Annotated in this window: 98 protein-coding genes, 1 pseudogene and 4 riboswitches (2 of these 103 running past the window's edge); of the genes and pseudogenes, 20 read left to right on the plus strand and 79 right to left on the minus strand. The window is 41.1% G+C overall.

Annotated features, from left to right (window positions below; translation table 11 throughout):
- The 7 genes from cobA to ACGTNH_RS16850 all read right to left on the minus strand — a co-directional run.
- Positions 1-119 carry the 5' end (the start) of a uroporphyrinogen-III C-methyltransferase gene (cobA, locus tag ACGTNH_RS16820; protein WP_394588095.1) on the minus strand. It extends 661 nt beyond the left edge of the window, so the window shows 119 of its 780 coding nt (coding positions 1-119); the start codon lies at positions 117-119; its stop codon lies off the left edge, out of view.
- A gap of 19 nt (positions 120-138) precedes the next feature.
- On the minus strand, positions 139-465 hold the full coding sequence (nirD, locus tag ACGTNH_RS16825) for a nitrite reductase small subunit NirD (protein ID WP_394588096.1): 327 nt from the start codon (positions 463-465) through the stop codon (positions 139-141).
- A gap of 19 nt (positions 466-484) precedes the next feature.
- Positions 485-2,902 carry a nitrite reductase large subunit NirB gene (gene nirB, locus ACGTNH_RS16830; RefSeq protein ID WP_394588097.1) on the minus strand — a complete coding sequence of 806 codons (2,418 nt, stop codon included), beginning with the start codon at positions 2,900-2,902 and terminating at the stop codon, positions 485-487.
- Between the two features lie 74 nt (positions 2,903-2,976).
- Positions 2,977-5,163 (minus strand): assimilatory nitrate reductase catalytic subunit NasC, encoded by a 2,187-nt coding sequence (gene nasC / locus ACGTNH_RS16835; RefSeq protein ID WP_394588098.1) that lies wholly within the window; start codon positions 5,161-5,163, stop codon positions 2,977-2,979.
- 37 nt (positions 5,164-5,200) lie between these two features.
- Complete coding sequence (gene nirB, locus ACGTNH_RS16840) at positions 5,201-7,555, minus strand: nitrite reductase large subunit NirB (RefSeq protein ID WP_394588099.1); 2,355 nt, start codon at positions 7,553-7,555, stop codon at positions 5,201-5,203.
- A 355-nt stretch (positions 7,556-7,910) separates the two neighbouring features.
- Entirely contained in the window at positions 7,911-9,428 is a 1,518-nt protein-coding gene (murJ, locus tag ACGTNH_RS16845) for a murein biosynthesis integral membrane protein MurJ (RefSeq protein ID WP_394588100.1), read from the minus strand.
- Between the two features lie 25 nt (positions 9,429-9,453).
- Positions 9,454-9,993: a putative capsular polysaccharide synthesis family protein gene (locus ACGTNH_RS16850; RefSeq protein ID WP_394588101.1), complete on the minus strand. Its 540-nt coding sequence runs from the start codon at positions 9,991-9,993 to the stop codon at positions 9,454-9,456.
- A gap of 646 nt (positions 9,994-10,639) precedes the next feature.
- On the opposite strand from ACGTNH_RS16850, the gene ACGTNH_RS16855 reads away from it, so the two are divergent.
- A complete protein-coding gene (locus ACGTNH_RS16855) occupies positions 10,640-12,223 on the plus strand; it encodes a BCCT family transporter (RefSeq protein ID WP_394588102.1) in 1,584 nt (527 codons plus the stop codon).
- Positions 12,224-12,632: 409 nt separating this feature from the next.
- Here the strand turns inward: ACGTNH_RS16855 and ACGTNH_RS16860 are convergent, their stop codons facing one another.
- Positions 12,633-13,004 carry a YbaN family protein gene (locus tag ACGTNH_RS16860; protein WP_394588103.1) on the minus strand — a complete coding sequence of 124 codons (372 nt, stop codon included), beginning with the start codon at positions 13,002-13,004 and terminating at the stop codon, positions 12,633-12,635.
- 173 nt (positions 13,005-13,177) lie between these two features.
- Here ACGTNH_RS16860 and ACGTNH_RS16865 point away from each other — a divergent pair, with 173 nt between their 5' ends.
- On the plus strand, positions 13,178-14,344 hold the full coding sequence (locus ACGTNH_RS16865) for a DUF4317 domain-containing protein (RefSeq protein ID WP_394588104.1): 1,167 nt from the start codon (positions 13,178-13,180) through the stop codon (positions 14,342-14,344).
- A gap of 527 nt (positions 14,345-14,871) precedes the next feature.
- Positions 14,872-17,109, plus strand: coding sequence for a catalase/peroxidase HPI (gene katG / locus ACGTNH_RS16870; protein ID WP_394588105.1), 2,238 nt, complete (start codon positions 14,872-14,874; stop codon positions 17,107-17,109).
- A gap of 114 nt (positions 17,110-17,223) precedes the next feature.
- Here the strand turns inward: katG and rlmD are convergent, their stop codons facing one another.
- The 16 genes from rlmD to ACGTNH_RS16950 all read right to left on the minus strand — a co-directional run bounded on the left by rlmD (position 17,224) and on the right by ACGTNH_RS16950 (position 37,586).
- On the minus strand, positions 17,224-18,600 hold the full coding sequence (gene rlmD / locus ACGTNH_RS16875) for a 23S rRNA (uracil(1939)-C(5))-methyltransferase RlmD (RefSeq protein ID WP_394588106.1): 1,377 nt from the start codon (positions 18,598-18,600) through the stop codon (positions 17,224-17,226).
- Between the two features lie 85 nt (positions 18,601-18,685).
- Complete coding sequence (locus ACGTNH_RS16880; protein ID WP_394588107.1) at positions 18,686-19,603, minus strand: diacylglycerol kinase; 918 nt, start codon at positions 19,601-19,603, stop codon at positions 18,686-18,688.
- A 152-nt stretch (positions 19,604-19,755) separates the two neighbouring features.
- On the minus strand, positions 19,756-21,186 hold the full coding sequence (gene gatB, locus ACGTNH_RS16885) for an Asp-tRNA(Asn)/Glu-tRNA(Gln) amidotransferase subunit GatB (RefSeq protein ID WP_394588108.1): 1,431 nt from the start codon (positions 21,184-21,186) through the stop codon (positions 19,756-19,758).
- Entirely contained in the window at positions 21,186-22,655 is a 1,470-nt protein-coding gene (gene gatA, locus ACGTNH_RS16890; RefSeq protein ID WP_394588109.1) for an Asp-tRNA(Asn)/Glu-tRNA(Gln) amidotransferase subunit GatA, read from the minus strand. Before gatA ends, gatB begins: the two co-directional genes overlap by 1 nt.
- A gap of 12 nt (positions 22,656-22,667) precedes the next feature.
- On the minus strand, positions 22,668-22,958 hold the full coding sequence (gene gatC / locus ACGTNH_RS16895) for an Asp-tRNA(Asn)/Glu-tRNA(Gln) amidotransferase subunit GatC (RefSeq protein WP_394588110.1): 291 nt from the start codon (positions 22,956-22,958) through the stop codon (positions 22,668-22,670).
- A gap of 391 nt (positions 22,959-23,349) precedes the next feature.
- Positions 23,350-24,093, minus strand: coding sequence for a nuclease-related domain-containing protein (locus tag ACGTNH_RS16900; RefSeq protein WP_394588111.1), 744 nt, complete (start codon positions 24,091-24,093; stop codon positions 23,350-23,352).
- A gap of 97 nt (positions 24,094-24,190) precedes the next feature.
- Positions 24,191-25,699, minus strand: coding sequence for a sodium/proline symporter PutP (gene putP, locus ACGTNH_RS16905; RefSeq protein ID WP_394588112.1), 1,509 nt, complete (start codon positions 25,697-25,699; stop codon positions 24,191-24,193).
- 6 nt (positions 25,700-25,705) lie between these two features.
- Entirely contained in the window at positions 25,706-25,834 is a 129-nt protein-coding gene (locus ACGTNH_RS16910; protein ID WP_394588113.1) for a hypothetical protein, read from the minus strand.
- Positions 25,835-26,267: 433 nt separating this feature from the next.
- Positions 26,268-27,818 (minus strand): L-glutamate gamma-semialdehyde dehydrogenase, encoded by a 1,551-nt coding sequence (gene pruA, locus ACGTNH_RS16915; RefSeq protein WP_394588114.1) that lies wholly within the window; start codon positions 27,816-27,818, stop codon positions 26,268-26,270.
- A 176-nt stretch (positions 27,819-27,994) separates the two neighbouring features.
- Positions 27,995-29,170, minus strand: a complete 1,176-nt coding sequence (locus ACGTNH_RS16920; protein ID WP_394588115.1) for a CamS family sex pheromone protein — start codon at positions 29,168-29,170, stop codon at positions 27,995-27,997.
- A gap of 15 nt (positions 29,171-29,185) precedes the next feature.
- Complete coding sequence (gene ligA, locus ACGTNH_RS16925) at positions 29,186-31,186, minus strand: NAD-dependent DNA ligase LigA (RefSeq protein ID WP_394588116.1); 2,001 nt, start codon at positions 31,184-31,186, stop codon at positions 29,186-29,188.
- Positions 31,187-31,201: 15 nt separating this feature from the next.
- On the minus strand, positions 31,202-33,430 hold the full coding sequence (gene pcrA, locus ACGTNH_RS16930) for a DNA helicase PcrA (RefSeq protein WP_394588117.1): 2,229 nt from the start codon (positions 33,428-33,430) through the stop codon (positions 31,202-31,204).
- 22 nt (positions 33,431-33,452) lie between these two features.
- Complete coding sequence (gene pcrB, locus ACGTNH_RS16935) at positions 33,453-34,136, minus strand: heptaprenylglyceryl phosphate synthase (RefSeq protein WP_394588118.1); 684 nt, start codon at positions 34,134-34,136, stop codon at positions 33,453-33,455.
- Between the two features lie 342 nt (positions 34,137-34,478).
- Positions 34,479-34,781, minus strand: a complete 303-nt coding sequence (locus ACGTNH_RS16940) for a YerC/YecD family TrpR-related protein (protein WP_394588119.1) — start codon at positions 34,779-34,781, stop codon at positions 34,479-34,481.
- A 13-nt stretch (positions 34,782-34,794) separates the two neighbouring features.
- Positions 34,795-35,799, minus strand: coding sequence for a DUF3048 domain-containing protein (locus tag ACGTNH_RS16945; protein ID WP_394588120.1), 1,005 nt, complete (start codon positions 35,797-35,799; stop codon positions 34,795-34,797).
- 41 nt (positions 35,800-35,840) lie between these two features.
- Positions 35,841-37,586 (minus strand): adenine deaminase C-terminal domain-containing protein, encoded by a 1,746-nt coding sequence (locus ACGTNH_RS16950; RefSeq protein WP_394588121.1) that lies wholly within the window; start codon positions 37,584-37,586, stop codon positions 35,841-35,843.
- A 498-nt stretch (positions 37,587-38,084) separates the two neighbouring features.
- Between ACGTNH_RS16950 and ACGTNH_RS16955 the strand changes: the two genes are divergently transcribed.
- Positions 38,085-38,180, plus strand: a complete 96-nt coding sequence (locus ACGTNH_RS16955; protein WP_394588517.1) for an EYxxD motif small membrane protein — start codon at positions 38,085-38,087, stop codon at positions 38,178-38,180.
- Here ACGTNH_RS16955 and purD read toward each other — a convergent pair.
- From purD to ACGTNH_RS17025, 14 genes are all read right to left on the minus strand, one after another.
- Positions 38,145-39,422 (minus strand): phosphoribosylamine--glycine ligase, encoded by a 1,278-nt coding sequence (gene purD, locus ACGTNH_RS16960; protein ID WP_394588122.1) that lies wholly within the window; start codon positions 39,420-39,422, stop codon positions 38,145-38,147. The genes ACGTNH_RS16955 and purD overlap by 36 nt on opposite strands.
- Before the next feature lie 18 nt (positions 39,423-39,440).
- On the minus strand, positions 39,441-40,970 hold the full coding sequence (gene purH, locus ACGTNH_RS16965) for a bifunctional phosphoribosylaminoimidazolecarboxamide formyltransferase/IMP cyclohydrolase (RefSeq protein WP_394588123.1): 1,530 nt from the start codon (positions 40,968-40,970) through the stop codon (positions 39,441-39,443).
- Positions 40,967-41,548: a phosphoribosylglycinamide formyltransferase gene (purN, locus tag ACGTNH_RS16970; RefSeq protein ID WP_394588124.1), complete on the minus strand. Its 582-nt coding sequence runs from the start codon at positions 41,546-41,548 to the stop codon at positions 40,967-40,969. The genes purH and purN overlap by 4 nt, the downstream gene beginning before the upstream one ends.
- Positions 41,545-42,567: a phosphoribosylformylglycinamidine cyclo-ligase gene (purM, locus tag ACGTNH_RS16975; RefSeq protein WP_394588125.1), complete on the minus strand. Its 1,023-nt coding sequence runs from the start codon at positions 42,565-42,567 to the stop codon at positions 41,545-41,547. Before purM ends, purN begins: the two co-directional genes overlap by 4 nt.
- Before the next feature lie 18 nt (positions 42,568-42,585).
- Positions 42,586-43,998 (minus strand): amidophosphoribosyltransferase, encoded by a 1,413-nt coding sequence (gene purF, locus ACGTNH_RS16980; RefSeq protein WP_394588126.1) that lies wholly within the window; start codon positions 43,996-43,998, stop codon positions 42,586-42,588.
- Positions 43,974-46,205: a phosphoribosylformylglycinamidine synthase subunit PurL gene (gene purL / locus ACGTNH_RS16985; RefSeq protein WP_394588127.1), complete on the minus strand. Its 2,232-nt coding sequence runs from the start codon at positions 46,203-46,205 to the stop codon at positions 43,974-43,976. The genes purF and purL overlap by 25 nt, the downstream gene beginning before the upstream one ends.
- Positions 46,189-46,872 carry a phosphoribosylformylglycinamidine synthase subunit PurQ gene (gene purQ, locus ACGTNH_RS16990; protein ID WP_394588128.1) on the minus strand — a complete coding sequence of 228 codons (684 nt, stop codon included), beginning with the start codon at positions 46,870-46,872 and terminating at the stop codon, positions 46,189-46,191. Before purQ ends, purL begins: the two co-directional genes overlap by 17 nt.
- On the minus strand, positions 46,873-47,118 hold the full coding sequence (gene purS, locus ACGTNH_RS16995) for a phosphoribosylformylglycinamidine synthase subunit PurS (RefSeq protein WP_394588129.1): 246 nt from the start codon (positions 47,116-47,118) through the stop codon (positions 46,873-46,875).
- Positions 47,106-47,828: a phosphoribosylaminoimidazolesuccinocarboxamide synthase gene (gene purC / locus ACGTNH_RS17000; RefSeq protein WP_394588130.1), complete on the minus strand. Its 723-nt coding sequence runs from the start codon at positions 47,826-47,828 to the stop codon at positions 47,106-47,108. The genes purS and purC overlap by 13 nt, the downstream gene beginning before the upstream one ends.
- 34 nt (positions 47,829-47,862) lie before the next feature.
- Positions 47,863-49,155 (minus strand): adenylosuccinate lyase, encoded by a 1,293-nt coding sequence (gene purB, locus ACGTNH_RS17005; protein ID WP_394588131.1) that lies wholly within the window; start codon positions 49,153-49,155, stop codon positions 47,863-47,865.
- A gap of 18 nt (positions 49,156-49,173) precedes the next feature.
- On the minus strand, positions 49,174-50,301 hold the full coding sequence (gene purK, locus ACGTNH_RS17010; RefSeq protein WP_394588132.1) for a 5-(carboxyamino)imidazole ribonucleotide synthase: 1,128 nt from the start codon (positions 50,299-50,301) through the stop codon (positions 49,174-49,176).
- Positions 50,291-50,782 carry a 5-(carboxyamino)imidazole ribonucleotide mutase gene (purE, locus tag ACGTNH_RS17015; RefSeq protein WP_394588519.1) on the minus strand — a complete coding sequence of 164 codons (492 nt, stop codon included), beginning with the start codon at positions 50,780-50,782 and terminating at the stop codon, positions 50,291-50,293. Before purE ends, purK begins: the two co-directional genes overlap by 11 nt.
- Positions 50,783-50,880: 98 nt before the next feature.
- Positions 50,881-50,981: riboswitch (purine riboswitch) on the minus strand.
- An 81-nt stretch (positions 50,982-51,062) separates the two neighbouring features.
- Positions 51,063-51,263, minus strand: a complete 201-nt coding sequence (locus tag ACGTNH_RS17020) for an NETI motif-containing protein (protein ID WP_394588133.1) — start codon at positions 51,261-51,263, stop codon at positions 51,063-51,065.
- Positions 51,232-51,801 carry a DUF2179 domain-containing protein gene (locus tag ACGTNH_RS17025; RefSeq protein WP_394588134.1) on the minus strand — a complete coding sequence of 190 codons (570 nt, stop codon included), beginning with the start codon at positions 51,799-51,801 and terminating at the stop codon, positions 51,232-51,234. Before ACGTNH_RS17025 ends, ACGTNH_RS17020 begins: the two co-directional genes overlap by 32 nt.
- A gap of 184 nt (positions 51,802-51,985) precedes the next feature.
- Here ACGTNH_RS17025 and ACGTNH_RS17030 point away from each other — a divergent pair, with 184 nt between their 5' ends.
- On the plus strand, positions 51,986-52,411 hold the full coding sequence (locus tag ACGTNH_RS17030; RefSeq protein ID WP_188378017.1) for an Hsp20/alpha crystallin family protein: 426 nt from the start codon (positions 51,986-51,988) through the stop codon (positions 52,409-52,411).
- Between the two features lie 45 nt (positions 52,412-52,456).
- Here the strand turns inward: ACGTNH_RS17030 and ACGTNH_RS17035 are convergent, their stop codons facing one another.
- The 5 genes from ACGTNH_RS17035 to ACGTNH_RS17055 form a co-directional block, all read right to left on the minus strand.
- Positions 52,457-53,791 (minus strand): NCS2 family permease, encoded by a 1,335-nt coding sequence (locus ACGTNH_RS17035; protein ID WP_394588135.1) that lies wholly within the window; start codon positions 53,789-53,791, stop codon positions 52,457-52,459.
- 140 nt (positions 53,792-53,931) lie between these two features.
- A riboswitch (purine riboswitch) is annotated at positions 53,932-54,033 on the minus strand.
- Between the two features lie 79 nt (positions 54,034-54,112).
- Positions 54,113-55,651, minus strand: coding sequence for a glutamine-hydrolyzing GMP synthase (gene guaA, locus ACGTNH_RS17040; protein WP_394588136.1), 1,539 nt, complete (start codon positions 55,649-55,651; stop codon positions 54,113-54,115).
- Between the two features lie 111 nt (positions 55,652-55,762).
- Positions 55,763-55,864: riboswitch (purine riboswitch) on the minus strand.
- 27 nt (positions 55,865-55,891) lie between these two features.
- The gene (locus ACGTNH_RS17045) at positions 55,892-58,111 is read right to left on the minus strand and encodes a DUF4129 domain-containing transglutaminase family protein (RefSeq protein ID WP_394588137.1); all 2,220 of its coding nucleotides are present in this window, start codon (positions 58,109-58,111) and stop codon (positions 55,892-55,894) included.
- A complete protein-coding gene (locus tag ACGTNH_RS17050) occupies positions 58,111-59,376 on the minus strand; it encodes a DUF58 domain-containing protein (RefSeq protein WP_394588138.1) in 1,266 nt (421 codons plus the stop codon). Before ACGTNH_RS17050 ends, ACGTNH_RS17045 begins: the two co-directional genes overlap by 1 nt.
- On the minus strand, positions 59,373-60,338 hold the full coding sequence (locus tag ACGTNH_RS17055; protein ID WP_394588139.1) for an AAA family ATPase: 966 nt from the start codon (positions 60,336-60,338) through the stop codon (positions 59,373-59,375). Before ACGTNH_RS17055 ends, ACGTNH_RS17050 begins: the two co-directional genes overlap by 4 nt.
- 506 nt (positions 60,339-60,844) lie before the next feature.
- Here ACGTNH_RS17055 and ACGTNH_RS17060 point away from each other — a divergent pair.
- The 3 genes from ACGTNH_RS17060 to ACGTNH_RS17070 all read left to right on the plus strand — a co-directional run bounded on the left by ACGTNH_RS17060 (position 60,845) and on the right by ACGTNH_RS17070 (position 64,062).
- Positions 60,845-61,663 (plus strand): CAP domain-containing protein, encoded by an 819-nt coding sequence (locus ACGTNH_RS17060; RefSeq protein ID WP_394588140.1) that lies wholly within the window; start codon positions 60,845-60,847, stop codon positions 61,661-61,663.
- Positions 61,664-62,154: 491 nt separating this feature from the next.
- The gene (locus ACGTNH_RS17065; RefSeq protein ID WP_394588141.1) at positions 62,155-62,781 is read left to right on the plus strand and encodes a superoxide dismutase family protein; all 627 of its coding nucleotides are present in this window, start codon (positions 62,155-62,157) and stop codon (positions 62,779-62,781) included.
- A 642-nt stretch (positions 62,782-63,423) separates the two neighbouring features.
- Positions 63,424-64,062, plus strand: a complete 639-nt coding sequence (locus tag ACGTNH_RS17070; protein WP_394588142.1) for a BMQ_0737 family morphogenetic spore coat protein — start codon at positions 63,424-63,426, stop codon at positions 64,060-64,062.
- A gap of 50 nt (positions 64,063-64,112) precedes the next feature.
- On the opposite strand, the gene pseI is transcribed toward ACGTNH_RS17070, so the two are convergent.
- The 8 genes from pseI to ACGTNH_RS17110 form a co-directional block, all read right to left on the minus strand.
- Entirely contained in the window at positions 64,113-65,159 is a 1,047-nt protein-coding gene (pseI, locus tag ACGTNH_RS17075) for a pseudaminic acid synthase (protein WP_394588143.1), read from the minus strand.
- Positions 65,134-66,807: a UDP-2,4-diacetamido-2,4,6-trideoxy-beta-L-altropyranose hydrolase gene (pseG, locus tag ACGTNH_RS17080; RefSeq protein WP_394588144.1), complete on the minus strand. Its 1,674-nt coding sequence runs from the start codon at positions 66,805-66,807 to the stop codon at positions 65,134-65,136. Before pseG ends, pseI begins: the two co-directional genes overlap by 26 nt.
- Before the next feature lie 15 nt (positions 66,808-66,822).
- Positions 66,823-67,554, minus strand: a complete 732-nt coding sequence (locus tag ACGTNH_RS17085) for a cytidylyltransferase domain-containing protein (RefSeq protein WP_394588145.1) — start codon at positions 67,552-67,554, stop codon at positions 66,823-66,825.
- A 4-nt stretch (positions 67,555-67,558) separates the two neighbouring features.
- Entirely contained in the window at positions 67,559-68,758 is a 1,200-nt protein-coding gene (pseC, locus tag ACGTNH_RS17090) for a UDP-4-amino-4,6-dideoxy-N-acetyl-beta-L-altrosamine transaminase (RefSeq protein ID WP_394588520.1), read from the minus strand.
- 10 nt (positions 68,759-68,768) lie between these two features.
- Entirely contained in the window at positions 68,769-69,713 is a 945-nt protein-coding gene (locus ACGTNH_RS17095) for a dTDP-glucose 4,6-dehydratase (RefSeq protein WP_394588146.1), read from the minus strand.
- Positions 69,714-69,971: 258 nt separating this feature from the next.
- A complete protein-coding gene (locus ACGTNH_RS17100) occupies positions 69,972-71,402 on the minus strand; it encodes a glycosyltransferase family protein (RefSeq protein WP_394588147.1) in 1,431 nt (476 codons plus the stop codon).
- Positions 71,403-71,456: 54 nt separating this feature from the next.
- Positions 71,457-72,455, minus strand: coding sequence for an SDR family NAD(P)-dependent oxidoreductase (locus ACGTNH_RS17105; protein WP_394588148.1), 999 nt, complete (start codon positions 72,453-72,455; stop codon positions 71,457-71,459).
- A 212-nt stretch (positions 72,456-72,667) separates the two neighbouring features.
- On the minus strand, positions 72,668-73,390 hold the full coding sequence (locus ACGTNH_RS17110; RefSeq protein ID WP_394588149.1) for a sulfotransferase family 2 domain-containing protein: 723 nt from the start codon (positions 73,388-73,390) through the stop codon (positions 72,668-72,670).
- A 180-nt stretch (positions 73,391-73,570) separates the two neighbouring features.
- Here ACGTNH_RS17110 and ACGTNH_RS17115 point away from each other — a divergent pair, with 180 nt between their 5' ends.
- From ACGTNH_RS17115 to sat, 3 genes are read left to right on the plus strand one after another with little or no spacing between them, the layout of a single operon-like run.
- Positions 73,571-74,812, plus strand: coding sequence for an SLC13 family permease (locus ACGTNH_RS17115; RefSeq protein WP_394588150.1), 1,242 nt, complete (start codon positions 73,571-73,573; stop codon positions 74,810-74,812).
- A gap of 5 nt (positions 74,813-74,817) precedes the next feature.
- Entirely contained in the window at positions 74,818-75,405 is a 588-nt protein-coding gene (gene cysC, locus ACGTNH_RS17120) for an adenylyl-sulfate kinase (RefSeq protein ID WP_394588151.1), read from the plus strand.
- A gap of 15 nt (positions 75,406-75,420) precedes the next feature.
- Positions 75,421-76,578, plus strand: a complete 1,158-nt coding sequence (gene sat, locus ACGTNH_RS17125; protein ID WP_394588152.1) for a sulfate adenylyltransferase — start codon at positions 75,421-75,423, stop codon at positions 76,576-76,578.
- 180 nt (positions 76,579-76,758) lie between these two features.
- Here sat and ACGTNH_RS17130 read toward each other — a convergent pair whose 3' ends face one another.
- The 3 genes from ACGTNH_RS17130 to ACGTNH_RS17140 all read right to left on the minus strand — a co-directional run bounded on the left by ACGTNH_RS17130 (position 76,759) and on the right by ACGTNH_RS17140 (position 80,600).
- On the minus strand, positions 76,759-78,147 hold the full coding sequence (locus ACGTNH_RS17130) for a hypothetical protein (protein ID WP_394588153.1): 1,389 nt from the start codon (positions 78,145-78,147) through the stop codon (positions 76,759-76,761).
- Positions 78,144-79,391, minus strand: coding sequence for a surface carbohydrate biosynthesis protein (locus ACGTNH_RS17135; protein ID WP_394588154.1), 1,248 nt, complete (start codon positions 79,389-79,391; stop codon positions 78,144-78,146). The genes ACGTNH_RS17130 and ACGTNH_RS17135 overlap by 4 nt, the downstream gene beginning before the upstream one ends.
- A 243-nt stretch (positions 79,392-79,634) precedes the next feature.
- Positions 79,635-80,600: a sodium:calcium antiporter gene (locus ACGTNH_RS17140; protein WP_394588155.1), complete on the minus strand. Its 966-nt coding sequence runs from the start codon at positions 80,598-80,600 to the stop codon at positions 79,635-79,637.
- A gap of 500 nt (positions 80,601-81,100) precedes the next feature.
- On the opposite strand from ACGTNH_RS17140, the gene ACGTNH_RS17145 reads away from it, so the two are divergent.
- Positions 81,101-81,868: an N-acetylmuramoyl-L-alanine amidase family protein gene (locus tag ACGTNH_RS17145; RefSeq protein WP_394588156.1), complete on the plus strand. Its 768-nt coding sequence runs from the start codon at positions 81,101-81,103 to the stop codon at positions 81,866-81,868.
- 225 nt (positions 81,869-82,093) lie between these two features.
- On the opposite strand, the gene ACGTNH_RS17150 is transcribed toward ACGTNH_RS17145, so the two are convergent.
- The gene (locus ACGTNH_RS17150; protein ID WP_394588157.1) at positions 82,094-83,071 is read right to left on the minus strand and encodes a ring-cleaving dioxygenase; all 978 of its coding nucleotides are present in this window, start codon (positions 83,069-83,071) and stop codon (positions 82,094-82,096) included.
- A gap of 170 nt (positions 83,072-83,241) precedes the next feature.
- Between ACGTNH_RS17150 and yfkAB the strand changes: the two genes are divergently transcribed.
- Positions 83,242-84,369, plus strand: a complete 1,128-nt coding sequence (gene yfkAB, locus ACGTNH_RS17155) for a radical SAM/CxCxxxxC motif protein YfkAB (protein ID WP_394588158.1) — start codon at positions 83,242-83,244, stop codon at positions 84,367-84,369.
- A 45-nt stretch (positions 84,370-84,414) separates the two neighbouring features.
- On the opposite strand, the gene ACGTNH_RS17160 is transcribed toward yfkAB, so the two are convergent.
- Positions 84,415-85,125 (minus strand): DUF459 domain-containing protein, encoded by a 711-nt coding sequence (locus tag ACGTNH_RS17160; protein ID WP_394588159.1) that lies wholly within the window; start codon positions 85,123-85,125, stop codon positions 84,415-84,417.
- A 216-nt stretch (positions 85,126-85,341) separates the two neighbouring features.
- Here ACGTNH_RS17160 and ACGTNH_RS17165 point away from each other — a divergent pair, with 216 nt between their 5' ends.
- Genes ACGTNH_RS17165 through ACGTNH_RS17180 form a run of 4 tightly spaced genes read left to right on the plus strand, consistent with a single transcriptional unit; the run spans position 85,342 to position 89,295 of the window.
- The gene (locus tag ACGTNH_RS17165) at positions 85,342-86,835 is read left to right on the plus strand and encodes a spore germination protein (RefSeq protein ID WP_394588160.1); all 1,494 of its coding nucleotides are present in this window, start codon (positions 85,342-85,344) and stop codon (positions 86,833-86,835) included.
- A 3-nt stretch (positions 86,836-86,838) separates the two neighbouring features.
- Entirely contained in the window at positions 86,839-88,041 is a 1,203-nt protein-coding gene (locus tag ACGTNH_RS17170) for a Ger(x)C family spore germination protein (protein WP_394588161.1), read from the plus strand.
- Positions 88,028-88,201 (plus strand): hypothetical protein, encoded by a 174-nt coding sequence (locus ACGTNH_RS17175; protein WP_394588162.1) that lies wholly within the window; start codon positions 88,028-88,030, stop codon positions 88,199-88,201. The genes ACGTNH_RS17170 and ACGTNH_RS17175 overlap by 14 nt, the downstream gene beginning before the upstream one ends.
- Positions 88,198-89,295 (plus strand): GerAB/ArcD/ProY family transporter, encoded by a 1,098-nt coding sequence (locus ACGTNH_RS17180; RefSeq protein WP_394588163.1) that lies wholly within the window; start codon positions 88,198-88,200, stop codon positions 89,293-89,295. Before ACGTNH_RS17175 ends, ACGTNH_RS17180 begins: the two co-directional genes overlap by 4 nt.
- On the opposite strand, the gene ACGTNH_RS17185 is transcribed toward ACGTNH_RS17180, so the two are convergent.
- The 3 genes from ACGTNH_RS17185 to ACGTNH_RS17195 form a co-directional block, all read right to left on the minus strand.
- Complete coding sequence (locus tag ACGTNH_RS17185) at positions 89,234-89,716, minus strand: hypothetical protein (RefSeq protein ID WP_394588164.1); 483 nt, start codon at positions 89,714-89,716, stop codon at positions 89,234-89,236. The genes ACGTNH_RS17180 and ACGTNH_RS17185 overlap by 62 nt on opposite strands.
- 116 nt (positions 89,717-89,832) lie before the next feature.
- Positions 89,833-91,545, minus strand: coding sequence for an assimilatory sulfite reductase (NADPH) hemoprotein subunit (cysI, locus tag ACGTNH_RS17190; protein WP_394588165.1), 1,713 nt, complete (start codon positions 91,543-91,545; stop codon positions 89,833-89,835).
- Between the two features lie 19 nt (positions 91,546-91,564).
- A complete protein-coding gene (locus tag ACGTNH_RS17195) occupies positions 91,565-93,394 on the minus strand; it encodes an assimilatory sulfite reductase (NADPH) flavoprotein subunit (RefSeq protein WP_394588522.1) in 1,830 nt (609 codons plus the stop codon).
- A 156-nt stretch (positions 93,395-93,550) separates the two neighbouring features.
- Positions 93,551-93,668, minus strand: a riboswitch (SAM riboswitch).
- A 365-nt stretch (positions 93,669-94,033) separates the two neighbouring features.
- Between ACGTNH_RS17195 and ACGTNH_RS17200 the strand changes: the two genes are divergently transcribed.
- A complete protein-coding gene (locus tag ACGTNH_RS17200) occupies positions 94,034-94,336 on the plus strand; it encodes a phospholipase (RefSeq protein ID WP_394588523.1) in 303 nt (100 codons plus the stop codon).
- A gap of 783 nt (positions 94,337-95,119) precedes the next feature.
- Here the strand turns inward: ACGTNH_RS17200 and ACGTNH_RS17205 are convergent.
- From ACGTNH_RS17205 to hutP, 3 genes are all read right to left on the minus strand, one after another.
- Positions 95,120-95,953, minus strand: coding sequence for an STAS domain-containing protein (locus ACGTNH_RS17205; protein ID WP_394588166.1), 834 nt, complete (start codon positions 95,951-95,953; stop codon positions 95,120-95,122).
- 201 nt (positions 95,954-96,154) lie between these two features.
- Positions 96,155-97,684: a histidine ammonia-lyase gene (gene hutH / locus ACGTNH_RS17210; RefSeq protein ID WP_394588167.1), complete on the minus strand. Its 1,530-nt coding sequence runs from the start codon at positions 97,682-97,684 to the stop codon at positions 96,155-96,157.
- Between the two features lie 97 nt (positions 97,685-97,781).
- Positions 97,782-98,222: a histidine utilization transcription antiterminator HutP gene (hutP, locus tag ACGTNH_RS17215; RefSeq protein ID WP_394588169.1), complete on the minus strand. Its 441-nt coding sequence runs from the start codon at positions 98,220-98,222 to the stop codon at positions 97,782-97,784.
- Positions 98,223-98,451: 229 nt separating this feature from the next.
- Between hutP and ACGTNH_RS17220 the strand changes: the two genes are divergently transcribed.
- A complete protein-coding gene (locus ACGTNH_RS17220; protein ID WP_394588170.1) occupies positions 98,452-98,757 on the plus strand; it encodes a DUF3243 domain-containing protein in 306 nt (101 codons plus the stop codon).
- Positions 98,758-98,800: 43 nt separating this feature from the next.
- Here ACGTNH_RS17220 and ACGTNH_RS17225 read toward each other — a convergent pair whose 3' ends face one another.
- The 17 genes and pseudogenes from ACGTNH_RS17225 to ACGTNH_RS17305 form a co-directional block, all read right to left on the minus strand.
- The gene (locus ACGTNH_RS17225; RefSeq protein ID WP_394588525.1) at positions 98,801-99,025 is read right to left on the minus strand and encodes an arginase family protein; all 225 of its coding nucleotides are present in this window, start codon (positions 99,023-99,025) and stop codon (positions 98,801-98,803) included.
- Positions 98,997-99,195 (minus strand): annotated as a pseudogene (locus ACGTNH_RS17230) (urocanate hydratase); the annotation flags it as partial. The gene ACGTNH_RS17225 and the pseudogene ACGTNH_RS17230, both read right to left, overlap by 29 nt.
- Positions 99,196-99,356: 161 nt before the next feature.
- Entirely contained in the window at positions 99,357-100,526 is a 1,170-nt protein-coding gene (locus ACGTNH_RS17235) for a LysM peptidoglycan-binding domain-containing protein (protein WP_394588171.1), read from the minus strand.
- A 1,132-nt stretch (positions 100,527-101,658) separates the two neighbouring features.
- The gene (locus ACGTNH_RS17240) at positions 101,659-102,606 is read right to left on the minus strand and encodes an endonuclease I family protein (protein ID WP_394588172.1); all 948 of its coding nucleotides are present in this window, start codon (positions 102,604-102,606) and stop codon (positions 101,659-101,661) included.
- A 725-nt stretch (positions 102,607-103,331) separates the two neighbouring features.
- Positions 103,332-103,922, minus strand: a complete 591-nt coding sequence (locus tag ACGTNH_RS17245) for a class I SAM-dependent methyltransferase (protein ID WP_394588173.1) — start codon at positions 103,920-103,922, stop codon at positions 103,332-103,334.
- A gap of 117 nt (positions 103,923-104,039) precedes the next feature.
- A complete protein-coding gene (locus ACGTNH_RS17250) occupies positions 104,040-104,771 on the minus strand; it encodes a ZIP family metal transporter (RefSeq protein ID WP_394588174.1) in 732 nt (243 codons plus the stop codon).
- 154 nt (positions 104,772-104,925) lie between these two features.
- Positions 104,926-105,318 (minus strand): VOC family protein, encoded by a 393-nt coding sequence (locus ACGTNH_RS17255; RefSeq protein WP_394588175.1) that lies wholly within the window; start codon positions 105,316-105,318, stop codon positions 104,926-104,928.
- Between the two features lie 59 nt (positions 105,319-105,377).
- On the minus strand, positions 105,378-106,436 hold the full coding sequence (locus tag ACGTNH_RS17260) for an NAD(P)H-dependent flavin oxidoreductase (protein ID WP_394588176.1): 1,059 nt from the start codon (positions 106,434-106,436) through the stop codon (positions 105,378-105,380).
- Between the two features lie 235 nt (positions 106,437-106,671).
- The gene (locus tag ACGTNH_RS17265; RefSeq protein ID WP_394588177.1) at positions 106,672-107,109 is read right to left on the minus strand and encodes a DUF2512 family protein; all 438 of its coding nucleotides are present in this window, start codon (positions 107,107-107,109) and stop codon (positions 106,672-106,674) included.
- A 183-nt stretch (positions 107,110-107,292) separates the two neighbouring features.
- On the minus strand, positions 107,293-107,472 hold the full coding sequence (locus ACGTNH_RS17270) for a YjzC family protein (RefSeq protein ID WP_188378050.1): 180 nt from the start codon (positions 107,470-107,472) through the stop codon (positions 107,293-107,295).
- Between the two features lie 115 nt (positions 107,473-107,587).
- Entirely contained in the window at positions 107,588-107,956 is a 369-nt protein-coding gene (locus tag ACGTNH_RS17275; protein ID WP_394588178.1) for a glucose starvation-inducible protein B, read from the minus strand.
- A 149-nt stretch (positions 107,957-108,105) separates the two neighbouring features.
- A complete protein-coding gene (locus ACGTNH_RS17280; RefSeq protein WP_394588179.1) occupies positions 108,106-109,611 on the minus strand; it encodes an FAD-dependent oxidoreductase in 1,506 nt (501 codons plus the stop codon).
- 157 nt (positions 109,612-109,768) lie between these two features.
- The gene (locus tag ACGTNH_RS17285) at positions 109,769-110,002 is read right to left on the minus strand and encodes a hypothetical protein (RefSeq protein ID WP_394588180.1); all 234 of its coding nucleotides are present in this window, start codon (positions 110,000-110,002) and stop codon (positions 109,769-109,771) included.
- A gap of 261 nt (positions 110,003-110,263) precedes the next feature.
- On the minus strand, positions 110,264-111,808 hold the full coding sequence (locus ACGTNH_RS17290; protein ID WP_394588181.1) for a BCCT family transporter: 1,545 nt from the start codon (positions 111,806-111,808) through the stop codon (positions 110,264-110,266).
- A gap of 320 nt (positions 111,809-112,128) precedes the next feature.
- Positions 112,129-112,443, minus strand: a complete 315-nt coding sequence (locus ACGTNH_RS17295; RefSeq protein ID WP_394588182.1) for a hypothetical protein — start codon at positions 112,441-112,443, stop codon at positions 112,129-112,131.
- 32 nt (positions 112,444-112,475) lie between these two features.
- A complete protein-coding gene (locus tag ACGTNH_RS17300; protein ID WP_394588183.1) occupies positions 112,476-113,729 on the minus strand; it encodes a hypothetical protein in 1,254 nt (417 codons plus the stop codon).
- A 403-nt stretch (positions 113,730-114,132) separates the two neighbouring features.
- On the minus strand, positions 114,133-114,669 hold the full coding sequence (locus ACGTNH_RS17305; protein ID WP_394588184.1) for a DinB family protein: 537 nt from the start codon (positions 114,667-114,669) through the stop codon (positions 114,133-114,135).
- A 128-nt stretch (positions 114,670-114,797) separates the two neighbouring features.
- On the opposite strand from ACGTNH_RS17305, the gene ACGTNH_RS17310 reads away from it, so the two are divergent.
- Positions 114,798-115,343, plus strand: partial view of an alpha/beta hydrolase gene (locus ACGTNH_RS17310; RefSeq protein ID WP_394588185.1) — the 5' portion only. Its footprint extends 354 nt past the window's final position; only the first 546 of its 900 coding nucleotides appear in the window; the start codon lies at positions 114,798-114,800; its stop codon lies beyond the right edge, outside the window.

Consider the following 115,343-nt stretch of genomic DNA (forward strand, 5'->3'; position numbering starts at 1 on the left):
TGTTCATTTACCAGCCGATCGTACAATATCACATCCGCTTGCTGAATACACTTTAGTGCCTTCATAGTAATTAGATCAGGATCTCCCGGGCCTGCACCAACTAAATAGACTTTTGACATAGTCGCCCTCCTCAAGGCTTTATTTTTCTGGTATATAAACGTAAACGTTCTCGTTCTCCACTTTCACATCGAATGTTTTCACACAACCTGTATCTGGATCCTGAACATTTCCATCTACGACACTAATCTTCCAATCATGCATTGGACAAAATACATGCTCCCCGCTCACTATTCCTTCGGCAAGAACCCCTCCTTTGTGAGGACAACGATTCTCAATCACTCTTATGTCACCACTTGCTAATTTAAAAATAGCTAGTTCTAAACCGCCCGCTTCAATCGTTCTTCCTAATTGATCCGGAAGTTCATTCACCTTTGCGACAAAAACCTTATTCAATACTTGTTCCATTTTCGTTCCTCCTCAGTGATTAGTTTGAACCTGCAGCTACTTTCACATTTTTATAAAGATCTCTCAGTAGCGTTTCGTCTTCAATGGCTTCTTTCCATGGATCTTGTGCTTGAACAACAGACAGTGCTTCATTCATGCGCTGGTTTAACTCGATAAAAGTTTTCTTATTGGAAAGCACCTCTTGTACGTGTGCAAGGCCTACTCGTTCTACCCAGGCAGAGGTCCGTTCTAAATAGTTGGCATTCTCACGATAGTACTGTAAGAAAGCAGCAGTTGTATCTAGTACTTCTTCTTCTGTTTTCACTTTAGAAAGAAGCTCCGCCTGCCTCATATGGGTTCCTCCATTACCACCCACATAAATTTCAAATTCTCCATCTAATCCAACAACTCCTACGTCTTTCACAGAACCTTCAGCGCAATTTCGCGGACAAGCTGAGACACTCATTTTCACTTTGTGCGGCGTATTCAACCCTTCAAATTTTTTCTCCATCAGTACCCCTAATCCAATAGAATCCTGAGTTCCAAATCGGCAGAAGTCTGCTCCAACACACGTTTTTACTGTACGCAGACCTTTGGCGTAAGCGGAACCAGACGGCATATCAAGCTCCTCCCAGATACTTGGAAGATCTTCTTTTTGCACGCCTAATAGATCCAACCGCTGGCCTCCTGTCACTTTAATGAGCTTCACTTCATACTTTTCAGCCACATCAGCAATTTTCCGTAAATCTTCTGCATTCGTTACCCCGCCGTACATACGCGGTACTACCGAATACGTACCATCGTTTTGGATATTGGCATGTAGTCTCTCGTTGACGTAACGGGCCTCTTTTTCGTCTTTGTATTCTGTCGGGTTCAGCATACCGAGATAATAATTCAAAGCTGGCTTACACTTGGAACAACCTCCTTCTGTGCTCCATCCTAAAACATTCATCACTTCTCGAATATGTGTTAACCCTTTAGCTTTAATTTCCTCAATGACTTCGTCTTTAGATAATGATGTACACGCACATATAGACTCTTTTTGATTTTGATCGTATTCATCACCTAACGTGTACTCTAGCAAGTCTGAAACAAGCGGTTTACAACCCCCGCACGACCGGGAAGCGTTAGTGCATCCTTTAACTTGTTCCACCGTCGTTAATCCTTGCTCTCCAATCGCTTCTACAATAGAACCTTTCGTTACACCATTACAGCCGCACACAATTTCCTCTGCATCCATTGAGGCTATGAGATCGATTCCAGTCTCTTCCTTTTTATCTTGATCCAGATACTCTTCAATAGAAGCTCCCTTATTAATTAAGGTTAATAATCGATTGCCATCTTTTGTATCTCCAAAAAGCACAGCCCCAGTGATTTTCCCATTATCCACGAGCACTTTTTGATAAATGCCGCGCCAGTCATCGAACACTTTCACTGATTTCGTTTCTTCATCTTCATTAATTTTACCTGTAGAGAATACATCCACTCCGGATACTTTCAGCTGAGTGGATAAAACAGATCCATGATATCCTTCTCCATCTACTCCACAAATTCGTTTGGCCATTTCCTTTCCTTGTTGATAAAGAGGTGCAACCAGTCCATAAACCATCTCTTTATGCTCTGCACATTCACCAACCGCGAAGACATTAGGGATTTCCGTTTCTAAATGATCATCCACCACGATCCCCCGGTTCACAGGAAGGCCGCTTTCTTTTGCCAAACTAACATTCGGTTTGATCCCTACAGCCATTACAATTAAATCAGCTTCAACTTCTTCTCCATCATTAAATCTTAAGCCCTCTACCCGATCCCCGCCTATGATTTCAGAGGATTGCTTTTCTAAAAGGAAATTCATCCCTTGATCTTCTAATTCTTTTTGCAGCATCTTACCGGCCGCACGATCTAACTGTCTTTCCATTAGAAAATCTGCGAGATGAACAACATCTACTTCCATTCCAAGGTTCAGTAATCCGCGTGCCGCTTCTAATCCCAGCAACCCGCCACCGATTACTACTGCTTTTTTGTATTTCTGCGAAGATTTAATCATTTGTTCACAGTCTTTAATATCACGAAAGGCAGTAACCCCTTCTTTATCAGCTCCCGGCAGCGGCAGCATAAATGGTACTGACCCTGTAGCCATAATTAATTTATCGTAAGGAACCTGGCGTTCTTTATCGGTTGAGACGATTTGCTTTTCTGTGTCAATTGTCGTCACGGTTTCTCCTGGGTATAAAAGGATATTGTTCTCCTCATACCACTCCCACGTATTTAACGTAATATCCGCTATTTCCGTATCTCCTTGAAGTACTTTAGACAATTGAATGCGGTCGTAGTTCGGATAAGGTTCACTGCCAAACACTGTGATATCAAACTGATCAGGAGATAATTTCAAAATTTCCTCTACCGCTCGAATACCTGCCATACCATTACCAACCAGCACGATCTTTTGTTTTTCCATGTCGCAAATCCCTCCAAATTAATTTTTACAGCCCTGGTGTCCCATCTATTATTTATTCCAGAAACGGATAAATTCTACTTCTTTTGATAGAGAGCTCCACTATTTTCTAATAAAATTTCCTCTCTATTTACAGCCGGCTCAACATGAACAGCCGTAACTTTAAACCCTGGCATTCGGCATAACGGATCGAGTTCATCGGCTACCAGTCGATTCACATTCTGCTCTCCACCCCAGTGAAAAGGAACAAATATGGTATCCTTCCGTATATGAGTAGACCATTTGCTGCGAACGACAATACTTCCATACGGTGATGTTATTGTAACGAGCATTCCATCCTTTACATGATAATGCTCCCCCGTATCCGGATGGATCTCCATATACGATTCAATCTCTCTCGCAGCTAATGAAGGGCTTTTCCTCGTTTGCTCTCCTGTTAAATAATGTGACATCACCCGACCCGTTGTTAAGTAAAGCGGAAATTGAGCACTCAATTGTACTTTTCTCTTGGCTGATTGAGTTTCTAATTGAGACATCAGAGCTTTTCCGTCTGAATGCGCAAACTTTTCTTCAAACAACCGCTCTGTTCCGTTACTGGTTAACGTCGGACACGGCCATAATATCCCTTGCTCCTGTCTTATCTTTTCATAAGTAATCCCATAGTAATCTGCTCTCCCTCCTCGAGTTGCTGCTCGCAGTTCTTCGAAAATATCTTCAGATGATTGATAAGAGAATTTATCTCCTTCCCCCATCACTTTTGCAATCTCACTCATAATCTGCCAGTCGTGTTTTACTTCTCCAGGCAGCGGGTGACTGGCTTCTCTCAATGTGACTCTTCCTTCCACATTCGTCATAGTACCCTGATCTTCTAAATAAGAAGAAGCAGGCAGCACCAAATCAGCTAACTGAGCTGTTTCTGAAAGGAATAGATCAACCGTTACGAGAAACTTGAGTTTTTCAAGAGACTGTTTAACAAAATGAGCATTAGGATTAGAGACCACAGGGTTTGAACACATAATCAACATCGATGTAATACTTCCTCGATCTATTTCTTCAAACATTTCATAAGCTGAGACGCCTTTGCCCGGAAGTTCTTCTTCCTCTATCCCCCATACTTGGGAGATGTAGGAGCGGTCGTCGATGTTTTCAATAGATCGGTAACCAGGGAGCTGGTCCGCTTTCTGCCCATGTTCTCTCGCACCTTGTCCATTCCCTTGCCCTGTAATGGCCCCATAACCTGAATACGGCTTTCCTATTTTACCTGTGGCCAGCAATAGATTAATAAACCCGCGAACCGCCATCGTTCCATCCGTCTGCTGCTCAATTCCTCGAGCCGTAAAAACCATACCGGATTCTTCCTGCCCAAAAGTGAGAGCAGCCTGGTACAATTGGGTTTTAGGAATTCCCGTTCGATCAGCACACTCATCTACATCCACCGTTTCCAATTGCTGAGCCACTGTATCAAAACCGTTAACGCGATCCTCAAGAAACTTTTTATCTATTAACCCCTCTTCTACTATAATTTTTAAAAGGGCAGCAGCTAGGGTGACGTCGGTTCCAGGCTTGTTTTGCAAATGTAAATCGGCTATATCTGTGGTCGCTGTTTCCCTTGGATCAATGGCTATAATATAGGCTCCATTTTCTTTCGCTTCCTCAAAATACGGCATAATCGTAGGCTGACATTCTGCAATATTCGTTCCTGCCAGGATGATGCACCTCGTATACGGCACTTCTTGTAATGAGTTGGTAAATCCGCGATCTACCCCAAAGCTTTGATTTGCTCCTGTTGCAGCAGATGCCATACAAAGCCGTCCGTTGTAATCGATGTGCTTCGTTTTTAATCCGACTCTCGCTAATTTACCTAGTAAATATGCTTCTTCATTTGTTAAGGAAGCACTGCCGTAAACAGATAATGCATCCTTCCCGTCCTCTTGTTGTATATTCGAGAATTTAGTACGGATTATCTCCATTGCCTCATCCCACGAAATTGGAACAAACTGATCTTCTTTTTTTACTAAAGGCGTCATGATACGATCCCTGTGATGAGCATGCTGATGGGCATTCATTCCTTTCACACATAACCGCCCTTGCGTTGTGGGGTTGTCCACTCCTACCGTCTTGCAGGTCGTGCGAGATACCACTTTTTGTTTGATTAACTGCATCTTGCACTGCATACTGCAAAACGGGCATTGAGATTCATAGACTTCCTCTGATTGAACCTCCTGCTGTTTACTACGAAAATATTTCAACATTAATTCAGTCAAGCCAACTCACCCTTTTTCACATAATAGAATGAAACGATTATATTGGAACAAAGCAATCTCGTTGAGCAATGTCTGCGTCTAAGCTTTGTAACAAGTCATCACAAAGATCCTGATCAAACAGGGCTTCTCTTATATGAACGAGACTCAAACGTTCCATCCAGTGCCACGTTCTTTCTAAATAGCGAGCTGATTTTCTGTAATATTGAAGACAACCAAGCATCATTCTTTCCACTTGTGCCTCATGTTCAACTACACATAGCAATTGACCGCTTCGAGCTCTTCTTCCGCTGTTCCCACCAATATAAATCTCCCATTTACCACCTATTCGAATAGCTCCAAGATCCTTCGTAGTCGCCCGCGCTCCATTATGAACACAGGAAGAAATTCCAACTTTCATGCGGTAAGGGGTTTGCAGCAGCTCTGTTTTCTTCTCCAGGAGTTGAGCCAGATGCAAAGCCTCTTGTTTGTCACATTGGCATTCGTGATTTCCAATATCGGTTCGAATGGGTTCTAGTCGATTTCCGTAAGAATAGGAAAGAGGTAAGTCCAATTCTCCGCAAAAGTGAGGTAAATCTTCTTGTTTTAAACCAAGCAAGTGAATTCTTTGATCGTTACCTATGGCAACTTGTGAAATCGAATACCGCTCTGCCGCATTCGTAATTTTCTTTAATTGACGAACCGTCATTTCCCCGCCATACAGTTGAGGAACGACAGCGTAGTCACCATCACGCTGGACTACAGCCTTGTTTTCTTCCTCACCACGTAATTCTTTATATTCACCTTTGTATTCAGGATGGATCATCCCTAGATAGTAGTCTATTGCCAGCTGGCATGTTGCACATCCACTGGAGTTATTCCATCCTAACTGTTTCATTACTTCCTTCGAATTTGTTAACTCTTGAATTTGCATTTGTTCGACAAGTTCATCTTCCGTTAAGGTGGTACAGAGACAAATGGATGATTCACTCGTAACCTCTTGATCAAAATCTTCGCTTTGAATGTAAGTTAACAGCTCAGAAACCAAGGGTTTGCAACCTCCGCACGAGCTGGAAGCTTTCGTACATTCTTTTACCTGTTCAGCTGTCGTTAAGCTTTTCTGCTGAACGGCTTGGATAATGGCGCCTTTACTCACGCTATTGCAGGTGCAGATTTGCTTATCAAGCGGATACGAGGCAACTGCAGAATCTTTAGGATCCGGGTGTTCTAACAATTTCACCTTATCTTGAGAAGAAAGTACTTTTTTCTTAACAATCGCGTCTAATACGAATGAGCCCGCCCTTGTGTCTCCGAACATGACAGCACCTACTGCCTTATTTCCGTCAAACACTACTTTCTTATACACGGATTCCACTTCATTATGGTAATGAATAGCTTTCCTTCCCGATCTTGAATCAATCTGCCCTGCTGAAAATACATCCACTCCTGAAATTTTCAGCTGGGTATAGAGCAAAGAACCTTTGTAACCATCGGTTTGCTGCTGACATAAATGATTGGCTAACACTTCCCCTTGTTCATACAGAGGCTGAACCAGTCCATAAACCACTCCGTCATGCTCAGCACACTCTCCTACTGCATATATATCAGAGACGCTTGTTTGCAGCAGATCATTAACTATGATCCCTTTTTCTGTTTCAATACCGCTTACTTCAGCCAATTGAATGTTAGGTTTAATGCCGACAGCCATGATGACTAAATCCGCGCTTACGATAGCTCCATCCTTAAACCGGATTCCTTCTACCCGCTCGTTTCCGAAGATCTCTTCTGCCTCTTTATCCAACAAAAACTTCATACCTTGAGCCTCTAACTTTTCCTGAAGCATCAATGAAGCTTGTTCATCTAACTGTCTCCCCATAATATGGTTCGATATATGGACAACTTCGGTTTCCATGCCAAGATTCAATAACCCTCTGGCTGCCTCTAATCCCAGCAATCCCCCTCCAATCACAACGGCTTTCTTGTATTTATCTGCTATATTTATTAATCTTTCACAATCTTCTATTGTTCTAAAAGAAAGAACCCCTTCTTTATCTGCCCCCGGTATAGGTAACATGAAAGGAGAAGAGCCAGTCGCTACTATTAACTTATCGTAGGCGACTTCACGATTTTGGTCCGTCTTGAGCGTCTTGCTGGCCTTATCAATATATTTCACGGTTTCTCCCGTGAAAAGCTGTATGTTATTGTCCTTATACCAGTTGTGCGGGCGGATCATAATATCATATAAAGATGTCTCTCCTTGTAAGACAGATGAAAGCATCAGCCTGCTGTAACTCTTATGAGGTTCACTTCCAAACATCGAGATTTCAAAAACCTCTGAATTATTTCTTAGGATATTTTCCACGCATCTTATCCCCGCCATGCCGTTACCTATAATGACAAGCCTTTGCTTTTTCATCGTTAAACCTCCAACATATGTATAAACACTCGTGGTTTAAACTTATGATTTGAACGAAATGTTTGAATATTTAAATTAAATATATCATATACATCTTTTATATGTAACCTTTTATGTTAAGAAACTTAACATTTAGTGAAATATACAGAGGAATTTATACCCAACCTCCTCTAGACATACGGTTATCCAATAGTTTGACACTCTGATTTTATGTTAGAAAAGTTAACGTTAAATTCAAACTAAAATTTATTATTCTTTGATACCTCTATTTCCAAGGCAACTGCCTTTACTTTATAGAAGAATAAAAAACCCCATTTCCTCTTCATCAAGAAATGGGGCTCTGTCGTTAAGCAAATTAAATTTTAAGTTTTCGTCTAATTCCTGTTGTCATTTCCTCTACCCCTTCAATCTTTAATAGATAGACAAATAAAAAGTATAGAAGTCCGGCAGCAGTAATCGTAATTATTAATGACAATTGAAAATTAACAACAGATAGTAAAGAGTGATATATTACTTTTGCCAAAATTCCCATCGTAATAGAAGCGGCCATTATCTTTAGGAAGGAGACACTCATTCTCCTGAAGTTCAGAGAACCTAATTTCTCTCTTAAATTATAGAAAAGCAGTATCGTACAAAATATGGCCGAAATACTTGTAGCTAAAGCTAATCCTCCAAGACCTAAATATCGTGATAATATAATGTTCAGCACAATATTTAAGGCCATGGCAATGGCTGCATTAATCATTGGGGTCCGTGTGTCCTGCAAAGAAAAGAAAGCTTTTGATAATATAACACGCAGACCAGTTCCTAACATCCCAATAGAGTAAAAGAAAAATGCCGTCGATGTCATGGTAACCGCTTGATCATCAAAAGCTCCTCGATCAAATAACATTCGGACAATTGGTTCGGCGAATAACATGGAACCCACCGTCGCGGGCACGATTAAGATTGATATTCCAGCAATTGATTGATAAAGGGAATGTTTCAACCCTTCTATATTATTTCTGGACGCCATCTTGGAAATCATCGGATACATAACGGTACCAATAGAAGTAACAAATACACCATGGACAAATCCGTTTAATGTAGTAGCATAATTTAACGCTGATATTCCCCCTGTTGAAATTTGCGAGGCTAATGTCCGGTCTACCAGACGATTAATTTGATGTACCATCGATCCTAAAATAACAGGCACAGCCAGCACAAGCATCTTTCTAATATGTTCATCTTTCATATCAAAAGTGGGCTTATACTGATATCCTTTTTTATAAGAGAAAAACAGCAAGATGAGAAACTGAACCAACAGTGCTGCAACATATCCAAACGACAGCAATTCAACCACATTCAATTGATAACTGATCATGATGGACAAAATGACGATGATGCTCATTGGGATACCTAACAAATTAGGTACAGCAAAATATTTCTTATAGTTAAGGTACGCACTTAAAATGCGGATGAGAATTGTAAAGTAAATCCCGACAATTGTTACTCGTGTGAATCCAACAGCGGTTTGCAGTGTTTCCCCTTCAAATCCGCTGGCAAACACTTTCACTATGGGCTCTGTAAAAAATAAACCCGCTGCTACAATTAATGAACAGAACACTAAAAGAACGTTCATTAAATTATTCGTATAACGGATGGCCTGCGGCTGTCCACTCTCTTCTTCGATACGGCTGTACATCGGTATATAGCCTGTAGAGATCCCTTTCGCAATAACGCCAAAGATCACAACTGGAATTGTCATAGAAATTAAATACGCGTCACTAATACCTGACGCTCCGTAAAAATAAGCGAGAATAACATCTCTAAAAAATCCAACAAACTTAGAAACAATGGTAAGTACCATTAGTATGACGACTGCTTTTTTCATAATAATCTCCAATATTGTACTCAAATTATGTGGAGGAGGAATCCCCCTGCGTTAATGTCACCTTAGAAGAAGGAGTTTCATTTCTATACTTTGCTTTAAACAATTCTGTCTCTTCCTTTGTATAAAAATGGTCCATATACCTGGAACGATAGAGATCTTCTAAATATTCTTCACCTGGTTCAACGTTCTGTTTAAACTCTCTATAAACTGATTGATACCACTTCTTATCTCCCATGTTTTCATTGAGTAGTGTAAACTCTTCCATCTCTAAAAAGTCTCTGATTACTTCTTCTAATTCGTTCAACTTTTCCATCTTCAACAAAAGAATCTCTAGATTACCTTTTTCAATCACTGTATACCCTTCCTCTTTATGGAAAGGATATCCATAGATATCAATGTCCCACGTTTTTTTAAATTCATCATCAAACCAACTTACACCGTAGCGATGATTAAACTTATTAAAAAAATCAGTTCTAAACGCTTGAAGATTTGTATTTGATTCCTGCCGGTTATCTGTCGACCGATTAATATCCATTAATGGAACGTGAAAAGCTTGAAAATACATGGACAAATTTCTTGAAACCGGCTCTCTCACAATTGAAATGATTTTTAGTTTTTTCCTGCTTTTTAACAATTTCAAAACAATCTGCTTAGTTAAAAAATACTTCAACCTATGTAAAGGAGAACGATAATATTTGATGGCGTCATAGTTCTTGTACATTTTATAAGAAATCGGCGAATAAAAACTATGGATGTGAAGAGGTAGAAAATCGTATGATTTCAACGATTTTGTTAATGAAGTAGAACCAACCTTCCCCATTTGATGAATAAGTACCAAATTTTCCTTTTGCCGATACGTTCGATTAAAATAATTAATTTTTGAAACAAACTCAAACTCCTTCCCTTATTACCTGTAACAAATGTAACTCTAAGTCTATCGAACCAAATCAATACTGTCTAATCGAGAGTAACAATTGCCTATCTTATACACAATAATAAAGGAAAGTGTTTATCATTTTATTTTAAAATTGACAACTTTTCCTCAAATGATTTTTTTACTTTTGACATGAACTTTCCTAAAATAGGGTATGAGTACTAGCATAATACTATTTAAAGATTGGAGCTGGTAACTCTAAATACATAACGGTAAAGATCATTGCTGCACCTGATAAAATCTTATTTAAACTTTTACTTATTAAAGGAGACTTGTCATGGATAAGACAAAGAAAAAGTGGAAATTCATGAATAGGGTTTTTTGGATTTCCTTCACCATTATCTTTTTGTTCGCTTTATGGGGAGGGATTGCTCCAGATGCCCTTGCTTCACAAGCAGAAAACATTTATGGTTTTATCGCGAACACCTTCGGATGGTTTTACTTAGTGTTTGTGTTATTTTTAATTCTTTTTAACTTTTACTTAGCTTTTAGTAAATATGGGAAAATTCGTCTCGGCGGAGATGATATTAAGCCAAAATATCCGTTATTCACCTGGATCGCTATGTTGTTCAGCTGTGGATTTGGTGTAAGTATCGTTTTCTGGGGAGTCGCTGAACCAATGACTCACTTCGGAAGCCCTCCTCCTTTTGACAGTGGACTTGAAGCAGGAACTCCAGAAGCTGCTAGAGAAGCGATGTGGAATGCCTTCTTTAACAATGGGATTCACCAATGGGCTTCTTTTACGTTTGTCGGCCTTGCTCTTTCCTACTTTATCTACAGACAAGATGAGCGAAGCTTAATTAGTGATACGATGAACTCCGTCATTGGAAACACTGGTAAAAAACCGCTTCGAAACACAATTGATATTATTGCGATTATCGCGACAGTTATGGGTGTAGCTACAACGTTAGGGTTAAGTGTACTTCAAATTAACAGCGGGCTCGGAAGCGTGTTTAATGCTCCAGGAGGCGGAGTTACTCAGCTTTCCATCGTCGTTGTGATGTTTGTTTTCTTTATGCTTTCCACTCTCTCTGGTCTTGACCGAGGAATTAAATACTTAAGTAATGCCAACTTAGGCATCGCTCTATTTTTAATGGTTGCCGTGTTATTCATTGGTCCTACAGGATTTATTCTCGATACCATCACGATGGGGATCGGTGATTATCTTCAAAACTTCTTCCAGGCAAGCTTAAGACTTGATCAATATACAGGCAGTACATGGGTGCAGGACTGGCCGGTTTATTACTGGGCATGGACGATTGCATGGGCGCCATTTGTCGGAATGTTTGTAGCTCGTATTTCAAAAGGACGAACGGTAAGAGAATTTGTACTTGGTGTTATGGTTGCACCTCCTTTTATTGGGCTTATCTGGATTGGGATATTTGGAGGCACAGCCATTAACTTAGACCTCTTCCATGGTACAGACATAGCAGGCGCAGTGGCAGAAAATGAAGCGACCGCCCTCTTCAGCATGCTGGAGAACCTGCCTTTAGGAACGATTTTATCTGTCCTTTCTATTTGTCTTTTGTTCACATTTTTAGTAACGTCCGCTGACTCCGCTACATTTGTATTAGGAATGATGAGTTCAAATGGAGATACGAACCCTTCAGTTGTCGTAAAAATCGTTTGGGGTACGTTGATTGCTTCACTAGCTATCATCTTAATCTTAAGTGCTGGACTAGAAGGGCTGCAGACCGCCTCGCTTATTGGAGCACTACCATTTTCCATTGTCTTGTTCATTTCCTGTGTCTCGCTATTGAAATCGATACGGGAAGACTACAAAGAAGCCAGACGCGAAGAAGAACGGAAACGCCATCGCAGAATTCAAAAACAAATTGAAGATTATAATTCAGATGATTGATAAAAAACAGGGACTCCCAATTGGCGTCCCTCAAGCTGTAAAAAAGTTTAAATGTATATAATCTATGATCATATCGTAGGTCCTCCTTTTTGGGGCGGTAAAAAGGAATAGGAAAAATCCTTTAATCAAAATGGTGCTTGAAACCACTGGAGAAACAAATAAGGTATGATCCCCGTAAGGAATTAAGAGACCACTGAAAAAATAAAAGTCGATGAAAGATAGAATTAAAAAACGTCCTGTGTGGGATTTAATTTCCATACGGGACGCTTTTCTGCTAACTATCGAAAAACAGAAAATAACGTAAGAGTGAGAGGTGGCCACTCTTGCGTTTTTCTATATGATAAATTCCTTATGGTTTCTTTTCTGTACAAAAAGAGCAGCCATTTGGGCTGCTCCTCAAACGATCCTCTTACCGAATGGTGTTCAAGGATAAAATAAACCAAGTAAAGTAGGAGGCAAGACCAATTAAAAGAATCTTAACAAAAAATAAAGGAACGACAAACAACGCTGAATAAAGAATGGAAACCCATAAAACCGTAACGCCGACAATCTTCGCTTTAAGAGGAATGCCACGGTGTTTGCGATAATTTTTAATATAGTGACCAAAATATTTATTCTCAAGCAGCCACCAATACATGCGGTCCGAACTGCGGAAAAAGCATGCCGCAGCCAAAAGCAATAAAGGCGTGGTTGGAATTAACGGCAGTACGATGCCAAGAATACCAATGGCTAAGGACACCCAGCCGGAAATAAGAAGGAGTACTTTTTTTACATTCTTCATATTAAAATTACCTCACTACACTGAATTCACTTCCTACCTTACCATATTAGAAGTTTCAAAGTGTAAACGAATCCCTCTTATACAGTCGTGAATATGATTTATTTATCCATATGATAAAATAGAAACACCTCTCATGGAGAGAACAACGAGGAAAATTTAGGAGTGGACAATGAATGGATAAAAAAGACATAGCCGGCATACGCAGGCAGCTTAAAGTGGAGAACGACTTATTGAAGATCACCGACATCTTTAACGTATATATCATGAAGGAAACGACGGACATTTATCACCACCAGAGCCAGCCGTTCGAGATGCTGGATACCGATCAACAGGAACTGTTCATGAATAACTTTAAAAAAGTACTGTCCGGCCAGCTGGATGAAAAATTATTTGAACTGAAATTTCAGCGCGATGCTGAGAACAGCAGTCAATTTATTTTACATAAAGGGTTATTAAGCAGCGAAGTCGAGGATTGGAAGGAACAAATGCTGCACATGACTGAGAAAATGATTAACGACCACCCATACGAAAAGGATGTCGTCATCACGTTCATTCGTGCGGAATACTTAAAACCTATGAAAAGCCGCAACGATGAAACAGAGGAAAGTGAACGGGATGCTGTTTACTCCAATCCCTTTATTCTTTGCAGCATCAATAAAACGGAAGAGCCCAAAAAAGAAATCCAGTTCGACTATGTGGAAAAAGAATTTAAATACAAGATTGAAGTGGATCCAATCATTGATTTAAAAAACCCGATGAGTGGTTTTCTTTTTCCTACCATTACCGATGGAGCTTCAGACGTAAATCATGTGTTATATGCGGCAGGGAAAGCCAACGAACCTGATTATCGTTTTATCGAAGAGGTACTAAACGGCGAAGAGATCATGACGGCAAAGGAAGACAAAGCTGTTTTCGAGGAAGTCATTAAGGATGTCGTAGGAGATCAGCTTAATCCCTCCACCCTCGCCACCGTCTATGGAGAAATTAACCGTGTTGTTGAGGAAAATGAAGAAGAGGAGGCACCAAAGCTGGATTATAAGGACGTCGAACGTGTGCTGACACAAAGCGGCGAGCAAGTAGAGTCAGAAAAAATTAAAACTGCTTTCCAACGAGTGACCGATGACGAAGGGTATGAGCTGAAAGCAAGCAGCATCGTGCCGAAGTACAAATCAAAATCTATTAAAATTAATACAAAGATTGCTAACATCTCCATCAGCCCGCAGGATCTGGAATATGTAAGACAAGTTAATTATAAAGGGAAACGCTGCATTATGATTGAAATTGAAGAAGACGCTGAAATTGATGGATTTAAGATGCTGCCTGAAGCGTTCGGTGAATGATTTTTGAGGAACCAGAACAGGCTGGACCAAAACTGAATAAATCCTAAAATAATCCGAACGATTCTCTAAAAATCAGTTCGGATTATTTATGTTAAAGCGAATTTCTATCTCGCTCCGTAAAATACTTCGCTTTCCTAGGAACATTTCTTCCCCGCCATCCTCACCCTCACCGTTTTAATCCAAAAAATAAAACTAGTATATTTTAGATTATAAAAACTCTCTCCTTCACCAATTTATCAGCAACCCTTCATCCTCCAGCAATTTGGAAACCATTCTTTAAAACCGATAAAATATACTATAAATTCAGTATTTTTGTTAAACTAATAGATAGACACCCATCATTTCTGCCACAACAACTTTCATACCTCTTAGAAGTTCATGCAAATCTATCATTTTCTCTACTGCCTAATTGAAAATAATTTCAAGAAACTGAGTATCTTGCTTTCAATTTAATTGCTTATTTATTATAATTATAATCTGAGATCGATTATTATTTTATTTTTCACATAAAGAAAGGGGAATGAAACATGGACAAGAATGAAATGCATGAAAGCCAAGCTGGAAAGTGCCCTGTATCACACGGAAAAACAGAGGAAGAAAATGCAATCACCACTTCGAAAGTTGGTACAACCAATAAAGACTGGTGGCCTAACCAACTGAATCTGCATATTTTACATCAGCATGATAAGAAAACGAACCCAATGGGTGAAGACTTTAATTATGAAGAAGAATTTAAAAAGCTGGACTATTACGAACTGAAGCAGGACCTTCATGACTTAATGACGACGAGTCAGGACTGGTGGCCGGCAGACTATGGACACTACGGCCCGCTCTTTATCCGAATGTCCTGGCACGCAGCCGGGACTTATCGTACAGGCGATGGCCGCGGAGGCGGAGCAACTGGTACACAGCGTTTCGCACCACTAAACAGCTGGCCGGATAACGCGAACCTTGATAAAGCACGTCGTCTGTTGTGGCCGATTAAGCAAAAGTACGGAAACAAGATTTCCTGGGCTGACTTGCTTGTACTAACAGGAAATGTAGCACTTGAATCCATGGGCTTAAAAACTTTTGGTTTTGCCGGAGGACGCGAAGACGTCTGGCATCCTGAAGAAGATGTCTATTGGGGAACAGAAAAAGAGTGGCTTGAGGACAACCGTTACTCAGGTGACCGCGAGCTGGAAAGTCCGCTCGCTGCCGTACAGATGGGTCTAATCTATGTAAACCCTGAAGGTCCAAACGGTAACCCTGATCCACTGGCAAGTGCGCGTGATATCCGCGAAACATTTGGCCGCATGGGAATGAACGATGAAGAAACAGTGGCGTTGATTGCCGGCGGTCACACCTTCGGTAAAGCTCACGGGGCCGGTGATCCTGAAAAGGTCGGCGCGGCACCAGAAGCTGCTGATATCGAAGAACAAGGCTTAGGCTGGAACAGCACCCACGGAAGTGGTAAAGGCCGTGACACCATTACGAGCGGTGTAGACGGAGCTTGGACAGCGAATCCGACCGTATGGGATAACGGGTACTATGATTTGTTATTTGGCTACGAATGGGAACTTACAAAGAGCGCGGCAGGCGCCAATCAGTGGGCTCCGGTAAACCCTAAAGAAGAAGACCTTGCACCAGATGCAGAAGATCCTTCTGTCCGCGTTCCTACGTTTATGACAACAGCCGATATGGCTTTACGTATGGACCCAGATTATGAAAAAATTTCACGTCGCTATCACGAAAACCCGGATGAATTCGCAGATGCATTCGCGCGTGCATGGTTTAAGCTGCTTCACCGTGACATGGGTCCTAAATCAAGATACCTCGGTCCAGAAGTTCCAGAAGAAGACCTTATCTGGCAGGATCCAATCCCGGAAGTTGACTATGAATTGTCAGATGCTGAAATCTCAGAGCTGAAAGCGAAGATTCTTAATACAGGATTGTCTGTAAGCGAGCTCGTTACTACAGCATGGGCTTCTGCAAGCACGTACCGCGGCTCCGACATGCGTGGTGGAGCGAATGGCGCACGCATTCGCCTGGCTCCTCAAAAGAACTGGGAAGTCAACGAACCTGAAAAGCTTGAAAAAGTACTTTCTGTTTATGAAGACATCCAAAGCCAGCTTGATAAGAAAGTCAGCATCGCTGATTTAATTGTTCTTGGCGGAAGCGCAGCTGTAGAAAAAGCTGCCAAAGATGCAGGTGTTAATATCACCGTTCCATTCGCTCCAGGACGCGGCGATGCAAGTCAAGAAGAGACAGATGTTGAGAGCTTTGAAGTATTAGAGCCGATGGCAGATGGGTTCCGAAATTACGAGAAGAAAGCCTATACACTAAGCCCAGAGGAATTATTAGTAGACAAAGCTCAGCTGCTTGGCCTTTCTGCTCCGGAAATGACTGCACTGATCGGCGGGATGCGAGTGCTTGGAACCAACTATAAAGGCACTGATCACGGCGTATTCACCGACCGTACCGGCGAACTTACGAATGACTTCTTCGTCAACCTGCTTGACATGGGCATTGAATGGAAGCCGTCCGACTACAACCTATACGAAGGACGTGACCGTCAAACAGGCGAACTCGTTCGTACAGCTACACGTGTAGACCTCGTATTCGGTTCAAACTCTGTCCTGCGTGCTCTTGCTGAAGTATATGCACAGGATGACAATCAGGAGAAATTCGTGCGTGACTTTGTAAATGCATGGGTTAAAGTGATGAACGCTGATCGTTTTGATCTTAAACAAAAGAGTGATTTGAGAGTGTCTCACCAGGCATAATAACTAAAAACACCTTACCTGGATGCTTGATTGAAGCGGATTGTCCGCTTCTGAGGTATCGGGTAAGGTGCTTTTTTATGTTGGGATGGAGAATTAAAAAAGTTTTGTAATTCGCTATTTTCTTTCCAGCCAAGTCACACACTCCACATGACTCGTCTGCGGAAACATATCAACAGGCTGAACTTCTTTCGTCTCATATCCCCCATCTTCTAGTACACGCAGGTCACGTGCGAGAGTCGACGGATTACAGGACACATACACGATCCGCTCCGGTCCCATATCCAGCATCGCCTTCAACAGTTCCTCATCGCACCCTTTTCTTGGCGGATCCACAACGATCACATCCGGCTGAAGGCCCTGGCTGCGCCACCATGGCATGATTTCTTCTGCTTGTCCGACGTAAAAATCGGCATTGTCCATTTTATTTAAACGGGCATTTTTCTTTGCATCCGTTACGGCTTCAGGAACAATTTCTACACCGTACACTTTCTTCGCTTTTTGCGCTAAGAACAACGAAATCGTGCCAATGCCGCAGTAAGCGTCGATGACGGTTTCTCCTCCGCGCAAATCTGCGTATTCAAGAGCCTGATCGTAAAGTTTTTTCGTCTGGGTCGGATTGACCTGATAAAAAGACTTTGGCGAGATCATAAACTTCACGTCGCCGATGGTGTCGTAAATGTATTCATCACCCCACAGGACTTTTGTTTCTTTTCCTAAAATGACATTGGTGCGACCGCTATTTATGTTATGAACGATCGACTTCACATTTGGAAAAGCGTCACGAATTTCATCGATGAGCTTCTCGTGATGAGGTAGTTTTTTAGTACGAGTAACGAGTACGACCATAATATCTTTCGTCGTTTGCCCGGTGCGCACCATAATATGACGCAGTACGCCGCGATGGTTTTCTTCATCATACGCATCGATTCCAAGGCGGCTTGCGATGCGGCGGACCGTCTCTACCATACGGTCGTTCATTTCGTCTTGAATTAAACATGTATCCATATCAATAATGTTGTGGCTCCGCTTTTGATAAAATCCCGTCATCAGCTGTCCGTCTTCTTTTTGCCCGACGGGAATTTGGACTTTGTTACGGTAGCGCCATGGGTCGGCCATCCCGATCGTTTTATGAACGGGAACGTGATCCAGGTGTGCGACTTTCTTCATCGCATTTTTCACTTGATTGTACTTCATTTCAAGCTGCATGCTGTAACTCATGTGCTGAAGCTGACATCCGCCGCACTGATAATAAACGTCACACGGCGGCTCGACTCGTTCGTCGCTTGACTCTTCCACTTCCAGCAGTTTACCGAAGCCGAAATTCTTTTTCACTTTCACCACTTTGACCTGCGCCTTCTCTCCAGGCAGGCCGTATGGTACGAACAAAGGATAACCATCCACTTTGCCAACGCCATTTCCTTCATGGGTTAAATCTTCAAATATTAATTCGAGCGTTTGATTTTTTTGTACAGGCGGCTTTGGTTTTGCCATTCAGTATCCGTCCTTTTCATTTCGTAGCTGGGTAGTTTCTATTATAACAAAAACGCTACCGTCATTAGAACGGCAGCGTTTACGATTACCAATTATCTTCTGGATTTGATGAAAATTTATCCTCAGGAACGAAAAATTCCATATGGCGGTATAAGTTGACGAACTCTCCAGGGAGTAACCCGCCAAACTCTCCATCAATGTTTAACTGCATTTTTTCCTCAGTATGAACCTTCACACGGCTCGCTGTCGTATGAATAAATTTTGGATGGTTCAAATGGTTTCCTTGGATGGCCAGAGTAGCTAAACGAACGAATTCGGCAATGTTCATTTTTTCAATGATCATGAGATCAAAAACACCGTCATCCATTTTCGCTCCGGGTGCCAGCCTTTCCAGTCCGCCTACAGAATTCGTATTGGACACGAGAAACAGCATGACCTCACCTTCAAATACCCGTCCATCATACTCCATTTCAACATACGTCGGCCTTAAAGAAGGAAGCATTTCAATGCCTTTTAGATAATAGGCGAGCTGCCCAATCATCGTTTTCAGCTTGCTTGGCACTTCATAAGAAATTTCGGTAATTTTACCGCCGCCGGCTATGTTCATAAAATAATGATCATTTACGCGCCCAATATCTAAAGGCGTCGAATAATCTTCTAAAATAACATCTACTGCTTTATGAATATTTCTCGGCACGCAAAGAGCGCGCGCAAAATCATTTGTTGTTCCGACGGGAATAATACCGAGCTTCGGTCTGAATTCCTGCTCTGCTATTCCATTAATGACTTCATTAATTGTTCCATCTCCGCCTGCAGCTACTACGACATCAAATTTACGCTCCACGGCAATTTGCGCCGCTTCTGTCGCGTCGCCTGCACAAGTTGTGGCATGAGCTGATGTCTCATAGCCAGCTTGTTCAAAGCGCTGCAAAATATCGGGAAGAACTTTCCTTATAATCTCTCTTCCAGAGGTCGGATTATAAATAATACGGGCACGCTGCATAGTATGACCCCCTCATCCATCATGCTCCAAATAACATCATAGCTCTTTTTCCGTCATTTGCAAACATTTTTGTACTCCACGTATAAAAGCACGCACGATGAGTGCGTGCTCTCATTGTGGTCGGAAAGGGCCGCACCCTTGCCGCTTAAAATTTAACGCTTATCTATTTCTTCTAAAAGAATTTTGTTAACCATTGGCGGGTTGGCCTGGCCTTTTGTCTGCTTCATCACCTGGCCGACTAAGAAGCCAATAGCCTTATCTTTTCCATTTTTATAATCTTCAATCGACTGCTGGTTGTTATCAAGGATTCCTGTGATAATTTCACGCAGCTGGCCTTCGTCAGAAATCTGCACAAGGCCTTTGTCTTTTACGATCTTCTCTGGATCGCCGCCTTTTTCCACAAGGTCTCCGAAGACCTTCTTCGCGATCTTAGAAGAAATGGTGCCATCTTCAATCAGTTTCGTCAGCTTCGCCAAACCTGCAGGGGTTAAGGCAAGGTCGCTGAACTCTTTATCGTGCTTGTTCATATAAGCCGATACTTCACCCATTAACCAGTTTGACGCCTGCTTTACGTCTCCGCCTGCTTCAATCGTTTCTTCGAAGAAATCGGACATTTCTTTGTTGTTCGTTAACACCATCGCGTCATAAGCCGGAAGCTTTAATTCTTCAATGTAACGTTTCTTACGAGCATCGGGAAGTTCAGGGATCTGGCTGAAGATCCGATCTTTCCACGCTTCATCGATGTGAAGAGGAACTAAATCCGGTTCTGGGAAGTAACGGTAATCGTCTGATCCCTCTTTCACACGCATTAAGATTGTTTCCTTAGTCTGCTCATCATAACGGCGTGTTTCCTGAAGAATCTCTCCACCGGATAGAAGGACTTTTTCCTGACGCTTTTCTTCAAACTCTAATCCTTTTTGAACAAAAGAAAAGGAGTTTAAGTTTTTAAGTTCGGTCTTTGTCCCAAATTCTTCCTGACCGATTGGACGGATGGAAAGGTTCGCGTCACAACGCAGTGATCCTTCTTCCATCTTACAATCCGAAACGCCTGTATATTGAATGATATTTTTCAGCGCTTCTAAATAAGCATATGCTTCTTTCGGTGAACGAATGTCTGGCTCGGACACAATTTCTACCAGCGGCGTTCCTTGACGGTTATAGTCCACAAGAGAATAGCCATCATCACTGTGTGTCAGCTTTCCAGCATCCTCCTCCATGTGCAGGCGGGTAATGCCGATCCGCTTTTTCACCCCATCGACTTCAATATCGATGTAGCCATTTTCTCCGATTGGTTTATCAAACTGGGAAATTTGATATGCCTTCGGGTTGTCTGGATAGAAATAGTTCTTACGGTCGAACTTCGTATCCGTTGCGATCTCACAATTCAACGCCATAGAAGCCTTCATCGCGTAATTTACGGCTTCTTCGTTGAGAACAGGAAGTACTCCCGGGTAGCCGAGGTCGATCGGGTTAACGTTTGTATTCGGTGAATCTCCAAACATGTTTGGAGAAGGGCTGAAAATTTTAGATGCTGTTTTTAATTCTACGTGGACTTCAAGTCCAATCACTGTTTCAAAATTCATTAGCGCGCACCTCCAAGGGACGGACGTTGTTTATGGAAGTCTGTCGCCTGTTCATAAGCATGAGCAGCACGATAAACGCTGCTCTCATCAAAGTGTCGGCCGATAATTTGCAGGCCGATTGGCAGTCCATCAGATGAGAAGCCGCAAGGAACAGAGATTCCCGGCACACCAGCTAAGTTGACTGGTATGGTTAAAATATCGTTCGCATACATCGTTAGTGGATCATCGATAATCTCTCCGACTTTAAACGCCGGGGTAGGCGTTGTTGGTCCTACAATTACGTCATAGTCTTCAAGAACTTTTTCGAAGTCGTTCTTAATTAATGTACGAACTTGCTGTGCTTTTTTGTAATAGGCATCGTAGTAACCAGAGCTAAGCGCAAAAGTTCCAAGCATAATACGCCGCTTCACTTCGTTTCCAAAGCCTTCAGAACGGGAACGCTTGAACATATCCAGCATCGTTTCCGCATTCTCTGTACGCTTACCGTACCGTACGCCGTCAAAGCGGGCCAGGTTGGCAGAGGCTTCTGAGGAAGAGATCAGGTAGTACGTCGCTACCGCGTATTTGGAGTGAGGCAGGGATACTTCTTCCCAGGTCGCTCCTAGTTCTTCATACTTTTTAAGTGCGGCTTGAACAGCCTCTTTCACTTCTGGTGCTACACCTTCGCCGAGATACTCTTTCGGCACGGCAATTTTCAACCCTTTTACATCACCTGTAAGAGCGTCTGTATAACTTGGCACTTCTACGTTCGCAGATGTGGAATCCATGTTGTCATAACCTGCGATTGTTTCAAGCAGGTACGCGTTGTCTTCAACAGAGCGGGTAATCGGCCCGATTTGGTCTAAGGAAGACGCAAATGCGATCAACCCAAAACGGGAAACACGGCCGTAAGTAGGTTTCAAGCCCACTACGCCACAGAATGCCGCTGGCTGACGGATGGACCCGCCTGTATCAGAACCAAGAGAAAACGGTACTTCGCCGGCAGCTACTGCAGCAGCTGATCCACCGCTGGATCCACCGGGAACGTAGTCTCTATTCCATGGATTGCGTGTCGCATAATAGCTTGAGTTTTCATTGGAAGAACCCATGGCAAACTCGTCCATGTTCAGCTTACCAATAGTCACAGACTTCGCTTCGTTCAGCTTGTTCACGACGGTCGCATCGTAAAGCGGGTCCTCGAAGTTATCAAGGAACTGGCTGGCCGCTGTGGTGCGCAAACCTTTAGTAACGATGTTATCTTTTACACCGATTGGCAGACCAAAAAGCTTCGCAGCATCATCGCCGCGTGTTTCATCTAGTTCAGCTGCTTGTTTTAGGGCAGCTTGTTTATTTAATGTAAGGAAGGCTTTGACTTGATCGTCCACTTCCTCAATTCGATTGTACGATTCATTGACTAAATCCGTTACAGTAATTTCTTTACTATGTAGCTTATCTTTCAACTCACGTAAAGAATGTTCAAACAAAGACATGAAATACCCTCCCTATTCCAAAATGGATGGGACTTTATATTGTCCATCCTGATGATCTGGTGCATTTTTTAATGCATCTTCTTTTTCAATCCATTTCTTCGGTTCATCTTTACGCATGACATTCTGCAAATCAAGAACGTGGGTCGTCGGCTCAACACCTTCAGTATCCAGTTCATTCAATTGCTCAGCGTACGTAATGATATCGTCAAGCTGCTTTGTGAAAAGATCAGCTTCTTCTTCCTTAATGGAAAGACGGGCCAGGTGTGCCACGTGTTTCACTTCTTCTTTACTAATTCGGGACATGTCATTACCTCCATTCGATCTCACATAATATATGATCATACCAAAAATCTATTTTCATACGCAACGTACAGCTATACACCCTTCCTATCATAACATATAGTTCAAGTTCATTCATGGACGACTTTGCCATGAATGTTACTTGAACTTATCGGGCGTTTAGAGGCCGTTTCCCCTATACATGTATAACTTTTCCCGCCAATAGGTTTAGGGGAAATACGGACTGTTAACCTGCGGAAAAGCGAAACTTCATTCAGGGGGTTTTTCCTGACATTTGGGCCGGTTTTTCTGACATTATTAGCGTTTTTACTGACATTATATGAATTAATTCTGACATTTACAAAAAGTCCAGCCTGTATCTCCTTCCTTTCGTTTTTCCCACTGGATTCAACGATTAGATAATGCTCCTTGCTATACTTTCAGAGTCAATTTGTAAGAACCAGCGCAACTCTCGATTTGTGATACTCTCCTCCACCAGCAGCCGATAATCACGCAAACTCTCTATGTGAGCATCCACCGAATCCAATCCACAAATCGAACACTTCCATTTCCCATAACCCCTGTTCATAGGCAGAGCTCTGCAGCTTGGGCAGTGCACGCCCACCCGCAGTTCTTCTTTCTTTATTTTATAATTTTGAAGCACATCAATTTTGCGTGGTACGTGAGCCTGTTTCAGCTCTTCACCCATACGTAGTAACTCATTTTGCCCTAGCACTCGCTGCGCATACTTACTATCCAGCTCATTTATTATAAAAGGAAGGTAGGCGCTGTGGATGACGGAGGGGTTGGAAGTATGAATAATAGTAGAGGGTTTACTTATGACGATGAGGGTTTCAATGGGGAGGTCGGGGTATCGGTAAGCGTTGAGCCATTTCCGCAAATAATTCTTCTGCCTTCTTACTTGCAGCAGAGGGTCCAACTGGATAAACTGATGATCAATAGGAAGTCTTACATCGTGTAGGATTTGATAATGAGGAGGTAGTAGCTGGAGGTGATAATCCAGGGATTCTTCTCCACGGAACCCAGCGCTGACAAGGGTCAGGTCTTTTTCGATATCATCACGTCTAAGGCTCGTTCTTCTCTCCAGTGCCTCCAGTGCCAGCATCTGGTCCGGCTTCCTTCGTTTTTTTACAATCATGGCTTTCCTCCTTTTTTGGTACCAGGTACCGGTAATAGCTTTCTTATCATAACAAAAAAGATCTCCAGCTACCCGCTGGAGATCTCTTTCTGATCTATTATTTACGAACTGCTTCTTCAAATTCTGCAATAACTTCTTTCGGTGGTGTACCTGCTAAACTTACTAAGATCGCAGCAATACCACTTAGGATAAAGCCTGGCAGCAGTTCATAAAGGTCGAAGATACCGCCGCTTAAGTTAGCCCAAAGGATAACGGTAATAGCTCCCACGATAATACCTGCCAGAGCGCCATTACGTGTAATGTTTTTCCAGAACAGAGACAGAATAATGATCGGTCCGAAAGCTGCACCAAATCCTGCCCAAGCATAAGAAACAAGCTCGAGTACTGTACTATCCGGGTTTCCAGCAAGCAGGAGTGCGATAAGTGCGATACCTGCTACAGCGATACGTCCAACCCATACAAGCTCACGGTCAGAAGCGTTTTTACGGAAAATCGCTTTGTAAAAGTCTTCTGCCAAAGCGGATGATGATACGAGCAATTGAGAGTCAATTGTACTCATAATAGCAGATAGAATCGCAGCTAACAGAATACCTGCAATAATAGGGTGGAACAAAATTTGAGAGAATGCAATGAAGATCGTTTCAGGGTTATCAAGCATCTGAACGCCGCCTTCATTTACGAGTGAAGCACCAAAGTTACCTAACCCATCTACTTCATTTGTTGCCATGTAAGCTAGTCCGAATAAACCTGTGAAAATGGCACCGTAAAGACCGATGACCATCCACCCAATCCCGATTAAGCGTGCTTTAGGCACATCGTTAGGTGAACGTAAAGCCATAAAACGAACGACGATATGAGGCTGACCAAAGTAACCAAGCCCCCATGCCAGAGAAGAAATAATGGCTAATGCTCCGACACCTTGCACCATCTGCAGATGTCCTGGTTCAATTTGACCAACGGCATTGATCGCTTCACTAAACCCGCCCAACTCCTGGGCTGCCACGATTGGAACGGCAATTAAAGCTATAAACATTAGAATACCTTGTACGAAGTCCGTCCAGCTAACGGCTAAGAATCCGCCAAGGAAAGTATAAGAAATAGTTACAATTGCACCAATCCATAGAGCTTGTGTATAAGATAAATTAAATGAAGCTTCAAAAAGTGTAGCTCCGGCTACTAGTCCGGACGACGTGTAAAAAGTAAAGAATACTAAAATAACTAATGCAGAAATGACACGTAAGATATGAGAGTGATCGTGGAAACGGTTCTCTAAATAGTCTGGAACAGTTATCGCATCTTTGAAGACTTCGGTAAACACACGAAGACGGCGAGCTACAAACTGCCAGTTTAAGTAAGCACCAATAGCTAAACCAATACCGATCCACGCTTCTGCTAAACCTGAAGCATAAATAGCACCTGGTAAGCCTAGTAATAACCAGCCGCTCATGTCTGATGCTCCGGCACTAAGTGCGGCTACTCCTGGAGTTAATCGACGACCACCTAATACATAATCAGATAAATCGCTTGTTATACGGTATGAGGCAAAACCAATCAACAACATACCTATGAGATAGACTATAAACGTAATTAAAGTTGCTGAACCCATGTTTTATTATTCGCTCCTTCCGGTAAATAGTGTAATTAATGATAGAATAATTAAAATTGGCATTGGTACAAACAGCCAAAACCATGATGCGCCTGAAAGTGAATATTGTCCTGCAGCGGTTGCTAGTTCAAACACGATGTCACCTCCAATTTTTGAATTATACACTTCTATGCAATTGTAAAATAATTCAGAATGCCTGCAAATCAGGCACAGAAGTGAAAAAAGCCAAACACAGGTACAACCATATCATAATATAATAGTTAGAACATTGCAAAAATTATAATATCGACTTTTTGTTGTATAATTATACAAATTTTTAGATTATATACATAAAATTTCACAATATATATGATATCTATTCATAAAATTTTATAAATAAAAATTTCATTCACTTGGTATTTTCATTCTGTAAAGGGGCTTTTTTCCTAAATCGAAAGAAAGGCTTTCTATTTCTTATGTATAGTTATCTTCAAATTTTAGGATATTATCAACAAAAAATATAAAATCACAAGTCCTAATCTTAACATAAAAATAGAGCTGCCATAAAGGCAGCTCTATTCATCGTTAATTATAGCATTTCAGATGTGGTTTTTCCTTGCATATGATGAACTAAATAATCAGGTCCTCCTGCTTTTGAATCGGTTCCTGACATATTAAAGCCTCCGAAAGGATGATAGCCTACAATGGCTGCTGTACAGCCACGGTTAAAGTATAAGTTTCCAACATGGAAATCTTCACGTGCTTTTTCTTGATTCTGACGATTGTTTGTAATGACAGCACCTGTTAAGCCGTACTCCGTATTGTTTGCAATATCAATAGCTTCGTCAAAAGTCTTCGCTTTCGTAAAACCGACCACAGGACCGAAGATTTCTTCTTGCATAATGCGAGCATCTGGAGCTAGATCAGCAAAAACAGTCGGCTCAATAAACCACCCTTTACTATCATTCCCTTTTCCACCTGTAACAAGTTTACCTTCCTGTTTACCAATTTCAATGTAGTTCAAAATTTTATCATAAGCTGCCTGATCAATAACCGGCCCCATATATGTGTCGTGTGCCGTTGGATCACCATACGAAACATTCTCTTTTGTTTTAGACGCTACTTTATCGAGAAGCTCATCATAAATATCTTCATGAGCTACTACGCGTGAGCAGGCAGAGCATTTCTGACCTGAAAAACCAAATGCAGAATAAGTAATGGCATCTGCCGCTAATTCTAAATCAGAATCTTTGTCCACGACGATGGTATCTTTTCCACCCATCTCGATAATCGTACGTTTCAGCCATTTCTGTCCAGGGTGAACTTTAGACGCACGTTCAAAAATACGGGTCCCTACTTCTCTAGAACCAGTGAAGCTGACGAAACGAGTACGAGGATGATCGACAAGGTAGTCGCCTACTTCTTTTCCACTTCCTGGAATATAGTTAATCACTCCAGCTGGAAGACCTGCTTCCTCTAATACTTCCATCATTTTATACGCAATGATTGGAGTCGTACTGGCTGGTTTAAGGAGAACCGTATTTCCTGAAACCATAGAAGCCACTGTTGTTCCGCACATAATAGCGAATAAGAAATTCCACGGAGAAATAACCACGCCGACGCCCAGTGGTATGTAATGGAAGCGATTATTCTCTATTGGGCGTGAGTTAATCTCAACACCTTTATCAATTTCAAGCATTTGACGACCATAGTACTCTAAGAAATCAATTGCTTCAGCTGTATCTGCATCCGCTTCCTTCCATGGTTTTCCTCCCTCTTTTACAAGGTGAGCGGTAAACTCATGCTTACGGCGGCGGACAATGGCTGCTGCACGGAACAAAATGTCGGCACGAAACTGTGCTTTTGTCTTGCGCCACCAATTAAAAGTATCGTCTGCGATCTGGTGGGCTTTTTCAGCTAAATCTTGATTGGCTTTTGCTACGTATCCAATCACTTCTTTTTTATTAGCCGGATTGACTACTTTTATTTTGTCATCCGTCATGATCCGTTCTCCACCAATAATTAAAGGATATTCCTTTCCTAAGTCTCCTTCGACCTGCTTAATTGCATCTTCTAGAGCTTTACGATTTTCCTCCACACTAAAGTCAGTAAATGGTTCATGTTTGTAAGGCACTACCATGTAAAACCGCCTCCTCATATTGTAGGGTTAGACGCTTTATTTTTAGAAAGTTATTATATTAAGCGCTTCCACAAAACATTTTATCGTATGTTAAAAGTTTCTTCAAATTTTTTCAATTTAAAGCAAAGGTATAAAAAGCGCCATGACGAAGTTTAATTCATCATGGCCTTCTTGAACTATTCATAAATATGGACGAAAGGTTCTTCTTGTCCCGGTTTTTTTACTATTAAACTTTCCTGCTGATCCATACTGTTAATTTTCACTTGTATAGAATAATGATCTTCAAACATTTCCATCACAAGACTGTATACATATTGAGTAAATCCTGTAACTTCTGTATGCGAGTCAAACTGTATAGGGATGTCTATTTTCACTTCATGAAGTTCGTCATCGACGTAAAACCCATTTGCTATCATTCCGACAAAGTTCGGGAAGTAATCTGAAACCTCAGATCGAAAATCAGAAAACATTTCAGCATCATCAAAATGATCTTCCTCTGCTTCATCCGATGGGAACAGCACATATTCTTCATCAATATCTGCCCAGTCACCTACCGAATTGTCAGATCCTTCAGCATATCCTTTACTTAAAAAGTTACCTGGTGATTCAGCATTATCTTCCTCTTCTTCATAAATAGCAAACATAACAGGTACGTCCTGCAGTTCTTCTCGTTCCCGTAACCTTTCTAGGATCTTATCCGCATATTCCTGTCCTCGCGCCAAAGATTCACTCGTTGAAATATTTTCTGAATACTCGCGACCTTCAGCTTGAAAGTCATAAATCGAACGCATGGATATTCCAATGGTTAGTCCTGCCACTTCTACGACATCATCTTCTTGTCGAATTAAGTAGTCTTGCTCCACTATATTGGAAATATAGCGAGGGTTCTCCCGGAAATCTTCTTCTGAGGCAGAGTCTTCATCTAATTCTGGATTAAGACCTTCTACATTTCCTGTTTTATAAGGTTCATCAGGATCTTCCGGCTCCTCGTATCTTCCCAGCCATCTTAATAACGTGTCTTTATCCAAAAATTGACCCGGCTGAAAATAATAATCTTCCGCGCTGAAGTATTCTTTAGAATGGCGCTGTAATCCGCCTTCAAATTCTGCTATATCAAGTCGGTTTCCCATTTGGTTGGTCGTCACTCCACGGGCAGCCGAAATTTTCGACTCGCCTTCTGTTAAAATCATCCGGTACGTATCATCTGATAAGTCGTAGTTTGGGATGATCGCTTTTTCATCACTATCTTCGTCCGTCGTTTCGCGAACAACCTCATCTGTATTATCGTATACGGGTGTACACGCGCTGACAATAAGGATCATAACTAACCAAACGGCGTGCAGCTTCCTCATTCATTCCACTCCCCATTATGTTAAAGCATTCGCAAATTCTTCCTCGTTCCATATCTCTACCCCAAGCTTTTCTGCTTTATCGTATTTTGAACCTGCGTCTTCCCCGGCAATAAGTAAATCTGTATTTTTACTTATACTACCGGTGACTTTTCCGCCAAGTTCCTGGACGATATTTTTCGCTTCTGAGCGTGTGAAGTTTTCCATTTTTCCTGTAAGGACAATGGTTTTCCCTTTAAAAGGAGAATCTTCTGGTCCTTCGTTTTTCTTCGGCCCTTTATATTCCATGTTAATTCCTAATTGTTTTAAATCATCTATAAGGTCAAGAACTTGCGGCTTTGAAAAATAGCGGGCGATGGAGTCGGCCATTTTTTCTCCAATCTCTGGTACGAGCATTAAATTTTCTGCATCAGTTTGGCTTAGTGCCTCCATCGTTTCAAATTCCTGCGCTAATGTTTGAGCAGCTTTCGTGCCTACGTATCGAATACCGAGTCCAAACAACAGCTTTTCTAAAGAATTGGCCTTTGAAGCTTCGATGGCATTTAATAAGTTTTCAACAGACTTCTCACCCATTCGTTCAAGTTGCAGCAGTTCTTCTCGTTTAAGTTTGTACAAATCGGCAATTGTAGCAATTAAATTTTCCTGGAAAAGCTGGGCAATTACTTTCTCTCCAAGACCATCAATATCCATAGCGTTACGCGATACGAAATGAATTAATCCTTCACGCAGCTGAGCCTGACAGTTAGGATTAATACATCGCAGGGCGACTTCTTCTTCCAGCCTAACCAGTTTACTCTCACACTCAGGACAGTGTTCTGGCATCGCGTAAGGCTCTTCTTCTCCACTTCGTTGGTCCACAAGTACTCGGACGACTTCAGGAATGATATCTCCTGCTTTTTTAATCACTACGGTGTCCCCGATACGGATATCGCGTTCTCGGATTAAATCCTCGTTGTGCAGAGAAGCTCGCTGAACAGTCGTTCCAGCCACTTTCACCGGGTCTAATATCGCCGTTGGCGTAACAACGCCTGTGCGCCCCACGCTTAACTCGATATCTTTTAATGTCGTAACAGCTTCTTCAGCAGGAAATTTATATGCTGTAGCCCAGCGCGGACTTTTCGCTGTAAAGCCGAGTGCTTCCTGTTGATCGAGGCGATCCACTTTTATAACGATCCCGTCAATCTCATAATCTAAGTCCGGTCGTCGTTCAACCCAGCCATGTACATAATCAATGACTTCATCAATAGATTTACATTTCTTCCATTCCGGATTTGTTTTTAAGCCTAGTTCTTTCATCCGTTCTAAACGCTCACTATGTGATTGGGAGGATTCTCCTTGCCATTCGCCGACACCATATAGAAAAATATCCAGATTACGTTTAGCAGCGACTTTAGGATCAAGCTGTCTCAACGAACCTGCTGCTGCATTTCGTGGATTCGCGAACGGCTCTTCCCCTTTTTCTTCACGAGCTTCGTTCATTTTCAAAAAAGAGTTCTTCGGCATAAAAGCTTCTCCGCGCACTTCTACTGTTTCTGGTGAGTGAAGACGCAGTGGAATGGTACGAATTGTACGTAAATTCACGGTGATGTCTTCTCCGACGGTTCCATCCCCTCTCGTAGCACCACGAACAAGGACACCATCTTCATAGGTTAAAGAAACGGCAAGTCCATCAATTTTCAGCTCACAAACATAGGTGACTTCTTCTCCTGTACCTTCTCTTACACGCCGGTCAAAGTCACGCAGTTCCTGCTCATCAAACGAGTTGCCCAGGCTGAGCATCGCTACATTATGACGTACTTTTTGAAAAGCACTTAGAGGCTCCGCTCCAACACGCTGGGATGGAGAATCTGCTGTTACTAGATCAGGAAACTCAGATTCTAAATCAATCAGTTCACGCATTTTTTTATCGTATTCATAGTCCGATACACTAGGGGCGTCGAGTGTATGATATTCATAATTGTACTGATGAATTTCATTTCGTAACGCATCTAGTCGCTGCTGTGCTTCCTGTCGGTTCATATCCTGCTCACGTCCTTACACTTTCGTAATCGGGGCAAATCTGGCAATTAATCGTTTGATACCTGTCGGCGCTGGAAAAGCGATGTCCAGTTCCATGTCTTCGCCTTCACCTTGCACTTTAACTACCGTTCCTTCTCCCCATTTTTTATGAGAAGCTTTATCCCCAGGCTGCCAGGAAACTTTCTCCCCGCCTGACGTCGTTTTTTCTTTTTTAGCTGCCCGTTTTTTCGGAGCGGGTTGTGCAGATGCTGCTGTCCCGGGCTCACGCTTTTGGCTGAAAAATGGCAGCGGTTCTTTCTCTTCTTTACCTTCTAATAAATCCTGGGGAATCTCATGGATAAAGCGGCTGACCGGATTCATATTCGTACGCCCGTACAACGTACGCATTTTTGCATGCGTTAAATACAGGTTACGCTCAGCTCTTGTAATTCCTACATAAGCCAGACGCCTTTCCTCTTCCATTTCATCATCATCCATTAACGAACGGGTGTGCGGGAATACATTCTCTTCCATCCCTATTAGAAACACTACTGGAAACTCTAAACCTTTTGCTGAATGCAAGGTCATTAAAGTGACCGTGTCGTCACTAGATGGATCGTCATTCATTGAATCGATATCGGCAATTAACGCCAAGTCCGTTAAAAATGCAATTAATGTTTTATCTTCTGCCGTATCTTCAAAATTTTTGGTAACAGACTTGAACTCTTCAATGTTTTCTAACCGGCTCTGCGCTTCTAAACTTTTTTCGTTTTTCAGCATTTCTTCGTAACCTGTGATTTCAATAACTTCGTTGACCATATCTGTCGCAGAAAGAAATTCCTGCTGCTGGGTCCAGTTACGGATCATTTGATAAAAATTCATGACAGACTTAGCCGCTTTGGCACTTACCCCGACAAAATCGATTTCTGCCGCTGCTTCATAAAGCGAGATATCCTGAGCAGCTGCATATGCTTGTAGTTTATCCAGGCTTGTTTTTCCTACGCCTCGTTTCGGTTCATTTATGACACGCTGAAAGCTTAAATCATCGTTTGGATTGGCAATCAGCCTTAAGTAAGCAAGTAAGTCTTTAATCTCTTTTCGATCGTAGAACTTCGTACCTCCAACCATTTGGTAAGGAACACCGGACTTTACGAATGTTTCTTCAATCGTACGAGATTGGGCATTTGTCCGATATAAAATCGCTACGTCTTTATACTGAAAACTTCCGCTGCGTACAAGATCTTCAATCTGGTCGGTGACAAAAAAAGCTTCTTCTCTCTCTGTCCCCGCTTCTTTGTATTGAATTTTCGTACCACCGCTATTATCAGTCCATAGGTTTTTAGCTTTTCGTCCACTATTATTGGCGATTACTTTATTGGCAGCATTTAAGATGAGTTCTGTGGAGCGGTAATTTTGCTCCAGCAAGATCGTTTTTGCGTTCGGATAGTCCTTCTCAAAGGATAGGATGTTTGTAATATCTGCCCCTCTCCAACGGTAAATAGATTGGTCAGAATCACCTACTACACAAAGATTTTGGTAACGGCTGGCTAGATGCTTAACAAGCTGATACTGGGCATGGTTCGTATCTTGATACTCGTCCACGTGAATATATTGAAAGCGGCGCTGGTAATACTCTAAGACTTCTGGCAGCCGGTCAAAGAGCGTTAACGTCTGCATAATCAAATCGTCGAAATCCAGCGATTGATTCTTGCGCAGCTTTTTTTGATATCCTTTATAAATCTGAGCAATTTGCTCTTCATGCAAACTGTTTGTCTCACGTTCATACTGCTCCGGTGTAATAAGTTCGTTCTTAGCGTTGCTGATCGCCCCGATCATCGCGCGGGGATCCCATTTTTTTGGATCGAGATTCAATTCTTTCAGTACTTGTTTGATCACGGACTGCTGATCACTTGAATCTAAAATAGAAAAGTTACGATCGTAGCCGATTCGGTCGATGTCACGTCTAAGAATACGCACACACATAGAGTGGAACGTAGACATCCATATCTTTTCGGCTTCTGCTCCCACTAATGACTCAACTCGCTCTTTCATTTCGCGTGCTGCTTTGTTCGTAAATGTAATTGCTAAAACGTTCCGTGGAGATACTTCTCTTTCATCTAGTAAATATGCGATTCGATGAGTAAGTACTCTTGTTTTTCCACTTCCCGCCCCGGCCATTATAAGAAGCGGTCCTTCGGTATGGGTGACCGCATTTCTCTGTTGTTCATTCAACCCTTTCACTAGAGGGTGGATTGCTTGTGTCATGTGGACACCTTCCTTTTACTCATTATTGCTTGCAAGCCTTAACCGTTCGAAGAGCTGCTTGCACGTCCTTATATATAACATTCCCTACGACGATAACATCTGCATGGCGTTTCATCGTAACCGCCTGTTCGTAAGACTCAATACCTCCCCCGTAAAAAAGGGTAGTGTGGCTTACATGATTACGAACTTCCTTTACTAATTCAGCATTCCCAAAGGCTCCACTATATTCTAAGTAAAAAATCGGAAAATGAAACATTTGCTCTGCCATAACTGCATATGCAATAACATCATCATATGACGGCAGCTCACATTCAGCCGCTTTGAATACTTTCGCTTGTTCGTTCAATACACAATAGCCTTCTACCAGCATATGATTCCACGGAATCCAATCCTGATATTCCTTAATAGCTTCATGCTGAATACCGGTGATAAACTTCTTATCCTTACTGTTTAATACACTCGGAATTAAATATCCATCAAACCCAGGCATGATGGATTCCATAGTTGAAACCTCAAGCAGACATGGAACTTTGTAGCGCTGGACTCTTTCTGACAAATCAAATACATTGTCGAAAGTTACGCCATCTGTTCCTCCGATAATGATCGCATCCGTGCCTGATTCACAAAGAACGGATAAGTCTCTATCATCTATTGTTTTATTTGGATCGAGCTTAAAAACGTGACTCCATTCTTTTATATTACACACAGAATGTATTCCTCCATAAGTGAATCTTGTGTCGGCCTTTCATCTTCTGACTCAGCGGAGAACCTCAAGATATTTAGTGCCCGTTCAATTACGATAAACGTTTATCCATTCATATATTATAGCAAACTTTTACTTCTTACATGAATCGATAAGAGGGATTTTTTATGAAGACTTACGGTCATTAATAATTGATTTACGAGAGGGTTTTAGAAGTTTTGCGAGTAGTATCAGTTGGAACGTTACGATACCAACCAGCGCCCCCTCCTGCAGCCCAACATTCCCTGATATCTTTCAAATCACCATCAAAAAGCCGCCCCAACGACCAGGACGGCTTTTTCCGCTTTATTCAATTTTCTTTTCCTGCACACGATCTAATGCTAACGTGTAGGCGTCATTTCCATAGTTCAAGCAGCGTTTCACTCGGGAAATTGTAGCCGTAGAGGCTCCTGTTTCCGTTTCGATTTTATGATACGTAAACCCTTCGCGCAGCATTCGAGCAACTTCAAGGCGCTGGGCAAGTGATTGGACTTCGTTCATTGTTGCTAAGTCATCGAAAAACTCATAACATTCTTCTACGTTTTTAAGGGACAAGATGGCTTCAAAAAGTTGATCCAATGTCTTCCCTCTTAGTTTATCAATTTGCACTTGCTTTCCCTCCCTATTCGTTAACAGATACCATCCCTGGCTCTTCAGGAACAACGTTCACCCAAGTTTGACCTTGTTTAAATGGAACAAGTTCACCATCTTGATAAGGCAATATCCGCCCATCTTTATTCTTCCATTCTACATCAATTTGCTCCCCATTTTGCAAGAGGTATCCTTTTCCGCCTGAAGTGAGGTCAATATCACGACGGCCGTCGTCATCGACCACCTCATGGGAAGTGTGAATAATCAATACGTTTTCAAGGGCAACTTGTTCGTTCGTTTCCTTATCTACACTAGCTTCTCCATCGCTCGCTCGTAAGTATTGTTCTTTTTCTAAGTCATACGTATAGGTAACCGTTTCATTTGGCCCATAAGTAATAGTTACTTCACTCACCTGACTGCCTTCATCACGATTTTCATTACTAAAAGGCAGTGGATCGATCGCCATTTCAGTTGCATAACCTTTGCTCTGTAGAAGCTGTTCCAAACCGCTGGTAAGCAAGTAGGAGTTGTGCGGCGGCTGCCTGTCGGTGGTTCGTTTGAAAAGCTCTCTATCATTATCATACTTAGCGCCGTCGGCATAATCAATGCCGCTTTCCTCAATATCTTTATTTATAAAATTTGCAGCCCCGTGATACGTATACAAAGCATCAAAACCTGCTGCAATTTCGTAAAAATAAGATCTTGCACTTCTTACCGGACCTATGTTCTCTGGTAAATCGCTCTGATACAAAGCTAACAGTCTCGTGATCTGTCCTTCTGCAAGAAATTCATAAACGATGTCTGCTTTACTTATCCCTGATTGGGGACGGGCCGCCGTATGATTATTAACCATTACGGCAATCACACGCTTGTCTACGCGTTCATCCGTTTGTTCTCCCGTAAGAGGATAAACACCTTGATCGGCTAATTCTTCTGATTGATCATCATCGGTTACTTTTGATTTCGAATTGTCGCTGCTGCAGGCCGCTAATATACTAAACAATAAAATCAAGCCCAACCATACATGCTTTCTCATTACCATATTACCCCTTATACGTTTTATATACTCTCTATATCTTAACGCATGATGGCTGGATAAAGAACCTCATTCTTTTTCACATCCATAATTCCGACAGGAGTGATTCTAATAAAGGGCAGGTGCATAGATGACAAAAAGAGCAAGGTGTAGACTGGGTCTCCGAATGTATAGCCATAAGTCTTTAATCTTTCTTTCAGCTCTTCTTCTTTTTTTATAAGTTCCGCCATTTCTAGATCCGCCATGACCCCTGAGAGAGACAACGGCAGTTCAAATACTACTTTTCCGTTATCTACAAGTACAATACCTCCGCCTATTTCTTTTAGACGTTTGAACGCAAGCTTCATATCAGGCCGTGATTTTCCTATTAAAATTAAGTCTCCTGTATTGGAGTAAGAGCTCACTAATGCGCCGAGCGAATCGGTAAATCCTTTAAGAAGTGTATTTACTCTCCACTCCCCATCACGGTCCAGCAGCGTTAAAAATGCTTCGTTATGATCTGCAGGTAAGCGTTCCACAGACGCATCAACGTCAATGGCAAATGGCTTCATTATAACTTCATTCTCCATTTCCATTCCTACAGGCATAGAGAACTGCAGGTCGTCTTCTGTTAAATCCCAGGATAAATCAAGAGGTTCTAATCCATGTTGTTTCCATGGGAACTCAGCTTTACTTGTAACGGGTTGATTTTCACGCCTCACCCACTCCCCTTTAGCAAGTACCGCATGAGGATTAGGATCTTTAGGATCCGATAAAAAGTTAAGGTGGGCTACTCTTCCTGGAGCTATACTTCCCAGGCGATCTTCAATTCCAAAATGACGGGCAGCCTGATAAGAACCCATCATATAAGCGTCCACATCATTTACTCCAGCTTCAAGTGCTATTTTTATACAAGGATTGATCAATCCTTCACGATAAAATCCAGGCGTTGATCCGTCCGTTGTAAACATCATTCGGTCAAACGACTGAAGCCCTTTCGCCTTTAATCCTTTTAAGATTTCAGGTAAATCGGGTCGAATAGAAGAGTATCGTAAACCTGTTTGATACCCAAAGGATAGGCGATTAATAACTTCATCAGCTGTCATGGATTCGTGTTCTGAATCCAATCCGAGCAGTTTCATTTTTACTAACGTTTTCCATGAAGCCCCCGGCAAATGTCCTTCTATCGGTTTTCGTGAACGTTTTGTTTCCTGCATCCAGTGAAGCATTTGATCATCCCCACCGTAAAGGACTTCCGGCCAGGCCGTCAGTTCTCCTCCTTGAATGACCGCATCATGGTGCAGCCACGGAAGTACCTGCTCCTCAAATTCTTCTTGTTCTTCATCGGGAATCGTCGATTGTGAATCAAGACGAGCCCACCAGTACATAGAAGCGGGAACATTCATAAATTCTTCAAGGAGTGAGAAAGCTTTTTCTTGATCGGTTAAAAACAGCCACATCAAGTTGTCATTAATTAATGTAGTTGTCCCCGTCTGTGCTGCATATTCAGCCAAACTACGGGGATTATATAACTGAAATGGATGCGCGTGCGGTTCTATATAACCAGGCACGATATAGGAATCACTTCCATCAATCCATTCGGTTCCTTCAGTGAGCGGAGGAAGCTCTGGGCCGCAGTAAATGATGCGGTCATTATATATCCAAATGTGCCCCTGTATCCATTGTTTAAGGTAAACGTTTAAGTATGTTGTATTTTTTATTAATTTTGTTGGTGCTAGCTTTCCATCTACAACAGCTGTATGTTCGCGAAGTTGTCGGTTGCGCCAGCGAAAGCGTTGTTCATTCATGGAGCTGCCTCCCGATTCATTTTTTCTATCGTAACACAGGTTGGATTCCCTTCGCTAAGCATAAGAAAACACGCAGCAGTAAATATGAAAGCGCTGTATGAAAACATGAAATCAAATCTTCGTTCTCATACTTTCCCTGCCAATAGAAAAATTCAAATAAAAAAGGACGGGGTTACCCGTCCTCATTAGTAAAGGATGTCGACAAAATGAATTTTATGGAATATTTAACCGATGTATGTTCGCGAAGTTGTCGGTTGCGCCAGCGAAAGCGTTGTTCATTCATGGAGCTGCCTCCCGATTCATTTTTTCTATCGTAACACAGGTTGGATTCCCTTCGCTAAGCATAAGAAAACACGCAGCAGTAAATATGAAAGCGCTGTATGAAAACATGAAATCATATCTTCGTTCTCATAATTTCCTTGCCAATAGAAAAATTCAAATAAAAAAGGACGGGATTACCCGTCCTCATTAGTAAAGGATGTCGACAAAATGAATTTTATGGAATATTTAACCGATGTTGGCTTTGTTATATCTCTGGTTATAGGGACCGTAGCTGCATTACTCTACGTTTGGATTAGACGAAACAATAGCTGATTGTCCAATATCATTTCGATAAAAGAAGTCATCCGTTTCGTCAAAAACGCGCAGCGCATCGTTCACGTCGATCAAGGCTGCCGCTAAATCATCTGCTGTTTTACCAAATAACAGCACCCTTCCTCCGTCGGAAACGTAAGCTTTTTCCGCTTTCTTCGTACCGGCGTGCACAACGAATAGTCCATTTTCTTTGGACCATGCAGGCAGCTGAACCCCTTTTTGGTAACTGCCCGGGTATCCTGCTGAAGCCACGACCACTCCTGCACATGCCTGGTTTTTCCAAGCAAGCTGAGGATCTTTGTGATCCAGAACGTCAAGAACTACTTGCACGAGATCATTTTCTAACAGGGGCAGGACAACCTGAGTTTCCGGATCGCCAAATCGAGCGTTAAACTCAATGACTTTAGGACCTTGAGGTGTTTGAATCAGACCGGCGTATAAAATACCTGTAAATGAACGTCCTTCTTCTACTAGAGCAGAAGCGGCCTGCTGAAGAATGTTATCTACAGCGAAATCATAGGCTCCGTCAGGTAAGTCCTGCGCCGGGGCAAAAGCTCCCATTCCACCAGTATTCGGTCCTTGATCGCCTTCAAAGGCGCGTTTGTGGTCCTTGGCCGTTACCATTGGATAAACGTCTTCACCGTTTACAAAAGCCATTAGAGAAAATTCTTCTCCTTGCAAAAATTCTTCGACTACGATTTCCCGGCTCGCATCTCCGAACCTGCCATCTAACAGCATTTCATTTACGGCTTCTACTGCTTGAACGATGGTTTCTGCTACCACCACACCCTTACCAGCTGCTAATCCGTCGGCTTTCACGACAATAGGAGCACCTTTTTGCTTGATATAATCCTTAGCTTCTTCCGCATCTGTGAATGCCTCATAATCTGCGGTAGGGATGTTGTATTTTTTCATAATCTGCTTGGCAAAATGCTTGCTTCCTTCGATAAGAGCTGCTGCTTTTGATGGACCAAACACAAGTAGACCAGCTTCTTGAAATTGATCTACAAGTCCGTCCAGCAAAGGGTTTTCAGGCCCTACGAACGTAACATCCACCTTATTTTCTTTAGCAAATGTGATCAGCTGATCTCCTTCAGATTCTGAAATAGGAACACATTCTGCTTCTTCTTCCATTCCTGCATTCCCCGGAGCCGCAAATACCTTCGAGACCTGGGGGCTCTCAGCGAATTTCTGAACGAGACTATGCTCACGTCCACCACGTCCAATGACTAAAATCTTCATTTTGGCAGCCTCCTCTTATTAGTGTTTGAAATGACGCATTTTTGTAAAGACCATTGTGATCCCGTGTTTATTACAGGCATCAATAGAATCCTGGTCACGCTTTGATCCGCCCGGCTGAATGATCGCTTTTACGCCTGCTTCAGCAGCTGTTTCAACGGTATCCGGCATTGGGAAAAATGCATCTGAAGCCATAATGGCTCCGCGGGCCTTGTCCCCTGCTTGTTCAAGAGCAATTTGAGCCGCTCCTACACGATTCATTTGGCCGGCGCCTACACCTAAGGTTTGATCTGATTTTGCTACAACAATCGCATTGGATTTTACGTGTTTAACGACTTTCCAGCCCAGCTCAAGATCCTTCAATTCTTGTTCTGAAGGCTGGCGTTCTGTTGCCACTTCTAATTCAACATCTTCAAGTGATCCTTCATCAGTATCTTGAACGAGCAGCCCGCCGCTCACTGAAGTAAGTTTATGAGTTTGCGTTTCTGGTTTCTTCATATCAACTTTTAATAAACGTAAGTTTTTCTTCTGAGTAAGTATGTCTAGTGCTTCCTGACTAAAGGAAGGAGCAAGGACAATCTCTAAGAAGATTTCTTTAAGTTTCGCTGCTGTGTCCCCGTCTACTTCACGGTTTAAGGCTACAATTCCTCCGAAAATAGAGACAGGATCTCCTTCATACGCTTTTCCAAACGCCTCAAACAAATTTGCGCCAGTTCCCACTCCGCATGGATTCATATGTTTTACAGCTACGGCTGCCGGTTCTGTAAATTCAAGTACGACGTCCAGCGCTGCATTTGCATCTTGAATATTGTTATAAGATAGCTCTTTGCCATTTAGCTGCTCTGCATTGGCTAAAGAAGCTCCTTTGTAATTCGCTTTTTTGTAGAAAGAAGCCGTCTGGTGCGGGTTCTCTCCATAGCGTAAGCTTTGGACTTTCTCATAAGTAACGGTGTATGATTCAGGATAAGGTTCTTCTGTTACTTCGGAGAAATATTCCGCAATCATAGCATCATAGTTTGCCGTATGACGGAACACTTTTGCTGCGAGATTTTTACGCGTTTCAAAAGAAAGACCATCTGCCTGAAGACTGCTGATCACCTGTTCATAATCCTCGGGATCAACTACGACAGCTACATCGGCAAAGCTTTTCGCTGCGGACCGAAGCATTGTTGGACCGCCGATATCTATGTTTTCAATCGCATCTTCTTCCGTTACGTCAGGCTTTGTAATGGTTTCTTTAAAAGGATAAAGGTTGACTGCGACAAGGTCGATTGTTTCAATATTTAGTTCGTCCAGCTGGCTCATATGGGCTTCACTGTTTCGTTTTGCCAATAAACCGCCGTGAACAGATGGATGCAGGGTTTTCACTCTTCCATCCATAATTTCAGGAAACTCGGTAATTTCAGAGATCGAAAGCACAGGAAGTCCGGCTTCTTCAATGGCACGTTTAGTCCCGCCTGTTGAAACTAATTCATAGTCTAGATCGATTAGTTGTTTAGCGAATTCGCTGAGTCCTTGTTTGTTAGATACACTAAGTAATGCACGTTTCATTTTGCTTCCTCCTTGGTGAGTAGGGATTGGATAACACGAGGATAAAGCTCATGCTCCACGGCCTGGATCTTTCGCCGGACCTCATCCTTTGTGTCTTCCTCAGTAATGGATAGCGCATCTTGCGCAATAATCGGGCCGGTGTCCATTCCATCATCGACGAAGTGCACGGTGACGCCCGTCACTTTCACCTTTTTATCTAAGGCTTGTCCAATCGCATCCTTGCCAGGAAATGCGGGCAGGAGGGACGGGTGAATGTTTACTATGCGCTTTGAATAGGCTTCTAATAATGTAGGGCCGATGAGGCGCATGTATCCCGCTAGAATGATCCATTCTACGTCTCTTGCCTGACAGTCTGCAAGCAGAGCGGATTCATAAGCTGCTTTGTCCGTATATGATTTAGGGTTGTATACGACGGTGTCGACGTGCCGTTTTTGGGCTTTTTCAATGACGCCGGCGTTTATTTTATCAGACACGAGCAGGCTGACTTCAGCGTCGAGCGTACCTTCGTCGATGGCATCCATGATCGCGTCAAAGTTCGTACCTGTTCCTGAAGCAAAAATGGCGATTTTGTTACTCATGACCAATGAATTCCTTCTTGTGCTGTGACGTAACCGATCAATACGGCGTCTTCACCCTCGTCTTGTAAGGTCTTAATCGTTGATTGAATGTCTTCCTCTGCTACAACGGCTACCATACCGACACCCATATTAAAGACCCCTAACATGTCATCAATAGGTAAGTTCCCCTTTTCTTGTAATAGATCAAAGATAGCAGGTACATTCCAGCTATCGTGATCAAGTCGTGCGCCAAGGCCTTCTGGCAGTGTTCTCGGGATGTTTTCGTAAAAACCACCACCTGTTACGTGAGCCAGGCCTTTAACGGTAACCGTTTGTTTAAGGGATTGAACAGCTTTCGTGTAAATTTTTGTTGGAGTCAGCAGTTCCTCGCCCAGTGGTTTAGTAAAGCCGGGGTAAACGGCAGACAGATCCAGCTTCTGGTCGTCAATGATACGGCGGACAAGTGAGAAACCATTCGAATGAACGCCGCTGGACGGCAATCCAATGAGTGCATCTCCAGGCTGAATCTGCTCTCCTGTAATCAATCGGTCTTTATCTGCCATCCCTACGACGAATCCAGCTAAATCATATTCGTCCTCATCGTACATACCCGGCATTTCAGCTGTCTCCCCGCCCACGAGTGCGCAATGGGATTGTTCACAGCCGTCGGCAATTCCTTTAACGATTTGTTCGATTTTTTCTGGTTCATTTTTTCCACACGCGATGTAATCGAGAAATAGCAGAGGATCAGCCCCTTGAGCAACGATATCGTTCACACACATCGCTACAACATCGACGCCGATTGTATCGTGTTGATCCATTTCAAAAGCCAGCTTTAATTTGGTGCCTACCCCATCTGTACCCGTTACGAGTACAGGATGGTTGTAGGACATGGAACTAATATCAAATAGACCGGCAAATGAGCCCAAGCCGCCTATTACTTCTGGACGCATCGTCCTATCTACATGCTTCTTCATAAGGTCAACTGCTTGATAGCCTGCTTCTACATCTACACCGGCTTTTTTGTATGATTGGCTCATCGAAGTTCCTCCTTCTGCTTACGCCTTCTCGTATGGCGGAACAGTATTTGGGTAAATTTCGGTTGGATAGTTTCCTGTGAAACATGCTGCACAGCCGCCGTGATTTAATGATTCTTCACCTTGATAAATGGCATCGTTTAATCCTTCTACAGTTAAATAGGATAGACTGTCGGCACCAATTTGTTCTTCGATTTCTTCGACTGTATTGTTTGCTGCAATTAATTCGCCACTGGTAGACGTATCGATGCCGTAATAGCATGGATTTTGAATCGGCGGGGAGGCTATTCGAACGTGTACCTCTTTAGCACCTGCTTCTTTTAACATTTTCACGATGCGTCTACTTGTGGTGCCCCGTACAATTGAGTCATCGACCATAACGACTCTTTTCCCTTCGACGATTCCTCGAACAGCAGAAAGCTTCATTTTCACGCCTTGTTCACGCAGTTCTTGAGAGGGCTGGATAAATGTACGGCCGACATACCGGTTTTTGATTAATCCTAGTTCATAAGGAATACCCGATGCTTCTGCGTAGCCAATGGCTGCTGAGATACTGGAATCCGGAACACCAGTTACTACATCAGCTTCTACTGGCGCTTCAGCTGCAAGTGTTTTGCCCATTCGTTTTCTAGAGGCATGCACATTTTTCCCATCAAGGTTACTATCCGGTCGGGAAAAATACACATATTCCATCGAGCACAACGTACGTTGAATCGGTGCTGAGAAACGTTGGGATTCAATTCCGTTTTTATCAATAATTAAAAGTTCTCCCGGCATCACTTCACGCTCGTACGTCGCACCGATCACATCAAATGCGCACGTTTCTGAAGAGACACACCAGGCGTCACCTAAATAACCGATGCTGATTGGTCGGAGGCCACGAGGATCATTGGCTACGTACATTTTCTCTTCAGTCATCATGAGAAAAGCGTAGGCGCCTTTAATCATAGAAAGAGCCTGACTGATTGCTTGATCCATCGGCAAGTGACCTGCTCTTTTAATTAGATGGGCCACCACTTCTGTATCTGATGTCGTTTGCAAGATTGATCCCTGGGCTTCCAGCTGGCTTTTTAACGCCTGCGCATTCACTAAATTTCCATTATGGGCTAACGCTAGTCCGCCCGTTTGAGAACGGAACATAAGCGGTTGAATGTTTTCATAGCTGCCATCACCAGCTGTCGCATAACGAACATGACCAATTGAAGCATTTCCCTCTAAATCATCTAATCGATCTTGAGGAAAAACTTCTGAAATTAAACCATGACCTTTCGCCACCTTCATATGATCACCGTCACTTGTAACAATCCCTGCACCTTCTTGTCCGCGATGCTGAAGGGCGTGAAGTCCGTAATAGGTTAGCTGCGCTGATTCCGGATGATTAAAAACGCCAAATATACCGCACTCTTCATTTAGACCTTTGATTTCACCAAGCATGGAATAGCTCCTTTCCAAAGTTGTTTTAATTCTTTTGTTTGCTCTTCCACGACGGTTTCCTGTTGAGAACGGATGCGGTACACCCCATCCCCTGTGGCTTCTCCAAGAAGAATTACATCTTCTACTAGTTGTTCAAATGCCTTTTGATTTTCCGGATGAACAGATACTAAAAACCGGGACTGAGTTTCTGAAAACAAGGCTGTTGTTAGATCTTTATTATTAATAGTCACGTCACACCCAAGTCCTGCGTCGAATAAACTTTCAGCAAGGGCGACGGCTAGTCCGCCTTCAGCTACATCATGAGCGGACTCGATGATACCTTGTTGAATCGCTTGTAAAAGCTGCTGCTGCCGCTTTGTTTCTACTTGTAAATCTAAAGCAGGTGCTTGACCAAAATGACGACCTTCGTGTAAACCTTGCAGCTCACTGCCGCCGAATTCAGGTAACGTATCACCTATAAGATAAATCAAATCTCCGCTATCCTTCATATGAGATTGAGTAATGTGGTTTGTATCTTCTACAAGTCCGACCATCCCCACCACTGGAGTAGGATAGATGGCCTTACCTCCAAATGATTCATTGTATAAAGAAACGTTTCCGCTAATGACGGGAGTGTTTAAATGGCGACATGCTTCACTCATGCCTTCTACACTCTTTTCCATCTGCCAGAAGATTTCCGGGTTTTCCGGGGAGCCGAAGTTTAATCCGTCTGTAATCCCAAGCGGACGGCCTCCCGAGCAGACAATGTTTCGTGCTGCTTCAGCAACCGCAATTTGTCCCCCGACTTCGGGATCAAGATAAATATAGCGAGAGTTGCAATCCGTAGTCATGGCAAGGGCTTTATTCGTGCCGCGTACGCGTAAAACAGCTGCATCAGATCCCGGGGTTACAACTGTATTTGTCTGCACCATGGAATCGTATTGATCGTATACCCATTCCTTACTCGCAATGGTTGGCTGCTGCAGTAATTCTTTTAATGTTGCTGAATAGCTTTCTACTAAGGGTACATAACGGTCCATCTCTTGATATTCTTTATAATAAGCAGGTACGCTGGATGGTTTATGATAAACCGGCGCGTCTTCCGCTAAGGAATCAACTGGCACATCGGCAACTGTTTCACCTTGATGGGTAAGACGGAAACGCTGATCTTCTATAACCTCTCCTACTGAAACGGCTTCAAGATCATACTTTTCAAAGACTTTCGCGATTTCATTTTCACGGCCTTTTTCTACTACCAGAAGCATACGCTCTTGCGACTCAGACAGCATCATTTCGTAAGGAGTCATATTTAACTCACGCTGAGGAACTAAGTCCAGGTTCATGACCATCCCTGTACCTGCTTTACTTGCCATTTCACTGGCTGAAGACGTCAGTCCAGCCGCTCCCATGTCTTGAATTCCGACAAGGGCGTCATGGTGAATCACTTCTAAGCAGGCTTCAATGAGAAGCTTTTCCATAAATGGGTCTCCAACTTGAACTGAAGGACGTTTTTCCTGGGACTCTTCCGTCAATTCCTCGGAAGCAAAAGTGGCGCCATGAATACCATCTCGTCCTGTTTTTGCACCGACATACATGACCGTGTTACCAACACCTGCCGCAATCCCCTTTTGAATGTCCTTATGATTGATTAAACCGACACACATAGCATTAACAAGCGGGTTGCCATTGTAGGCATCATCAAACTGAACCTCGCCGCCAACAGTCGGTACACCTACACAGTTTCCATAGCCTGCAATCCCGTGCACGACTTCTTCAAAAAGATATTTAACTCTAGGATGCTTCAATGAGCCAAAACGCAGGGAATTTAATAATGCAATCGGACGCGCTCCCATGGAAAAGACATCACGTAAGATGCCTCCAACCCCAGTGGCTGCCCCTTGGTAAGGTTCTACTGCTGAGGGGTGATTGTGACTTTCTACTTTAAATACCACGGCCTGGTCATCCCCAATATCAATAATACCGGCGCCTTCTCCTGGTCCTTGGAGTACGTGCTCCCCTTCAGTCGGGAATTTTCGAAGCAGTGGCTTAGAATTTTTATAGCTGCAGTGCTCAGACCACATAACGGAAAAGAGTCCCGTCTCTGTGTAATTTGGCAGGCGCCCAAGGATATTCGTAATTGATTCAAATTCTTCGTCTGTGACACCCATCTCTTTATATAATTGCTGTTGTTTAATCTGTTCAGGACTGATCTCAAGCTTTGATGGCATGCTTATCCCTCCAATGCGTAAGAATGGACTGGAATAGACGAAGCCCGTCTGTAGTGCCAACTAGTGCATCAACTGCACGTTCAGGGTGCGGCATCATACCCAGTACATTTCCTTGCTCGTTCGTTATACCGGCAATATCTTCTACAGAGCCGTTCGGATTATTTTTATAAGAGAATGCAATTTGTTTGTTGTTTTGAAGCTGCTTGTACGTTGCCTCATCACAATAATAGTTGCCGTCTCCGTGAGCGATAGGAATCTCAATTTCTTCCTGTTCATCATAATGATGAGTAAACATGGTTTCAGCATTTTCAACGCTCAATGTTTCGTAGTGGCACATAAATTTCAAATGTTTGTTAGGCAGCATTGCTCCTGGAAGCAGCCCCATTTCAAGCAGGACTTGAAATCCATTACAAACGCCAAGAATAGGTTTACCTGCCTCAGCTGCTTCACGAATCTGTTCGATCACAGTCGAAGTAGAAGCAATAGCACCTGAACGCAAGTAATCACCATAGGAGAACCCTCCTGGTAAAAGAATCGCGTCATAACTTGATAGATCAGCTTCCTGGTACCAAACGAGGTCCGCATTTTGGCCGAGTGCTTCAGTTATGGCGAAATGCATGTCGCGATCACAATTCGATCCTGGAAATACAACAACAGCAAATTTCACTTAAACGACCTCCTCGATCGTGTAGGAATAATCTTCAATTACTGGGTTGGCAAGCAGTTCGTCACACATTTTGTCTACTTGTTCTTCAACATCCTTTGATTCCTCAAGCATGACTTCCATATACTTCCCAACTCTTACATCAGAGACATTATTGTATTCCAATGAATGCAGGGAGTTTTGGACAGCCTTTCCTTGTGGATCGAGTACGCCTTCTTTAAGAGTGATGTAAATTTTTACTTTGCGCATGTGTTCTCCTCCAGTCGTTGCAAAATATTTTCATACACAGTGATAAGATCGCCTAAGCTTTCCCGAAATACGTCCTTGTCCATTTTCTCGCCGGTTTCTTTATCCCACAGACGGCACGTATCAGGAGATATCTCATCAGCAAGCACAATCGTGCCATCTTCTAGACGACCGAATTCTAGTTTAAAATCAACGAGGTCTAACCCCGCTTGATTAAATAAGTCTTTTAAATGCTCGTTCACTTGTAGCGCTTTTTGTTTAATAAACTCTAATTCTTTGTCGTTGACATTAGTTAGATAGAGAGCATGCTGGTCATTAAGGATTGGATCGTCCAGCTCATCTTTTTTGTAGAAAAGCTCAACTAATGGTGGATTAAAAGCAGATTTCTCTACAATACCAAGCCTTCTTGTAATGCTCCCTGCCGCAATATTTCTTACAACGACTTCTAAAGGAATAATTGTGGTTTTCGCAACGAGCTGCTCGGTATCATTAAGAGCTTTTATAAAATGAGACGGCAGCTGCTGCTGTTGGAGATACTCAAAAATTCTTGAGGTGATTAAATTATTGAGGCGGCCTTTTCCCTCAAACTCATCCTTCTTTTTTCCGTTGAATGCTGTGGCATCATTTTTATAAGACAAAATTAGTTTTTCCGCCTCATCGGTTACGTGATATACCTTCTTCGCTTTTCCTTCATATAAAAGAGAACCTTTCATTGGAAATTCACCTCACAATTGAATTTAGGCTTAATTACAGTCCGATTCGATCAAAAATTCGATCGACTTGTTTTAAGTGGTGCTTATAGTCAAAACAAGCTTCTATTTGTTCTTTGGACAATGTTGAAGTAATACGATCATCTGCTTCAATAAGTTCACGGAATGGGATTCCTTGTTCCCACGCTTCCATAGCTTTTGGCTGAACAAGATCATAAGCTTCTTCACGTACAAACCCTTCATCAATTAACGTAAGCAGGACACGTTGAGAGAAGATTAATCCGTAAGTCTTTTCCATATTTTCTTGCATGCGTTCTGGAAAGACAGTCAGATTTTTAACGATATTCCCGAAACGATTCAGCATGTAGTTTAGAGTAATAGTTGCATCTGGCAGAATTACACGTTCAGCGGAAGAATGAGAAATATCACGCTCATGCCAGAGAGGCACATTTTCAAACGCTGTCAACATCTCTCCACGAAGCACGCGAGCCATTCCAGTCATGTTCTCTGAACCAATTGGATTTCTCTTATGCGGCATGGCAGAAGACCCTTTTTGGCCCTTCGCAAAAAACTCTTCAACTTCACGTGTTTCTGTCTTTTGCAGACCCCGGATTTCCACAGCTACTTTTTCAATAGATGTGGCAATCAATGCCAGTGTTGAAACGTAGTGAGCATGACGATCACGCTGGAGCGTCTGAGTAGAAACAGGTGCTGCTTCTAAACCAAGCTTTTCACAAACATATTGTTCAACAAAAGGATCAATATTGGCATACGTTCCTACTGCGCCTGATAGTTTACCAACTTCAATGTGCTTGATAGCTAGATCCAGTCGTTCAAGGTTACGTTTCATTTCTTCATAGTAGAGAGCCAGTTTTAAACCAAATGTTGTCGGTTCTGCGTGAACGCCGTGTGTACGTCCCATCATTACAGTATGTTTATGCTCGAGTGCTTTATCAGCTAATATGTCGATGAAGTTCACTAGATCTTTACGAATGATGTCGTTTGCTTGCTTTAACTGGTAAGAAAGGGCCGTATCAACAACGTCAGTAGAGGTTAATCCGTAGTGCACCCATTTGCGCTCTTCACCGACCGTTTCAGAAACCGCACGTGTAAATGCTACGACATCATGACGTGTTTCTGCTTCGATCTCATAAATGCGTTCAATCTCAAACGATGCTTTCTCACGGAGCTTTTCTACATCTTCCTTAGGTATCACTCCCAGCTCGCTCCACGCTTCACACGCCAGTAATTCTACTTCCAGCCAGGCATTATATCGGTTTTCCTCTGTCCAAATTGCACCCATCTCAGGTCTAGTATATCGTTCTATCATTGTCTTCCTCCTTGTTAGTTACCACATGTGAATGTTATTGTTTGCGATGATTTCATCAATTTCCTCTAAACGATCTCCAATGATGGTTAAGTGTCCCATTTTCCGGGTCGACCGTGAATCTCTCTTCCCGTAATCATGAAGGTGCAGTCCTTGATAATCTTCTAGTTTACTTAGCAATATATCTCGATGTTTTCCTAGCACGTTAACCATGACGGCAGCCGGAAAACTATATACATGCAGGAGCGGAAGTCCGCAAATCGCCCGTACATGCTGCTCGAACTGTGAAACATTACAAGCTTCAATAGTATAGTGGCCTGAATTATGTGGTCTAGGCGCCATTTCATTAATGTATATACTTTCATCTTTTACGAACATTTCCACGGCAAACGTGCCAACAATGTTTATCTTTTCCGCTAAACGAGTGACAGCTTCCTGGACCTTCGTTTCTACTTGAGAAGAAACAGTGGCAGGCACCCTTGTTTCATGCAGGATTTGATGACGATGCACATTTTCTCCAATAGGAAAGAAGGTGATATTTCCATCCATTCCTCTTGTAAACACTTGGGAAATTTCAAGATCAAAAGCCAGCCATTTTTCAACGATGTACTGCCCTCCGTCTTTCATAAAACTTTTAGCTTTAGTCAGATCTTCTTCGTATTCAAACTTCAACTGACCTTTTCCGTCGTATCCTCCGCTGATTGTTTTAACAACAGCTGGAAAACCTATCGATTCTAAAGCCTCATGCAGCTGATCGACTGTCTGCACAATCGCATAGTCTGCGACTGGAAGGTCCGCTTCAACAGCAATCGATTTTTCTTTTGTCCGATTTTGCGTCACTTCCAATGAGTAAGCCCCTTGAGGAAGCTTGTCCGCTTCTTCAAACCGCTTAGCCACTTCTAAATCTACGTTTTCAAATTCATAAGTGATCACATCACTTGCTTCACTCAGCTTTTCAGCTGCTTCCAAATCATCGTATTTAGCTTGTATATGAAGATCTGCAACTTGCGCACACGGACAATCTTCCGTTGGATCAAGTACGGCAATACGGTACCCCATATGCTTCGCGGAAACTGCCATCATACGACCAAGCTGTCCACCGCCGAGAATGCCAATTGTGTCTCCTGGGCGAATCACTTTATTGGTCACGTAGTTCACCTCTCATTTTTTCGACTTTATTTTTCATCTCTTGACGATAATCATTGAGCCGTGCAGCCACCTCTTCGTTAAATGCTCCAATCATTTCAGCGGCTAATAGACCAGCGTTCTTTGCGCCTGCTGTTCCTATAGCAACTGTTGCTACAGGAACACCTCCAGGCATCTGTGCAATGGAGTAAAGGGAATCTACTCCACTTAATGCTTTCGATTGAACAGGAACTCCAATCACAGGCAGGGTCGTTTTCGCTGCCACCATGCCTGGCAGGTGAGCAGCTCCTCCAGCGCCGGCTATAATGACCTTAAGACCTTTACTTCTGGCTCTTTCCGCGTACTCAAACATGTCTTCTGGTGTACGATGAGCCGATATGATTTCTTTTTCATAGTCAATTTGTAATTCTTCTAATACATTGCACGTTTCCTTCATTGTTTCCCAATCGGAAATGCTTCCCATAATAACGCCAATTTGAGCCATGCGATCCCTCTTTTTCTTAGAATAATCCATTAAAAAAGCCTGCTCATCCCCCTCGTATGAGAGGAGATAAACAGGCACACGTGTATCCAGAATGAATCAACTGCTTGGTCTCCCCTCATAGTCCGGACATTTACGGTGTCCAGGTAGAAACGTTCGGGCCATATTCCCGACTTATATGAGGTCCAATATGCAATTCTGATTTCATCATAGCAATATCTAATTCATTCTGTCAACGCAAATAACGAACATTTAAAATAAAATAAATAAAAATTGTTCGTGTTTATAGTTTAACGGCATGAAAAACTATGGTTCTGTCTACAGGTTCATAGGTTTTTTCCCCATTTTCTGTAGTTTCTTGAAACACAGGCTCTTCAGAACGACGAATAGGAGTGTATCCATCATTCTTGATTCGTTCCAAACATTGATCAATCGTTTCATTTTTATATACCTCATAGCGCTTCTTGGTGTTCTTCTTGGGCATTACGAATCCTTCCCTTCTTCACTTGCTTCACCCAGAACCCGCCATGGATTTGTTTTGGTTCATAAGCAATAATAAATGCTTTCGGGTCAATCAATTTGATCGTTTCATAGAGTAAAAGTTCATATTTACGAGGCGTAAGAATCTGCATAGCTAAACGATCGCCTTCCATACCATAGGCATACCAGCTTGTCACGCCATAACCTTTATCACGAAGCATTTTAGTGAACTCAATGTCAGGATCCGACGAGATAACGTTAACTGTCGTATAACCAATGGCCAGCTTCTCTTCAATCTTCATTCCAACAATTACACCGATCCCATAACCGACGGCGTATGCAATTACATTCTCAATCTTATTAAGATTATCCAGTACTAACCCTAAACCGATAATATAAATCAGAATCTCAAATGTACTAATAAAAGCTGCAAAATAGCGTTTTCCCTTTAACGTAAAAATCATCCGCAGGGTAAAAAACGAGACGTAGACAATATTGACGATAAGGATGATCGCAATCATAACGAGTGTATTATCCAGCATGGGTATTCCTCCTATGCCCCTCCACCGCCACGTGAAAAAGCACATTCATTTAGATGCTCACGTTTACGGTGCGCCTCGGGACATTCACCCAAACGATCAATCTGCATACACTATATACCATCATATCCTAGTGACACAATAAGATATTTTCAAAACTTTTGTCGAATGGAGGTTGTGCTGGATCATGAGACAATTCGAAGATTGGAAGAAGAACTTCGACCGCTTTTTCGGGCAAGACTTTTGGGGTGATTTCGAAGGCTTTATGAAACCTTCAATTCCCCAAATGAACGTATATCAATATGATAACGAACTTCTCTGTATCGTTAATATTCCAGGTATGAATCATCCGAAGAATGTAGATGTTCTCGTTGACCATGCTACGCTTACCTTAAGGGGTACCATAGATATCCACCATACAGGAGGGCATCAGTTAAAATCCGAGATTGCAACAGGAGCATTCGAACGATCCATTGACCTTCCCTTCCCAGTCCGCAGCGATAAGATGGAAGCAACGTATAAGCATGGACTATTAATTATTCAATTACACCGATTTATTTCTGACTCGACGCGTCAAAAACCCGTTAAGATCCGCCACCTTGAAGATGAATGAGGCCGGCCCTCTACTCGAGGGCCCACCCTCTGTGCTGCGTAGCGTTTAAGCTAAGAAGATAAAGTATAGAATGAAAATGATAAATAAGCCATACATAATCGGGTGAATTTCTTTTCCTCTTCCTTTTAAAAGTAGAGTGATCGGATAAAAGATAAATCCAATCGCAATACCTGTCGCGATACTGTACGTTAGCGGCATGGATGCAATGGTAAAGAAAGCAGGGACGGCGATTTCGAATTGGTCCCAGTCAATATTCTTTAAGGTGGATGCCATGAGCACGCCCACAATAATTAAGGCTGGAGCAGTCACTTCTGCAGTAACGACAGAAAGCAGTGGTGAAAAGAATAAAGCTAACAGGAAGAATCCTGCAGTTACAACAGAGGCGAAACCTGTTCTCCCTCCAGCTCCAACACCTGCTGTTGATTCAATATAGGAGGTCGTTGTTGATGTTCCTGCAACAGCTCCGGCTACAGTAGCAGCTGAATCCGAGAATAGAGCACGACCTGCACGAGGCAATTTATTCTCTTTCATGTAACCTGCTTGAGTAGCAACTGCGACTAATGTTCCGGCTGTATCGAAAAAGTCGACAAATAAGAATGTTAGTATAACAACGAGCATTTCTATGGTGAAGATTTCACCAAAGTGAGTCAAAGCTGCGCCAAAGGTCGGTTCCAGGCTTGGTGCGGGTCCAACAATATCGCCTAGTCCAGCCGGAGGCGCGATAAGACCTGTCACAATCCCGGCAATTGCTGTTAAAATCATTCCGTAAAAAATTCCGCCTTTAATGCCAAGGGCCAGGAACATTACGGAGACGACGATACCAAAGATGGCAAGCATCGTGGTAGACTGAGTTAAATCACCTAGTGTTACAAGCGTATCTTCATTCCCTTGAACGATTCCTGCATTTTGAAAACCGATAAATGCTATAAAAAGTCCGATACCCGCCCCTACAGCAAGCTTCAGGTTAGCTGGAATTGCGTTAATAATCTTTTGGCGCAATCCTGTTAACGTTAAAAGAATAAAAATAAGTCCAGATGCTAAAACGCCGGATAAAGCAGTTTCCCAAGGAATGCCGTAACCTAAAACTACGGTGTAAGCGAAGAAAGCATTTAACCCCATACCTGGTGCAAGAGCTATAGGATATCTCGCGAATACCCCCATAATTAACGTACCGACAGCAGCTGCTATAGCTGTAGCGGTAAACACCGCTCCCTCGTCCATACGTGTAACACCTTCAGGCAGTTCTTCTATTCCTGTCAGTGCAAGTGTAGATGGGTTCACAAACAAAATATAAGCCATCGCAAGAAAGGTTGTCATCCCTGCCAGAAATTCAGTACGGTAATTCGTACCGTGTTCCTGAAAACCAAAAAACTTTTTCATGTCTTTTTCCTCCCCTTTATATGTGAAATATCGCGAAGTTTAGGGGAAGTCGGCTGTGGAGTAATAAAAACACCCTCAGCTTTATACGGCCGAGAGTGCTCTACACGAATCTACTAAAGAAATGAACCGCACGTAAGTATACGTGTGGTTATTCCTGACGTAGTCAGACCATTTACGGTAGTCCGGTAGAAACTCATGGGCCATATCCCCAAAATTATACGACAGCTTATTCACTTTTCTCTTTTAACATCTTACTAAGGTCGACAAGATTCGTCAACCTAAAAACCGAACATTAAATTGCTATTTCCACTACAACATTCGTTATTCCCATTCAATCGTTGCTGGCGGCTTACTCGTTACATCATACACGACTCGGTTGACGTGACTTACTTCGTTAACAATACGGGTAGAAATACGTTCTAACACATCCCAGGGGATGCGTGCCCAGTCTGATGTCATGCCGTCAATGGAAGTCACCGCTCGTATTCCAATAGTATGGTCATACGTGCGCTCATCTCCCATAACCCCTACGGAACGTATATCAGGAAGAACAGTAAAATATTGCCAAATGTCACGGTCAAGACCGGCTTTTTTGATTTCATCTCTTAATATGGCATCGGATTCACGAACAATTTCAAGTTTTTCTTCTGAAACAGCTCCTAAAATCCGAATGGCAAGGCCAGGCCCAGGGAACGGCTGACGCCACACAATATGATCAGGTACGCCCAATTCTGTCCCTAATGCACGCACTTCATCTTTAAACAGTGTATTCAGCGGTTCAATTAATTGGAATTCCATGTCTTCAGGAAGTCCGCCTACGTTATGGTGAGACTTAATCGTTTGAGCAGTATCCGTACCGCTTTCTATAATGTCTGTGTAAAGCGTGCCTTGAGCTAAATAATCAATATCTCGCAGTCTGTCCGCCTCATCATCAAACACATAAATGAATTCGTTCCCGATAATTTTACGTTTTTTCTCAGGATCAGAAACTCCTTCCAGCTTGCTGAGAAAACGTTCCTTCGCATCAACTTTAATTATATTCATATTAAAACCATCACCAAGCGTGCGCATTACATCGTCGGCTTCGTTTTTACGCAGCAGACCATGATCTACAAAAATACACGTTAATTGATCACCGATAGCCTTATGAATTAAAGCAGCTACTACAGAAGAATCTACTCCGCCGCTTAACGCACATAGTACTTTACGATTGCCTACTTCTTCACGAATTTTTTCAACTTCCATTTCGACGATATGTTCCATGGTCCAATCATCCGTGGCTTCACATACGTCAAATACGAAGCTTCGTAAAATATCGTTCCCATATTCAGAATGACGGACTTCCGGGTGGAATTGCACCCCATACATTTGTTTATCATTGTTTCCAATAGCGGCAACAGGACAAGAAGGACTTGTCGCGTCTACTGTGAAACCGGGAGGTGCTTCAATAACTTTATCACTATGGCTCATCCATACGGTTTGTGCCTTTGGCGTTTTACGGAAAAGTACAGGATCTTCGGATATTGCAATGTCTGCTTTGCCATATTCACGTTGATGAGCTCGTTCCACTTTTCCATTAAAGTGATGGGTCATAAGCTGCATGCCATAACAAATCCCAAGCACAGGAATGCCTAATTCGAATAGGTCTTCATCACAGCGGAAGCTGTTTTCACCGTACACACTGTTAGGTCCTCCGGATAAAATAATACCGCTTGGGTTTAACTCTTTAATTTCTTCTAATGTAATTTTGTGAGAACGAAGCTCACTGTAAACGCCAAATTCGCGGATACGTCGTGTAATCAATTGGTTGTATTGACTGCCAAAGTCTAGTACGAGGATCATGCCTTGCACTTGTTCCATTTGGGTTTCATCTCCTTTATTTACTTCACTTTCGATCGATCGGCTTGAAATAAAAAATGAACTTCTGCTCCCGTTTTAACACGGTGAAGGCAGAAGTTCATGTAAAAGACAATACACGATCCCTGCCTTCATAGTCAGAGCATTTACGGTGCTCCGGTAGAGACTTTCGGTCCATATTACCGAGGATATATGAAGGTTGATGATTAATTTCATTCATTCTATCAACCGCAACGACGGGAATCAAGACAATGTCTTTTTAATTAAATTTTCCCATAATTCTGTGACCTTAGTCATTTGCTCTTGATCACTTTCGTTTCGATATAAAAGACGTTCATAGTAAGTGGTAAGCTGGCGCATGTCATTCGTTTGATAACGTGCGTCGATCTTGTTCGCATAGTCGCGAAGCGTCTGATTCTTCTCACGTTTCAAGTCGCTATTCCCAAGTACTTTCAACAGGAAGATATAGGCTTTTTCAAATGTGTTCCAGTCTTGATTTTTAATCAGTTTACGTTTGAAATAAGCAGCCATTAGCCGGAACCTTGTAAAGTAAAGAATAACACCTAACCCGACCAGGGTACCCGCTGTTATCCATAGGGGCAGCTGTCCGTTATTATTGCTTACTCCTGCTGCATCTGTATCGTCTTCACCGGCTGCGTCTTCTTCCGCATTCTGATTCGGATTTGATGGATCATTTTCATCTGAGGCAGAATTATCATCACTTTCATCACCTGTTGTTGTGTCACTTTCATCGTCACTTTCTACTTCTAAGTAAAAGTCTGTATTGTTTGAGAACCCTTGCGTAGGTTCAAAGGGAACCCATCCAATTTCCGGAAAATATACTTCTACCCATGAATGAGCGTTCCCGCTCGTTACTTCATAAACATTGAGCTCTTCCCCTTGAACAGATTGAGAATCATCTGTAAGTTCACCACCGGTAAACCCTTTCACCCAGCGGGCTGGGATATCCTGTGAACGCAGGAGGACAACCATAGAAGTGGAAAAGTTATCACAATACCCGAGCTTTGTATCGAATAAAAACTGGTCCACATAGTCTTCGTTCTCTTCTGGGACCTCTACATCTTCAGTGGAATATTCAAAGTCATTGGCGGCAAAATAAGCTTCCACTGCTTTAGCTTTATCGTAGCGGTTATCGTCTTCTTCTACAATTTGGCCGGCTAGATTTTCTACACGACTCGGCAGGCTGTCAGGAAGCTGCGTATATTGTTCACGGATCTCCTGAGGATCCTCGCCCTCTGCTTCACGAAGTTCATTGTACTCAAAAGAAGGCATATCGTACTCGACGATATAATCCTCCACCTGTGTCATGCTTCCATCTCGAATGGTGTCTATTTCTCCCGTGTTAGTATGAAGCTCCAAGGAAGTATTATTTGGAAATTGATCCAGTGAACGCGCTCCATAGGGATACACGAGTTTATTAAAGTTTGCTTCTCCCGTAAAGTTTAAGAAGGAAATGCGTTCTTCCGTTTCTACTTCACCTGTAAATGTTTCAAATTCTAAGTTTTCAGCAGGCACTGTACTTGTCTCACCGTCCAGTGTATCTTCCCATCCTTTTCCAGTGTAAGTATCTTTTGATTCAATACGCCAATATTGTTCATCATTAGCTGAAGCTTGAAAGACCCGGGTGTCGTCCTGGATAAAACCTCCACCCAGCCTCGAATCATTTTCACCATATCCGACCTTTTGAACAGGTCCTTCTCCTCCCGTTCCTGAACCTGCTCCAGGGTTGGCACTCGTAAGGTACGGAACTGGGTCCGGCCACTGAGGGGTTAACTTAGGTGAAGAATAACCAATTAAAGTCGATAAGATTATTATACCAATAAGAGGTAAAGCCCAGATATATGAGGTAGACATCTCTTTAAATGAAATTTCTTCCTTTTCCATTTCTTTATAAAAATGAGACAATCCAAGAGAGATCATCGACAATGTAAACGTACGGATAATCGCCCACTTACCGTCATAGATCGTGAATGTATCGACGACTGTTACATAAACGATGGTTAAAAGGACGAAGATAAACATTCGTTTAGCTACAATAAACCAATAGAATAAGAGGTAGCTCATCAACCAAAGTAAGACCAAAAACAAAAGACTTCTAAACATCGGGGTCATTTGCCACCATTGCTGTCCTTGAATGACTTGAACATTGTACATAATTTGGTCATAAATAACCGTAAACCAATTACTGCTGAAAATCCTCTCTCCCATATAAAGACCATCAATAATAAAAATAAGCCCTATTAATTTTAATGGAACAGAAATGACCCAGTTTACTTGAAGAAATGAAATAAAAAAACAAAAAGCGGCATAGATAAAAAAGACGCTGACATTGTTAAAATCCGCAATAATTTCCAACGGTCGAAGCCATTCCATAAATAGAAGAAATCCGCAAATATAAATCGCTACTTGATAGAATCGTTGGTGCTTTGCCGTGAGGTTCATTATGTATTCACCTCAAATTCTCGTTGAGTTAATTCTTCTTCCGTGATTACATTTACAACTATGCGATTATTGCTCAATTTTTTTATTAATTTACGGTCTTGGAAATCGAGCTGCTTTTGGGGTTTTACGTAAAAAAACACAACACGTTTGCTTTTTTGAGCAATTCGGGTCAGACTTTCCAGCACCAGCGGATTCAACTGATGACTAACAATTAATACAACTATGCCTGAAGGAAATTGAGAACGCTCTCTTTCCAATTGTTTGGCAAAAGAGGTTCGTCTAATCGCTTTTATTTTTGCAAGGTGATGATTTATCTTTTCTTTATGTTTGTAGTCCTGTTGGAAAGGAAAATATCTTTTCCCATCTCCGAGCGTCATAAAGGCAAGCTGGGACGAATTTTTATGCATCTCTTTTAAAAGAGATGCACTAAATTCTACTGCTCCTTCAAAGCTTAACGGACTGGCCTTCTCACAATGCACAGCATTTAAAACCAGGAGGATGTCCACACTTTTTTCTTGTTCAAATTCCTTTGTCATCATCTGATTACTTTTCGCTGTGTTTTTCCAGTCAATCCAGGAAAACCGATCACCTGGAACATATTCTCGGACTCCAGAAACGATCGTTGTATTTTTCTCATTTAATTTAAAGGAAGGACTCGCTCCTTGTTCAAAGCTATACGCCTTTTCAGTAAGTCTAACCGGCCTTTGGTAAGGGAAAACAAGAAATTGATGATCTAAGTTATAAACGTACTCTTTTTTTATAAAACCGAAGAAGTCCCCTGTTTTTACTCGTAAGGCACTCAAATGGTGCTCTCCTCTTGGCACTCCCTGCAGTTCATATTGATAACTCATGTGTCTCTTAAACCAAGGAAAGGATATTTTTTTCACATGTCGTCTTTCTTCATTTAGTATCCCCTTATCCATATAGCGATATTTTTCAAGGTGATAGTCCTCACTCATTAAAGACTCAGGGAAGTACTCTTCGACTACACAATAATATATAGGAAACGGGAATCTACGATTTATTTTAACCTCTACTTGTACTGTTTCCCCAGCAGTGGCGACCCGTTTTGAAAGGTGCCGAACAACTTCCCATTTATCAAGACGGTAAAAGGTTAGAGCGGTCATATAAATAAGAAAAGGCAGGAAGCTGTAAAACAAAAACCAGCTTACAAAACCTCCTTGGAACATGGCGTAGGAAAAAAGCACAAGAAACAGAACAGAGACGATAATTATCCTTGCTGTGAAATGAAAGGTTTGTCTCATTCACTCACATTCCTCTGTACAGGTACAGCAATGTCCGATAAGATGTTTGAAACAATATCTTCAGCAGTGGTCCCCTCAAACTTCGTTTCAGACGTTAAAATAATACGGTGGGATAAAACGTTCGCCGCAAGGAATTTAACGTCATCAGGGAGAACGTAATCACGATCTTTAATAAAAGCATAAGCTTTGGCTGCTTTCATTAATGCAATTGAGCCTCGAGGGCTCACACCGAGGTATACCCCTTCATGATTTCTAGTTCCTGTTACTAAGTCCACTATATAATGATGAACAGTAGAATCAACATATACTTCTTCAACTTGGTGCTGCAATTCAATCAACTCTTCCCGGGTAATAACAGCTTCTACGTCATGAATAGGATGACTGCCAGAGGTGCGAGCCAGCATCTCCATTTCCTGCTTTTGAGTTGGATAGCCCATCTTTAACTTTAATAGGAAACGATCCAGCTGCGCTTCGGGGAGGGGATAGGTCCCTTCATACTCGATTGGATTCTGAGTAGCCATAACAAAAAATGGACGTTGAAGAGGTACAGCTTCACCATCTACTGTAATATTAGTCTCTTCCATTCCTTCTAATAATGAGGATTGGGTTTTCGGTGAAGTACGGTTTATTTCATCGGCCAGCACAATATTTCCGAGAATAGGTCCTGGTCTAAATTCAAATTCCAGCGTTTTTGGATTATATATAGAAACTCCAGTTACATCAGAAGGCAGTAAGTCGGGGGTAAATTGAATTCGTTTAAAGTCGCAATCCATTGATTTAGCTAATGTTCTTACAAGCATTGTCTTCCCTACACCGGGCACATCCTCTAAAAGCACATGCCCCTTGGCTAATAATGCTACCACGCTCAGTAAAGCTTCTTCATCCTTTCCGATCATTACTTTATTAATGTTTCTTAAGACTTCTGAAATTTTGGGATGGTATAGGAACGTTTGATGACTCATTTAGTTAAATCCCTCGCTTCTATGACACTATTTTCTGAAAACTCACTCTTACCTCTAACTATACTATATCCAAAGTCGTACGACAAAAAATGTGTGTTACTGTTTGTGGAGCAAATTAGCACTAAATTATAAGTATTTCCTGGGAAATACGATCACATTTACTCGATTACTATCTGTTTTGGTCAAAACTCTTGCAATTGTAACATAGGCGTAACAAACGTAATAATGAAACCTTCCTTTAGAACCTGTCAATAGATATGTTTTACCAATTGTTATCAGTGTAACCTTAGATATTCCAATTGGATATAAAGATTGTTCCAAATGAAAATTTTGGGAATCATTATCATGCCAATAATGAAGCACTCTATTTTTCTAGTATACTCTCTTGGCATAATTTATTAATCGGCTCGGCCGTTTTTTTCTAGTTTTAACCATAAATATTACATAAAACAGATGATAGGATGAAGTTGTTGAAAAAACAAAACTTTTCAAGGAGGAATACAAACATGAAAGTGAAATCACTTATTGTTTCCGGAGCACTTGCCCTTTCATTATTGGCAGCTCCAGCTACTTCTCTAGCTTCTACAGGAGATAGTGAGGTAAAAGTAAATCAACAAAACATTAATATAGAAAGTGTTCTTCAATGGGCTAATGAAAATGAAGACGCACTAAAAGCAAATAACCTTCAACAAGTGGACATTCAGTCTCTTCTAGAGCAGTTCCAAGTTGAACAGCCTTCTCAAGAGCAGTCTGAAGCGTCTGCCGAAGAGCAGCCAAAGCAGGAAACACCTGAAGAGCAGCCTGCTGAACAAGCTGAAGAAGCACCTGAAGAAGCACCTGAAGAATCAGCTGAAGCTCCACAAGAGCAAGCAGCACCAGCTGAACAGCCTGCTGAAGAACAAGCTTCTCAAGAAGAAACTACAGAACAAGAGGAAGCAAGCTCAGAAGTATCTGAATTTGAACAACAAGTAGTAGATTTAACGAACGAAGAGCGTGCTAAGCAAGGACTAGAACCGCTTGAACTAGATGTAGAACTTAGCGGCGTAGCTAAAGACAAATCACTAGACATGCAGCAAAACAACTACTTCTCGCATGACAGCCCAACACACGGGTCACCGTTTGATATGATGAATGCATATGGAATTGACTATACAACTGCAGGCGAGAACATTGCCATGGGACAAACTTCTCCTGAAGAAGTTGTACAAGGCTGGATGAACAGTGAAGGCCACCGTGAGAACATTATGAACTCATCGTTTACTCATATTGGTGTAGGACATGCTGAGGACGGAAACTACTGGACTCAAATGTTTATCGCTAAGTAATTAATAAAGTATTTTTTTGACACATCCACCGAGGTTTAATATCTCGGTGGTTTTTTATGAAACACCTTTTAATTTTTTATGAGCTCGGGGAAATGCTGATAAAATATTCGCTTTGTTAAATGTTCTTACTTGGTTTTCAGAATAACAAAACGCAGTAATGCAGTCAGCTTTTACTCGTAATACTTGAATTACCCTTTGAGATACTTCCCCTTGAGCAGATAAGTAAAAAAATCTCCAGTTTCTCTTCCCTTATTGCACTTCTTTTTATCCATTTTTCCATATATCACCCCCCCTTTCACACGAACGTTCGTTCCTATTCTACTAATAATCTTTTCTTTTATGCAACAAAACGTAGTACATAAGCATAAGAAATTCTTTACCATATCACCGTTAATTAGGAGTATAGGATGAATTTCCCTATTTTTTGTTTATCTTCAGCTTTTAACGTAAAAACCCTCTATAGAACTCACTTTAAAAGGAGGTCCACCCGTATGAAAAAATGGATTTACTTAATGGCTGTAATGTCATTATTGTTTGTTATTGCTGCATGTGGAGAAGATGATGAACAGACAGATGCTCCGGATACTGGCGATGACCAAACATCTACCGAACAAGAAGCTAACAGTGATGAGACGGACGAATCTGAAGAAGATGGGGAATCCGAGATGGTAACTGTGTCTATGATGGACGGAGAAGGTGAAAATATCGGAGAAGCAGAATTAATTGAGCAGGACAGTGGGGTACTTATTCATCTTGAAGCTTCTAAATTACCTGAAGGTGAACGAGGGTTCCACATTCATGAAAGCGGCTTATGTGAAGGCCCTGATTTCAAATCGGCGGGTGATCACTTTAACCCAACAAATGTAAGTCACGGAACTGAATCTGAGGACGGGCCTCATGCCGGCGACCTTCCAAACCTTGAAGTAGAAGAAGATGGTTCTGTTGAGCAGGAGGTTACAGCGGAAGAAGTAACTCTCACTTCCGGAGAAGACCATTCTTTACTAGATGAAGACGGCACCGCATTAGTAATACATGGGGAAGCTGATGACAACGAATCACAACCAGCTGGTGACGCAGGAGATCGTATCGCATGTGGTGAGATTACAGAAGAAAACTAAGACTGGAAAAGCTCTTCCTATATGGAGGAGCTTTTTTTGTGATCAATACTAAAATTAAGTATGGAAGAGAACCTTGTTCTTCTGTAATGAGGAGATGGCTTGCTGGGACAGGCGGGCAGGATAGTCCCTGTGAAATTAACTCTTTCTGACTTATAGACAGCTTTCGGCACGATGGAAAGTTCCACTATAAATATTTCAATTTATTTATGAGCAAAGACATGTTTACTTACATAGTAATAGAAGAGGTGATTCAGCGGTTAAATTTCGAGGCAGTTGCAAGGCTTTTCCGCTAAAGTAATGTTGGGCCGTTAATTTGGTGGAAAGTTATACGTTTTGGGCTGTTTCGAGTAAAGACATTTGCCAGAGAGGTATTATCATATTAAAAACGAGTGGGACAGAAACTGCGTGGAAAGCCTCTCCCCTGCCGGAATTATCAGGGGGAGAAGCTCCCGTTCTCCACTTTGCTTTACCTTGGCCGGCCTTGCGTTTGCCGCTGGAGAAAATATCTAGCAGATTATGAGCAACGCCCGTTCGATTTTTTTGAATAAATTTAAAAATCTATGCGCTATCACTATACCATCCTGCAAGTCTAAACATATGCTACGAATGTAACATATCTTATAATCCGGAGGTGCTTATTAGATGCAAGCAAAAAATTTAAGTGGTGGTCAAGAACTTCTTTGTGTCAATGTAGATAAGGTTTATGATTGGGTGGTAAATGAAGCTTCTTTCGATATTAATATTGTCGATGAAGATTTACCAGAAGGATTGGACTGTGATGATTTTGATCCTGCAACTGTAACTTGTACAGTTACTCCTGACGATGTAGACATTTTGTCCCGTGAGGACCGTATGTTCATCATCGACGGTGTAGAAACAACTTTACAACTCGTTTCTATCCGTAAAAACTTTACGGTTACCCTGACTATTCCAACAACTGTAAACGGAGAAGAAGAAGTTGAACTAGAATTCTCCCGCTGCGAACAAGTTGTTCTCTGCGCTCCAGCAGGTACAGAAATTGATGTAACATACACAGACACTGACTGTTTCGTATGTACATTCGACTGTGACCCTGGTGATACAGATACAGATCCAACTTTTGATGCTTCAATCACTGTTAACCTATGTCAAAGCATTCAATCTACTTTCCCAGTAACAGTAGAGCTAGTAACTGAATTCTGCGAGCCAAGAGACATCCTGCCTACTCCTTGCCCGTCTCCAGTTAGACCACCACAATGCCCAGTGGTGTTCCCTAACAACGGTAACGGCAACGGCGAATAAAAGTATAAGAAAAAGAGGAAGCACAAGATGCTTTCTCTTTTCTTATTTCTTCAAAATAAGTCCCAAGTTACAGCTGTTCCTGCTTTAATTGGAAGAGCTGCTTTTTTCCCTAAAATAATATCGTAATACTTAGAAGGGAGTCCATACCCCGGGCGTATCGCTTTAACGTTTGCCCTTGTAAAGACTTCTCCTTTTTTCATTTCTTTCACTACATACAAAGAGCGGCGGTATTTCTTGGATGCTGCTTCACTGTTTGTCGGTCCATATTTTATAGCACCCAAAGCCTGCCATGCTCTTTTAGTCTCTTCTACTAACAATTTAAATTCGTCAGGCTCCATAGAAAATGAAGCGTCCACTCCGCCGTCTTTACGTGATAGAGTAAAATGCTTTTCGATTACGGTAGCCCCTAATGCGACACTGGCTACCGCAGCACCTGACCCCAATGTGTGATCAGATAATCCTACTTGGCATTGAAAAAGATCCTTCATATGTGGAATTGTTTTTACGTTCGTGTTTTCCGGTGATGCAGGATAAGTACTCGTGCATTTTAATAAAATCAATTCGCGGCACCCTGCCTCTTGGGCTGTTCTAACCGTTTCATCAATTTCAGCTGCCGTAGCCAATCCCGTAGAAATAATTATAGGCTTTCCCGTTTTAGCTGCTTTTTTTATCAAAGGGATATCTGTATTTTCAAAAGAAGCAATTTTGTAGCAAGGGACATGAAGCTTCTCGAGAAAATCAACCGCTGTCTCATCAAAAGGAGTGCTAAAACCGATCATTCCCAATTCACTGCAACGTTTAAAGATCGGTTCATGCCACTCCCAAGGGGTATAGGCTTTCTTATAAAGTTCGTAGAGTGAATGCCCCTTCCATAAGCCTTTACTTCCAATGACAAACTCATCCTGTGTGAGGTTTAAAGTCATCGTATCAGCCGTATAAGTTTGAATCTTTAAAGCGTGAGCTCCTGCTTTAGCTGCTGCTTCTACGATTTCTAAAGCTCTCTCTAATGATTGATTGTGATTACCAGACATTTCTGCAATCACAAAAGGAGGTGCGGTTAAACCAATCATTCTATTTTGAAGAAGGATGGGATCCATCGATTCTCCCCCCTTTTGAGTGGATAAGTGTTTTTTTGGCTTCCGGCCATATGTCCTTAAAGTGAGCCATGGGTATAACATCCATATATTGACCATTCTTCAATGTATGTTTAATAAACCTTCCTTCTTCTCTAAACCCTAGTTTCTTATGAAATTGCATGCTTCTTTGGTTTGATACCAGTACCTCTGCACAAACTTTATGCATACCTTCATGTTCAAAAATAAATTCCAAGGCAAGCAGTCCCAATACCGTTCCTGATCCTTTAGGTGCTGATTCTTCCCCGATATAAAATCCCCAAAAACACTTACTATTGCTCCGGTCTATTTTTGAGAAATTAACGAGACCTATTGGTGCTTTTTTATAATAAAGGAGCTTAATGATTGTCGACGCATCCCTTTTTACCCCTTCAAACCATTTTCTATGTTCTTCCAACGTTATTTTGTGATCGGTATACATAGCGGAACGAACGACATCTGAATTTCTCCACTTTAACACCGTCTCTAATTCTCTCTCCTCTAAATCCTTCAGCTCAAAATTACGAAGATCGAAGACTGGAGATCCCCCCAACAAATGACGAGCAGCCGATCCTATCTCTATCCCTTGCGCCACTTCACGTGCTGCTTCAGCTATTCTTTTTACTTGATAATGGTTCTGCAATAATTCTCTTAAAGTTTGCATCAGTCGTTGTGCAGAAACGTTATCACTTTCTCCTAAATTGAATACAGCTTCTTTTTCTTCCAAGTATGATAATATTTCTCTTTGGTTTTTTGCGGTTTCAATCGTAATAGCAGGCACACCTAAATAACAACGTTCCCAAGTGGAGCTTCCCCCAGCCCCAATAGCAAGATCAGCTTTCAACATTAACTCTGCCATGTAATCAATTTGGCAGTGAAAATAAAAATTTGTAATTTCCTTACATACTTCTTTAATCTCCTGCTTGTCTTGATTGTTTTCCCCTACCACTACATCAACGGTTAAATCTTCTCTATTTAAGGCTTTTATCGCTCTCATTGTTTTCAGGGTCTCATTTGTCGGATCTGTCCCCCCGAAAGATACAAGAATTCGCTGAATTGTTCCTTTATGATGTTTCAATTGTTCTCTAGCTTTTTCAAACTCTTTCCGGATAAGCATATACTTTGGACCTAATAGTTTAGCTGCTTGTTTCGGCACTAAATGGTCGTAGCGTTTTTCAAAGTTTCGAAAGATATTTTGATCCATAATCAAGTCGCAGTCATGCTTTCGATCAGCGAGATCATCTATAACGCCTACCTTTTTCACATGGTTCTTCATCCGCTTTTCCCACTTCTCCCCTAAAGCGTAATGGTCGACGATCAGCCAGTCAGCATGATGGAGATGATTTTTAAATACAGCGGCCGTGTGGTTGTAATCCGTCTTCCAATTTACTTCAAGCCAATCTGAATAAGGAATATCACTGTCTTTTTTAAAGTGGGAATCGTGGGGAGCTGATAGCGGAAAAACTACAAATCCTTTGTCTTTAATAAACTCGATTAAATTCCCTTTTAGAAGTCGGCTGATAAATGAAACATGTGCGCCATTCTCGCTCAGCTGTTGAGCTAGTGTTAAACACCTCATGACATGTCCAGTGCCTATTTTCACAGAAGCATCTGTACGAATTACGACTTCCATCAGCTCATCACACTCTCACGATTTTTTTTGATCAATATGAGCATTTATAAGCGAGAGCTCCGGATACTGTTTCACGAAATCTAGTGCATCTCTTAAAGTAAAATTCGGATGACCAGGATAGAAGTGTTCTAATATGCGTTTAATCAATTGATAGTCTTCCGCTGTGTCCACCGTCCAGCGATGATGACTCTCATCCTGCTCAAGTTTTACATTATAGATCGAAAATTCATCTTTATGATGATGGATATATGAAGTCACGTGTTCCCGTTCTGATTCCGAGCGAGCATTATCATGACAACGTTTTAATGCCCGATATGAAAAAACTTCAGTATCCATTCCTCTAGGATACGTTCGTGCCAGCGTATTTGAAACATAACGACAAGCTCCTTGTTGATGAAAATAAGCGTCGATCACTTCATCTATGACTACAGGGTCAATCAAAGGACAGTCTGAAGTTAATCGAATAACAACGTCAGCCTTATGGTAGGATGCTGCTTCATAGTAACGTCCGAGAACATCTTTCTCGGAACCACGAAAGGCAGAGATTGAATGTTCATTAGCAAATGACCAAAGGGCATCATCAGCTGGTTCAGTAGTGGTGGCAAGAATGAGTTCATCAATTTTTTTTGATCGCTGCATCCGCTCTATTTGAAAGCCCAATAACGGTTTCCCCAACACTTGCTTTAATACTTTTCCAGGCAGCCGTGTCGATCCCATACGCGCCTGAATTATGGCTGCCACTTTCATTGAATCACCTCGTATAATAAGATATTACTTTCTTCACTGCTTTTATCACATCTTTAACATCTGTTTTTGTCATGGCAGGAAATAGTGGAAGCGTAATGATTTCTTCATAAACTTCTTCTGCCATTGGACAAAGTCCTTTTTCATAGCCTAATTGACGATAATAAGGATGCCAATATACAGGGATATAGTGGACGTTAACCCCGATATTTTCTTTTTGCAGCGCTTCGAAAACTTCCTTACGAGATCCAGACAGCCGCTCTAATTTAAGCCGCAGTATATAGAGATGCCAACTTGAATCACACCCCGTTTTTAATTTGGGAGTGATTACTTCATCAACATCCAAAAAGGCTTTTGTGTACATGTCTGCATACTTTTTTCTTTTTGCGATAAACAAATCAAGTTTATCAAGCTGGCTGTGACCTAAGGCTGCTTGCAGATCTGTCATTCGATAGTTAAATCCTAAGCTTTGCATTTCATAATACCAGGGACCATGAGAAGTCTCCTTGAATACACTGGACTCGCGAGTCATGCCGTGGTTACGAAAGTTAATCAGTTTCTCATAGTAGTCCTTGCGGTTAGTCGTAATAACGCCGCCTTCTCCTGTTGTTACATGCTTAACGGGGTGGAAGCTGAACATCGTCATATCGCTAAGAGAACCTACGTCTCTGCCCTTATAACGAGCGCCCAGAGCATGTGCTGCGTCTTCAATTACTGGAATACCACGAGCTTTAGCGATAGAAAGAATATCATCATAAGCAGCAGGTTGACCTGTGAAATCGACAGGAATAATTGCTTTCGTTTTTTCCGTAATCATGGATTGAATCGAAGCGGGAGAGACGTTGTATGTGTTCGGGTCAATATCTGCAAATACAGGCATTGCGTCTAAATATATCGCGCAGTTAGCACTTGCTACAAAAGTCATTGGAGTTGTAATTACTTCATCATTCTTCTTAACGCCGGCTGCAGCACAAGCGGCATGCAGAGCTGCTGTCCCATTGGCAAAAGCTACACAGTAATTAGCGCCGACATAATCACTTACTTTCTGCTCAAACTTATAGATTTCCGGACCCGTAGTAAGAAAATCACTTTTTAATACCTGCACGACTTTTTTCACATCATCGTCGTCAATGAATTGTCTCCCATAAGGAAGATAGGTCTCCCGAACCGGTTTTCCTCCTTGAATCGCTAGCTTTTTGGCCATGATAAATCCCTCATTAAATCAAATTGGTAGATTTAATCCACTCTTCCGTGCGTTTAATCCCATCCTCTAAACTGAAGATCGGCTTCCAGCCCAGTAGTTTGGATGCTTTGTCATAATTACAAAGTAATTTTTGAATTTCGCTCTGCGGATGAATATGCTTCACATGCTGAATTTTAGTTACATCCTTAACGATTAAACTCGCTAAATCATTAATCGGAATATCACGTCCTATCCCTGCGTTAAGGATTTCACCATTAGCCCTGTCAGAATACCCGGATTCTACTACAAAGTGTGCACAATCTTCCACGTACAACAAGTCACGAGTTTGAGTGCCGTCTCCATAAATTTGCAGCACTTTACCTTCCAGCTTGTTTTTAATAAAGATGGCAACTACTCCGCCTTCTCCTCCCGTTTTTTGAAATGGACCATACGTATTAAATGGTCGAACAACGACGGCTGGTAATCCATAAGCAAAGAAATAAGAAAGCACCATGTTTTCAGCTGCTATTTTCGCTCCAGCATAAGGTGAAGCCGGTTTAATGGCATCCGTCTCTTTGATACCTCCAGCATTCGCAGCGCGGTCATACACCATACACGTACTCATAAATACAATTTTGACATTATGATTCTTGCATTCTTCAAGGACGTTGAACGTACCAATTGTATCGTTATCAAACGTAGTCTTAGGGTCATCGATACTGTCCTGAACATTGATGCTTGCTCCCAAGTGATAACAACAATCAAATTTCTTTAAGAATAAATCCTTTAATAAAGACGTATCTTTTATATCTCCCTGAATAAATTCCCTGAAATTCTTTCGGCTTAGAAAATCATCAACGTTCTCGATTCTTCCATTTGATAAGTCATCAAGAACCCATACGTTATGACCGTCATCGAGCAGTTTTTTAACAACCCATCTGCCAATAAAACCTGCACCACCCGTTACAAGTACATTCAAATCATCATCTCCCCCATTCACCCCTTCAGACACATCCTATTAAAATAAAGGAGAGAATATTCATTAAAACAACCACTAAAAAAGATAGGTCATGAATAAGACGATTATCATAGTCCCAACGCTGAAAATTTAACGGCTTGTCCGAAACTTACTAAATCAAATGTGTAACAAAACTGATTAAAGCACAAAAACATCCGAATGATTTCCGGAAAATCAGTTCGGATGTTTTAAAAAGAGTTTACCCCTTCTCTCCAACTACTATTTCGTTAGCTGTTTGATTAAATTCACTAGTCTTTTACCGGACAATTGATTGGTTGCATAAGCGGTAGATAAAAATTTTTCTCTTACCGCTTTTTCATACTTCTGCATATCTTTCCTGGAAAAATAGCGGTGGACAATATCGGCTAATGAAGAAGGATTTGAGTGTACTAACCCTCCTAAACCATAATAATATCCTGTGTGTCCTGGAAACTCTTCACTAAGAATAAACACCGGCTTTTCCGCAAGCATAGCTTCTAAACCGACAGTCGATGAATAGACTACTACCGCATCCACATTGGGAAGAATATCATAGAGATCAAAATTTTGAGCCGGGAGCGCTTCAACTATCTCTTTTGTCAGCTGATGCGGCTGTATACTTGGAAAATCCTTAATAAGAATATTAAATGAACCTTTCTTCACTAAGGAATTGATAAGCAGCTTCCAACGTGGTAGATCTTTATTTCCCCTTACGACTACAAGTACTGTTTTTTTATTAGAATCCAACCCAAGCTGTTTCTCAAACTCTTCCCTTTTCACAGGGGTGTTTAAATAAATTTGATCAAACCTCGGATGACCTATGATCTTTACTGCGCTGTCTTCTATCCCTTTTTGCTTATACCATACTTTTTCAAACTCTCCATACACCGCATCCACTGCAGCAATTTTAGGTAAATATCCAAATTCACTAGATATAATGCCGTGCTGCATACAGATCGTTGGGATTCCTTGTTTTGCTGCTACAATAGTGAGAGTACGACTTTCAGGATAATGGGTGGATGGGACAATAACACAGGATACCGTTTCTGTTTGAAACAGCATCATAGCCTGTTCAATCCGATGAATAATTTTGCCAAGCTGCATCAAAAGAACTTTTTGAAACTTTTGGTCACTGTACAAAGGGTGAGAAGCCTGGGTCTTACAGATCCTTTTAACTTCTCTCCTCACTTTTGAAATTGATTGTTCAACTGAAGGATCGGAGTTGGTGTATTCGTCAAAATATTGAACTGGAATTTTCCCCGCTTTCTCTTTTTTTAGATATCCTTTGTCTTTCGGCAGTATTTTTCTTTCCTTTATCATCAATGTTTTTGAAGGAGAGAAATACTTGTTAAGAATTGGATTTGGAAAACGAATAAGGTTATATACATCATGAATAATGACTTTGCCGTTCTTATTACTTGAGCGCTTTTGGCTCGTGTGCTTGTGAATGTACTGATTGAACCGGGATTGAATGTCTACGTTGCTCTCTGCTTTGTTTTTTAGCAGTTGGGTAAAGGAGTTCTCTTCCATCCTATTCATTACTCCAGCTTTTTTAATTAAGCTACGATAGTGACAGAGATAAGGCAGAGAGTAACCTTTATAAGTCACTCCTTCAAATTGGTCAAGAAAATCTAAATAAAGAGACCAGTAGTTACGTTCATACGTATTCAATTAATTCCCTCCTTTCTCTAACGAGTCATTGGCCTGGATATACTTAACCAAGATTTACAAAAGCTTTTCTTTGTGTAGTAGCTGCTTCAGCTTTTCGCTGGAAACCTGCGGCTGATCGGCAGAGCTGTACGTTTGCTGCTTCGCTTTCTGTGCATTTGAATACTGGGTCACTTCTTTTCCAGGGAGAACATACATATCCGCCAACTCCCAAGCCGTGAGTGACTCATCAAATGTCATCAGTTCTTCATACATTTTTTCTCCAGGTCGTAAACCAATCTCTTGAATAATTACATCCTCGGTGTTGATTTGTTGTTTACTGCACGTTTCTTCAACGACTAAAGAAATGAGGTCCCCCAACAAAATCACAGGCATTTTTAATATAAAAACCTCTCCACCTTTCGCTTCTTTTAAAGCTTTAATCGTTAATTCAGTAGCTTGGGAAAGAGTCATCATAAATCGTGTCATTTTACGATCTGTGACCGTTACTCTTTTCTGTTGACAGATTTGATTTTTAAATAAAGGAATAACTGATCCCCTTGATCCCATTACATTTCCAAACCGTACACTTGCAAAAGTAGTTTTTGCTTTCCCTTTTTTAAATTCAGCAGCCGTCATTAGTCGTTCACCGATCAGCTTTGTCGCTCCATAAGTGTTCGTCGGAGAGATGGCCTTATCCGAACTTGTAAATACTACTTTTTCCACATCATTAGCTAATGCAGCATTAATGACATGATAAGTCCCCTTAACATTCGTTAATATTGCTTCGTGCGGATTGGCTTCACAAGAAGAAACATGCTTCATCGCAGCTAAGTGAAAAACATAATCTACCCCTTCCATCGCCTTAGCCAGCCGCTCATAATTACGTACATCCCCTAAGATAAAGCTAATCCTTTTCTCATGGTCCCATTCGTTTTGCATTTGAAATTGCTTAAATTCATCACGGCTGAAAATAATTACTTCTGCCGGTTTTTCATGTAACACATAACGGACGATACTTTTACCTATAGTTCCCGTCCCTCCAATAACTAAAATTCTCTTATCTTTGAAGTACACGTTAGCTCCTTCTTTCCTTTCAAAACTATCCTTAAATCACATGGAAACTCTACTTTATTTGTCTATCATTTTTTTGAAATAGGATGGAAAATAGCTCAAACAAGATCTCATTCCTACTCTATAATATGCATCCTGACAAGAATGGTATGGTTTTCAGCTTATGTATGAAAAAATGCCGCAACTGCGGATAGACAAAAGGGCAGGGATCTCTCCTACCCTTCAAAATTTTTCTTCCATTCCTCCAGCGCTTGTTTCTGCTGATCACTTAAGGCAGCGATTCTCTTTTCAAACTTCTTTAGAGCATAATTATATAAGACGATATCATAATGGTTTAATTTCTTAATCTGCTTAATTATTGCAGGGTCTACTTCATGAGACTTGGGTCGATTTTGCGTCTTGTTCACCCTTTCTACTTTCAACGTGTCCTTCCACTCAAAGTGTTGTGCTAAAAAAAATAGAGATTCACTGAACCGCTCTGTAAACCCTACCTCTGAAAAGTATTCGTTTAAGTTACGTCTCGCCTTCTTTATGTTATTCGGATCTCCTCCAGATAGATAGCGCGTAGCTAAATTAACGGTGCGGTAACGGATACTCCGCAAATCAGTTTTGTGGTATTGTTTGTCCCCTACCCCTTCATCCTTCATATACGAAAGAAAGTTCTCGAAGGTCATATTCTTAACTTGTTTATGCAATGGATCGCGCTCGTAACTTTTAATGTAATAATAAGTAGAAATCACTCGATCTACAGGATCGCGAAGCATTGTAAAATAGTCAGTCGGTTTCTTCAATTTTTTAAAATGCTTCCCGTGCCACACGAGTATTTCTTCATTTTTCCCATCTAAAATTTTCCACATCGTCTTTCCGCCTGTTTTAGGAATGTGCAAAAAACAGATAAGTTCATTTAATTCGAGGTCTTCTTTATTAAAATGAATCACTCCATTTTCTCCTTTCTATTTGTGCAATGATGATCCGCTACGATATTATAGTTTGATTTCATTTAAACGTGTGGGGAGTAGAGCAACTTAGACCTGATACAATCAACCATTTTTCTAACATTACCTGATCTTCCGCATATAGTATTCATAATTGAATAGAAAGAGGGTGATGAATGCTAGATGGAGATCTTGTTTGTAACCCTCGTTTTAACAGGGATGTTTATCGTATTAATCAAGCAATGGTCCACACCGGACCTAGCGCTGTTTGTGACGATGTCTATCTTTCTATTAACAGGGATTATTACAGTAGAAGAGGCATTTATGGGATTTGCAAGCACTAGCGTCATTACCATCGCACTTCTCTTCATTATCGGCTACAGTGTTTTTAAAAGCGGGATGCTGCTGCGCTTCCTCCAGCAATTTTTAAAATCAAACGACAAGATATCAACGTTGGTAATTAAAATTATGGCGCCTGTTTCTCTTCTATCAGGCATCATGAATAATACACCAATTGTGGCTATGTTGACTCCTACACTGCGGGAGTGGGCCGAAAAGCATGAAATTGCCGCCTCAAAGCTTCTCATCCCATTATCATATGCAGCGATATTAGGAGGATCAATCACTTTATATGGCTCATCTACAAATCTGGTCGTCCATGGGATGCTGATCGATCATGGAGACAAGGGGTTTTCTATTTTTGAGTTTGCTTTCATCGGAATCCCTCTTACTTTATTAGGTATTCTATATATGGCTGGAATCGGACATCATTTATTGCCAAGTCTCGTTCCACCTCAACGACTAACTCATGCCCCCTCTCTCAAAAAAGTACGTTCAAGCAGGCATACATGGATTGTATTACTAGTTTTAACAGCAATGATTTTTTCTGTTACGTTTCATTTTTTATCGATTGTAAAGGCTGCTTTGGCAGGAGTTATTCTTTTACTCGTTACTAAGTCGATTCGTGCTTCAGAGGCTAAAGAGGCTGTAAACTGGAGCGTTGTAATTCTTATGGCTTCTGCCATGGGCATAGGTAAAGCAATGGAGAATTCAGGATTAACTGAACTTTTTACTACTGCGATGATGCAGATCTATCCATTCATCGGTTTAGCCGGTATTACATTCCTCTTGTATCTAGCCACAATGCTCCTAACGGAAATCTCTCATAACATTGCAGCAGCGGTGATGATGTTTCCAGTGGGCCAGACGATGGCCGAGCAAATTGAAATAGAACCGAAAATGTTCGCGTTAGTTATAGCTATATCAGCATCCTGCAGTTTCATAACACCTATAGGTTATCAAACGAATATGATCGTCTATGATGCTGGGGGGTATCAGTTTAAAGATTTTAGCAGAGTTGGTTTTGGTCTGAGTCTATTGTGTGCTCTATGTACAGTAGGACTCGCATTATTAATATGGGGGTGAAAGTGGTGGATAACAATATCACATGGCATGAAACGTCACTTACTAAACAAGAACGTCAAAAAAACAATAACCATAAGAGTTTAATTGTGTGGTTGACAGGCCTTTCGGGTTCAGGTAAATCGACAATTGCCAACCTTTCTGAGCAACGTCTTTTCAATAAAGGCATAAACACTTATTTATTAGACGGAGATAACTTGCGTCATGGGATTAATCAAAATTTAGGTTTTAAAGAAGAAGATCGAAAAGAAAACATTCGGAGGATTTCAGAAATCGGGAAGCTGTTTGTTGACGCAGGGGTCGTTATTTTCGTAGCTGCTATTTCCCCCTATAAAGAGGATCGGGAAGCAGCAAGGCACAGGTTTGAGGAAGAAGAATTTATTGAAGTATATGTAAAATGCACGCTGGAAGAATGTGAAAAGAGAGACCCCAAAGGACTTTATCAAAAAGCAAGGGCAGGTGAAATCAAGAACTTTACCGGAATATCTCAACCATATGAGGAGCCCGATTCTCCCGAAGTCATTATTGATACGACAAGTCAGTCGATTGAAAAGTCAGTGGATCAGCTGACACACTTTTTATTAAAAAAAATTTAAGAAGGAGGCAGAACATTGTCCATAGGCCAACCCCACGGAGGAACGCTCATCAATAAAGTGGACCTGAATTATGATTATAGTTTTCTTAAAGAGACAATAGATATAGATGCTATGGCTTTATCAGATTTAACGATGATTGCAACAGGAGCTTACAGTCCGCTTACAGGCTTTCTTGGCAGCGCAGATTACAAAGCAGTATTAATGAACATGAAATTGGCAGACGGTCTTATATGGAGCCTTCCAATTACACTTCCTGTTACCGAAGGAACAGCTGCTCACTTGAAAACAGGGAGTTTAGTAAGACTTGACTACCAAGGAAAAACCTATGGTGTGTTACAAATTACAGAGAAGTACCGTCCAACAAAAAAACTTGAGGCTACTCAAGTCTTTCGCACAAATGATTTAAATCATCCCGGTGTAAAGAAGCTCTATTCCAGACCCGGTGTTTACGTAGCGGGTCCTATTACTCTCGTTAAAATTCCAGAACCCCACCCGGATTTCCCAAGTTATTACCAGTCCCCCTTTGAGTTAAGAAAAACGTTTACTGAAAAAGGCTGGAATACGGTAGTAGCTTTTCAAACGAGAAATCCGGTGCACCGTGCTCATGAATATTTACAGAAATGCGCACTGGAGATGGTCGATGGGTTATTGCTTCACCCGTTAGTAGGAGAGACGAAGTCAGATGACATCCCTGCCCCCATACGTATGCAAAGCTACAAAGCATTATTGGACCATTACTATCCAAAAGAGCGCGTGCATTTAAGTGTTTTTCCGTGCGCCATGCGTTATGCAGGTCCCAGAGAGGCCGTCTTCCACGCCATTATAAGAAAAAATTACGGCTGTACCCACATTATTATCGGTCGAGATCACGCAGGTGTCGGGGATTACTATGGAACATATGATGCCCAGCATATTTTTTCTAACTTCACGAAAGAAGAATTAGGGATTCAGCCGTTGTTTTTTGAGCATGCCTTCTATTGTCAAACATGTAAGCAGGTAACAACGAAAAAAACGTGTCCCCACCACTTATCAGAACATATCCATCTATCAGGCACAAAAGTACGGGAAATGCTACGAAGCGGTCAGATTCCCCCTGAAGAGTTCAGTAGAAAAGAAGTAATTGATTCACTGATCCATGGATTAAACTCAACAAATAATCAGGACCCAAGCTGAATGAAAGGATAAAATCATCCGAACGATTCTATTGAAATCAGTTCGGTTGTTTTATGTTCAAGAAAGGATTTCACCATTACTCCGCTAACAATTTCCACTCAGCCTCAGTTGCCTTGAAAAGCAACAGCAGGATCTACGTCTCGAACTGTTATCGCAGGAGGGTTAAGAGTTTTGGATACGCTAGTATCCTGTGTTTGCTCGGATCAATTTAAGCAGCTCTTCTGTAGAGCTTTTGTATTGACCCGCTAACGGGTAGTGATAAGCGAGAAATTCATTTTTCTTTTTTAGAAGTTTTTTACCAGCGCTCTCATCCTTCAGATAAAGAATCAGCTGCTTAACCAATGATTTTGGATGAGTATGGATAAATTCTTTGAGTCTGTTAAAATAGGCGGGAGCCGCTCCTCCGCCTATTGTCCATATAAAAACAGGCTTACCTGCAAGCAGTGCTTCTAAAGCTACAGTAGATGGGTAGCTTACTACAGCATCTGCCGCCTCAATCAAGTCATACAAAGGTTCTCCGGCTGCTAATTGAATGTGTGGGTGCATTTTTTTGAGAGCTTTCATTTCTTTTAGATTTCCTCTCGATTTGATTATAAGTTGAATGTTTTTTTGAAAAGCCAGTTCATTTATAATAGCACGCGGTGTACTAACTTCTTCATGATGATGAATAAATAAAACAGTCTTTTGCCCGGCCCGCAAGGTAATTTTACGAAGAGGAGCTTTTCTTTTCTTTTTAATTTCATCAAATCGTGGATGGCCTATAATTATCACTTCTTCAGAGTCTATTCCTATGCGCTCATACCACTCCTTTTCATATTGACCGTAGACGGCTTGAATATTAGCTACTTTTGGTAAATAGCCAAACTCCAGCCCAATGATTCCATGCTGCATACATACAGTTGGTATCCCTTCCATTCGTGCGTTTATCGTTAGAGCCCTGCTTTCGCATGTGTTGGTTGTCCCTGTAATCAAAATTCGAAAATGATTCGATCCCACGATATTTTCCGCCCCTAAATAAGCATTTAATAATCGAGGCAATTCTTTGATAAGTCTCTTTCTAAACTGGTCGTTCCCGAATACAGGATGATTAGCAAAAGAATATAAAACTTTATTCCACGCTTTTTTATACCTTTCAACTATTACTGCTGCATCTTCTACCTCATGTAAATGGAGAATAGAGATCCCTGTGTTTGTTTTTTTGTGACTTGATTTATTTTTAATGAGGACCGTATCTTGTTTATTGAAATTCCTGTGAATGATGGAAGATGGAAAACGAAGCAGTTGATCATGCAAAGCCGTTTTCCCTTTGGAGACCTCTTTAGAAATAGGTGGAGTTTTAGGGAGAAGTTGGTTGAATCTGAGCTGTATTTCCTCTTCTTTCCGTAATTCAAACTTCAAGTGTTTCTTAAATGATTCTTTCTTTACTTCATCATGTAACAAAGGGATGCTCTTTATATGTTCATAAAAATGACTAAGTAAAGCGATTGGGTAAGTGTCCGAAGCATTTATAGAAAACGTTTCGATGAAATCAAAATATAGAGACCAGTAATTGATCGTATAACGATTCAACCTTTCTCCCCCTTATCCAATGATAATTCAAATAGATTTTGGGCTAATGGGCGAATAGTGACACGGTCCCCCCCACCCTCAATATGGTGGAGTTTTGTCATAAAATCCCTAATTTCTTGCGCTTTTAAGGAAGGAAAACGATGTTTTATATGTTTACTCCGCACATTTGGAATGTTTATCTGCTTATACGGCGCTTCCTTAAGCTTCAGCTGATTCACATGTGATAAAATGATTTCATGTGCCCATAGGTCTTTATGATAAAAAGGAGTTAAGAATCGTGTTCGGCTTCGTTTCACCTTATGGTCCATACAATATAACACTTCATCGAGTGAAGTCAGCACGACCCCTGCTTTATTCGGGAGTGCTACATCATATCTATCATCTTGAAAAGGAAGATAAGAAATCACAGGAGTATCTAATAATGAAGCTTCGATGGCAGTCGTACAACCGTTATGAATAACGACTCGCGAAGCTGCAATCCAGTCGGAAGCCTGCCCATCGCAGCGTACATATACATTAGTAAATGAAGAAAATTCTTTGCGATAGGATTGTGCATTTTCAGAAGGGTGGGGTCTAACGACAATATTTAATGAAAGATTTCGTTTACTTAACGTTTTCACCATATCCAGAAAAGCGTCGTAAAGCTTTTTAATATATTCAACACCGCTATCTTTATCAGGCTGTTTTTTTCCTCTAAAATGGTTGTATAAGGCAAAACGTGTGTTTACTAATATGAAATCTCCATACTGCTTTTTTAATAACGAGGCTTTTTCTTTAAATAACGGACGGTATTTTTTCTTTAAAAGATCAAACCTAGAATTACCTACAATAAAACACCGAGCATCACAGGCAGGATACGCGTTCACAATAACTTCTCTTTGATGAGGCCCCCAGCAATATATCTGCTCAACCAACGGAAGCATTGCCTCGTTCATACGTTCCGTTAAATATATCGCAGGGTCATGAAAGATGAAGCCCTCTTCGTCCAGTTCCACAATTGCGTGACCGGCTTTTTTAGCGTTAGTTAATACCCGGCGCCGATAACGCTGAGAATAGCCTTTTGAAAAGAAAATACCAGGCGGCATCACGTTCGAGGCTTGTTCTACAATTCGCTGTTCCCCTATAATCACACGGTAATTTTCAAGGGCGGCATAGTAGGAAAAAAGCAGTTTTGCATTCAGCTCTCTTGCTTTTATTTCAATTGGGACATACATAACCTTTCTGGGGGGACGAACTGTACTCACCGCCATTCCACCTTCCTTCATACTTTTTATAACGTATTCGTTTCCTTAATCAGGAATGCCTATTGAAGAGGCATCAATTCCAGCATCCCTTTTTCCATCTTGTTAAGAAACCATCGCTTTCTCTTTTAGCTCGAAAGTGTAAACATTGTTTGCATGATCAAAAATAAAGCGTTTTAGGAAAACATTCCCTTTCAAAGGGCGCGCGCCGGGTACCTGGTACCCTTATATGGTCCAGTCTCTTCCTTAAAACAACATAAATGAAACGACGAGATATACAACGCTGATGACAAACGAAGGGGCCGCATAACGCCAAGAGTTTGAAATCCTCGGTCTCAGCAGTAAATAAATGAACATAATCGTCATAAATACGACGAGAAGCGCCATAAAAATATGGGAACTTCCTGATGCTTCTAAAATGGCTCCGTCCCGGTAAAGTACGTCCGTGACTACTAGGAGCTGCATATTATACATATTGCTTCCTAAGATTGATCCTATGGCCATACCATAATTAGCTACTTTAAAAGCCGCAAGCACAGTAACCAATTCAGGCAGTGAAGTAGAAGCAGCGATTAGAAAGCTGCCGACAAAGCTGGAATCCATCCCTGACACCTGAGCAAGTTGATCACCAGAAATAGAAAGAATACTCCCTGCCCCAAATACAACTAAGCCGAGCAAAATAAAACGAACAACTGCCTGACGCAAACTATAATCCTCCACTGGTACTTCTACATCCGCCGCACTTTCTTCCCCTTCATTCGAAAGAAATTTCACAACTACGAAATAAACACCAACCATTATAAACATTTCAATACCAATACCTAACCAGGCAATGGAACCCGGAATAAGAAGGGCTGCTATAATGATCAGCATAAAAAGTAAACCTACAACCGCAGAAGGAAGATGCTCTCTATACCCCACACGCTGAAAGAGGCGACGTCTGCGATAAATCATATCTACAACTGCTAGAATTAATAGATTATAAACGTTGCTTCCAATCATATTTCCAACTGCGATATCAGGGTTATCAATGTAAACCGCTGTTAAACTAGTTGTAAGCTCCGGTAATGATGTAGCCCCGGCAATTAAAAAAGTTCCCACTGCCGCACCACTTAACACAGACTTTTGACTAATGATATCCCCAAATTTGTTCAGCTTAATCGCTGCTAAAACAACAACAGCAGCTGCCAGTAAAAAAATAGCATAGATCATGAAGCTTCTCCTTTCAGACCAGAGCATAAAAAAGAGACCCTGGTACAGAATGTGTACCAAGGTCTCGCGTACTACTCACCGTTGATAGCCTTTTGAACCAAGTATTTAGTATACCGTATTGACGATTCAAAAGCCGCATAAAGCGGTCGCTACTCCCCTTGTTGAATCTACTATATGAATTTCACAAGAAAGAGTCAAGTTAAAAGACTATATCACATAAGAATTCCATCTATTTTCACTCCGATAAAAGTCCTTAATGCTTTTATTAATCTATGATGAAATACCAAAAATATCCTATTTTGTTAGCATATCGTTTCGTTTATTGTAGAAAACATTGAAATCCTCTCCAGCATTGGTATGATGGTATGAAACTGAATCATAGAATGCTAGACTTTATTAATATTTTATAAGAGAGGTGAGACTTTATTTTTGCATTACCATTTCAAGAAAAAAACAAATTATTGATGGCGCTCATGGTGGTGGCAGGCTCGCTAGTCATTTTGAGTATAATTCCAACTACTGCCAGCGCGGAAACGAAGGATTACCAGGTGGACGCTACTTCTTTACACGTTAGAAGTACACCAGATATTAACTCTGACATTATCGGTGCTTTAGAAGATGGGGCCAGTGTTACGGTCTACGAGGAAGTCTCAAATTGGTCTAGAATTGAGTATAACGGCTACACAGGCTGGGTTTCTTCAGATTTCTTAGTAGCTTCTAACTCTCCCTTAGAAGGCATACATATTACTCTTGACCCCGGTCACGGAGGATCTGATCCTGGAGCTATCGGTGTAGACAATTCTTATGAAAAAAATGTTAACCTAAGTACAGCGAAGCATACATACGACGAGTTAAGTCAGGCTGGAGCTAAGGTTACGATGACCAGGTCAGGTGATCAATATTTGACGTTAGATGAAAGAGTCTCCATTAGTAATTCTTACGATACAGATGCTTTCATAAGTCTTCACTATAATTCCAGTGCTTACGCTAGTGCCAAAGGGATCAGCAGCTACTATTATGACAGCGGCAAGGACCTTCCTTGGGCAAGAGCTTTACAAAACCAGCTTGCCAGCCATACGGACCGTCAAAATGATGGGGTTTTCAACCAGGATTTCCGTGTTGTTAAAGATAACAAAGCACCAGCCGTTTTACTCGAATTAGGCTTCCTTTCCAACTCTGAAGAAACAGCGACCGTTCAAACTGAAAGCTATCAATCTCAAGTTGCTGATGCCATTACTCAAGGTACAATCGATTATTTCGGAAAATAATGATATAAAGATGAGACTGGAAAAAAATGAATAAAACATAAATTAATCCGAACGATTCAATAGAATCGGTTCGGATTATTTATTACATCGTCACTGGGTACCAGGTACCGAAATTCACACTTGGCACTTCGCTCTTTTACAGCTTTTCGGTACCTGGTACCCTTATGCAAATGTTAACCTGTGATCACACGGTTCCTTCATTTCGTCTAGAGTAAAAAAGCTGCTTTACTCTTTTTTAAAATCTTTCGTACTTCTAACTGTGTCTATGGGGCGGACCGCCTCTTCAATCTGTTCACGTTTCGGCTCAAGCATCGGCGGCAGTGATAAATTTTCCCCCAGGGTTTCATAAGGTTCATCTTCCATAAAACCTGGCCCATCAGTAGCAAATTCAAATAAGATTTGCGGAGCAACATTTACATACAGCGATTCAAAGTAATGACGGTTTACATAGCCAGAGGTTCTAAATCCAAAGCGTGGCATACGGTCAATCCACTCATCTAAAGCATTACGGTCTTCGACTCGAAAAGCTGCATGGTGAACGGTTCCGTACCCCTGTCTTGCCTGTGGTAAAACAGGGTTATACTCTACCACAACCTGTGCGCCATTGCCCCCTTCACCTACTTCAAAAAGGTGGAAGGCTCCTTCCTCGTCAATTTCCTTAAATAAAAGTACCTTTTCAAGCATCTCTTTAAAATAATCAAATTTCTCCACACGAACGTATATCGGCCCTAATCCTGTAATTGCATATTCTAAAGGAACTGGTCCTTTCTGCCACGGTGTACCCGCAGCCACACCTTCATCGTGTTCATCTGATACAAGTTCATAGGACTGATCATCAAAATCAACAAATGGAAGCACTTTTTTACCGAATCGTTCTTGTATTCCTTTGTGCTTAACGTCATAACGATTAAATCGCGTCATCCAATAGTCTAACGCTTGATCATTAGGAACTCTAAAGGAAGTTTTAGCAATTTCATTTGTACCGTGAGACCCTTTTGGAATACCTGGGAAATCAAAGAACGTCATATCCGTCCCTGCACTTCCTTTATCATCTGCGAAAAACAAATGATACGTTTGAATATCATCTTGGTTTACAGTTTTTTTAACGAGACGCATTCCTAAAACGTACGTAAAAAATTCATAATTCTTCTCAGCACTGCTCGTAATCGCAGTAACATGATGAAGCCCTTTTAACTCATTCATAAGTGAACCCTCCAATTGGGAATATCGTGACCTTTTCTTTTAATATTATTTTACCTTTAATTTATCTCGGTTTCAAGATATTAAACCTCAGCCTTTTGATTCTTACCTTCATCTTTGTTCAACGTGCTACAATGAAAGTACGTAATAGTTAGAAAGGAAGTTTTTTCATCATGGATACCACGCAATTAAAAGTACTATCCCCTTCCTATGACCCATGGGAAGCTTATATGGACGTAGAAGAACATGGCGAAATGACGTTGTCAAATATTGAATTTACGACTACTTATTTGTGTAACATGCGCTGCGCTCACTGTGCCGTTGGCTATACGCTGCAAGATAAAGATCCGGATGCTTTACCAATAGAGCTTTTAACGCAGCGATTAGATGAAATTAAACATCTGCGCACACTTAGTATTACAGGCGGAGAACCTATGCTTTCAAAGAAATCAGTCAAGCAGTATGTTGTTCCTCTGCTAAAATACGCACACGAACGCGGAGTACGTACTCAAATTAATTCAAATCTTACGCTGCCCTACGCACGCTATGAAGAAATTATACCCTATTTAGATGTCTTACATATCTCACATAACTGGGGCACTGTTGATGAATTTGCCGAAACAGGTTTTGCACTAATGGATCGTAAGCCTTCCTTTGAAAACCGCGCGAAGTACTTTGACCGACTGGTAGAAAACAGTCAGGCGCTTTCAAAAGCAGGTGTAATGGTTTCCGCAGAAACGATGCTGAATAAGCGCACCTTCCCCCACTTAGAAAAAATTCACGAGCACGTACTTGAAATGGGTTGTGCCAGACATGAGATCCATCCGATGTACCCTGTTGATTTTGCTAGTAATCTTGAAACGTTGAGTTTAGAAGAAATGCGTGACGGCATTAATCGTCTGCTGAACCACCGTGCCCCTAACGTATGGATGTTGTTTGGCACTCTTCCCTTTTATCCTTGCAACTCTACACAAGCAGATTTAGATATGCTAAAACGTCTAGATGAAGCTGAGAATGTAACCGTACGTAATGACCCGGATGGACGTTCAAGATTAAACATAAACATTTTTTCCGGAGAAATCATTGTGACTGATTTCGGGGATGAACCTTCTTTAGGTAAAATTCAAGATACACCTCTCCCTGATGCTTTTACAAAATGGATGAATACAACCACAGCTGAAGCGTTAAATTGCCATTGTCCAGCAGCTAAGTGTTTAGGACCAAACTTATTAGTGAAAAATACGTATTATCAAAATACTGATTTTCAGCAGCGAAAAGCAAAAATCTCATTAAATCGATAATGAATAAAGCCGCATTCCTCTGTTTATAGGAATGCGGCTTCTTTATTAAAAGTCATATTCTTCTACAATTTTTTCTGTAATTAAATCATACCCTTTTTTATTCGGATGCAGAGCATCGCTGAAATACTCGGTCGATTTTTCTTTAAAGAGATCATTCGTAGAAATAAATTTAATTCTTTCAAAATTATTAACTATGCTTTGGCTTTTATCATTCCATTCAACCACTTCCTCTTCAATCTCTTTAGAATCAGGATAGGGATTATAAAGACCAAGGAATAAAATCGGAGCGTCTTCATTCTCCTCTCGGATGATCCCTAAAATCTTTTCTAAGTTTTGTTCATAATCCGACTTTCCTGCTTCAATCTTCCCCTCATTAATTTCAGCTAAATCGCCTCCATTACTTTCAATTAAATCATTTGTCCCAATAAATAAAATGAAATAATCAGCATTCCCTAAATCACTTTTCACATCTGTTTGATTAACTTGCTTCAGTAAGCCATCTGTCTGCTGATCTGGAATCCCATAGTTTTCTACCTTTATATCAGCATCTTTGTTCTCTTTTAATAGGTTTTCCAAGTTTTCTACATAACCATGGCCTGACTCATCTCCGATTCCATATGTTAAAGAATCGCCGAGAGCGATCATTTTTTCCGTTTCATCCGATGTAGCATTTTTGTTTTGGTTCCAGCTGACCAAACCTACGCCAATCATAATGATGACAATAAAGGTCGCTGTATATACTAATGTTTTTTTCATGATAGTTCCTCCTGAGACATTAACTTACCCCTTTCTCGCGAGTACTAAACGACTTTCACATAATACTGCTCAAGCAACTGCTACTCTCATCCAATAAACTGCATTAACAGGCGAACCAGCTTTTTCAAATTAGTTCATAGTTTCCCTCCTACCCATAAACGTATAAATCTCTCCATATAGGAAAGGATGGTTAAAAAAGTAGCGAGGAGCTTAATTATGTGGCGGAAAAAATCGAAGAACGTCTCCCCTACTACCAAAATTGATACGACTTTGACAATCAAAGAAGACGTCGGGAAAAATATTGAGCAAATTAAGCAGTGTCTTGGAGAGCCGTTCGACTTAGTTTATAAAGTATATGAATTTAAACACAGTGCTTTTGCTTTGTGCTATATTGATGGCCTTATTAGTACAGAAGATATCGAGAGAACCGTCATTCCTTCCTTGATGAATTGGTTTAAAGAGAATGATTCTTCAAAAGAAAGCGTCATAAAAGATTTTTCACAGCACATTCAAGTCCCGAAAAAATTGAATACCACTTCTGATTTTACTGTCCTGCTCACTGCATTACTACGCGGAAGTACGGTTCTTTTTATAAAAAAGGGCACTGAAGCTTTTTTAATATCAGATCAACATTGGGAAACAAGATCTATTGAAGAACCAAGCTCTCAAACGATGGTTCGAGGACCGAGAGAAGGATTTGTCGAGGCACTTGCCGTTAATTCCACGCTGATCCGCAGACGAATTACAAATCCTCGTTTGCGATTTAAATCATTCATAGTAGGTGAAATAACGCAAACGATGGTTATGGTCATTTATATAGAAGGACTGGTGAACGAGTCCGCCCTAAATGTGGCGTGCAGCCGTATTACGGATGCTAAAACTAACGAAATATTTGAAAGCGGAATGCTGGAAGAGCTGATTGAGGATAAAGGCTATTCTCCCTTTCCCACTTTAATTGATACGGAAAGGCCGGATGTTGTGAGCGCTGCGCTTACAGAAGGTAAATTAGCAATCATGATGGAAGGCAGCCCGTTTGCTTTAATCGGTCCGGCTACCTTTATTTCTTACTTCCAAACAGCTGAAGATTATTACAATCGTTTTGATCTATCTACTTTCCTGCGTGTGATTCGTTTTATCGCGTTTTGGATTGCCTTTGCTTTACCTGCTACATATGTAGCTCTGACGACTTTTCACCAGGAATTAATTCCCACAGACTTGTTAATTAGTTTAGCGGCTCAGCGGGAAGGCCTCCCTTTTCCAGCTCTCGTCGAAGCTTTAATTATGGAAACTGTCTTTGAAATTTTACGAGAGGCGGGCATACGAATGCCCCGTCCGATCGGTCCCGCCGTTTCTATTGTAGGAGCCATCGTTATTGGAGAAGCTGCGGTATCTGCCGGGCTCGTCTCTCCTGCCATTGTTATCGTGGTATCTCTAACAGCAATTTCCAGCTTTGCGAATCCTTATTACTCCATCGCCGGAACGGGACGAATTATGCGGTTTGTACTTATGGTCTTTGCAGCTACAGCGGGGATTTTTGGCATACTGATCTTCACTTTAATCTTATGTGTACACCTTGTTTCATTGAAGTCACTCGGACAGCCTTATATGGCACCTTTTGCTCCTTTTTCATTGAAGAAACAGAAGGATACCGTATTGCGGTTTCCGTTGTGGTGGACCAAACGCAAAAAAAGATGGAAGCAGGAGGCTTAACCTATGAAGAGCTTTTATGCCTTATTTATGTTTGCCTTAATCTTAATAGGAGGGTGCAGCGGCAAACAGGAACTGAACGAACTGCTTATACTAACTGGAATAGGCATCGATCAAGGAGAGGAGCAAAATGTAAAAGTTACATTCCAGGCAACTAACCCTCAAGCTCAAGCAGGCGGTGAAGCAGGTGGCGGAGGTGCCAGCCAGGCCACCTCCTATACTTTTGAAAGTGAAGGTGAAGATGTTGTAGCAGCTGTATTTAATGCAAATGACTTACTTCCCAGAAAATTATTTTTCCCCCATATTTCTTCGCTCGTTGTAGGAGAGGACTTCGCAAGAGAAAATGGATTGGCTGGAATTAGCGATTTTCTCTCGCGGCATTATGAAATTAGAGACAGCTACATGCTTTTTATCGCTAAGGAAACGACAGCCTCTGATATTTTAAATACGTTTCCTCCTTTAGATAATTCATCAGTTCAAAACATCAAAAGACTGGTGGAGATCCCAGGAAGTACGGTTAGTTTAAAAGATGGAATTGAATTAGAGGACTTCATAAGATGGAGGTACGGAGATGATCGTGACGCTGTTATCACGGGCGTTGAAAGAGTCACTAAAGAAACAGATTCTACAAATACGGAATCGTTAAATGAAATTGAGGGAAATAAGAATGCTTTACGTTTAACTGGATTAGCTTTATTTGATGAAGATTATTTAGTAGATTGGCTCTCCTATAAAGATTCGGTGGCCTGGGCAATGATCAAGGGAGAATCAGAAACAGTTAAAAACTACACTGTTCCCTGCAGTGACAGTAAAGGTACAATCGGCTTTCTTTTAAAAGAAATGGATGTTAAAGCAAAACCCAAAATCGAAGAAGACCAGCTGACTTACACGCTTCAAATGAAGGGGCACTTTAACCTTCAGGGTATGACTTGCAACATCGATCTATCAACGGATCAAGGTGTAACAGAGCTTCAGGACATTGTAAATACAAACTTAGAAGATGATTTACAAACCTCTGTGGAGAATGCACAAGATTTCAACCTCGACTATTTCGGCATTAAAAATGATTTATTTAAAAACCAGCCGAAACAATGGGAAAAGGCCAAAGATGACTGGGAGGACCTATATGCTCAGATGGAAACCACCACAAACGTCGATCTCTATTTAGAATCTCCTGGGGCAAGGGTGGATAATAATGAGGAAAAGTAAACGAACGCTTAGAGAAAAAGCCGTTATTTTTATCGTTTGGTTATTTTCTGCTGGCTATGCAATCGGGTATTTATATGACCTCCCTATTTTCCCTGTCACTTCCTGGTTAAAAGCAATCTATGAGCCTGTTTACTACGGTTTATTCGGAGGTCCATCATGAATACTCAATTATCAAGCTACCAATTTATAGCCATCGTTATTAATTTTCTCATATTCAGTTCCATTTTAATGGCGCCGGCTATTACTGTCGTTGCGGCGAATCAGGATGGATGGGTATCTATGCTGCTTGCGTTAGGGATAGGTTTAATATTGATGGTCCTCTATTTGTATATGTTTAAAAAGTATAAGTACCCATCACTCTTTGAACTAATGGATCACATAGCAGGAAAGTGGATAGGTTCCGTGGTGAATTTACTTATCATTTTTTACGCTCTGCATCTCGCAGCGATGGTGTTACGAAACTTAAGTAACTTTATGGTATCAAGCGTGGTCCCTTACTCCCACCCCTGGATTTATCAAATTCTCACTCTCGTTGTCGTCGCTTATACTGTGAGCCTAGGGGTCAAAATTATTTTTCTATTAAATGAATTGCTATTTCCCTTTGTTGCATTATTTACTGTTGGGTCTCTCCTTCTTATCCTTAGGGAATTCAGCATTTTTGAACTCAAGCCATTTTTTCATACGCCTCCGTTAGATGTTTTTCACGGAGCCTACGTCATACTCGGCTTCCCCTTTATTGAAATTTTATTACTATCAGCATTTTTTCAATTTGTTGAAAAGAAGGAAAAGCTGAGGCTTGTCTTTTTATCTGGAATTGCGATAGGGGGAATGACATTAGCCGTAACCGTCTTCCTAATTATCGGAGATGAAGGGGCTTATTTAGTGGCACGGGAAACCTATCCTACGTTTTCTGTACTGAGAGATATCGAATTTTTCACCGTGTTTGAGAGAATAGAATTCTTACTCGCTGTTGCCTGGCTTCTTGGTTTGTTTGTTAAAATTACGGCCTGTTTTCTTGTCGGGATGTTAGGATTAAAACACCTTTCAAAATCTACTACATATAAAGTATATATAATCCCTATTGGAATACTTGTATGGGCCTTGAGCAATCACCTTCACAAAACCGTGATGGACTTCACTGGTTTTGTAACCACAAGCTGGACCTTTTACTGGTTTTCACTCTATTGTCTCATTATACTAATGTTAACAATTGGAACTGTGAGAAAAAAACATAAACTGCCCATCTCTCCATAAAGCAGCTGCTCTTATGAAGCTTCAGCTTGTGGAGAATCCCCTGTTTTCCGCAATCTTTTTTTCTTGCCGCCAGGAGTGGAATGGACCTCGCTCCTTGGAATTTCTTTAAGACAGAAAAAGACTGTCCTCCACCTAGCTCATCCTTGCTAGATGGAGAACACTCTTTTTCATTTCCTAGCAGACAGTTTTGAGGGGCTATTTTACTTCCTTGAACGGTAGGGCGCATGGCAGGAACAAGAACGGCTTTATATCTTTGCATATTAACTAGTGCCACGTCGTCATCCACTAAACTAAACACATCAAGATCTATGTTTTTTCCCTTCACCCGTTGCAAAAGCAAGATTAAGCTTTTACAAATTAAATCATCTCCTGAATTTCTCGATCCTGACTCTCCATAAGTAGATAAAATTAAGTATGACATCAGCTCCCCCTTTTTCCCTAAATGAACATTGCTCTCATTATATGCAGCAAATAAACCGTTATGAATCCACTTTAACGTTAAAAAGCCTCAGGTATGTACATACCTGAGGCTGCTATCTAGCTGTGAAATTCCACTCCTGAATGAACAGCATTAACGTAACCAGCTCTTATAACATAATCACCGAAGTGCTCATTCTCTGTTCGTTCTTTAGCATAATTATGAAGGATAGGATTCAGTTCCTGCAAAATTTCTTCTTCTCCAATGTTTTCCCGATACAATTTGTTGAGTCGATCCCCTCTAAATCCTGCTCCTAAATACATATTATATTTACCAGGTGCCTTGCCTATAAAGCCTATTTCACCTAAGGCAGGACGAGAGCAGCCATTCGGACACCCGGACATGCGTATGACAATTTCTTCGTCGCGAAGTCCGGCTTCATCGAGGATATTTTCCACCTTATCAATTAAAGTAGGTAGATATCGTTCTGCCTCAGCCATAGCTAATCCACACGTTGGAAAAGCAACACACGCCATAGAATTTCTCCTTAATGCAGAGTTGTGCTTCCCATCGATTAATCCATAATGACTGACGAGTTCTTCTATTTGATCCTTATCTTCTTCAGCAACATTTGAGATAATCAAGTTCTGGTTTGGTGTAAGTCTGAAATCTCCTTTGTGTACTTTTGCAGTTTCTCGTAAGCCCGTCATTAGAGGATACTCGTCAGAGTCTTTAACGCGTCCATTTTGAATGAACAGCGTGAGATGCCACTTGTTATCCCCTTTCACCCATCCGTAACGGTCTCCGTTATGATCAAATGTGTACGGTCGCTCCTCTTCAATTTCCCATCCTAGACGTGCATTGAGTTCGTCTCTCATCCAGTCTAGTCCTTTGCGGTCGACCGTATATTTAAAGCGGGCATTCTTCCTCTCTGAACGGTTTCCGTAATCGCGCTGAATGGTAAGAATTTTCTCTGCCACATCTAAGGATTGCTCTGGTTTACAAAAACCAACCACTCGCGACAGCTGAGGATATGTATTTGTATCCCCGTGCGTCATACCCATACCGCCGCCAACAGCGATGTTGAAACCTTGCAGTTTGCCATCCTCTAAAATTGCAATAAAACCAAGATCCTGAGAGAAGATGTCTACATCATTAGAGGGTGGAACAGCAACGCCAATCTTAAACTTTCTCGGTAAATAAAGCGGGCCGTAAATCGTTTCCGTTTCTTCTTCTCGACTGTCGAGTACTTTTTCCTCATCTAACCAAATTTCATGGTAGGCTCTCGTTTTTGGAAGTAAATGATCACTAATTTGCCTGGACCAGTCGTACACTTCGGCATGAATGTCGGATTGGTACGGATTGGCATTACACATTACATTTCGGTTTACATCCCCACAGGCAGCAATGGTATCCATTAAAGAACTATTCATCGCCTGAATGGTCTTTTTCATATTCCATTTTAAAATTCCGTGCAGCTGGAATGTCTGCCTTGTCGTTAATTTAAGTGTGCCATTTCCGTGTGTATTCGCAAGGTCATCCATCGTTAACCATTGCTCAGGTGTGGCCACCCCGCCTGCTAAGCGTACACGGATCATAAACTGATAATTCGGCTCCAATTTCTGCTGTTTTCGTTCATTTCGTACATCCCGATCGTCCTGCATATAACTTCCATGAAACTTTAAAAGTTTAGTCTGCTCATCTGGAATACCAGCGCTGAGCCGTTCTGCAAAGCTTTCTACAAGTGACCCTCTTAAGTAATCACTCTCCTCTTTTATTTTTTCCATTTCGCTAGGTGGACCGTGCTGTTCAGGAAATCTATTGTTCGTCATGCTTTTTTCCCCTTTCCTCTTAATACACATCACGTTGATAACGTTTGGCTTTACGCATATCAGCCAAGTATTGGTCAGCTTGTTCATCAGACATTTGGCCTTCTTGTTTCAGAATTGTCAGCAGAGTATCTTGAACGTCTTTTGCCATATACTGCTCATCCCCACATACATAGACATGTGCTCCGTTCTGCAGCCATTCATATAATTCTTTGCTGTGTTCAAGCATGCGGTGCTGCACGTATACTTTTTCCTCCGTATCTCTAGAAAAAGCAACATCCATTTTCGTCAGTATGCCTTCCTTTAACCATTGCTGCCATTCCGTTTGATAGAGGAAATCACTAACAAAATGCTGATCGCCAAAGAAAAGCCATGATTCCCCGTCCGCTTCCGTCTCTTCCCTCTCTTCTAGAAAAGCACGATACGGTGCCACCCCTGTACCGGCTCCAATCATCACAATAGGGGTTTCTGGATTTTCAGGAAGCTTAAAATTTTGATTTCGTTGTATAAAGACCGGCAGAGTATCTCCTGGTTCGGATCGCTCTGCACATTGCACGGAGCAAACTCCCGTACGCGGACGTCCATGAGCATCGTATCTCACAGCCCCAATCGTTAAATGAACTTCCTCTGGATTGGCCTCGGAACTGCTTGCGATGGAATAAAGACGGACAGGAATTTTACGAAGAATCGTGATAAAATCATGAACCGACCCCTCCCACGGAGCAAAATCTTGCACAAGATCAATTAGATCGCGTCCTTCTATATAGCCTTTTAAATCTTGGGAATTCTCTGGATTTATAAGCTCCTTTAGAGTTTCATTAGAAGAAAGAGATGCAGCTTTTTCTAACAAAGGCTTTGTTAAGCTCGTAATCTCAAAATGTGTCGTGAGGGCTTCACGGACAGAACGAATTTCTCCTTGCTTATTGATCGTCACTGTTTCTTCTGGATTCCATCCCATCGCCTGGATCAATTGCTCAACAAGCACGGGATCATTTTGTGGAAAGATGCCTAAGCTGTCTCCTGGTTTATACTGTAAACCTGAACCCTCAAGATCAAGCTCAAGGTGACGTGTTTCTTTGTTGGAGCCGCGGCCATTAAGATTAATATTTTCCAAAATTTCCGCATGGAACGGATTTGTTCTCGAGTAGACAGCGGGCGTATCTGCTAATGCATCAGCTGGCACCTCTTCCGCTACCGAACCACCGGATCCCTGCCCTGAATCAAGTTCTGCTACGGCCGCTTGAAACCACTCTTCAGCCGGCTCTTCAAAGTCTAAATCGCAATCGACTCGGGCAGCTAATCGTTCAGCACCTAATTCTTCCAGACGGTGATCAAATTCCTTACCTGTTTGACAGAAAAACTCATACGAGCTGTCTCCTAGTGAAAGGACAGAGAATCGCACACCTTCTAGCTTCGGTGCTCTTTTACTATGGAGGAAATCATATAAAGATAGTGCGTTATCAGGAGGATCTCCATCTCCATGAGTACTCGTCAATATCAATAAATCTTCTACCTTCTTCAATGCTTTCGGCTTAAAATCGTCCATCGAAGATACGGTCACGTTAAAATTTTTCTGTTCTAGCTTTTGTGAAAAGTCTTCAGCAAGCGACTGACAGTTTCCCGTATGAGAACCATACAAAATCGTTATTTCTCTTGTTTGACTTGCCACTGCTGCATCATTCGTTTCAGATGCTTGCGGAAAATCTTGCACAGCTGCATCTGTACCACTTAGCGGTACAGCCAAATATCCACTCAACCAAATTCTTTGATTTTCCGTTAAGGTAGGAAGCAGCCGATTCAATTGATCTGCTTGCTCCTGATTAAAAGGACTGTTCTTTTCCTTTAACTGCAACATTTCCACCTCACTCCATTTCGCATTGTAATCATAGCTGTTTACTCGGATTTAAATATAAAAAAATGTTTAAACGACTTCCTCCTCTTAAACATTAGCAAAAAACCCCCGCTTCTTAAAAGATAAGAAGAGAGGGTTTGATTGTAATCACCATTCTTCTTATCTTTCAGACGCTTCTTGCCTCTGCTGGAATTGGCACAGTATCTATTATATTCAACATAGACCCGTTGCCGAGGTTTCAAAGGGCCAGTCCCTCCACCTCTCAAAATAAGAAAACTCATATGCAATTAATGTAAAGTCATGAATGATAAATATGTTATGCTGAAATCGATGAATTGTCAATAGATTCCGAATAAATGACATAAATTCATTTTTAATTTTCAGTAGTCCTTTTTTAGAAAGCAGGCTCAATTCATAACCGTACTTCTCTTCTGACCATACCCAGAGGAAAAAATCAGTGTCAATTACAGATTTCTTTTCTCCATCCTTATTCTCAGCATTCAGTCTCAGAACATCTCGGTGCAGAATACTCGTTATCTTTCTCCTCTATAGTTATTACACTAAGCAAAACTATTTCAATGCCATATGATATAAAAGAGGGGTTAAAACCTCATGCAACTATGGAAAGAAGAGGATAACATGCACAATTATGCTAACCACAGAAGACGTTCCCCGTTTTGCCTCTTTCCGGGCTACAACTGGTGTGGGCCTGGGTGCAGCGGACCTGGAAGACCGATAAATGCAGTCGATGCGGCCTGCAAGTCCCATGACAAATGTTATTTAACTTATCGAGATTATTGTTTATGCGATCAAGCATTTATTAGACGATTAGAAGAATTACAAAATCCTTATACGAGAGAAGGCAGGCATGCTCGTAAGATGCTGCATTACATGAGGATACAGCGAATATTTACGTGTGGCTTTAGAAAACCTCGGTTTTAATAAGTATCCTGGAAGCCAGGCTCCTCCGCTTGTAGAAAAACCTAAGTTTTTCTATAAGCTTTTTTCTCGCCTTCAGGAGCCCAGACCATCGAGACCGCTGAAAAACTAAAGGTCGATGAAAGATAGAATTAAAAAAGCGTCCAGGCCAGTGCATCGCGGGAACAGCGCGAGCCGAAGATCCACTTGGTCAAGTGATCTTCTTGACCAAGTCAGCTGAGGCCGTGCCCGTGACAAGCTTCTCCCGAAAATCGATTCGTGAGGCTCTTTAAGATTAGACAGGACTTTTTCAGTGACCTCATACCACCCTTTAGCGGACGAATCCCCTAATCTCTATCAAGGCAGCAAAATTTTCGTGTCATATTTTCTTACATAACACTATAAAAGGTGTATTTAAAATGCTACATTAAAATTAATCAAAGTTCACTGGGAGGGATAACCATTAGAAAAACAAAAAATGTTAACCTGTTGACTTTTTTAGTTCTTGTTCTCAAGGTATCACTTTCTAAGAACTTTTAACGGAAAGTACGAATTAAAAACAAGCTGCATTAAGCATAAATAATCCGAACGATTGTGTGTAATCTGTTCGGATTATTTATGTAAAATAGATTTAAAACATTGATCCCTCAAATTTCTTCTCTTTCCTCCAGAATCTTTAACTCGCGCTGCTGCCCCAGGAGGCTTCACTTTTTTGTCTAAGCTATGATCCATTTATACTTCTCTGAGCCGGATACTTTACTTATTGCCCGACCTCTTTTCATTTTATTCGATCTATACCTTCAACTCTCAATTTTTCCCGTGTACAAAGTATTCATTTAATGCTTGTTGCAGCGTTCCTAAGGTTTTCGTTTTTTTGTTAAAAGTGATTCCTGATTTCGTCATCTCACTTACAATTTCCTTTCTTATACCTGTAATTACAGTTTCACACCCCATCATGGATGTGCCGTCAATAATTTTCATTAACTCTACAATAATTTCGCTTTCCATTTTTGCAATCCCGGATAAATCCATAATCAACGTTTGAATCCTTAAATCTGCAACCTCTGCCAGCACCTTCTCATTAATAATCCCTGCTCGAAATGAATCTATAGAACCAATTAAAGGCAATATACAAATTAATGGGGTTATAGGGATAATAGGCACCGATAAATTCTCTACCAATTCTCTTTGAGACTTAATTAATGAATCTTTATATGTAGAGTAACTTAAGAAGAAAGTATTTAAGAATTCATCTACTCGATTATTAATTTCTTGCTCCAATTGAAAAAATTCTTCCATTTTGACTTTATTTATTCGTTCATAATACCTTTCAATAAAGTTCCAAAATGTTCTTCGAATGGCCTGTACCCACTCCAGTTTAAATGATAATGCTATGGAATGCGTAGCCCACGCAATCCCCTCTTGCTTCGCAAACTTTTTAAGTTCTTCATCTTTTCCATCTATAATGTAAACAACGAGTTGATTCGCATTAGTTACGAGATCGATATTACCGATTTGCAGAATTTCTTCTATTTTATCTTTTACGTTTACTGCTTCTGATAATAATGTTATTTCAAATAAGTGTTTATTTTCCGTAATGAAATCTTTTAAAGTATACGAAGAATGAAAAGTAAATTCCATTATAAATCCTCCTTATAAATATTTTTTGCATTTTATAGGCCCAATTATGTTTGTAGTATAATTGTTTAAGAATCAATATTTCAACCTTGTACTACTAATGATTATTCCAAATTTTCTTAATTTTCACAAGTGATCGGTTACATTACCTCCTAAAAGATAAAGCAACTGATCACTTGGCAAAGCAAAAAAGTATAAAGCCATTTAAGCTTTATACTCGGCTTGTTCTCCTATTCGTTTTAAGCTCCAATCAAACGACTCAAGCGTCAGCCATGAAGAAAGTGCTTCAATATCTTTTGAGAATATTCGATCCTCTGTAATACTAGGTACCACTTCCCTGCCTTTTGCTAATAGCTTTTTTGCAGCAGAAGAAGCTGAAGCTTTTCCTCGGTATTCCAGCGCCTGCATGGCACAAATAAGCTCAATAGCCAGCACTTTTTGTGCATTCAAAATGATCTGGTAAGCGTGCCGGGCTCCAGTGGTCCCCATGCTGACGTGATCCTCCTGATTAGCTGAGGAAGGGATGGAGTCAACGCTTGCTGGATGAGCAAGGGTTTTATTTTCCGATACGAGAGAAGCCGCTGCGTACTGCATAATCATTGCACCCGACTGCAGCCCTGGATTGGCACTTAGAAATGCCGGCAGACTGTTGAGTTGAGGGTTGACGAGTCTTTCAATCCGCCGCTCGGAAATGTTAGCCATTTCAGCTACGGCTATTTTTAACAAGTCCATTGCTAAAGCAATTGGCTGTCCGTGAAAATTGCCTCCTGAGAGAACAACATTTCCATCCTCTAGAATAAGCGGATTATCGGTGGCTGCATTCATTTCGATCTCAAGTTTTTCTTTGACATACGCAGCACTTTGTCGTGAAGCTCCGTGAACCTGAGGAATGCACCGCAGTGAATAGGCATCCTGGACTCGCTTCTCCCCCTGGTGAGTCGTCAGTTTGCTATCTGATGTTAGAATTCGTATTCTCTCAGCTACTTCCATCTGCTCCTGATAACCGCGTACTTTGTGGATTTCTGGGTGAAAAGCGTCAATGATACCTTCTAACGATTCTAGCGTCATAGCTGCAACCCAGTCACTTTGGCAAAGTATCTTTTCCGCTTCGATATAATTAATAACACCCATGGCTGTCATTGCTTGAGTACCATTAATAAGCGCAAGCCCTTCTTTTGCTTTTAGTGTAAGAGCAGTGTAACCAAGCTGATCATACACCTGCCTTGTCGTTTTAACCTGCCCTTTATAATGCACCTTCCCTTCTCCGATAAGCACTAAGGCGAGGTGGGAAAGGGGGGCTAAGTCCCCTGAAGCTCCTAATGACCCTTGGCTTGGTATGACGGGAATAATCCCTTCATTAGCTAAGTCTCTCAGCCGCTCAACGATGCAGAGACGTACACCTGAGAAACCTTTAAGTAAGGCATTCAATCGTAAAACTACCATAGCTTTACTTACTGGCTCAGGAAAAGGATCACCAAGACCGCATGCGTGTGACCGTATGAGATGCAGCTGTAAGGTGTCAACATCTTGATTGTGAATAAGAACGTCACTGAACTTCCCGAACCCGGTAGTAATGCCATAGACGGTTTCTCCGCGAGCTACGATCCCTTCTACAACTTCTCTGCTTTTTCTCACCCTTTCCATGCTGTCCGTATCTATTTCAATCAGTTCATCTTTATATATAATAGATTTCAATTGTTCTAGTGTTAGCGAGGAACCGTTTAATTCAATCATCGCCATTTCTCCTTTCTCAATAAAAAAGAAGACGACAATGGCATGCGAAATACCATTGCCGCCTCCTCATAACTAATGACTATAGGCAGCCCTTTTATTACCCTATATGATTAATTCCGAGCCCGAATGTCTCATGCTCGAGCCCTTTTACCGGCGCGCCAATCGTTCCATAGAAAGCTACGGCCAGCCATTCTCCTTCATCAAACTTTTCATAAGGAGAGCCACGGACAACAGCAAAGCTCAGCCCCACTGTCCTCATCATTTCTCCAGCAGCCATCTGCCCGCGCATAACTCCTTCTAATGCTTCTAAAATTGCATGATAAAGCGCATGCGTTTCGCGATAAAGTTCGTCTGATATTATATGATTTCTTTTCGCAGAAGTTTCAACAGCTGAAATGACTTTCTGCATGTTCATGGAACCTGACTTTCCACTGCAATAATCAACGTCCTTTAACTGTTCTGTAAAAGGTTCTAACTCATCCAGTGTTAAAGAAGCAACAAGCATCGCTAGTTTTCCTATCGGAATTTTTTGAGTCATCAGCTTCACCTATCCAGTCGTTTCTAATTAAATTGTAAACGCTTTCCAAGTGGAAAGTCAAATGCCGTTAGAACCGTGTCCCAGCACTATTTCCTTTATACATTAATAATAAATCATCTGCTAATTGTGTGACTTAATCCAATATTAACTATCTCAATATAATTTTATTGTTTAATACTTGCCTGAAAGTGGAACTAGAAGATCATAATATATAAAAGGAGTGTTACTCATGGCAGAGAAAGATCCTAAGCAAGCAGCAGCTAAAATGAGTGAAGATAAAAAAGAGGATATTATGCAAAACTTCCAAACGTTTAAAGACTATTTAGGCGACCAAGTTCAAAAAGGCGAGAAACTGGGTCTTGGTGAAGAAGGTTTAACGAAAGGTGCTAAACGTGTTGGTGACTATTTAGCTAAAAATGAAGAACCTAAAAATCGCGAAGAGAAAGTGCTGAACGAACTTTGGAATGTTGCCAATGAAGACGAACGCAAGCATATTGCACACGTTCTCGTAAAATTAACAGATGAAACCAACTAATAGATGAAGCCTGGGTCCTTTACTAAAGAATCCAGGCTATTTTTTATTCAGTTTCGTGCCTCCTGCAATAACCCGTCAAAAATGACAGCATAATGTGGACAGCGCTTTTTACTGCCATGTCCCCTACATCTTTACGCGGGTCCAGACATACGATATCCATCGCCTTCACCTTTTCATGTTCGCCTGCCATTTCAACAGCATCAAACAATTCATAGGTATACATCCCACCAGGAGTCGCAGCGTGAGCCGATATAAATCCAGCTTCCAGCCGTCATTTGACCATACATCATTAACCCTTTTTGATCTAACTCGGGAAAGTGATCCCAATTCGCCCAAGCCGGCACTAAATTTAAGTTTGCAATCAGTACTTTTAGGAGCATCCTTGTGGGAAGGAAAAACGGCAACAGGTTTGCCTGATTGAATGAGTAATGTTTCTTCTTCATTAAAAGAACAGCTCGTAAGGTATTACACCTTTTTATTAAGATCGCTTACTTATATTGTAAAGTATTTTCAGTGAAAAATCGAAAGCAGAAAAAATATCTCTTACAACGTTGTTGTAAGAGAAGTGAGTCTGATCCAAAAGTATGCCGAATATATTATTAACCATTTGGTATCGTCAATTGCTGACCAACTCTTATTAAGCTTGGGTTTGAGAGATTATTAGCTGTTGCGAACTTCTGTACAGTCGTGCCATAACGCAGGGCTATGCTATAAAGCGTATCTCCAGCTTTTACTACATAGGTCGTCACAGGGGGACCGGGCAGTACTAGAACTTGACCGATACGGATGAGGCTCGGATTTTGTAATTGATTGATAGAAACCAGCTCGGTTACGGTCGTTTGATTTGATCGTGCGATATTGTAAAGGGTATCTCCAGCTTTTACGGTGTAAATCTTTGGAGGTGATGCGGGTGTTTGGCCAGAAATTTTAAGGGCTTGACCGATACGAATCACATTGGCATTCGAGAGTTGATTGTCAGAGACAAGTTTGGATACCGACGTATTGTATCTAAGTGCAATACTATAAAGAGTATCCCCTGCTTTCACAATATACGTTCTTGATGAAGCGGAAGGTTTGCCGCTTATTAAGTCAGAAACCATTACAAATTGGTATCCTTGAGCTTTTAAGCTTGTAATGATGCCTGGCAAAGCCTCCGGGGTTCCCGAAGCCCCTGCTCCTGTATGCATTAAAATAATGGAGCCAGGTACTATATTATTCAATACTCTGCTTCTAACGTCAGCTGCTGAATTTCCTTTCCAGTCGACCGTATCTATGTTCCAGTGAATGGTGTGCGTATATCCCGCGTTTCCAACTTCAGTAAGGACTGTGGAATTAACCGAGCCAAACGGCGCTCGAAAAATAGGCTTTGAGGACCGCCCCGTCGTGCTTTTAATGATGGTTTCTGTTCGATCAAGTTCGTCTTTCATTTGAGCAGCCGTCAGTTTTGTAAAATCAGGATGAGTATTCGAGTGGTTTCCAATCTCATGACCCTTTGAAGCGATCTGTTTAATTTTTTGAGGGTGATGATTGGTACCTGCACCAGTGAGGAAGAAAGTAGCTTTCACGTTATAAGTGGACAGTGTTTGAAGAATGGTTTCAACATTTGTTCCATCAGCACCATCATCAAAGGTCAGGGCTACGACTTTACTCGAGGTATTTCCTTTCGTGACAAACTGGGAACTCGCAGCTTCTGCTTGAGGGGGGAGGGTTAGGAAGGAAGCAAGAAAGAGAAAAAAACTGACACTAATCAACAGCCATTTTGTTTTCATCACACTCACCTCTTTTTTAGTATGCTAAAGAAACTAGCATATGTATAAGAGTTTGGAAGTGAGCGGAACAATAAAACTGAAAATTCGATCATTTATAAGTCTATTATACTTCTTTTTTAATAAATAAGGTAGAAAAACCTCAGTAAAAAGTCACTATTTATATTTTCAAGAAGTTCTAGTGAAGAAATCGGTCATACTGCATTTCATAGGGGGAAACAAGCAGGGAAGCTTGACAGTGAGAAGCAGGATCCTTTGTACGAAATTGTCCCGATGCAGATTCGCCTTTAAACGTAGTAATTAGTTCGTAAGATTTTATTTATGGATTCTATTCATATTCATTAACTATATATAATCTACACTCATATAATATAGCGTAGTAGATACAGTTGGGGGTGAATTAAACCATGAGTAAGTGTTGTACCCAATTAGAAAGGATTCCAGTTATATATATTAGAGAAAAGAGTAAAAGAAAAAAGAAAAAGCATAAAGATAAGAAGAAAAAACACAAGGATAAAAAGAAAAACAAATGCAAAAAAATATGTCACATAGGTCCAGTCGTTACAAGGCCGCCAGCCTTGTATTTAAGAGTAAAGACAAACTGTTAGACAAGTCATACGCCACACTTATCTAGCTGAGACGCATTTATTTAAAATGCGTCTTCAGCTTGTAGAGAAACCTTAAAGAGTGTAAAATTCCTGGCATTAGCGAGTGTAAAGGGTTTGAGGAATAGATCACTGGCAAAATCATTTATTCAACCTGTGCCCTTATGAAAGCAGCGTTTGCAAAAAGGTATTCACATTACGAAGGTTTCAAGATTCCATTCTAGTCAAAGGAACGGAAAAAGTGCCGACTCCTGCGGGACGAGCAGACAGGAGAAGCCCCGGAGGTCGCAGACCTAGGAGACTTTCCGTCTTGCCCCGCGGAAAGCGGCGCTTTTTCCTGTTCCTTTCTCCATACTTATATAAAATACATCTTAGCTTTTTCGACAGACTGGATCATGCCCTATTGCTTCTATAACACCAATCATCCAGCCATAACCCCCCTGAAAAACAAGGTTTTGTCTTTTGGCTGAATACCTTAATCATCAATGTATTTTCCAAAGTACAAAAAAAGTCCACTGGAACCAGCAGACTTAACAAAGGAATGAGGTATTCTGTTTAATCAACCGACTCATTTCCTTTGGATAATCAATAAAGGGATTGCGGTTTTTTTGTATGTCATAAATTGCTTGGTTACGGTGGTACTCATAGATTCCCGGCGGCTCTTGATCATGCCATTTCAGCAATAGCTCAATATCCACTCTTTTTTTATAGGTGGACTCTATTATATCTGGATATCTTAGGAAAAAATATAGCATGGCCCTCGACACAATCCCTTTTCCGTATTCGGGTTCAAACCTTTCATCCTCCGCTTTTCCGCACTGATCTTCAATCCGATTGGCTTCTACCTGACCCTCTGGGTAATCTTTAAAATCATAGTAAGGGTAATTGCTCCGAATGGAATTACATAGTGGATCACACGTAAACAAATGATGAAGATCCCCGCGCATCGGTTCTTTTCCTTCAAACCAAGATTGAGGGACGACATGTTCACAATTGAATTTATGTTTTCGCATGATCGACCACACATCTTGGTCTGAAGCCTCTAACTCTGATGTACGCTGCAAAGAGGTTTGAAGATCCTCTTTCATAACTTCCTTAAAGCCCCGTTTTTTTCCAGAATAAATATTCTTAAGTTGAAAATCCGGATATAGATCCACCCATGGGTAGACGTAAATAATGGGATCATAAATGATTTGATTCTTGTGAGTTTCTTGCACCAGGCTCCTAATCTTTCTCAAATCATCCAAATGACCAACCTTAATACCCTTATAATAGGTTTTAACATCTGCCTTATCTTGTTCTTCATCAAAATATTTGTCTTCTCCATGCTCCACTTCTGCAATTGTGTGGTCTATAAGCGCAAAAAGGACATTCAGTTTTCCTTCACTTTCTATACCTGCATACACCTGTGGATTTAACTCGATATGCGCCTCTCCCCTTTGCGGTTTGTTTGTCATTAGTATAAATGCTTTTTCCATAAAAGAAAAACCCTTTATAAGTGGAGGCCGCTGAAAAAGTCCTTTCTAATCTTAAAGAGCTGTTAACGTTTGTTGTTGATTCTCATGCAATATCGGTGGATGCCTGCCGCGGGCACGGCCTCAGCTGACTTGGTCAAGAAGATCACTTGACCAAGTGGATCTTCGGCTAGCGCTGTTCGCGCGACGCACAGGACGTGGCCGGTTTTAATCGACCAGGCGTCACCACCGAACGCTCATCGTGGAATCAACAGAGGTAAAACGAAAAAGAGTGATTTTCTTCGATTTATAAAAGAGAGTCTCTCTTTTGTGTACAATGAAAATAATACATAAAAGTGGGGAATTTCATGTTAGTCCGTCAGTTGTCCATGAATTTAAGCCAGCATAAATTCCACACGGACCTTTATTAAATTTATACTTTTTAAAGACCTACAGTTTTTCAGCGCCCCCCCTATAAGGAGGGAACTTTTTCTGCAAGTGTTTTGTGTGCCGGTGCACTCGCTTTCTGCGGACGAAGGTCCGATCCTCTTCGTGAAAACATACACTGCGGGTCTTGGATCGCCCGTTTTAACCGGTCGAGTAGCAGGAGCCTTCACCGCCTTAGAAAGTCCTTAGCTATAGTGTGACAAATGAATACGGTGAAAATGAAAGTTCCAGAAAAAATTAAAGACTGTCGAGCTTTATCCCGACAGTCTGCCCTCCCTAAAAGAGTGCCTTAGTAATGATGCTTATTTACCTGTTTTCTTAAACACGCGCAGGGTGTAATTTTTCAAACCTGCTTCTGAGCATTCCCTTTCTTCAATCTGTTTAAATCCATACTGTTCAAAAATCTCCCTATAGTTACGCGGGAACAAGCGCCAGTTCTCTGCCTCTTCGGCTTCTACAGTAATAATAAACGCTCTTGATATTCTGGCAAGCTCTTCAAAAACCCATTCACTATCTGGATGAATATGCTCAAGAACTGCCATAGAAAATACTAAGTGAAAAGAATTCGTATGAACTTCCTTAACTACATCTTCAATGGGCCTCTGAAGAATCTCAGCATGTTCTCCTAGTTTTGGATAGGTTTGCTTAAGAGCTTCCACCGCTTCTTCACTAATTTCAATACCTGCAAGCCGCTTATACCCATTTTCATAAAGGTGATTTAAGTTCCGCCCTACGTTACAGCCAATCTCAAGAATATATCCTCTTTTTGATATATATTTCTTTATATACTCAGTTAAGAACTCACTGCGCTCTATTTTACTAGCATACTTTTCAGGAAAACTACTGTTTACCCAATAATCATGAATTTCTTCTATGCTTTTTCGATCTTTCATATGTTAACCTCCTTTATATCAAGGTAGGTTATTATATGATTTTAAAAAAGAAACGTATTGGTGGATGCCATAGATAACTTAATTAGAAGTGATAAAACTGCATTCTCTTTTTACTCTTCACCGAAACCATTCGACTAATCCAATCATACTAAGCAGTCCGAGCAAAAAAGAAAATGTCGCCCACCGTTCATACCCGTGTCCATGAGTTTCAGGGATAAGTTCTTTGTAAACGATAAACAGCATCGCTCCAGCAGCAAAAGCCAGTCCATAAGGAACTAGAAATAAAGCAACGTGCACTAAACTAAACCCAATCAGACTTGAGATAAATTCAATGATGCCCGTAATTCCAGCTAATAATACAGCAGTTCCTCTACGTACGTTTTGGTGGACCAGAAATAATGCAACAAGAAAGCCTTCCGGGGCATTTTGAAGTCCCATCGAGAGGGCAACTACGAGTCCCAGGTTTTCCACTTCACTCGCCAGACTGGCCCCTACAGATAACCCTTCTGGTATATTATGCAGTGTCATAGCGGCGACCATCATCATGGATTGCGAAGGAACGAGGACACCCTTTCGATTATGCTCAATATCAACATGAGGGATAAAATATTCTAAAAGATTAAGAAGCAATGCACCAGCCAGCACACCAAAACAAAGCACAAAGAGATTTGTCAGCTTGAGTGATGCAGGGATTAACCCATACGTGGAGGCAGCCACCATAATGCCAGCTGTATAAGCAAGAATACTATCCATTCGTCGATGGGAAATTCCATGGATAAAAAAGATGGGGAGTGCTCCTGCACATGTCGTAAGAGCACACAGCATCATAACCAGCAGAGTCCATTCCATTTGAAGCCTCCTGAAGAGAAAAGTAAAAGATAACTCTTTACATTCTCCTTCACTATATGTACAAGCTTCTTAGAAAAGACTCTAACTACACACCTTCTATTTTCATTCTCTAAAAAGAGCCCTTCCCTTCGTTTATAGGGAAAAGCTCTAAAAATCACGGAAGATTAAGCTGCCAGGAGACTCCAAATTGATCGACCACCCAGCCAAACTTTTTGCTGAACGAATAATCCGCTAAAGGCATAAGTTCTTTCCCACCCTCCAATAAGCTGCTAAACAAATGAGTGATCTCCTTTTCAGCGTCGCACGTTAAATATATAGAAAAAGAAGGGGTGAACGTAAATTCATGCTGAACGTTACTATCGATACACATAAATTCCTGTCCTTTTAATGAAAATACAGCTTGCTTCACACTGCCCTCTTCCCCTACTTCGTTCGGACCGTATCGATTAATCATTACAACTTCCGATCCTTCAATTAGCGTGGTATAAAAATGGATAGCTTCTTCGGCGTTTCCTTGAAACATTAAAAACGGAGTTACTCTTTCCATCTGGTCTCTCTCCTTTTTTATCAATTAACGAAAAGTTGAATGCCTTAAATTTAAGAGTTTTAATCCTCAAGGCTTGCTTCCGCTGCAATTTTTTCAATTAGCTCGCCAGCTGATATACTCTGGCTCAAACGGGGACTTTGGCCAGACCAAAGCGACATGTACTGAGGCTTATTTTGTTTAGCGGCTTCTTTACGTATGTCTTTCGTTAAGCTGTTTTGCAAAGGATATCCAGGCAGATTCTCTTCATGGTCTCTCATTTCATTTGTAAATTGATTCTTAATTCCGCGTGCCGGCTTTCCACTAAATGCTTTAGTAATAACGGTATCGTGTTCAGGTGTTTTCAAGATTGCTTCTTTATGCTGTAGTTTGGCGCCGCTCTCAACACAAGTGACAAACGCTGTACCAAGCTGAACACCCTGCGCCCCTAAAGCAAATGCTGCTTTAACTCCTCTGCCGTCCATAATACCTCCTGCAGCAATGGAAGGAATACGGAGGTGATCAACAACTTGAGGAATTAAAGACATCGTTCCAATCATGGCTGAATCATACGTATTATAGAATGTCCCTCTATGCCCGCCTGCTTCACTTCCTTGAGCAACGACCATATCCATTCCTCGTTCTTCATTCATTAGAGCTTCTTCGACTGTAGTTGCCGTACCGATAACGAAGATGCCTTCTTTTTTTAAATCACGAATGACTTCCTTTGAGGGGATGCCGAATGTAAAGCTGCATGCTGGTACTTGGTGTTTCAGTGCAACTTCCAATTGATGATCGAAAAGAGAATGAGAAAGCTGGGGCTTCGGTTTTTCATCCAGGTAGAGGCCCTTACGAATCGGTTCCAGTAAATGATTGGTTTTTTCAATCTCTTCTTCGATGATATCGGGGTACTCCGGGATAAAAATATTTACACCAAAAGACCCTCTGGTCTGCTGCTTAATGGCTGTAAGACTTTTCTCCAAATCTTCAATGTTCATATAACCTGCTCCCAATGTACCAAACCCTCCGGCATTCGAGACAGCAGCTACGAGTTCCGGAGTGGTTATCCCTCCTGCCATACCGGCTTGGATAATAGGATAGTCAATTTTCAGCATGGCAGTCACTTCATTATTTTTCCCCATTCCATCTACTCCCTTCCCTTTGGTTTCTTACTTTTATACTAACAAAGGAAGTACATTTGGAATACAAAGAGATTTTTAAAAAAAGAAGAGGTTGAACAATCTGTATAGCCGGCAGTTCAAAAAACAAAAATTCGATGTGTAATTTCTCTTTAACATAAATCATCCGAACTGATTTCAATAGAATCGTTCGGATGAATTTATGATTTATTCAGTTTTGTTCCAGTCGGAACGCGCTTTATTTTCTATCTTTCTCATCGTAAGGAAACAGTTCTTCTGACGCTTCCGTACTTAGGTTTAATTTTCTCTCTTTTTTACCCTTCGTTTCGTAAAGCCCGCTAGTCGCCACATATTTATGAAAAATATATTCAAACACCGCAACGGCTACCGCTGAAAGTAAAGCAGCAGTAAATAATTCATCACCTACTGTCAATGTCAAACCAGCCACCATAAAATAAATGACGACTAAAGCTAGTACAAAATCAGAAAGTGTAGCCATCAAGTTATTTGCCCTCCGCAAAATCAGTAAATCTCCAATAAAATAAGAGATTATACTGAGTACCAATGCGACTAAAAAAACACTGCCAAACGACAATCCATACCCTACTCCTAAAAAAAGAAACAGTAAAGCCGCGAATCCGATTATTTTAGCACCTAAGTATTGAGCATGTTTCAATTAATATCAACTCCTTATTCCTCCTATCTTTTGTGAATATATGGTTTGTATTCGTGCCCATTTCAATTTATGGAAAAAACAGAGATTGTTTATTGGCGATTTTGTAAACTTATGGATATTACTGATTTAAAGTTTATAATACAAAAAACCTCTCTTGATTTTAAATCAAGAGAGGTTTTACGTTTATGAGGATTTCACCCAATATGCTGCTTCACTTTCCGTAGTGGAAGGCGGAAATTGGTCACCTTCATTTAGGTTGATTTCAGCGTGATCTTCACTCTTTTTACCATTTACAAGTTGATCCACTTTATATTTACCGCTCTCTGGTGCTTTTTCACCAGTTTTGTATTGTTTGTTTGCCATGATTAAATCCCTCCGTTATAATTTGGATTAAGAAATTGTTTATGCCAGTAATCAATTTCTTACATTTTCAAAAAGTGTTGAGGTCGTAATGATTGGTTTTGGTTTTATACCATTACTAAGAATTACGGCCGCCTTTTTTTCCGATCTTCTCATAATGTTTTTCTCCGTATTTCTCACTAGTGGTTTCTCCACCTTTTTGGCCGATATTTTCAAAGTGTTTTTGGTCGTATTCTTGACTTGTCTTCTCTCCACCCTTTTGACCAATGTCCTCGAAGTGTTTTTGACTATATTCCTGGCTAGTCGTTTTTCCACCTTTTTGGCCTATGTTTTCAAAGTGGTCTTGACTATATTCCTGGCTGGTTGTGTCTCCGCCTTTTTGACCAATTTCTTCAAAATGCTCCTGGCTGTATTTGTTGCTTGTTTTTTCTCCACCCTTACGACCTGCTTCTTCTCTGCTCATCTTTCCTTGATTGTTATTAGCCATTTCAATGTATCCTCCTTTAATTTGTATTACACTTTCATACGTTCTCTTTTTTCACTAGTTCTAAACCCTTTTTTAGGAAATAAAACATTCGGACTATTATTTTAATATAGTAATGCGTTACTTTTAAAAAAACCTTTCCCCATATTTTTTTATTCCAATAACTTTTTCAATGGCTTTGTCGCTGGTCCTTCAATAACTTCCCCATCCGTTGTAAATCTAGAGCCGTGACATGGGCAATCCCATGACCTTTCTCCATTATTCCAGTTCAATTCACAACCCATATGTGTACAGGTCGTATCGACCACGCTTAAATTTCCTGCTTCATCTTTATACGCCCCTGCTCTTTTTCCTTTCAAACGCACAACAGATCCTTCACCCGGAGCAAGATCTTCTGGCTTCCTATTTCTCCTATCTAATTTTCCTTTAATGAATTCTTTTGCTGCGTCTGTATTTTCCTTTGTAAAGCTTTTGACGTGCTGGATGCTTAAATCCCGTGATGGAGAAAACAGTTCCGCATAAGGACTCGCTTTTTCACGAATTAAATCCGTGATCACTTTGGCAGCGATCGTTCCATTTGTCATCCCCCATTTAGCGAATCCAGTAGCGACGTGAATGTTTGGGTTATTCTTCGTAATCGGTCCTATATAGGGAATATGATCTAACGTCGTTAAATCTTGAGAGGACCAACGATGAGTAACCTCGTTTCCCTGAAAATACTCTCTCGCATAGTCATGTAATCTCTCATAACATAACTCAGTTTTTTCCTTTTGACCGCTGGGGTGGCCTTCTCCTCCTGCAAGCAGGAGCTTTTCACCTTGTTCATTCACAAAATGACGTAACGACCTTTTCGGTTCCTCCACATTTAAATACATACCATCAGGGACAGGATCCTCTGCACGAGCCGCTATCGAATAGGAGCGTTCCACATGCAGACGCGAAAAATACAACCCATCAAAATCAGTAAAAGGAAAATGAGTAGCCATGACAATATGGTCTGAAGTTACAAAGTGACCATCTATGGTTATGACGCGAGGACGTGTTCCTTTTTCTACATCGACAGCTCTGGTATTTTCATAAATAGGTGTATTCTTCTCTTTAAGAAAGTGAAGCATAGACGCCAAGTATTTCACAGGATGAAACTGAGCCTGGTCTTTTATTGTAATCGCTGCGGTTACCTCAAACGGTAATTCTACTTCTTGAGCAAGTCCTCCTTTTATACCAATTTTTTCATAAGCTTCAGCTTCTTTATAAATGTCTCGCTTTGCTCTTTCAGTAACTCCATAGATATAGGCATCCTGCTCTGAAAAATCACACTCAATCTCGTGCATTTTTATAATTTCATTAATAAGTTGTAACCCATCTTCATTGGCTTGATAATAGTGTCTTGCTTGAGCTTCTCCTATTGTGCGAAAGAGCTTGTCATAGATTAATCCATGCTGCGAAGTGATTTTAGCTGTTGTATAGCCAGTTGTGCCTTCCATTACTCTACCTGCCTCCAGAAGCACTACTTTATAGCCTTCTTTCACTAATAAATAAGCTGTGGTAATGCCGGTAATCCCACTTCCTATGACGGTTACATTGGTTTCCACATCTTCTGTTAACCCTGGGAGCGATTCTAGTTCATGATCTCTCCAAAGCGAAGCTGATTGTCTCAAAGATCTTCCTCCTCTATTCATGGTTATGTACCTATACCCTGCATACGCCCACATAAAAAGCTGCCTTTTAGAAGGTTCCTAAAAAGCAGCTTTTATGTGCCTATTCTATTTCTCTCGTTACATTTTCTCAGAGAATTTCAGCAATAGCTCTATGTTGTTATCTTTCTTTCTTGTTTCCTCCATGAATTAATTTAAATTTTGAAGAAGGCTTATTCCCCGGCTTTGCATCAAACGCAGCGATCGTAGCTTTCGCTCTTATTGTCAGTGATCCATCCGCTTCTACAAAAAATAATGTTCCCGGTTCGTATACGGTAATTGACTGAACGTTATGCTTCGCAAAGACTTTTTGAAGATCCTGGAACAGTTCCATTTTCCCATAAGTGAACCCCATCTCTCTTCATCTCCCTACGCTTCATTCTATTACTAGTAGGATATGTGGTCATTGAACGAAAAATACGCTCTCCTTTACTTTATCTATTATTTTAAAAAGATGAATTTACTAATAATAGATCCGGTCCTCTTTCTCTCACCACTGCTTAAACCAGGTAACTATAAAGATACAGAAGTTTATTCCCCTGAAGCTGTGCCAAGTAAGTAAATAAAAAATAAAAACCACCCGCCGACATTTCTGCCGGCCGAGTAGTTTCATTTATTAATCAGATTCTTTTCTAACGTTATATCTCCAAGCCTTATCTTCATCGATCATCCGTTTCGCGGCGTAGATGAGAAGAAACTGTATAAATATAACGGGGATTCCCATCAGACCAGAGATCACCTCTAATGGGGCCAATCCCCCAATACGCATCAGTACAAGAGCAAGTCCTGTAATAATAGCAGCAATGATAATACGAAGCGTTTTCGGCGGTTCAAATTTACTCATATCTCGTGTGCTTGTATAAGCAGCTACAGTATATGTCGTAGAATCAAGAGTAGTCGTCAGGAAAATCAATGCTACGACCATAAAGATAACGACTGCCATTCCGCCAAGTGGAAGAGTCGATAAAATCTCAGGAATAGCTGCCATCGGCTCCTCGTTCTGCACGAAATCTAATAAGGCCATATCTTCCAGTAGATAGCGATGCACACCTAAACCACCAAGTACTCCTGTAGCCATCCAAGAAATTAAAGTAGGAGCTAGAAAGTACGTCAGAATCATTTCTTTTATGGTTCTTCCTCTTGAAATTTTAGCGGCAAATACACTGTGAAGCATTGCCCACGTTGCGCTGTAAGCAAACCAGAACACCGTATTACTTTGAATATGCGTTGTTTCAGCCGGGGTAACAGCTTCTGTATTCAAGGAAATATCAAGGTAATTTGTTAGTAAGAAAGAGACACTTTCTGTAAAATAATCGAGAATAAAAACGCCCGGTCCAGCCAGTAATATAAACAATGCAAAGATACCAGCCAAATACATATTAAAGGTACTTAATCGTTTAATCCCTTTCTCAACCCCCAGGTAGGCGCTGATTGAAAACATGAATACCCAGATAATCGTAACAATTAATGTCAGGGTGAATGTCACTTCAATGTTAAAGAGGGCGGATAAATTGTGTGTAATAATTGGAGCCCCGAGTCCTAATGTGACAGCTGCCCCGGCCAATATACTAATAAGAAAAATAATATCCAGTATTTTGCCGCCGATACCATCGGTAAATTTATCCCCAAAAATAACACGGGAGGCTTCCGAAATCCTCATTAACGGTCTTTTTCGCACATGTAAAATATAACCCATGGCTGGGGCGATCATTACGAAAATCGCAAAAACCTGAAAACCCCACAAAAACATACTGTAGGCATTTCCCCATAATAGAGCTTCAGCAGATCCTGCTTCTACGCCAGTCGGCGGATCATTCGCGACATTGGTCCACTCAAGCATTCCAGTCCGCATGATCGTTGATCCTACACCCATAGCTACAAGAATGGACGCGTATTCAAATAAATTAAAACGTGGTTTTTCCTTTGGATCACCCAATACCACCTGACCGTATTTAGAAAAAGATAGAAATAGTCCGGCAGCTACAAGAATTAACCCATACCATAGATATCCCCAACTGAACACTTCGACAATATAATCAAAGATGGAGTTAAGGAGCTCTAATGATTGTGATTCATATAAAGCGAATGGAATGCTAATCGCAATAATGATTAATAGAGATGGAACAAATATCTTATAATCAATCAAATTCTTTTTATTCATTCAAGCCCTCCTCCTATATTTTTTGTTATTATTTAACTAAAAATAATACCATTCAGGTGACTATGTCCGAAAAGAACCTCAGGTAAACATGTTTTTTAAGATTTTATTATATTTAAATAACAAAAACTTTTCGACAAATACGTTAAATAGACTTAAAATCATCTATTCCACTCTCAATTACTGTGGTCGCGCCCTCGGAAGGCCAGTAATTTGACGGTGCGATGATACGAAATAGCTATAGCATTAAAAATCCGAACTGATTTCAATAATCGTTCGGATTTTTTAGGCTTTATTCAGTTTTATCCCGTCCTATTAAGGTTTCAAACGATGTTAAAAATGTTCTTCGATTGATTTTTGTTTAAAAAAACCTTCCAATGTCCATTCATGACTGACGTATGGTGTCTCATCAGGATAAAATTTGTCATCTTCCCTTCTTTTTGAGTCTGGATGAAATAAGTTTCCGATCCTCTATAATCGATATTGGTTACTTCTAAGCCTTTAAATGTGTTGTCAGAAGAAATAAAGTCTTTTAAAGCGGCTTCTTCATTAAATTCGCGAATAAGAGAATACGGACCAAATAGTGCTAACCCTGCAATGATTAATAAAGCCGCTCCTATTATGATTTTCTTTATCAATTATCTATCCCTCTCTCCTATTCTCTTCATTATTAATAGATCACAAGCGTCAGTAAAGATACCATTACTCCTAAAAATCCAAGCAATAAGCTGTACGGCAGATTCTTTAGCACGATCTCATATGGATTCATCCTTAACCCTACGGACGTAATCGTCACAATCAATCCATATGGCGCCGAAGGAACGGTAGCAATTGCACAGCTCGCTAACAATATAGTTAATGTTACTTCAGGCAGCGCTCCCATAAGCAGCTCACTTACACCGCCAAAGATGCCCATAGTGGCTAAAGGATGTACACCCAGCAGCGTCATTCCAAGAAAAGCCGCTTGAATGAAGAGCATAATTAATAGAGGACTCCCTTCCAATGCAACAATTGGTTCCTGTAAATACCCTAGATAAGGAGATGCATTTAACGTTTCTGTTAAAAAAGACAAAGCTAATAACAAAACGATAAAATTATTTAAATGATTCGTATGCTTTTTCCATGTCGGCCATCCAATTTGAATAAAACTTCTTTTCCGCTTCATTAAAACTGCCCACGTAAAAGCAAACGGAAGAATCGCAATCGTTACAGCAAATAAGAAGTCAAACTGAACCACGTTAGCCAGGAATACAACAACTATTAAGAACATGGCCAGCGCTGAAATAAATTGTGTCAATTTCTTTTTATTTGCACCCAAATTCTTTTGTGCACTTGATTGCCTTTTTACTCTATGTTTACGAAATAGTAATTTTCCAATGCTTGCATCTAAAGCAAAACCGAGCAGTGCAATCATAACCATCCACGGCAGGACGACCAAATAATTCGCCCCTGTAATAAATATAGAAGTGGCTAACAAAATTTCTAACGGACTCCACAGCAAGGCAAGGGAGTAGCCCCTAAGAGTAGACATTGCAATAAAATTATTTTTTACTTTGGTTTTCACTGTTTCTAATTGCTGCTTTAACAACTCTTGAGAAATAGTAGCTGAAGATAAATTTAAAAATGCAGCCAGTGAAACCATCGTTACTTCACTGCGCACGTAAAAAGACCCCATTCCTTTTACGTTCCCTCCAAGCAATGATTGCAGTAATTTGTTGTATCGCCCAGCCTTCACCACACTATTCATCCATGGGAGCATAGATATAAGAAAAAGCAGTCCAATATTTCCAGCAAAGAAAGCAGGTATTTCTTTTACCGACGCATCACTAGAGAAAAAAAAGAACGTCCCGGCAGCTAAAAGAATGATGCCCAGAATCTTAAAAACACGGGCAGCTCTTGGGAAATTAATGATGATCATAACCATTCCGAGCACGCCGATTATAGAATAAAGAACGGAATGAGACCAGAACACGTAGATAACATTTAACAAGAAAACAAACGAATAAAATATGTATATATGATTGAAAGCATTTTTACTACGTACGATAATAATTCTCCTATCCATAGGCGAAACGGAAGATCGCAAAACTTCAGCTTGAGTTCGTCTAATGCATGTACGGTTGATTTAACAATTTACCAGATTATCTCATCCTATCGTTGAACTCCAAAATTTTCAAGACTTATGAAAAATAATACTCAACTCTCCTGTTAAAGAAAGCTGAGCTTAAATGAACACTATTATTTCTTTCACGCGTTCTATATCTTCATCTATTTTCCGGGGGATGTAACTATTATCTCCGCGGTAATAACTTCTGTATATTAAAAAACTATCTTCTTCCTGTTTCTTTTAAAATACCTAAATATTGTTTCCACGGACCAACATCCTCTCTGTACCTCTCAGCCATGACACGATTGATTTGAGCGATATGAGTTAAATCATGAACCACCCACGTAGAAAGCAGCTCTCTCACGCGCACTTCTCCGAAAACAGGATGTAAGGCCTTCACGTCAAGATCGACATCAGGATCCACAAGTTCTCTAAGTTTAGTAACGTTTTGTGTTCGAACCCTCTTAAATTCTATTAACTTTTGTTCGATTGAAGTTTCAGATGAACTCTTTAAGTGGGCAAACCGATCAAAAGGGGGAAACGAGTTTTGATCACCTTCTTGCAGCATAACTTCAAGCCTTGGCATCCAGTTGTTTCTCTCAGCTTCAATAAGATGTCCTACTACCTCATCAGCATTCCACGTATCGTCGCCTTCGTTGCATTCCAGCCAACCTGTTGATAATCCCAAAAGATAATTGTTTAACACGAGAGGCGTTCTTTCAAGTATTTCCACGGCTTCGTTTACAGAAAAATTCATCGGGCTTGCTCCTTTCACTTTTATTAGAAAATGTTTAAAATAATATTCCTATAGACATAAAGAGTAACATATAAATAGTAAAGGCAAGCGTAGTACAGCCTCTCTTTATAGGGAAGGAGAGAATTAAAATGGAAAGTATTCGCAGCAAACAATTTAAGATCATACTCAAACTTGCAGGAAAGAAAATATTTTGGAGAAAATCAGGAGAAATGCTGAAAGAAGGTATTGCAACAAGGCGTTTATTAAATCATGAACCGCCTCAAAAACTCCGAGAGAGTTTCTCTATAAAGAAAGTGGAAATGAATGGACACTATTATTATGAAATGAAACCGTCCAAGCCGAAGAATGATCTACACATTTTCTATATCCATGGCGGAGGCTATGTACATAAGATCACGAGACAGCATTGGAAATTTTTAGGTCGACTGGCAGACAAATTAAAATGTACCATCACCATTCCCCTGTATCCATTGGCACCTGAGCATACGTATCAACAAACATTTGACTTTGTTTATGCGTTATACGAGAAGGTGGTAAACAAAGTTGAAGACACTTCAAATCTCATATTCATGGGTGATTCTGCAGGTGGAGGAATGGCATTGGCTCTTGCTCAGCTTTTACATAAAAAACAAGCCCCTCAACCAGGAAAAATTATTCTCATTTCCCCTTGGCTG

It is taken from the genome of Halobacillus sp. B23F22_1 (assembly GCF_043497005.1).
Classification (GTDB): Bacteria; Bacillota; Bacilli; order Bacillales; family Halobacillaceae; genus Halobacillus_A.

Bases quoted from the DNA above. Each gene is read 5' to 3' on its own strand.
- pruA (WP_394588114.1), bottom strand. From the start codon at position 27,818: ATGGTAGTGCCTTACAAACATGAACCATTTACTGACTTTAGTGTGGAG.
- gatA (WP_394588109.1), bottom strand. From the start codon at position 22,655: ATGTCTTTGTTTGAACATTCTTTACGTGAGTTGAAAGATAAGCTACAT.
- pseI (WP_394588143.1), bottom strand. From the start codon at position 65,159: ATGGATCCCATCCTTCTTCAAAATAGAATGATTGGTTTAACCGCACCT.
- purE (WP_394588519.1), bottom strand. From the start codon at position 50,782: ATGGCTCAAATTGGCGTTATTATGGGAAGCATTTCCGATTGGGAAACA.
- ACGTNH_RS17165 (WP_394588160.1), top strand. From the start codon at position 85,342: ATGTGGCGGAAAAAATCGAAGAACGTCTCCCCTACTACCAAAATTGAT.
- purL (WP_394588127.1), bottom strand. From the start codon at position 46,205: ATGCCATCAAAGCTTGAGATCAGTCCTGAACAGATTAAACAACAGCAA.
- yfkAB (WP_394588158.1), top strand. From the start codon at position 83,242: ATGGATACCACGCAATTAAAAGTACTATCCCCTTCCTATGACCCATGG.
- ACGTNH_RS17175 (WP_394588162.1), top strand. From the start codon at position 88,028: ATGAGGAAAAGTAAACGAACGCTTAGAGAAAAAGCCGTTATTTTTATC.
- purC (WP_394588130.1), bottom strand. From the start codon at position 47,828: ATGAAAGGTTCTCTTTTATATGAAGGAAAAGCGAAGAAGGTATATCAC.
- gatC (WP_394588110.1), bottom strand. From the start codon at position 22,958: ATGTCCCGAATTAGTAAAGAAGAAGTGAAACACGTGGCACACCTGGCC.
- ACGTNH_RS17150 (WP_394588157.1), bottom strand. From the start codon at position 83,071: ATGAATGAGTTAAAAGGGCTTCATCATGTTACTGCGATTACGAGCAGT.
- ACGTNH_RS16850 (WP_394588101.1), bottom strand. From the start codon at position 9,993: ATGTATTTTCAAGCTTTTCACGTTCCATTAATGGATATTAATCGGTCG.
- ACGTNH_RS17035 (WP_394588135.1), bottom strand. From the start codon at position 53,791: ATGAAAAAGTTTTTTGGTTTTCAGGAACACGGTACGAATTACCGTACT.
- ACGTNH_RS17250 (WP_394588174.1), bottom strand. From the start codon at position 104,771: ATGGAATGGACTCTGCTGGTTATGATGCTGTGTGCTCTTACGACATGT.
- ACGTNH_RS16900 (WP_394588111.1), bottom strand. From the start codon at position 24,093: ATGATTGTAAAAAAACGAAGGAAGCCGGACCAGATGCTGGCACTGGAG.
- rlmD (WP_394588106.1), bottom strand. From the start codon at position 18,600: ATGGCAAAACCAAAGCCGCCTGTACAAAAAAATCAAACGCTCGAATTA.
- murJ (WP_394588100.1), bottom strand. From the start codon at position 9,428: ATGAAAAAAGCAGTCGTCATACTAATGGTACTTACCATTGTTTCTAAG.
- ACGTNH_RS17240 (WP_394588172.1), bottom strand. From the start codon at position 102,606: ATGGAAAAAGCATTTATACTAATGACAAACAAACCGCAAAGGGGAGAG.
- ACGTNH_RS17290 (WP_394588181.1), bottom strand. From the start codon at position 111,808: ATGAATAAAAAGAATTTGATTGATTATAAGATATTTGTTCCATCTCTA.
- nirD (WP_394588096.1), bottom strand. From the start codon at position 465: ATGGAACAAGTATTGAATAAGGTTTTTGTCGCAAAGGTGAATGAACTT.
- ACGTNH_RS17180 (WP_394588163.1), top strand. From the start codon at position 88,198: ATGAATACTCAATTATCAAGCTACCAATTTATAGCCATCGTTATTAAT.
- ACGTNH_RS17205 (WP_394588166.1), bottom strand. From the start codon at position 95,953: ATGGAATTTACTTTTCATTCTTCGTATACTTTAAAAGATTTCATTACG.
- purD (WP_394588122.1), bottom strand. From the start codon at position 39,422: ATGAAGATTTTAGTCATTGGACGTGGTGGACGTGAGCATAGTCTCGTT.
- ACGTNH_RS17285 (WP_394588180.1), bottom strand. From the start codon at position 110,002: ATGGGGTTCACTTATGGGAAAATGGAACTGTTCCAGGATCTTCAAAAA.
- ACGTNH_RS17170 (WP_394588161.1), top strand. From the start codon at position 86,839: ATGAAGAGCTTTTATGCCTTATTTATGTTTGCCTTAATCTTAATAGGA.
- ACGTNH_RS17200 (WP_394588523.1), top strand. From the start codon at position 94,034: ATGCACAATTATGCTAACCACAGAAGACGTTCCCCGTTTTGCCTCTTT.
- hutP (WP_394588169.1), bottom strand. From the start codon at position 98,222: ATGACTCAAAAAATTCCGATAGGAAAACTAGCGATGCTTGTTGCTTCT.
- ACGTNH_RS17245 (WP_394588173.1), bottom strand. From the start codon at position 103,922: ATGAAAGATCGAAAAAGCATAGAAGAAATTCATGATTATTGGGTAAAC.
- ACGTNH_RS17025 (WP_394588134.1), bottom strand. From the start codon at position 51,801: ATGCTGGATAATACACTCGTTATGATTGCGATCATCCTTATCGTCAAT.
- ACGTNH_RS17160 (WP_394588159.1), bottom strand. From the start codon at position 85,125: ATGAAAAAAACATTAGTATATACAGCGACCTTTATTGTCATCATTATG.
- katG (WP_394588105.1), top strand. From the start codon at position 14,872: ATGGACAAGAATGAAATGCATGAAAGCCAAGCTGGAAAGTGCCCTGTA.
- ACGTNH_RS16920 (WP_394588115.1), bottom strand. From the start codon at position 29,170: ATGAGGAAGCTGCACGCCGTTTGGTTAGTTATGATCCTTATTGTCAGC.
- purB (WP_394588131.1), bottom strand. From the start codon at position 49,155: ATGATAGAACGATATACTAGACCTGAGATGGGTGCAATTTGGACAGAG.
- ACGTNH_RS17300 (WP_394588183.1), bottom strand. From the start codon at position 113,729: ATGGTTATGATCATCATTAATTTCCCAAGAGCTGCCCGTGTTTTTAAG.
- ACGTNH_RS17275 (WP_394588178.1), bottom strand. From the start codon at position 107,956: ATGGCTAATAACAATCAAGGAAAGATGAGCAGAGAAGAAGCAGGTCGT.
- ACGTNH_RS17115 (WP_394588150.1), top strand. From the start codon at position 73,571: ATGGAGATCTTGTTTGTAACCCTCGTTTTAACAGGGATGTTTATCGTA.
- ACGTNH_RS17270 (WP_188378050.1), bottom strand. From the start codon at position 107,472: ATGGCAAACAAACAATACAAAACTGGTGAAAAAGCACCAGAGAGCGGT.
- ACGTNH_RS16950 (WP_394588121.1), bottom strand. From the start codon at position 37,586: ATGAATGAACAACGCTTTCGCTGGCGCAACCGACAACTTCGCGAACAT.
- ACGTNH_RS17140 (WP_394588155.1), bottom strand. From the start codon at position 80,600: ATGATCTATGCTATTTTTTTACTGGCAGCTGCTGTTGTTGTTTTAGCA.
- ACGTNH_RS17030 (WP_188378017.1), top strand. From the start codon at position 51,986: ATGAGACAATTCGAAGATTGGAAGAAGAACTTCGACCGCTTTTTCGGG.
- ACGTNH_RS17045 (WP_394588137.1), bottom strand. From the start codon at position 58,111: ATGAACCTCACGGCAAAGCACCAACGATTCTATCAAGTAGCGATTTAT.
- ACGTNH_RS16860 (WP_394588103.1), bottom strand. From the start codon at position 13,004: ATGAAGAATGTAAAAAAAGTACTCCTTCTTATTTCCGGCTGGGTGTCC.
- ACGTNH_RS16855 (WP_394588102.1), top strand. From the start codon at position 10,640: ATGGATAAGACAAAGAAAAAGTGGAAATTCATGAATAGGGTTTTTTGG.
- ACGTNH_RS17085 (WP_394588145.1), bottom strand. From the start codon at position 67,554: ATGAAAGTGGCAGCCATAATTCAGGCGCGTATGGGATCGACACGGCTG.
- ACGTNH_RS16880 (WP_394588107.1), bottom strand. From the start codon at position 19,603: ATGCAGCGTGCCCGTATTATTTATAATCCGACCTCTGGAAGAGAGATT.
- purF (WP_394588126.1), bottom strand. From the start codon at position 43,998: ATGCTTGGTGAAATCAAAGGTCTAAATGAAGAGTGCGGTATATTTGGC.
- gatB (WP_394588108.1), bottom strand. From the start codon at position 21,186: ATGAATTTTGAAACAGTGATTGGACTTGAAGTCCACGTAGAATTAAAA.
- pcrA (WP_394588117.1), bottom strand. From the start codon at position 33,430: ATGACACAAGCAATCCACCCTCTAGTGAAAGGGTTGAATGAACAACAG.
- nirB (WP_394588097.1), bottom strand. From the start codon at position 2,902: ATGGAAAAACAAAAGATCGTGCTGGTTGGTAATGGTATGGCAGGTATT.
- ACGTNH_RS16955 (WP_394588517.1), top strand. From the start codon at position 38,085: ATGGAATATTTAACCGATGTTGGCTTTGTTATATCTCTGGTTATAGGG.
- ACGTNH_RS17060 (WP_394588140.1), top strand. From the start codon at position 60,845: ATGAAAGTGAAATCACTTATTGTTTCCGGAGCACTTGCCCTTTCATTA.
- ACGTNH_RS17065 (WP_394588141.1), top strand. From the start codon at position 62,155: ATGAAAAAATGGATTTACTTAATGGCTGTAATGTCATTATTGTTTGTT.
- ACGTNH_RS17220 (WP_394588170.1), top strand. From the start codon at position 98,452: ATGGCAGAGAAAGATCCTAAGCAAGCAGCAGCTAAAATGAGTGAAGAT.
- ACGTNH_RS16945 (WP_394588120.1), bottom strand. From the start codon at position 35,799: ATGAGAAAGCATGTATGGTTGGGCTTGATTTTATTGTTTAGTATATTA.
- purS (WP_394588129.1), bottom strand. From the start codon at position 47,118: ATGCGCAAAGTAAAAATTTACATCACTCTTAAAGAAGGCGTACTCGAT.
- nirB (WP_394588099.1), bottom strand. From the start codon at position 7,555: ATGAAAAAGCAAAGGCTTGTCATTATAGGTAACGGCATGGCGGGGATA.
- ACGTNH_RS17050 (WP_394588138.1), bottom strand. From the start codon at position 59,376: ATGAGACAAACCTTTCATTTCACAGCAAGGATAATTATCGTCTCTGTT.
- ACGTNH_RS17185 (WP_394588164.1), bottom strand. From the start codon at position 89,716: ATGTCATACTTAATTTTATCTACTTATGGAGAGTCAGGATCGAGAAAT.
- ACGTNH_RS17020 (WP_394588133.1), bottom strand. From the start codon at position 51,263: ATGCCCAAGAAGAACACCAAGAAGCGCTATGAGGTATATAAAAATGAA.
- purN (WP_394588124.1), bottom strand. From the start codon at position 41,548: ATGAGTAACAAAATCGCCATTTTTGCTTCAGGAACAGGTACGAACTTT.
- pseG (WP_394588144.1), bottom strand. From the start codon at position 66,807: ATGGAAGTCGTAATTCGTACAGATGCTTCTGTGAAAATAGGCACTGGA.
- purH (WP_394588123.1), bottom strand. From the start codon at position 40,970: ATGAAACGTGCATTACTTAGTGTATCTAACAAACAAGGACTCAGCGAA.
- putP (WP_394588112.1), bottom strand. From the start codon at position 25,699: ATGGGTTCAGCAACTTTAATTACGTTTATAGTCTATCTCATAGGTATG.
- ACGTNH_RS17255 (WP_394588175.1), bottom strand. From the start codon at position 105,318: ATGGAAAGAGTAACTCCGTTTTTAATGTTTCAAGGAAACGCCGAAGAA.
- ACGTNH_RS17260 (WP_394588176.1), bottom strand. From the start codon at position 106,436: ATGGGGAAAAATAATGAAGTGACTGCCATGCTGAAAATTGACTATCCT.
- guaA (WP_394588136.1), bottom strand. From the start codon at position 55,651: ATGGAACAAGTGCAAGGCATGATCCTCGTACTAGACTTTGGCAGTCAA.
- ACGTNH_RS17070 (WP_394588142.1), top strand. From the start codon at position 63,424: ATGCAAGCAAAAAATTTAAGTGGTGGTCAAGAACTTCTTTGTGTCAAT.
- cysI (WP_394588165.1), bottom strand. From the start codon at position 91,545: ATGACGAACAATAGATTTCCTGAACAGCACGGTCCACCTAGCGAAATG.
- ACGTNH_RS17235 (WP_394588171.1), bottom strand. From the start codon at position 100,526: ATGAAAACAAAATGGCTGTTGATTAGTGTCAGTTTTTTTCTCTTTCTT.
- ACGTNH_RS17055 (WP_394588139.1), bottom strand. From the start codon at position 60,338: ATGAGTCATCAAACGTTCCTATACCATCCCAAAATTTCAGAAGTCTTA.
- ligA (WP_394588116.1), bottom strand. From the start codon at position 31,186: ATGAACCGACAGGAAGCACAGCAGCGACTAGATGCGTTACGAAATGAA.
- ACGTNH_RS16865 (WP_394588104.1), top strand. From the start codon at position 13,178: ATGGATAAAAAAGACATAGCCGGCATACGCAGGCAGCTTAAAGTGGAG.
- purM (WP_394588125.1), bottom strand. From the start codon at position 42,567: ATGAGCCAATCATACAAAAAAGCCGGTGTAGATGTAGAAGCAGGCTAT.
- hutH (WP_394588167.1), bottom strand. From the start codon at position 97,684: ATGATTGAATTAAACGGTTCCTCGCTAACACTAGAACAATTGAAATCT.
- ACGTNH_RS17305 (WP_394588184.1), bottom strand. From the start codon at position 114,669: ATGAATTTTTCTGTAAACGAAGCCGTGGAAATACTTGAAAGAACGCCT.